At 76.2% G+C, this 112481-nt stretch carries 111 protein-coding genes and 4 tRNA genes (1 of these 115 running past the window's edge); 66 read left to right on the top strand and 49 right to left on the bottom strand.

Annotation, left to right across the window (positions count from 1 at the left end):
- Positions 1–645, top strand: the 3' portion of a protein-coding gene (locus ACI79F_RS12140) for a class I adenylate-forming enzyme family protein (RefSeq protein WP_456544643.1). 726 nt of this gene lie to the left of the window's left edge; 645 of the gene's 1371 nt are visible here — the last part of the coding sequence; its start codon lies off the left edge, out of view; its stop codon occupies positions 643–645.
- The gene (mftG, locus tag ACI79F_RS12135) at positions 642–2159 is read left to right on the top strand and encodes a mycofactocin dehydrogenase MftG (protein WP_456544644.1); all 1518 of its coding nucleotides are present in this window, start codon (positions 642–644) and stop codon (positions 2157–2159) included. The genes ACI79F_RS12140 and mftG overlap by 4 nt, the downstream gene beginning before the upstream one ends.
- A 3-nt stretch (positions 2160–2162) precedes the next feature.
- On the opposite strand, the gene ACI79F_RS12130 is transcribed toward mftG, so the two are convergent.
- Both ACI79F_RS12130 and ACI79F_RS12125 read right to left on the bottom strand, forming a co-directional pair.
- Complete coding sequence (locus ACI79F_RS12130; RefSeq protein WP_456544645.1) at positions 2163–4250, bottom strand: transglycosylase domain-containing protein; 2088 nt, start codon at positions 4248–4250, stop codon at positions 2163–2165.
- 169 nt (positions 4251–4419) lie between these two features.
- A complete protein-coding gene (locus ACI79F_RS12125; protein ID WP_456544646.1) occupies positions 4420–4626 on the bottom strand; it encodes a hypothetical protein in 207 nt (68 codons plus the stop codon).
- Positions 4627–4824: 198 nt separating this feature from the next.
- On the opposite strand from ACI79F_RS12125, the gene ACI79F_RS12120 reads away from it, so the two are divergent.
- The 4 genes from ACI79F_RS12120 to ACI79F_RS12105 all read left to right on the top strand — a co-directional run bounded on the left by ACI79F_RS12120 (position 4825) and on the right by ACI79F_RS12105 (position 9315).
- The gene (locus ACI79F_RS12120) at positions 4825–5523 is read left to right on the top strand and encodes a phosphodiesterase (protein WP_456544647.1); all 699 of its coding nucleotides are present in this window, start codon (positions 4825–4827) and stop codon (positions 5521–5523) included.
- Positions 5524–5613: 90 nt separating this feature from the next.
- Positions 5614–6486 carry a hypothetical protein gene (locus ACI79F_RS12115; RefSeq protein ID WP_456544648.1) on the top strand — a complete coding sequence of 291 codons (873 nt, stop codon included), beginning with the start codon at positions 5614–5616 and terminating at the stop codon, positions 6484–6486.
- Positions 6483–8162: an FAD-dependent oxidoreductase gene (locus ACI79F_RS12110; RefSeq protein WP_456544649.1), complete on the top strand. Its 1680-nt coding sequence runs from the start codon at positions 6483–6485 to the stop codon at positions 8160–8162. The genes ACI79F_RS12115 and ACI79F_RS12110 overlap by 4 nt, the downstream gene beginning before the upstream one ends.
- Before the next feature lie 145 nt (positions 8163–8307).
- A complete protein-coding gene (locus ACI79F_RS12105) occupies positions 8308–9315 on the top strand; it encodes a glycosyltransferase (protein ID WP_456544650.1) in 1008 nt (335 codons plus the stop codon).
- Between the two features lie 172 nt (positions 9316–9487).
- On the opposite strand, the gene ACI79F_RS12100 is transcribed toward ACI79F_RS12105, so the two are convergent.
- The 3 genes from ACI79F_RS12100 to ACI79F_RS12090 all read right to left on the bottom strand — a co-directional run bounded on the left by ACI79F_RS12100 (position 9488) and on the right by ACI79F_RS12090 (position 9759).
- A tRNA-Phe gene (locus ACI79F_RS12100) sits at positions 9488–9561 on the bottom strand.
- Between the two features lie 24 nt (positions 9562–9585).
- A tRNA-Asp gene (locus tag ACI79F_RS12095) sits at positions 9586–9659 on the bottom strand.
- 27 nt (positions 9660–9686) lie between these two features.
- Positions 9687–9759: transfer RNA gene (locus tag ACI79F_RS12090), tRNA-Glu, on the bottom strand.
- Positions 9760–9899: 140 nt separating this feature from the next.
- Between ACI79F_RS12090 and ACI79F_RS12085 the strand changes: the two genes are divergently transcribed.
- On the top strand, positions 9900–10550 hold the full coding sequence (locus ACI79F_RS12085) for an AMIN-like domain-containing (lipo)protein (RefSeq protein ID WP_456544651.1): 651 nt from the start codon (positions 9900–9902) through the stop codon (positions 10548–10550).
- Positions 10551–10560: 10 nt separating this feature from the next.
- Here the strand turns inward: ACI79F_RS12085 and ACI79F_RS12080 are convergent, their stop codons facing one another.
- From ACI79F_RS12080 to ACI79F_RS12070, 3 genes are all read right to left on the bottom strand, one after another.
- Positions 10561–10893 carry a hypothetical protein gene (locus ACI79F_RS12080; RefSeq protein ID WP_456544652.1) on the bottom strand — a complete coding sequence of 111 codons (333 nt, stop codon included), beginning with the start codon at positions 10891–10893 and terminating at the stop codon, positions 10561–10563.
- Positions 10894–10916: 23 nt separating this feature from the next.
- Positions 10917–12506: a metallophosphoesterase family protein gene (locus ACI79F_RS12075; protein ID WP_456544653.1), complete on the bottom strand. Its 1590-nt coding sequence runs from the start codon at positions 12504–12506 to the stop codon at positions 10917–10919.
- A 70-nt stretch (positions 12507–12576) separates the two neighbouring features.
- Positions 12577–13065 (bottom strand): GtrA family protein, encoded by a 489-nt coding sequence (locus tag ACI79F_RS12070; RefSeq protein WP_456544654.1) that lies wholly within the window; start codon positions 13063–13065, stop codon positions 12577–12579.
- A gap of 207 nt (positions 13066–13272) precedes the next feature.
- Between ACI79F_RS12070 and ACI79F_RS12065 the strand changes: the two genes are divergently transcribed.
- The 3 genes from ACI79F_RS12065 to ACI79F_RS12055 are packed head-to-tail and all read left to right on the top strand — an operon-like array spanning position 13273 to position 15477.
- Entirely contained in the window at positions 13273–13686 is a 414-nt protein-coding gene (locus ACI79F_RS12065; protein ID WP_456544655.1) for a VanZ family protein, read from the top strand.
- Positions 13687–13695: 9 nt separating this feature from the next.
- Positions 13696–14571, top strand: coding sequence for a Rieske 2Fe-2S domain-containing protein (locus ACI79F_RS12060; RefSeq protein ID WP_456544656.1), 876 nt, complete (start codon positions 13696–13698; stop codon positions 14569–14571).
- A 27-nt stretch (positions 14572–14598) separates the two neighbouring features.
- A complete protein-coding gene (locus tag ACI79F_RS12055) occupies positions 14599–15477 on the top strand; it encodes a hypothetical protein (protein WP_456544657.1) in 879 nt (292 codons plus the stop codon).
- A 257-nt stretch (positions 15478–15734) separates the two neighbouring features.
- On the opposite strand, the gene gvpJ is transcribed toward ACI79F_RS12055, so the two are convergent.
- On the bottom strand, positions 15735–16103 hold the full coding sequence (gene gvpJ / locus ACI79F_RS12050) for a gas vesicle protein GvpJ (RefSeq protein ID WP_456544658.1): 369 nt from the start codon (positions 16101–16103) through the stop codon (positions 15735–15737).
- 179 nt (positions 16104–16282) lie between these two features.
- Here gvpJ and ACI79F_RS12045 point away from each other — a divergent pair, with 179 nt between their 5' ends.
- Entirely contained in the window at positions 16283–18607 is a 2325-nt protein-coding gene (locus ACI79F_RS12045) for a putative bifunctional diguanylate cyclase/phosphodiesterase (RefSeq protein ID WP_456544659.1), read from the top strand.
- On the opposite strand, the gene ACI79F_RS12040 is transcribed toward ACI79F_RS12045, so the two are convergent.
- Positions 18604–18981, bottom strand: a complete 378-nt coding sequence (locus ACI79F_RS12040) for an STAS domain-containing protein (RefSeq protein WP_456544660.1) — start codon at positions 18979–18981, stop codon at positions 18604–18606. The genes ACI79F_RS12045 and ACI79F_RS12040 overlap by 4 nt on opposite strands.
- Positions 18982–19253: 272 nt before the next feature.
- Between ACI79F_RS12040 and ACI79F_RS12035 the strand changes: the two genes are divergently transcribed.
- Together ACI79F_RS12035 and ACI79F_RS12030 are read left to right on the top strand one after the other, a co-directional pair.
- Positions 19254–19326: transfer RNA gene (locus ACI79F_RS12035), tRNA-Lys, on the top strand.
- Between the two features lie 224 nt (positions 19327–19550).
- On the top strand, positions 19551–19910 hold the full coding sequence (locus ACI79F_RS12030) for an MmcQ/YjbR family DNA-binding protein (RefSeq protein ID WP_456544661.1): 360 nt from the start codon (positions 19551–19553) through the stop codon (positions 19908–19910).
- A gap of 70 nt (positions 19911–19980) precedes the next feature.
- Here the strand turns inward: ACI79F_RS12030 and ACI79F_RS12025 are convergent, their stop codons facing one another.
- The gene (locus ACI79F_RS12025) at positions 19981–20829 is read right to left on the bottom strand and encodes an MBL fold metallo-hydrolase (RefSeq protein WP_456544662.1); all 849 of its coding nucleotides are present in this window, start codon (positions 20827–20829) and stop codon (positions 19981–19983) included.
- Positions 20830–21035: 206 nt separating this feature from the next.
- Here ACI79F_RS12025 and ACI79F_RS12020 point away from each other — a divergent pair, with 206 nt between their 5' ends.
- Genes ACI79F_RS12020 through ACI79F_RS12010 form a run of 3 tightly spaced genes read left to right on the top strand, consistent with a single transcriptional unit; the run spans position 21036 to position 23626 of the window.
- Entirely contained in the window at positions 21036–22121 is a 1086-nt protein-coding gene (locus ACI79F_RS12020) for a multicopper oxidase domain-containing protein (protein ID WP_456544663.1), read from the top strand.
- 15 nt (positions 22122–22136) lie between these two features.
- Entirely contained in the window at positions 22137–23132 is a 996-nt protein-coding gene (locus ACI79F_RS12015) for a multicopper oxidase domain-containing protein (protein ID WP_456544664.1), read from the top strand.
- A gap of 23 nt (positions 23133–23155) precedes the next feature.
- A complete protein-coding gene (locus ACI79F_RS12010; protein WP_456544665.1) occupies positions 23156–23626 on the top strand; it encodes a hypothetical protein in 471 nt (156 codons plus the stop codon).
- A 34-nt stretch (positions 23627–23660) separates the two neighbouring features.
- Here ACI79F_RS12010 and ACI79F_RS12005 read toward each other — a convergent pair whose 3' ends face one another.
- On the bottom strand, positions 23661–24527 hold the full coding sequence (locus ACI79F_RS12005; protein WP_456544666.1) for a LysR family transcriptional regulator ArgP: 867 nt from the start codon (positions 24525–24527) through the stop codon (positions 23661–23663).
- 21 nt (positions 24528–24548) lie between these two features.
- Between ACI79F_RS12005 and ACI79F_RS12000 the strand changes: the two genes are divergently transcribed.
- Positions 24549–25232: a LysE/ArgO family amino acid transporter gene (locus ACI79F_RS12000; RefSeq protein WP_456544667.1), complete on the top strand. Its 684-nt coding sequence runs from the start codon at positions 24549–24551 to the stop codon at positions 25230–25232.
- Positions 25233–25295: 63 nt separating this feature from the next.
- Complete coding sequence (locus ACI79F_RS11995) at positions 25296–27650, top strand: lysylphosphatidylglycerol synthase domain-containing protein (RefSeq protein WP_456544668.1); 2355 nt, start codon at positions 25296–25298, stop codon at positions 27648–27650.
- Here the strand turns inward: ACI79F_RS11995 and ACI79F_RS11990 are convergent.
- Genes ACI79F_RS11990 through ACI79F_RS11975 form a run of 4 tightly spaced genes read right to left on the bottom strand, consistent with a single transcriptional unit; the run spans position 27643 to position 31392 of the window.
- Positions 27643–28062, bottom strand: coding sequence for a hypothetical protein (locus tag ACI79F_RS11990; RefSeq protein ID WP_456544669.1), 420 nt, complete (start codon positions 28060–28062; stop codon positions 27643–27645). The two genes, ACI79F_RS11995 and ACI79F_RS11990, sit on opposite strands and share 8 nt — an antisense overlap.
- A 59-nt stretch (positions 28063–28121) precedes the next feature.
- On the bottom strand, positions 28122–30497 hold the full coding sequence (locus ACI79F_RS11985; protein WP_456544670.1) for an ATP-binding cassette domain-containing protein: 2376 nt from the start codon (positions 30495–30497) through the stop codon (positions 28122–28124).
- A gap of 29 nt (positions 30498–30526) precedes the next feature.
- Positions 30527–30937, bottom strand: a complete 411-nt coding sequence (locus ACI79F_RS11980; RefSeq protein WP_456544671.1) for a VOC family protein — start codon at positions 30935–30937, stop codon at positions 30527–30529.
- A gap of 5 nt (positions 30938–30942) precedes the next feature.
- Positions 30943–31392, bottom strand: a complete 450-nt coding sequence (locus ACI79F_RS11975) for a helix-turn-helix transcriptional regulator (protein ID WP_456544672.1) — start codon at positions 31390–31392, stop codon at positions 30943–30945.
- Positions 31393–31539: 147 nt separating this feature from the next.
- Between ACI79F_RS11975 and ACI79F_RS11970 the strand changes: the two genes are divergently transcribed.
- The 11 genes from ACI79F_RS11970 to ACI79F_RS11920 all read left to right on the top strand — a co-directional run bounded on the left by ACI79F_RS11970 (position 31540) and on the right by ACI79F_RS11920 (position 41440).
- Positions 31540–32034, top strand: coding sequence for a DUF2975 domain-containing protein (locus ACI79F_RS11970; RefSeq protein ID WP_456544673.1), 495 nt, complete (start codon positions 31540–31542; stop codon positions 32032–32034).
- Positions 32034–32276, top strand: coding sequence for a helix-turn-helix domain-containing protein (locus ACI79F_RS11965; protein ID WP_456544674.1), 243 nt, complete (start codon positions 32034–32036; stop codon positions 32274–32276). Before ACI79F_RS11970 ends, ACI79F_RS11965 begins: the two co-directional genes overlap by 1 nt.
- A complete protein-coding gene (locus tag ACI79F_RS11960) occupies positions 32273–33445 on the top strand; it encodes an FAD-dependent oxidoreductase (protein ID WP_456544675.1) in 1173 nt (390 codons plus the stop codon). The genes ACI79F_RS11965 and ACI79F_RS11960 overlap by 4 nt, the downstream gene beginning before the upstream one ends.
- A gap of 55 nt (positions 33446–33500) precedes the next feature.
- Entirely contained in the window at positions 33501–34076 is a 576-nt protein-coding gene (locus ACI79F_RS11955) for an RNA polymerase sigma factor (RefSeq protein ID WP_456544676.1), read from the top strand.
- Positions 34069–35235, top strand: coding sequence for a hypothetical protein (locus ACI79F_RS11950; RefSeq protein WP_456544677.1), 1167 nt, complete (start codon positions 34069–34071; stop codon positions 35233–35235). The genes ACI79F_RS11955 and ACI79F_RS11950 overlap by 8 nt, the downstream gene beginning before the upstream one ends.
- Positions 35236–35511: 276 nt before the next feature.
- Complete coding sequence (locus tag ACI79F_RS11945; RefSeq protein ID WP_456544678.1) at positions 35512–35781, top strand: hypothetical protein; 270 nt, start codon at positions 35512–35514, stop codon at positions 35779–35781.
- The gene (locus ACI79F_RS11940) at positions 35771–36676 is read left to right on the top strand and encodes a hypothetical protein (RefSeq protein WP_456544679.1); all 906 of its coding nucleotides are present in this window, start codon (positions 35771–35773) and stop codon (positions 36674–36676) included. The genes ACI79F_RS11945 and ACI79F_RS11940 overlap by 11 nt, the downstream gene beginning before the upstream one ends.
- A 250-nt stretch (positions 36677–36926) precedes the next feature.
- Positions 36927–37514: a hypothetical protein gene (locus ACI79F_RS11935; protein WP_456544680.1), complete on the top strand. Its 588-nt coding sequence runs from the start codon at positions 36927–36929 to the stop codon at positions 37512–37514.
- Positions 37515–37868: 354 nt separating this feature from the next.
- A complete protein-coding gene (gene argG / locus ACI79F_RS11930) occupies positions 37869–39317 on the top strand; it encodes an argininosuccinate synthase (protein WP_456544681.1) in 1449 nt (482 codons plus the stop codon).
- A 9-nt stretch (positions 39318–39326) separates the two neighbouring features.
- Positions 39327–39995, top strand: coding sequence for an enoyl-CoA hydratase/isomerase family protein (locus tag ACI79F_RS11925; RefSeq protein ID WP_456544682.1), 669 nt, complete (start codon positions 39327–39329; stop codon positions 39993–39995).
- A 65-nt stretch (positions 39996–40060) separates the two neighbouring features.
- Complete coding sequence (locus tag ACI79F_RS11920; RefSeq protein ID WP_456544683.1) at positions 40061–41440, top strand: neutral zinc metallopeptidase; 1380 nt, start codon at positions 40061–40063, stop codon at positions 41438–41440.
- A gap of 17 nt (positions 41441–41457) precedes the next feature.
- On the opposite strand, the gene phaZ is transcribed toward ACI79F_RS11920, so the two are convergent.
- Together phaZ and ACI79F_RS11910 are read right to left on the bottom strand one after the other, a co-directional pair.
- On the bottom strand, positions 41458–42297 hold the full coding sequence (phaZ, locus tag ACI79F_RS11915) for a poly(3-hydroxyalkanoate) depolymerase (RefSeq protein WP_456544684.1): 840 nt from the start codon (positions 42295–42297) through the stop codon (positions 41458–41460).
- Positions 42287–44065, bottom strand: a complete 1779-nt coding sequence (locus tag ACI79F_RS11910) for a PHA/PHB synthase family protein (protein ID WP_456544685.1) — start codon at positions 44063–44065, stop codon at positions 42287–42289. Before ACI79F_RS11910 ends, phaZ begins: the two co-directional genes overlap by 11 nt.
- Before the next feature lie 159 nt (positions 44066–44224).
- On the opposite strand from ACI79F_RS11910, the gene ACI79F_RS11905 reads away from it, so the two are divergent.
- A complete protein-coding gene (locus ACI79F_RS11905) occupies positions 44225–45067 on the top strand; it encodes a class II aldolase/adducin family protein (protein ID WP_456544686.1) in 843 nt (280 codons plus the stop codon).
- Between the two features lie 12 nt (positions 45068–45079).
- Here the strand turns inward: ACI79F_RS11905 and ACI79F_RS11900 are convergent, their stop codons facing one another.
- Genes ACI79F_RS11900 through ACI79F_RS11885 form a run of 4 tightly spaced genes read right to left on the bottom strand, consistent with a single transcriptional unit; the run spans position 45080 to position 49114 of the window.
- Positions 45080–45703: a phosphatase PAP2 family protein gene (locus tag ACI79F_RS11900; RefSeq protein ID WP_456544687.1), complete on the bottom strand. Its 624-nt coding sequence runs from the start codon at positions 45701–45703 to the stop codon at positions 45080–45082.
- Entirely contained in the window at positions 45700–46818 is a 1119-nt protein-coding gene (locus ACI79F_RS11895) for a lysylphosphatidylglycerol synthase transmembrane domain-containing protein (RefSeq protein ID WP_456544688.1), read from the bottom strand. Before ACI79F_RS11895 ends, ACI79F_RS11900 begins: the two co-directional genes overlap by 4 nt.
- Positions 46815–47414 carry a hypothetical protein gene (locus tag ACI79F_RS11890; RefSeq protein ID WP_456544689.1) on the bottom strand — a complete coding sequence of 200 codons (600 nt, stop codon included), beginning with the start codon at positions 47412–47414 and terminating at the stop codon, positions 46815–46817. The genes ACI79F_RS11895 and ACI79F_RS11890 overlap by 4 nt, the downstream gene beginning before the upstream one ends.
- A complete protein-coding gene (locus tag ACI79F_RS11885; RefSeq protein ID WP_456544690.1) occupies positions 47411–49114 on the bottom strand; it encodes a phosphatase PAP2 family protein in 1704 nt (567 codons plus the stop codon). The genes ACI79F_RS11890 and ACI79F_RS11885 overlap by 4 nt, the downstream gene beginning before the upstream one ends.
- Positions 49115–49277: 163 nt before the next feature.
- On the opposite strand from ACI79F_RS11885, the gene ACI79F_RS11880 reads away from it, so the two are divergent.
- A complete protein-coding gene (locus ACI79F_RS11880) occupies positions 49278–50177 on the top strand; it encodes an ABC transporter substrate-binding protein (protein ID WP_456544691.1) in 900 nt (299 codons plus the stop codon).
- Between the two features lies 1 nt (position 50178).
- Here ACI79F_RS11880 and ACI79F_RS11875 read toward each other — a convergent pair whose 3' ends face one another.
- The gene (locus ACI79F_RS11875; RefSeq protein ID WP_456544692.1) at positions 50179–51357 is read right to left on the bottom strand and encodes an acyl-CoA dehydrogenase family protein; all 1179 of its coding nucleotides are present in this window, start codon (positions 51355–51357) and stop codon (positions 50179–50181) included.
- 149 nt (positions 51358–51506) lie between these two features.
- On the opposite strand from ACI79F_RS11875, the gene ACI79F_RS11870 reads away from it, so the two are divergent.
- Positions 51507–52214, top strand: coding sequence for a hemerythrin domain-containing protein (locus tag ACI79F_RS11870; RefSeq protein ID WP_456544693.1), 708 nt, complete (start codon positions 51507–51509; stop codon positions 52212–52214).
- Positions 52215–52311: 97 nt separating this feature from the next.
- Here ACI79F_RS11870 and ACI79F_RS11865 read toward each other — a convergent pair whose 3' ends face one another.
- Positions 52312–53355 carry a YihY/virulence factor BrkB family protein gene (locus tag ACI79F_RS11865; RefSeq protein ID WP_456544694.1) on the bottom strand — a complete coding sequence of 348 codons (1044 nt, stop codon included), beginning with the start codon at positions 53353–53355 and terminating at the stop codon, positions 52312–52314.
- A 97-nt stretch (positions 53356–53452) separates the two neighbouring features.
- Entirely contained in the window at positions 53453–54898 is a 1446-nt protein-coding gene (locus tag ACI79F_RS11860; RefSeq protein WP_456544695.1) for an MFS transporter, read from the bottom strand.
- A gap of 263 nt (positions 54899–55161) precedes the next feature.
- Here ACI79F_RS11860 and ACI79F_RS11855 point away from each other — a divergent pair, with 263 nt between their 5' ends.
- The gene (locus tag ACI79F_RS11855) at positions 55162–55338 is read left to right on the top strand and encodes a hypothetical protein (protein ID WP_456544696.1); all 177 of its coding nucleotides are present in this window, start codon (positions 55162–55164) and stop codon (positions 55336–55338) included.
- 84 nt (positions 55339–55422) lie between these two features.
- Here the strand turns inward: ACI79F_RS11855 and ACI79F_RS11850 are convergent, their stop codons facing one another.
- Positions 55423–57219, bottom strand: coding sequence for an acyl-CoA dehydrogenase (locus ACI79F_RS11850; protein ID WP_456544697.1), 1797 nt, complete (start codon positions 57217–57219; stop codon positions 55423–55425).
- 109 nt (positions 57220–57328) lie between these two features.
- Between ACI79F_RS11850 and ACI79F_RS11845 the strand changes: the two genes are divergently transcribed.
- Together ACI79F_RS11845 and ACI79F_RS11840 are read left to right on the top strand one after the other, a co-directional pair.
- Positions 57329–57787 (top strand): hypothetical protein, encoded by a 459-nt coding sequence (locus ACI79F_RS11845; RefSeq protein ID WP_456544698.1) that lies wholly within the window; start codon positions 57329–57331, stop codon positions 57785–57787.
- Positions 57784–58953: a zinc-dependent alcohol dehydrogenase gene (locus tag ACI79F_RS11840; RefSeq protein ID WP_456544699.1), complete on the top strand. Its 1170-nt coding sequence runs from the start codon at positions 57784–57786 to the stop codon at positions 58951–58953. Before ACI79F_RS11845 ends, ACI79F_RS11840 begins: the two co-directional genes overlap by 4 nt.
- Before the next feature lie 64 nt (positions 58954–59017).
- Here the strand turns inward: ACI79F_RS11840 and ACI79F_RS11835 are convergent, their stop codons facing one another.
- Both ACI79F_RS11835 and ACI79F_RS11830 read right to left on the bottom strand, forming a co-directional pair.
- Positions 59018–60784, bottom strand: coding sequence for an MDR family MFS transporter (locus tag ACI79F_RS11835; protein WP_456544700.1), 1767 nt, complete (start codon positions 60782–60784; stop codon positions 59018–59020).
- Complete coding sequence (locus ACI79F_RS11830; RefSeq protein WP_456544701.1) at positions 60781–61290, bottom strand: MarR family winged helix-turn-helix transcriptional regulator; 510 nt, start codon at positions 61288–61290, stop codon at positions 60781–60783. The genes ACI79F_RS11835 and ACI79F_RS11830 overlap by 4 nt, the downstream gene beginning before the upstream one ends.
- A gap of 231 nt (positions 61291–61521) precedes the next feature.
- On the opposite strand from ACI79F_RS11830, the gene hrpA reads away from it, so the two are divergent.
- From hrpA to ACI79F_RS11815, 3 genes are all read left to right on the top strand, one after another.
- Complete coding sequence (hrpA, locus tag ACI79F_RS11825) at positions 61522–65520, top strand: ATP-dependent RNA helicase HrpA (protein WP_456544702.1); 3999 nt, start codon at positions 61522–61524, stop codon at positions 65518–65520.
- Positions 65521–65633: 113 nt separating this feature from the next.
- Positions 65634–65792 carry a hypothetical protein gene (locus tag ACI79F_RS11820; protein ID WP_456544703.1) on the top strand — a complete coding sequence of 53 codons (159 nt, stop codon included), beginning with the start codon at positions 65634–65636 and terminating at the stop codon, positions 65790–65792.
- A gap of 99 nt (positions 65793–65891) precedes the next feature.
- The gene (locus ACI79F_RS11815) at positions 65892–67253 is read left to right on the top strand and encodes a cytochrome P450 (protein ID WP_456544704.1); all 1362 of its coding nucleotides are present in this window, start codon (positions 65892–65894) and stop codon (positions 67251–67253) included.
- On the opposite strand, the gene ACI79F_RS11810 is transcribed toward ACI79F_RS11815, so the two are convergent.
- The 8 genes from ACI79F_RS11810 to ACI79F_RS11775 all read right to left on the bottom strand — a co-directional run bounded on the left by ACI79F_RS11810 (position 67240) and on the right by ACI79F_RS11775 (position 75509).
- Entirely contained in the window at positions 67240–68457 is a 1218-nt protein-coding gene (locus ACI79F_RS11810; RefSeq protein WP_456544705.1) for an MFS transporter, read from the bottom strand. The two genes, ACI79F_RS11815 and ACI79F_RS11810, sit on opposite strands and share 14 nt — an antisense overlap.
- Entirely contained in the window at positions 68454–69794 is a 1341-nt protein-coding gene (locus ACI79F_RS11805) for a sulfate adenylyltransferase subunit 1 (RefSeq protein WP_456544706.1), read from the bottom strand. The genes ACI79F_RS11810 and ACI79F_RS11805 overlap by 4 nt, the downstream gene beginning before the upstream one ends.
- Complete coding sequence (gene cysD / locus ACI79F_RS11800; protein WP_456544707.1) at positions 69794–70702, bottom strand: sulfate adenylyltransferase subunit CysD; 909 nt, start codon at positions 70700–70702, stop codon at positions 69794–69796. The genes ACI79F_RS11805 and cysD overlap by 1 nt, the downstream gene beginning before the upstream one ends.
- A gap of 120 nt (positions 70703–70822) precedes the next feature.
- On the bottom strand, positions 70823–71560 hold the full coding sequence (locus ACI79F_RS11795) for an inositol monophosphatase family protein (RefSeq protein WP_456544708.1): 738 nt from the start codon (positions 71558–71560) through the stop codon (positions 70823–70825).
- On the bottom strand, positions 71557–72288 hold the full coding sequence (locus ACI79F_RS11790) for a PaaI family thioesterase (RefSeq protein ID WP_456544709.1): 732 nt from the start codon (positions 72286–72288) through the stop codon (positions 71557–71559). The genes ACI79F_RS11795 and ACI79F_RS11790 overlap by 4 nt, the downstream gene beginning before the upstream one ends.
- A 30-nt stretch (positions 72289–72318) precedes the next feature.
- Positions 72319–73851, bottom strand: coding sequence for a sensor histidine kinase (locus ACI79F_RS11785; RefSeq protein ID WP_456544710.1), 1533 nt, complete (start codon positions 73849–73851; stop codon positions 72319–72321).
- Positions 73848–74528 carry a response regulator transcription factor gene (locus ACI79F_RS11780; RefSeq protein ID WP_456544711.1) on the bottom strand — a complete coding sequence of 227 codons (681 nt, stop codon included), beginning with the start codon at positions 74526–74528 and terminating at the stop codon, positions 73848–73850. The genes ACI79F_RS11785 and ACI79F_RS11780 overlap by 4 nt, the downstream gene beginning before the upstream one ends.
- A gap of 204 nt (positions 74529–74732) precedes the next feature.
- A complete protein-coding gene (locus ACI79F_RS11775) occupies positions 74733–75509 on the bottom strand; it encodes a siderophore-interacting protein (RefSeq protein WP_456544712.1) in 777 nt (258 codons plus the stop codon).
- Between the two features lie 345 nt (positions 75510–75854).
- On the opposite strand from ACI79F_RS11775, the gene ACI79F_RS11770 reads away from it, so the two are divergent.
- Entirely contained in the window at positions 75855–76070 is a 216-nt protein-coding gene (locus ACI79F_RS11770) for a DUF2945 domain-containing protein (RefSeq protein WP_456544713.1), read from the top strand.
- 40 nt (positions 76071–76110) lie between these two features.
- Positions 76111–76542 (top strand): DUF2795 domain-containing protein, encoded by a 432-nt coding sequence (locus tag ACI79F_RS11765; protein ID WP_456544714.1) that lies wholly within the window; start codon positions 76111–76113, stop codon positions 76540–76542.
- 31 nt (positions 76543–76573) lie between these two features.
- On the opposite strand, the gene ACI79F_RS11760 is transcribed toward ACI79F_RS11765, so the two are convergent.
- Complete coding sequence (locus ACI79F_RS11760; protein WP_456544715.1) at positions 76574–77398, bottom strand: hypothetical protein; 825 nt, start codon at positions 77396–77398, stop codon at positions 76574–76576.
- Between the two features lie 696 nt (positions 77399–78094).
- On the opposite strand from ACI79F_RS11760, the gene ACI79F_RS11755 reads away from it, so the two are divergent.
- The gene (locus tag ACI79F_RS11755; protein WP_456544716.1) at positions 78095–79786 is read left to right on the top strand and encodes an LCP family protein; all 1692 of its coding nucleotides are present in this window, start codon (positions 78095–78097) and stop codon (positions 79784–79786) included.
- A gap of 126 nt (positions 79787–79912) precedes the next feature.
- On the opposite strand, the gene pstB is transcribed toward ACI79F_RS11755, so the two are convergent.
- From pstB to ACI79F_RS11725, 6 genes are all read right to left on the bottom strand, one after another.
- Complete coding sequence (gene pstB, locus ACI79F_RS11750; protein WP_456544717.1) at positions 79913–80692, bottom strand: phosphate ABC transporter ATP-binding protein PstB; 780 nt, start codon at positions 80690–80692, stop codon at positions 79913–79915.
- 28 nt (positions 80693–80720) lie between these two features.
- Complete coding sequence (pstA, locus tag ACI79F_RS11745; RefSeq protein ID WP_456544718.1) at positions 80721–81800, bottom strand: phosphate ABC transporter permease PstA; 1080 nt, start codon at positions 81798–81800, stop codon at positions 80721–80723.
- On the bottom strand, positions 81800–82753 hold the full coding sequence (gene pstC / locus ACI79F_RS11740; RefSeq protein ID WP_456544719.1) for a phosphate ABC transporter permease subunit PstC: 954 nt from the start codon (positions 82751–82753) through the stop codon (positions 81800–81802). Before pstC ends, pstA begins: the two co-directional genes overlap by 1 nt.
- Before the next feature lie 111 nt (positions 82754–82864).
- Positions 82865–83983, bottom strand: coding sequence for a phosphate ABC transporter substrate-binding protein PstS (pstS, locus tag ACI79F_RS11735; RefSeq protein ID WP_456544720.1), 1119 nt, complete (start codon positions 83981–83983; stop codon positions 82865–82867).
- Positions 83984–84229: 246 nt separating this feature from the next.
- Positions 84230–85135, bottom strand: a complete 906-nt coding sequence (gene mshD, locus ACI79F_RS11730) for a mycothiol synthase (protein WP_456578908.1) — start codon at positions 85133–85135, stop codon at positions 84230–84232.
- Between the two features lie 43 nt (positions 85136–85178).
- Positions 85179–85955, bottom strand: coding sequence for a winged helix-turn-helix transcriptional regulator (locus ACI79F_RS11725; RefSeq protein ID WP_456544721.1), 777 nt, complete (start codon positions 85953–85955; stop codon positions 85179–85181).
- Between the two features lie 86 nt (positions 85956–86041).
- On the opposite strand from ACI79F_RS11725, the gene ACI79F_RS11720 reads away from it, so the two are divergent.
- From ACI79F_RS11720 to ACI79F_RS11685, 8 genes are all read left to right on the top strand, one after another.
- Positions 86042–86857 carry an alpha/beta hydrolase family protein gene (locus tag ACI79F_RS11720; RefSeq protein WP_456544722.1) on the top strand — a complete coding sequence of 272 codons (816 nt, stop codon included), beginning with the start codon at positions 86042–86044 and terminating at the stop codon, positions 86855–86857.
- Positions 86854–87687 (top strand): hypothetical protein, encoded by an 834-nt coding sequence (locus ACI79F_RS11715; protein WP_456544723.1) that lies wholly within the window; start codon positions 86854–86856, stop codon positions 87685–87687. The genes ACI79F_RS11720 and ACI79F_RS11715 overlap by 4 nt, the downstream gene beginning before the upstream one ends.
- 5 nt (positions 87688–87692) lie before the next feature.
- A complete protein-coding gene (locus tag ACI79F_RS11710; RefSeq protein WP_456544724.1) occupies positions 87693–88385 on the top strand; it encodes an LmeA family phospholipid-binding protein in 693 nt (230 codons plus the stop codon).
- A gap of 84 nt (positions 88386–88469) precedes the next feature.
- Positions 88470–88916 (top strand): TlpA family protein disulfide reductase, encoded by a 447-nt coding sequence (locus ACI79F_RS11705; RefSeq protein WP_456544725.1) that lies wholly within the window; start codon positions 88470–88472, stop codon positions 88914–88916.
- 150 nt (positions 88917–89066) lie between these two features.
- Positions 89067–89591, top strand: a complete 525-nt coding sequence (locus tag ACI79F_RS11700; protein ID WP_456544726.1) for a DUF4395 domain-containing protein — start codon at positions 89067–89069, stop codon at positions 89589–89591.
- The gene (locus ACI79F_RS11695; RefSeq protein WP_456544727.1) at positions 89536–90363 is read left to right on the top strand and encodes a sulfurtransferase; all 828 of its coding nucleotides are present in this window, start codon (positions 89536–89538) and stop codon (positions 90361–90363) included. Before ACI79F_RS11700 ends, ACI79F_RS11695 begins: the two co-directional genes overlap by 56 nt.
- A gap of 14 nt (positions 90364–90377) precedes the next feature.
- Positions 90378–90665 (top strand): DUF1416 domain-containing protein, encoded by a 288-nt coding sequence (locus tag ACI79F_RS11690; RefSeq protein ID WP_456544728.1) that lies wholly within the window; start codon positions 90378–90380, stop codon positions 90663–90665.
- 82 nt (positions 90666–90747) lie between these two features.
- Positions 90748–91176 (top strand): hypothetical protein, encoded by a 429-nt coding sequence (locus tag ACI79F_RS11685; protein WP_456544729.1) that lies wholly within the window; start codon positions 90748–90750, stop codon positions 91174–91176.
- A gap of 19 nt (positions 91177–91195) precedes the next feature.
- On the opposite strand, the gene ACI79F_RS11680 is transcribed toward ACI79F_RS11685, so the two are convergent.
- The gene (locus ACI79F_RS11680) at positions 91196–91873 is read right to left on the bottom strand and encodes a TetR/AcrR family transcriptional regulator (RefSeq protein WP_456544730.1); all 678 of its coding nucleotides are present in this window, start codon (positions 91871–91873) and stop codon (positions 91196–91198) included.
- Positions 91874–92002: 129 nt separating this feature from the next.
- On the opposite strand from ACI79F_RS11680, the gene ACI79F_RS11675 reads away from it, so the two are divergent.
- From ACI79F_RS11675 to ACI79F_RS11660, 4 genes are all read left to right on the top strand, one after another.
- Positions 92003–92932: an NAD-dependent epimerase/dehydratase family protein gene (locus tag ACI79F_RS11675; RefSeq protein ID WP_456544731.1), complete on the top strand. Its 930-nt coding sequence runs from the start codon at positions 92003–92005 to the stop codon at positions 92930–92932.
- 136 nt (positions 92933–93068) lie between these two features.
- The gene (locus ACI79F_RS11670) at positions 93069–93605 is read left to right on the top strand and encodes an FABP family protein (protein ID WP_456544732.1); all 537 of its coding nucleotides are present in this window, start codon (positions 93069–93071) and stop codon (positions 93603–93605) included.
- Complete coding sequence (locus ACI79F_RS11665; protein WP_456544733.1) at positions 93602–95293, top strand: DUF885 domain-containing protein; 1692 nt, start codon at positions 93602–93604, stop codon at positions 95291–95293. Before ACI79F_RS11670 ends, ACI79F_RS11665 begins: the two co-directional genes overlap by 4 nt.
- Positions 95294–95337: 44 nt before the next feature.
- On the top strand, positions 95338–95673 hold the full coding sequence (locus tag ACI79F_RS11660) for a VOC family protein (protein ID WP_456544734.1): 336 nt from the start codon (positions 95338–95340) through the stop codon (positions 95671–95673).
- Positions 95674–95683: 10 nt separating this feature from the next.
- Here ACI79F_RS11660 and ACI79F_RS11655 read toward each other — a convergent pair whose 3' ends face one another.
- Together ACI79F_RS11655 and nhaA are read right to left on the bottom strand one after the other, a co-directional pair.
- Positions 95684–96394: a hypothetical protein gene (locus tag ACI79F_RS11655; protein WP_456544735.1), complete on the bottom strand. Its 711-nt coding sequence runs from the start codon at positions 96392–96394 to the stop codon at positions 95684–95686.
- Between the two features lie 336 nt (positions 96395–96730).
- Entirely contained in the window at positions 96731–98122 is a 1392-nt protein-coding gene (gene nhaA, locus ACI79F_RS11650) for a Na+/H+ antiporter NhaA (RefSeq protein WP_456544736.1), read from the bottom strand.
- Positions 98123–98253: 131 nt separating this feature from the next.
- Here nhaA and murD point away from each other — a divergent pair, with 131 nt between their 5' ends.
- From murD to ACI79F_RS11595, 11 genes are all read left to right on the top strand, one after another.
- Positions 98254–99633 (top strand): UDP-N-acetylmuramoyl-L-alanine--D-glutamate ligase, encoded by a 1380-nt coding sequence (gene murD, locus ACI79F_RS11645; RefSeq protein WP_456544737.1) that lies wholly within the window; start codon positions 98254–98256, stop codon positions 99631–99633.
- Positions 99630–100955 (top strand): hypothetical protein, encoded by a 1326-nt coding sequence (locus tag ACI79F_RS11640; protein WP_456544738.1) that lies wholly within the window; start codon positions 99630–99632, stop codon positions 100953–100955. Before murD ends, ACI79F_RS11640 begins: the two co-directional genes overlap by 4 nt.
- A gap of 4 nt (positions 100956–100959) precedes the next feature.
- Entirely contained in the window at positions 100960–101835 is an 876-nt protein-coding gene (locus ACI79F_RS11635) for a glutamate cyclase domain-containing protein (RefSeq protein WP_456578907.1), read from the top strand.
- A gap of 10 nt (positions 101836–101845) precedes the next feature.
- Positions 101846–102304 (top strand): Fur family transcriptional regulator, encoded by a 459-nt coding sequence (locus ACI79F_RS11630; RefSeq protein ID WP_456544739.1) that lies wholly within the window; start codon positions 101846–101848, stop codon positions 102302–102304.
- 4 nt (positions 102305–102308) lie between these two features.
- Positions 102309–103418, top strand: a complete 1110-nt coding sequence (ygfZ, locus tag ACI79F_RS11625) for a CAF17-like 4Fe-4S cluster assembly/insertion protein YgfZ (protein WP_456544740.1) — start codon at positions 102309–102311, stop codon at positions 103416–103418.
- A 151-nt stretch (positions 103419–103569) separates the two neighbouring features.
- Positions 103570–104310, top strand: coding sequence for a 3-keto-5-aminohexanoate cleavage protein (locus ACI79F_RS11620; RefSeq protein WP_456544741.1), 741 nt, complete (start codon positions 103570–103572; stop codon positions 104308–104310).
- Positions 104307–104867, top strand: coding sequence for an RsiG family protein (locus ACI79F_RS11615; RefSeq protein ID WP_456544742.1), 561 nt, complete (start codon positions 104307–104309; stop codon positions 104865–104867). Before ACI79F_RS11620 ends, ACI79F_RS11615 begins: the two co-directional genes overlap by 4 nt.
- A gap of 76 nt (positions 104868–104943) precedes the next feature.
- The gene (locus ACI79F_RS11610; protein ID WP_456544743.1) at positions 104944–105918 is read left to right on the top strand and encodes an asparaginase; all 975 of its coding nucleotides are present in this window, start codon (positions 104944–104946) and stop codon (positions 105916–105918) included.
- A 100-nt stretch (positions 105919–106018) separates the two neighbouring features.
- On the top strand, positions 106019–106510 hold the full coding sequence (locus tag ACI79F_RS11605) for a helix-turn-helix domain-containing protein (protein ID WP_456544744.1): 492 nt from the start codon (positions 106019–106021) through the stop codon (positions 106508–106510).
- On the top strand, positions 106507–107253 hold the full coding sequence (locus ACI79F_RS11600; protein WP_456544745.1) for a hypothetical protein: 747 nt from the start codon (positions 106507–106509) through the stop codon (positions 107251–107253). The genes ACI79F_RS11605 and ACI79F_RS11600 overlap by 4 nt, the downstream gene beginning before the upstream one ends.
- Before the next feature lie 110 nt (positions 107254–107363).
- Positions 107364–107651: a DUF2516 family protein gene (locus tag ACI79F_RS11595; protein WP_456544746.1), complete on the top strand. Its 288-nt coding sequence runs from the start codon at positions 107364–107366 to the stop codon at positions 107649–107651.
- 6 nt (positions 107652–107657) lie between these two features.
- Here ACI79F_RS11595 and ACI79F_RS11590 read toward each other — a convergent pair whose 3' ends face one another.
- The 3 genes from ACI79F_RS11590 to ACI79F_RS11580 are packed head-to-tail and all read right to left on the bottom strand — an operon-like array spanning position 107658 to position 109623.
- Positions 107658–107858, bottom strand: a complete 201-nt coding sequence (locus tag ACI79F_RS11590) for a PspC domain-containing protein (RefSeq protein ID WP_456544747.1) — start codon at positions 107856–107858, stop codon at positions 107658–107660.
- A gap of 29 nt (positions 107859–107887) precedes the next feature.
- Positions 107888–108748 carry a spermidine synthase gene (locus ACI79F_RS11585; protein WP_456544748.1) on the bottom strand — a complete coding sequence of 287 codons (861 nt, stop codon included), beginning with the start codon at positions 108746–108748 and terminating at the stop codon, positions 107888–107890.
- Positions 108745–109623 carry a class I SAM-dependent methyltransferase gene (locus ACI79F_RS11580; RefSeq protein ID WP_456544749.1) on the bottom strand — a complete coding sequence of 293 codons (879 nt, stop codon included), beginning with the start codon at positions 109621–109623 and terminating at the stop codon, positions 108745–108747. The genes ACI79F_RS11585 and ACI79F_RS11580 overlap by 4 nt, the downstream gene beginning before the upstream one ends.
- A 34-nt stretch (positions 109624–109657) precedes the next feature.
- Here ACI79F_RS11580 and ACI79F_RS11575 point away from each other — a divergent pair, with 34 nt between their 5' ends.
- Both ACI79F_RS11575 and ACI79F_RS11570 read left to right on the top strand, forming a co-directional pair.
- On the top strand, positions 109658–110677 hold the full coding sequence (locus ACI79F_RS11575; protein ID WP_456544750.1) for a UDP-N-acetylmuramate dehydrogenase: 1020 nt from the start codon (positions 109658–109660) through the stop codon (positions 110675–110677).
- 905 nt (positions 110678–111582) lie between these two features.
- A complete protein-coding gene (locus tag ACI79F_RS11570) occupies positions 111583–112419 on the top strand; it encodes a glycosyl hydrolase (protein ID WP_456544751.1) in 837 nt (278 codons plus the stop codon).
- Positions 112420–112481 lie beyond the last annotated feature (62 nt).

Genomic DNA, 112481 nt, shown 5'->3' with positions numbered 1-112481 from the left:
GCCGGCAGCGTGTGGGAGTTCTACGGCTCGACCGAGGCGCAGTTCACCGTCTGCTCGCCGGAGGACTGGCGGGCGCACCCCGGCAGCGTCGGCCGCGCCCGCCCCGGCCGCCGGCTGGAGACCGACGACCGCGGCCAGCTCTGGTGCACCGTGCCGCGCTGGGCCCGGTTCGAGTACTGGCGGGCACCGGAGAAGACCGCCGCCGCCTGGCGAGGGGACCGGGTCACCGTCGGCGACCTCGGCCGGGTGGACGACGACGGCGTGGTGTGGCTCGACGGGCGCCGGGAGGACCTGGTCATCTCCGGCGGGGTGAACGTCTACCCGGCCGAGGTGGAGGCGGTGCTGGACGCGCACCCCGGCGTCGTGGAGAGCGCGGTGGTCGGCGTCCCGGACCCGGAGTGGGGGCAGCGCGTGGTGGCCGCCTACGTGGGCGACGCCGACGCGGCCGACCTGGCGGCCTGGGCGCGGGAGCGGCTCTCGCCGGCCAAGCGGCCCAAGAGCCTGCACCCGGTCGGCGAGCTGCCGCGGACCTCCACGGGGAAGGTGCGCCGGCTCGACCTGCCCGCCGTCCTGGAGAAAGGACCCCCCTGCCCCCCACCGCGCGCGGGCTCGCGGCGGGACCCTGCCGGCGAGCCGGAGGCGTGACGCACCGGCTGCCGGGCGAGGCCGACGTCGTCGTGGTGGGCGCCGGCACGGCCGGCTGCGCGCTGGCGGCCCGGCTGGCCGAGGCGGGCCGCGCCGTGCTGCTGCTGGAGGCCGGGCCGGCCGAGCTCCTCCCCGAGTCCCGCGACGCCACGACCATGCGCGCCGCGGTGCCGGGCTCGCCGGCCGCGGTGGAGGTGCCCGCCGAGCTCACCGCCACGGTGACCCGGACGGTGGTGCGCGGCCGGGGCGTCGGCGGCTCCAGCGCGGTCAACGGCTGCTACTTCGTCCGCGCCACCCCCGCCGACTGCGACGGCTGGGGGGTGTCGGAGTGGTCGTGGGCGGCGGTGCTGCCCGCGTTCCGGCGGCTGGAGGCCGACCGCGAGTTCGGCGGCTCCCCGCTGCACGGCGACGCCGGGCCGGTGCCGGTCACCCGCCCGGCGCCGGGCTACGAGCCGGCCGCGGCGTTCGCCGCCGCCGCGGCGGCCCTCGGCGTCCCCGCCGAGCCGGACAAGAACGCCGGCGCCGCCCCCGGCTGCGGCCCGCTGCCGGCCAACGCCGTCGACGGCGTGCGGGTCAGCGCGGCCGCGGCCTACCTGCGGGGGCAGCCCGGGCTGACCGTCCGCGGCGGCGTGCGCGTGCGGCGGGTGCTGGTGGCGGGCGGCCGGGCGGCCGGCGTGCTGACCGACGCGGGGCCGGTGCGCGCCGCCGAGGTGGTCCTCGCCGCCGGGGCGGTCGGCTCGCCGGAGCTGCTGCTGCGCTCGGGCATCGGCCCGGCGGACGAGCTGCGCGCCCTCGGCCTGCCGGTCGTCGCCGACGTCCCCGGCGTCGGGCGGGGGCTCAGCGACCACCCGATGGTGCAGCTGCCGTGGCGCCCGGCCCCCGCGCTGCCGGCGCCGCCGGGGCTCGCGCTGGAGCAGGTGCTGCACGCCGCGCCGGACGGCGCGCCCGGCGGGGTGGAGGTGCTGCCGTGGTTCCGGTCGTTCGCCGCCCTGCTGCCGCCGTGGCGCTCGCCCGCCGCGGACGACGGCGTGCTCACCCTCGGCGTCTCGCTGCTGCAGCCGGACAGCCGCGGCCGGCTCGCGCTGCGCTCGGCCGACCCGTCGGCGCCGCCACGCCTGCGGTACGGCTACCTCGCCTCGGCGGCCGACCGGGCCGGGCTGCGGGCCGGCGTCCGGTTCGCCGCGGAGCTGCTGCGCACCCCGCCGCTGGCGCGGCTGGGGGCGCCGGAGGGCCCGCCCGGCGACGACCTGTCGGCCGCGGTCCTCGCCGACGACGCGGCGCTGGACGGCTGGCTCGGCCGGCACCTGGGCACCGCGGTGCACCTGTGTGGCAGCGCGCGGATGGGGCGGGCAGGCGACCCGGGCGCGGTGGTCGACGGGCGGCTGCGGGTGCGCGGGGTCGCGGGCCTGCGGGTGGCGGACACCTCGGTGCTGCCCCGCGTCCCCTCGCGGGGGACGGCGGCGACCGCGGTCATGATCGGGGAGCGGGCGGCCGAGCTGATGGCGGCCGCCTGACGGTCACCGCCCGCCCGGGCCGCCGAACCCGCCGGGCGGTCCGCCCGGGCCGGGCGGTCCGCCCGGGCCGGGCGGCGGTCCCGGCGGCGCCAGCGGCCGGCCGGGCGGCGGGAACGGGGTGGCCGGCTCGGCCGACAGCACCGGCAGCATGGCGTCGTGCCAGACCCGGGCACCGCGGCCGCCGCCGAAGCTGCCGACGTCCTCGTTCCGCTTGGGGTTCAGCACCATGACGCTGGCCGCGTACCGGGGCGTGTAGCCGACGAACGCGACGGAGAAGCGGTTCTGGCTGGTGCCGGTCTTGCCGGCGACCTGGTGCCCGGGGATCCGGGCCTGCAGGCCGGTGCCGAACGGGGCCTCGGTGTCGCCGACGAGGATCTGGTTGAGCGTCGTGGCCACGTCGGGCGGGATCGCCTCGGGGGTGCAGTCCTCCACCGGGTCGATCGGCGGACCGCCGGGCTCGAGCGAGGCGGGCCCGCCGGCCTGGTCGGAGATGGCGGTGACCGGCACCGGGGCGCACCGCGTGCCGTTGGCCGCGAGCGTGGAGTAGGCGCTGGCCAGGGCGAGCGGGCTGGTGGCCTCGGCGCCGAGGGTGAACGAGCCGCGGTTCTCCGCCACCACCTGGTCGGCCACCGGGTCCAGGGAGAACAGGCCCATCCGCTGCGCCGTCCGCACCGGCCGCTCGACGCTGCCGAGGTCGTCCTGCAGCGCCACGAAGTAGGTGTTCGAGCTGCGGACCAGCGCCTCGGACATGGTGAGCGTCGCCGGGTAGTTGCCGACGTTCTGCACGGTGTAGGGCGCCGTGCCGTTCCGGTAGACCCGCGACACGTAGGGGTCGGGCGTGGTGATCGTGTGCCACGGCGGGAAGCCCGCCTCCAGCGCGGCGGCGGCCACGAACGTCTTGTACGTGGAGCCGGCCCCCTGGCTGGCGGCCACGTTGAGGTTCACCGACTCCTGCGCGGGATCGGCGGCGTCGTAGCCGAACACCCGGTTGACGCTCATCGCCAGGACGTGCCCGGTGCCCGGCTCCACCGCGGTGAACATGACCGCGAGCGGGTGGCCCATGGGGAGCTCGGTGAGGACGGCGGCGTCCCCGGCGCGCTGCACGTCGGGCCGCAGCGTCGTCTGCACCACGAGGCCGCCGGCGTCCAGCCGCTCCTGGGAGATGCCGAGGGTCTGGGTCAGGTACTGCTGCGCGTAGTCGCAGAAGAACCCACCGATCGCCGCGTCCACGCACCCGTTCGGCGGCGGCGCCGAGGGCACCACCTCCACCGGCCGGCCGAGGATCGCCTCCGCGTCGGCCCGGGAGGCGTAGTCGAGCTCGACCATCCGGTCGAGGACCTGGTCCCGGCGCTGCACCGCCCGCTCGGGGTCGGCGAGCGGGTTGTCCGCCGTCGGCGTCTGCACCAGCCCGGCCAGCATCGCCGCCTGCGCCAGCGTCAGGTCGGCGGCGTCCACGGAGAAGTACCGGCGGGCGGCGGCCTGCACGCCGTAGGCGCCCTCGCCGAAGTAGACCGTGTTCAGGTAGCGGTCGAGGATCTCGTCCTTGGAGTAGGTCTCCTCCAGGCTCAGCGCCAGCCGGGCCTCGCGCAGCTTGCGGCCGACGCTCTGCTCGGTGGCGGCCTCCCGCTCCTCGGCCTCGTCGGCGCTCTGCAGCAGGGTCTGCTTCACCAGCTGCTGGGTGATCGTCGAGCCACCCTCCTGCACCGACCCGGCGAGGACGTTGCGCGCCAGCGCCCGCAGGGTGCCCTCGACGTCGAGCCCGTTGTGCTCGTAGAAGCGCCGGTCCTCGATCGCGACCATGGCGTCCCGCATGACCTGGGCGATCCGGTCGCCGGGCACCGGCTGCCGGTTGCGGTCGTAGAAGTACGTGAGGACCGACCCGTCGGAGGCGAGGACGACGGTCGGCCCGGGGAAGGTCTGGTCGGTGAGCTCCACCGGGAGCGGGGCCAGCAGGTCGGCCGAGGAGCGGGCGGCGAGGCCGGAGCCCACCACCCAGGGGGCCAGCCCGGCGGCGACGAGCGCCCCCGCGAGCGGGATCGTGACGATCAGCGACCCGAACGCCCGGAGGCGTGGGTGGCGGCGCCTGGCCATGGCTCGACCCTGCCCGTCTCGTGGGCCCGTGCCCGGCGGCCCGGGCATCCCCCTCGAGAGCAGATGATGTGCCCGGCGCGGTTCCGCGACAAGTGGACCGGGGGCCGGTGGTCCGGAGCGTCCCGGCGGCGCGCAGCCGCAGCCGCCGGGACGCCGGGTCAGCGGGAGGTCACCGGACGGCGGTGATCTCGGAGGTGCTCGTCTCCGTCAGCGGGGACCACGCGTCCGGGTGCGGACGACCGGTCTGGGCGACCCACGCGGGCGCGGCCGCCGAGCCCTTCCGGGTCGCGGGACGGGCGCTCAGGGCGACGATGACGGCGAGCAGGACCAGGAGCCCGACCAGGACACCGACGATGACCAAGAGCGTCGTGAGCATGTACCGAAAGTAGGCGCCGGACCGGTCCGTGTCACCGGCTGGGACGTGGCAGATCCGCACGGACATCCTGTCCCGTCGGCGCACTTGTTGCCAGTCCCCGAGCTCGCCGGGCGCGCCGCGTGTGGCGAACCTGGTGCGGGGGGAGCGGGCGCCCCGGCGTGGGTAGGGGAGCGCCGGAGCGACGGAAGGAGGCTGCTGGTGACGACCGTCCCCGACCTGGCCGGCCGGGCCGTGGCCGTGCCGCTGGGCGCCCTGGCCCGGTGGCGGCGCGGCAAGCCCATGCACCCGCGCGGCGCGGTGGTGACCGGCGTCCTGGAGCGGGGCGGCGGCCCGGACACCGGGGTGGCGTGGCTGGACGAACCGGGCCGGGACGACGTCACGGTGCGGCTCAGCCGGGGTGCCGGCCTGCCCGCGCCGTGGCCGGACCTGCTCGGCCTCGCGGTCCGGGTGCCGGCGGCGCCGGGTCCGGTGGACCTGCTGCTGTCGAGCGCCGGCCGGGGACCGCTGGGCCGCCTGCTGTCCGTGCCGCGGCGGGACGGCGGCGGGCCCTACTCCTCGATCATGGGCTACCGGTCGCCGGGCGGGACGCTGCGGCTGGAGGCCTGGTCGGCCGGCGACCCGGTGCCGTCGGAGCCCGCGCCGCTGCTCGCGGCCCTGCCCGGCCGGCGGCTGGCGTTCACCCTCGCGGTCGCCCGCGGCCTGGGCCGGGCCACCCCGTTCGGCACGCTGACCCTCGGCGCGGCGGTGGCGGAGCCCGACCCGGACCTGCGGTTCGACGCCGTCCGGCACCCGCCGCCGCAGCTGACCGCCGACGGGCCGCTGGCCCGGTTCCGGGCGCCGGCCTACGCGCGGGCCCAGGAGGAACGCGCGGCGACACGCCGGGCCGGGGCCGGCTGACGCCGCAAAGCCGGTGACACCGGCGCGGGCCGGTGGTTCGATCGCCCCGTTCGAGTTCAGCACGGGGGCCGCGCCACACCGGGAGGCCCCGTGGGCACCCTCTCCGCTCCTCCGGCAGCCGCGGCGACCGGCTTCCGCCGGGTCCTGCCGTCGATGCGCGTCCTGCTCGGGGCCTTCGCCGTGCTCACCGCGGCGGCGGTGGTCGCGCTGTTCGTGCTGGCCGAGCAGACCGACCGCACGTTCGCCTGGACGATCCAGCCGCCGCTCACCGCGGCCTTCCTCGGGGCCGGGTACGCGGCCGGCTGCGTGCTGGTGCTGCTCTCCCTGCGCGAGACGGTCTGGGCGAACGTCCGGGTGCCGGTCCTGACCGTGCTCGTGTTCGTCCTGCTCACGCTGGCCGCCACGCTGCTGCACCTGGACCGGTTCCACATGAACGTCGACGCCGCGGGCGCCGCGGCGGTGGCGGCCGCCTGGTTCTGGCTCACCGTGTACGTCGTCGTCCCCGTCGGCATGGTGCTCGCGCTCTGGCGGCAGGAGCGGGCGCCGGGCGCCGACCCGCCGGCCACCGCCCCGGTGCCGGTGGTGCTGCGGGTGGCGCTGGCGATCGAGTCCGTGCTGCTCACCGCGGTCGGCGCCGCCCTCTTCGTCGCCCCGGGGACGGCGACGGACCTGTGGCCGTGGCCGCTCACGCCGCTCACCGCCCGGGTGGTGGCGGCGTGGCTGGTCGCGTTCGGCCTGGCCACGGCGCTCGCCGCGGCCGCCGGCGACCTGCGCCGGCTCCGGACCGCGGCGATCGCCTACACCGTGTTCGGGGTGCTGGTCGCGGTCGCGGTGGCCCGCTTCGCCGACACGGTGGCGTGGGGCGACCCGGCGGCCTGGGTGTTCGCCGCCGCGACCGTCGCCGTCGTGGGCACCGGCGCCGCGGGCTGGCGGCTCGCCCCGGCGGACGGGGCGGGCCGGTGAGCGCCGCGGCCCCCGCGGCGGCGCTGCTCGTGGTCACCCGGGACGACGACGTCCGCCAGCGGATGCTCGAGGAGCTCGACCGCCGGTACGGGCGGGAGTTCACCGTCGTCGCGTGCCCGGACGCCGACGCGGTCCCGGCCGAGCTGGCCGCCCGCGGCGAGCCGGCGGTCGCGGTGGTGTTCGGCGGGCTGGGCGACGCGGACCCCGACGGGCTGGCGGTGCTCCGCGGCCTGCACGCCGGCCGGCCGGCGGCGGTGGCGGTCGCGCTGGTGCGGTGGGGCGCCTGGGACACCGCCCAGCCGATCTTCGAGGCGATCACCCTGGGCCAGGTCGACCGGTGGGTCACCGCGCCGGAGGAGGCCGGGGACCCGGAGTTCCACCGGTCGGTCACCGAGTTCCTGGAGGAGTGGTCGACGCGGCGCGGCGGCGGCTTCGAGGCGGTGCGGGTGATCGGCGAGCGGTGGTCGGAGCGCACCCAGGCCCTGCGCGACACCTTCACCCGCAACCGCATCCCGCTCGGCTTCTACGACTCCTCCTCGGCGGAGGGGCGGGCGCTGCTCGAGGGGCTGGGGCTGGACGAGCCGCGGCTGCCGGTCGTCGTCCTGCGGTTCAAGCCCGAGCGCACCGTGCTGGAGGACCCCTCGGACCTGGAGATCGCCGAGGCGTTCGGGCTGCTCACCCCGCTCGACCCCAGCACCGTGTGGGACGTGGTGGTCGTGGGTGCGGGGCCGGCCGGGCTGGGCGCCAGCGTGTACGCCGCCTCGGAGGGCCTGTCGACCCTCGTCGTGGAGCCGGAGGCGATCGGCGGCCAGGCCGGCACGAGCTCGCTGATCCGCAACTACGCCGGCTTCCCGATGGGCGTCAGCGGCAGCCGGCTGGCCTTCAGCGCCTACCAGCAGGCCTGGTCCTTCGGCAGCACCTTCCACTTCATGCGGGGCGCCCTGGGCCTGCGGTCCGAGGGCGGCCTGCACCACGTCGACCTGTCCGACGGCAGCACCGTGTCGGCACGGACGGTCGTGCTGGCCACCGGCGCCAGCTGGCGACGTCTCGGCGTCCCGGAGCTCGAGGCGCTCGTCGGGCGGGGCGTCTTCTACGGCGCGGCCGTGAGCGAGGCGCCGGCCATGCGCGGGCGGTCGGTGTTCGTCGTCGGCGGCGGCAACTCGGCCGGTCAGGCGGCGGTCCACCTCTCCCGGTACGCCGAGCGGGTCACCGTGGTCGTGCGGCGGGCGGACCTCACCGAGACGATGTCGGACTACCTGGTCAAGGAGCTCGACGCGCTGCCGAACGTCACCGTCCGGAGCCGGGCGCAGGTGGTCGGCGGGACCGGCTCGGCGTTCCTGGAGACCTTCGTGCTGCGCGACCTGGACACCGGGGAGGAGACCGAGGAGTCCGGCGTCCTGTTCCTGCTCATCGGCAGCGAGCCGCACACCGGCTGGCTGGCCGGGACGGTGGCCCGCGACCGCTGGGGCTTCGTGCTCACCGGGCCCGCCCTGGACCCGGACGCGTGGCCGCTCGAGCGGCCACCGGCGTTCCTGGAGACCAGCGTCCCCGGGGTGTTCGCGGCCGGCGACGTGCGGTCCGGGTCGGTCAAGCGGTGCGCCAGCGCGGTCGGGGAGGGCGCGCTGGTGGTGACGCAGGTCCACGCCCACCTCGCGGGCCTGCGCGCGGACCGCTGAGGCCGCTCCTTCGGGTGACGCAGGCCACCGGGGTGACCGCCGGCGGTTGTCCCGGGGGATGCTGGGTAGCCGGACAGGGACCAACGTCCCATCGAGAGCACCGCCCTGCCGTCGCGTGCTCGGCGTCAGGAGGAGTGCCGTCCGAGTGGACCCCTTCGAGCCGCGGGCAACGCCGCCCGCGATCCGGGTGGTCTCGGTCCCGCACCGCGCCCCCTACGTGGACGCCGTCCTGCCGGACGGCGTCGTCCGGGTCGGGCCCGACCACGACCCGAGCCCCTGGCTGGACCCGGCCTACCTGACCGCCCACGCCGGCGAGGTCGACGTCGTGCACGTGCACGGCGGGTTCGGGCACCTGCCCGGGGACGAGGTGGTCTGCTTCACCGAGGCCATCCGCCGCACCGGCGTGCCGCTGATCACGACGGTGCACCAGCTGCGCGACCCGGCGCAGCCGCTGCCCGGCCGGCACGAGGCGCACCTGCGGGCGCTGCTGGCGACCGCCGAGGTGGTCCTCACGCTGACGCCCGGCGCGGCCGACGAGATCGTCGAGCGCTACGGGCGGACGGCGATCGTCGTCGCCCACCCCTCCCTCGCCGTGCCCGACCCGGAGGTCGGCGGCGAGCGGGGGCTGGTGGGCCTGCCCCTGCGCACCGGCGCGTGCGTGCCCGACCCGGCCGCGGTCATCCGCGCGGCGCTGCACGGCGCGGTGAACGGCGGCGGGCGGCTGCGGGTGTTCGTCGAGCCCGGGTACCGGCTGCCCCGGCTGGGCGACCTCGCCGACAGCGAGTCGCTCGACCTCGTGCCGCTGGACGAGCAGCGGTGGGCCGCCCAGCTGCAGGAGCTGCACGTGGCGGTGCTGCCGGAGTCCTGCGGCACCCACTCGTGGGAGCTGGAGGTCTGTCGCGACGTCGGCACCCGCGTGGTGGCGCCGAGCTGCGGCTGGTTCGCCGACCAGTGGGCGGACGTGGTGACCTACGGCAACGACGAGGAGCGCGGCTTCGACCCGGTGTCGCTGAACGGCGCGGTCGCGGCGGCGCTGACCCGGCCGGCGCCGCGACCGGCCGACCGGGCGTGGCGGGAGCAGCAGCGGGCGGCGGTGCGGGACGTGCACGCGCAGGTGTACGCCCAGGTCGTGGGCGACCGCGTCGCCGGCTGAGCGAGGGGGACGGCTCGACCCGCGGAGTGCACGCTGCCGGCGTCCTCCGGACGTCGCGGGCGGGATCCCGCCAGCATCGTCCCGGACCCACCGGCGAGGTGGCGGACGGGCGGGCTGCCCGGCGCGAGGGGAGCGGCCCCGGGCGCTGGCGGCGCCGGGTGGGGGAAGAGTGTGGGCAGGGGCGGGGTCGAACCGCCGACCTCTCGCTTTTCAGGCGAGCGCTCGTACCGACTGAGCTACCTGCCCCGATCCGGTGTCTCCACCGGGGAGCGACCCTGACGGGACTCGAACCCGCGACCTCCGCCGTGACAGGGCGGCGCGCTAACCAACTGCGCTACAGGGCCTTGCTGGTACTGCTGGGTGGTGCTGCGTGCCCCCAACGGGGTTCGAACCCGTGCTACCGCCTTGAAAGGGCGGCGTCCTGGACCGCTAGACGATGGGGGCTCGGTGTTCGCCGGGGGCGCTGAGAACTGTACATGGCCCCGCGGCGGCCTCCGACGGGGGGCTCCCCCTCGGGGTGTCCCGGGGGGCGACACGGCGCCCGGGTGCGCCGGGAGGCCGCGGGCGGCTGCCAGGCTCGGCGGGTGACTCGCCGCCGTCGCGCCCTGCCGGTCCCCGCCCTGCTCACCGCCGCTGTCCTCCTGACCGGCTGCGGCGGCGACGGGGAGCCCGCGGCCTCCACCGGGTCGGCCTCCGCCGGGTCGGCCTCCGCCTCGACGGCGGCCGGCGGCGACGGCGGGGGCGGCACGGGCGACCCCGGCACCGAGGGGGACGGCAGGGAGGCGCCGCCCTTCCCCTCGGACCTGCGCCCCGACGAGCAGGACGCCTCGGCCGACGCCCGGGTGACCGTGTCCGACATCCGCACCGGCCGGCACGACGGGTTCGACCGCGTGGTGTTCGAGGTGGGCGGCGCGGGGCTGCCCGGCTGGGACGTGCGCTACGTCGACGACCCGGCCTCGCAGGGCAGCGGGGACCCGGTCGACGTCGCCGGCGACGCGGTGCTGCAGGTGACGATCACCGGCGCCGGCTACCCCTACGACACCGGCGTCGAGGAGTTCTCCGGCCCGGACCCGCTGCCGGGCTCCGGCACGGCGGTGGTCACCGAGGTGGCCTTCGACGCGACGTTCGAGGGCACGACGGTGGCCTTCGTCGGGACGACGGCCCGCTCGCCGTTCCGCGTGTACCTGCTGGAGGGGCCGGCCCGCGTCGTCGTCGAGGTCGCCGACCCGACCTGAGCCGCCGGGCTCAGCTGAGCGTGGCGGTCAGCTCCACCTGGTCGTCGGTCACCGAGGTGCACTCGAGCGACAGCCCGCCGGCCGAGACGCTCTCGCCCTCGGCGCAGGAGACGCTGGCGCCGCCGACGCTGATCGACGCGCGGCCGTCGGAGACGCCACCGAGGCTGATCGTCGGGCCGATGGGGAGGTCGACCTCGGCGCCGTCCCCGCTCAGCTTCACGGTGCAGGAGTCCGTGTCGCAGGAGAAGTTCTCGGTGGTGAACGAGCAGCCGGCCAGCGACAGCACGCCCAGGCCGGCGGCGAGCACGGCGCCGGTGAGGGAGCCCTTCCGGATCGTCGTCATGGACCGAGGGTAGGGCGGCGGCCTCAGCCGCCCGGGGAGGTCGGCGCGGGCGTCCCGCCGGTGTCCCCGTCCTCCGCCCCGCCGTCCCCGGCGTCGTCGTCCCCCGCGTCGTCGTCCGCCCCGACGAGGGTGCGCTGGATGGTCACCTCGGTTTCGCCGAGGCCGCCGAGGGTGATCTCGTCGTAGGCGGTGAGCTCGCCGGTGGTCGCGTCGAGGTAGAGGACCGTGCAGGTGAGCGGTTCGGGGTAGTCGCCCTGCAGCGCCCGCAGCCCCGCGCCGCCGGTGGAGCCCTCGACCATCAGCCGGGTGCCCCCGTCGAGGGTGGAGACGTCCCGGTCGTGGGTGTGCCCGGCGAGCACCAGCGGGACGACGCCGTCCAGCGGCGGCGCCTGCTGCGGGTCGTGGACCATCGCGACGGCGGGCGGCTCGGGCTGGTCCCCGGCCACCTCGGCCAGCTGCTCCCCGCTGGCCTCCAGGGACTCGCCGCCGACGTCGTTCGCCGGGTCGGGGGTGAACCGGGGGTCCGGCGCGCCGACGACGGTGAGCCCCGCGACGGTGGTCGCGGAGTCGTCGAGCACCACGGCGTTGGGCTGGGACGCCACCAGGGCCGCGGTGGTCGCCGAGTCGTGGTTGCCGCGGATGTAGACGTACGGGACGCCGAGCCGGCCGATGGAGGAGATCGCCTGGTTCTCCGGCTCGCTGCCCCAGTCGGTGATGTCCCCGGTGTCCAGCACGGCGTCGACCCGGAACTGCTCGACCACCTGGCCCACCAGGTCGAAGCCGGCCGGGTTGAGGTGGATGTCGGAGACGTGCAGCAACGCCACGGTGTCGGCGCCGCCGCCGGGCGCGGGCAGCGCGGAGAGCGCGGCGTAGAGCGTGCTCACGTTGCCGACGAGGTCCTCCAGGGAGGCCCGGTAGGCGTCGAAGCGGGCCACGATGTCCTGGGCGTCGCCGATGAGGCCGGGGGCGTTGGCCAGCAGGCCGGTGTAGGTCGGCTGGGCCAGCGCGTCGGGCCGCCAGGTGGCCGCGCCGATGCCGGCGGTGCCGGCCAGCACGACGACGACCGTCCCGGCGGCCACCGCGGGCTCCCGCCAGCGCAGCCGGTAGACGACGAGGGTGAGCAGCACGGCGCCGCCCACGGCGGCCAGCGAGGAGCGCACCACCAGCGTGGTGACGGCGTCGCCGAGGTCGGCGGTCACGCGGTCGACGAGGCTGTCGAGCCGCCGCGGGTCCTCCACCAGCGCGCGGATGCGGGCCTCGTCGGCGCGCTGCAGCTGGACGTCGAGGCCCAGCGGCCCGTCGTAGGCGTCGACGTCGAGCGCGCCCAGCGGCGGCACGTCCAGCGCGACCCCGCCGCCGGTGGGGCTCACGCCGAACCGGGCGTCGAACGGGCCGAGGGGGGCCTCCACCCGGCCGAACAGCAGCACGCCGACGACGGCCCCGGTGAGGGCGACCAGCACGCACAGCGCCCAGCGGCCCGTCCGCCGGCCGACCCGGCGCAGCCGGGCGCGCCGGCCGGGAGCCGGGTCGGGGCCGGCCGCTGCGGGGGCGCCGCCGCCGGCCGCGGGGACGCCGTCGCCGGCCGGCGGTGGGCCGTCGCTCGGCTCGGTCATCGCCCCAGGCTAGAGAGCGGGCCCGGTCGCCCCCCGCGCCCCGCCGATCCGGCGCGGGTCAGCCGGCCCGCTAGTCGAGGGTGTCGAGCTGGTCGATCCGCTCGGCCTTCGGGCGGAACAGCCAGCGCAGCGCGATGAACCGGAGCGTGCCGATCGTCGCGGTGACGAGGACGACCAGGCCGAACTGGACGTACGGGTCGTCGGTGTCGGTGGCGGCGGTCAGCCAGGCCAGCGCGAGGCTGGTGGAGACCAGGCCGGCGACCGACAGCGTCCCGCCCTCGACCTGGGCGGTGAGGAAGCTGACGCGCTCACCCGCGTGGAAGGTCAGCCGCCGGTGCATGTCGTTGGCGAGGACCGACGTGACGATCGAGCCGATCCAGTTCGCCGGCTGCTCGCCGAAGCCGTGCAGGACCACGAAGAGCAGGGCGTACAGCGCGCTCGTCGACCCGCCCACCAGCACGAACCGGGCGAACTGGGCGAGGCCGTCGTCGCCGCGCAGCCGCGTCAGGGCGGCCTCGACCCGCTCGCCCCGCGGGCGGGAGAGGGTCGGGCACGACATCGTCAGCTCCTGGGTGGACACACGGACAGTTCTGCAGCCTCCTCCTGGCAGCCGCCTGGGCGCCAGCCCTATTCCTGTTGTGAACAGCGTCTTCACGCGGCGGGAGGACGGAGGCGGGCCCCAGGTGGCGTCCAGCTCCCTCCCAGGCCGGCCGGGGACCGTGGGTGCATGACACCACGGCGGACCGACAGGACCGGGGGATCCCGGGTGCCCGGCGCGGCGGTGGCCCTCGCCGCGCTGCCCGTCGTCCTGGTCACGCTCAGCCCCGCCGGGACCGGCTGGGCCTGGGCGGACCCGCTCACGGAGGTCCGCTGGTACCTGGGCGCCCTCGAGTCCCGCCCGGTGCTGCTGCAGCTGGTGGGCAACCTGCTGCTGCTCGCCCCGCCGGCGGCGCTCGCCGTGCTGCGCTGGCCGGCGCTGCGCTCGCCGGCCCTGCTCCTGGTGGCCGCCCTGGGGGCGGGCGCGGCCGTCGAGGTGCTGCAGTGGGCGCTGCCGCTGGGCCGGGTGGTCTCGCCGGTGGACGCGCTGCTCAACGCGGCCGGCGCGGTCGCCGGCGGCCTGCTGACGGTGGCCGCGACGGGCCGGCCGGTCGGCGGCTTGCCCGGGGGGCGCCGGGGGTAGGGGGCGCCCATGGGTCTGATGGGCTTCCTCGATCGGCTGGCCGACGTCGACGCGTTCGACAAGGCGATGGAACCGGCGCGCAAGGCCGTCCAGTCGGTCCCGAGCGCGGTGAAGGACCTCCTGCACGGCACCTGGCTCGGCCACCCCGTGCACCCGGTGCTGGTGCAGGTGCCGGTGGGCGCCTGGGTGTCGGCCGGCGTCCTCGACGCGATCCCCGGGATGCGGCCCGCCGCCACCGTGCTGATCGGCACCGGCGTCGCGGCGGCGGTCCCCGCGGCGGCGTCCGGGGCGGCCGACTGGTCGGAGCAGGGCATCGGCGTCCGGCGGCTGGGCGCGGTGCACGCGGCGATGAACACCGTCGCGCTCGGGCTCTACGTCGGCTCGCTGGCCGCCCGGGCGCGGGGGCGCGGCACGCTCGGGCGCGCGCTCGCCTACGCCGGGCTGGGCGTCGCGGGCAGCTCGGCGGCGATCGGCGGGCACATGTCCTACGCCCAGTCATCCGGCGCCTCGCACGCGGCGACGGCGGCCCGGGCCCTCTCCTCGGACTGGCTCGACCTCGGCCCGCTCGACGACCTGCCCGAGGGGCGGCCGGCGCTGCGCACCGGCACGGGCAGCGGCGTCGCGGTGCCGCTGGCCGCCGTCCGGCGGGGCGCGCGGGTGGACGTCTTCGTCGGCGCCTGCTCGCACCTGTCCGGGCCGCTGCACGAGGGCCGCGTGGAAGAGGTGCGCGGGCACGCCTGCCTGGTCTGCCCCTGGCACGGCTCTGCCTTCGACCTGGACAACGGCGAGCCGCGGCGCGGGCCGGCGGCCAACCCCCAGGAGAAGCTCGAGGTGCGGATGCAGGCCGGCCGCGTGATGGCGCGGCTGCCGAGCCACAACCGCTGACGGCGCACCGCTCCTAGGCTGCCCCGTGTGAGGCGGACGGCGGCCCTGCTGCTCGCGCTCGCCTGCGCCGCCTGCGGCTCGGACGGGGCCGCCGCGCCGGAGGGGGCGATGTCGCCGGCCACGTCGTCCGCCACTTCGTCCGCCGCCCTGCGGAGCGGACCGCCGGTGCCGCCGGTGCCCGGCATCGCCGCGGAGGTCGTGGAGAACCGCACCGACCGGGCCGCCGGCGGCCAGGTGCAGGTCAAGGTGAGCGACACCGGCGACGAGCCGTTCTCGGTGACCGCCGTCGCCCTCGACTCGCCCGGCTTCGCGCCGCTGCCCGCCGTCCCGGTGACGGCGTCGTTCGTGCCGGGACGGCGGATCGACCTGCCGACCCCGTACGGGGAGCCGGTGTGCGACACCGCGGCGGAGCCGGCCGCGGCGCGGCTGACCGTGGTCCGGCCGGGCGGCGCGGTGGAGGAGCTGCGGGTGCCGCTGGCCGCCGAGGTGCTGGCCGGCATCCACGCCCGGCTGTGCGCGGTGGCCGCCGTGTCGGCTCTGATCACGGTCACGGTGGCCGACCTCGCGCCCGACGGGGAGACGGTGACCGGCCGGCTGGTGCTGACCCGCGCCGGGGACGACGACGCCGCCGTGACGGCCGCCCGGGTCGAGGGCAACGTGCTGTACGCCGCCGACGCCGACCTGCCGCTGGAGCTGGCGGCGGGGGAGCGCGAGGTGTCGGCCGGGATCACGTTCCGGACCGCGCGCTGCGACCCGCACGCGCTGGCGGAGACCAAGCAGCCCTACCTGATGCCGCTGGAGGTCGTGGTGGACGGCGGGGAGCCCGTCTCGCTGGACCTGCCGCTGGACGAGGCGCAGCGCGGGCAGCTGCGCGACCTCACCGACCGGGTGTGCACCCCGGGCTGAGCGTCCGGTCCCGGAATGGGAACCGGCCCGGCCGCCCCGGGGGGAACGGGGCGGCCGGGCCGGAGCTCGGCGTCCGCCGGCGCCTGCGCGGTGCGGGCTGCTCGGCGGAACGGAGATGACGCTAGGTAACCGGCCGGGCCGCCGCGATCCCCTGACCGGGTGATGCCGCCCGTCCGGGTGCGCGCTGCGTCACCATCGGCGCCCGGCCGGCAGGCGGCGGGCACCCCGGGCGGGTGGTCCCCGCGGGGATCTCGCGGCTACCGGTCGTCGGCGTCGCGGCCCCGGCCGGTGAGCCGGCCGACGACGTTCTCCACCTTCTCCGCGGGCCCGGCCAGCTTCCGCTTCACCACCATCTTGGCGCCGCCCTCGAGGGCGTCCTCGAACAACCCGGGCAGGCCCTTCGGCTCCTCGCCCGGGTAGAGGTCCAGCCGGTTGACCGCCTCCGCGAAGCGCAGGTAGGTGTCGACGCTGGCGACGACCACCCGCGCGTCGACGGTCACGAGCTCGATGCCGAGCAGGGCCACGCGCACGTAGGCGTCGATCACGATGCCCTTGTCCAACACCACGTCGAGGACGTCGGCGAGGCTGCTGGGCCGCGGCGAGCGGTCGGCGGCGGTGACGGTCATGGGGCTCTCCCGGTCCGGCGGACCAGCGACGTACCCGCTGCGGCGCGTCCTCGAACGGCGTCCGGGGACCGGCCTCACCCCATCGGGTCCGCCCGGCTCCAGCGCCGGGCGGCGCGTGTCGATGGCGGCGGTGGACACCGACGTCGTCCCCCGCCCACCGACCACTCCCGAGGACCGAGATGAGCCGTCCGGCCGCTGCGTCGCCGCTGGGGCGTGCCCGCGGGTTCCTCAGCCGGCCGGCCGACCCGGTCGAGCACACCCGGTGGGTCTTCTTCCTGCTCGCGCTGGCGTCCCTGGGGCTGGCCGTGCCGGGCGCCGTCGTCGGCACCGGCGCCGTCAGCCGGGTGCTGCTCGTGGCGTCGTCGCTGGCGCTGGCGGCGTGCTGGACCGTGCGCTACCGGTCGCGGGCGGCGTCGGTTCCCGCGGACGTCGTCGACGTCCTGGCGATCACCGCCTTCGCGCTGGGGTGCCCCATGCCGGCGATGGCCTACGGCGTCGCGCTGCCGGCGGTGTGGGCCCGGGTCATGTACGGGCGGACGGCGCGGGTCGCCGCGTACGCCGTCGGGCTGGGGGCGGGGCTGGTCGCCGCCACCCTCGCGTGGGGCGTCGTCCCGGGGCACGGGCCCGACGCCCACGCCGACCCGGTGTTCGGCGCGCTGCCGGTGCTCGTGCTGACGCTCGTCGGCGGCCGGCACCTGGCCCGGCAGATGCTGGAGCGGGAGCAGACCCGCGGGCGGGACTCGGCGCTGCGCGCGCTGGGCACCGGCCTGCTCGGCCTGACCGACCCGCAGGCCATCCGCGACACCGGCTGGCACGGCGTCCGGGAGATCTGCCGGATGACGCCGGGGCTGCGCGCCCTCGCCGTCGCCGTCGACGACGAGGCCGGGGTGCTGCGGGTCGTGGCCACGGCCGGCGACTTCGCGCGCGAGCCGGTCACGCTGCCGCGGCACCTGGTGCCCGCCGGTGAGCCGTCGGGCGAGGTCGAGGAGATCCGCTCGCCGGACGCGCTGGCGGAGGCGGCCGGGTTCACCGGGCAGTGGCTGCGGATGCCGCTGCCCGCCTTCCCCGACCACACCGAGCACTTCCCCGGGCACTCGATGCTGCTCGGGGCGCCGGACGCCGTCTCCGCCGAGGCGGTCACGGCGCTGCAGTCGCTGCACAACCAGGTGGCGCTGTCGCTGCGCAGCAGCCAGGCGCACCGCGACCTGCGGACGCAGGCGCTGACCGACGCCCTCACCGGGCTCGCCAACCGCACCGCGTTCACCGCCGCGCTGGACGACGTCGTCCGCTCCGGCGCCGAGGGGGCCTGGCTGCTGTTCCTCGACCTGGACGACTTCAAGGTCGTCAACGACGGGCTCGGTCACTCCGCCGGCGACGAGCTCCTGCGGCACGTGACGTCCCGGATGCTGCGGGCGCTGCGGGAGTCCGACCTGTGCGCGCGGCTGGGCGGGGACGAGTTCGCCGTCCTGCTGCGGGACGCCGGCGAGCCGGAGGCGCGCCGGATCGCCCAGCGCCTCGTCGAGCTGCTGTCGGCGCCGATCCGGCTCGACGGGCGGTTCGCCCAGGTGGGGGCGAGCGTCGGGCTCGCCCGCCTGGAGCCCGGGGTCAGCGCGGCCGGTGCGGTGCAGCAGGCCGACGTCGCGATGTACGCCGCCAAGGCAGCCGGCAAGAACCAGGTCGCCGCCTTCACCCCGGCCATGCTGGACGTGCACGGCACCGCGGCCCTGGAGGCCGAGCTGCGCCAGGCGGTCCTCGACGAGCAGTTCGCCGTCCACTACCAGCCGATCGTCTCGGCGAGCGACGGCCGCTGCGTGGCGGTCGAGGCGCTGGTGCGCTGGCAGCACCCGGTGCGCGGGCTGCTCGGGCCCGATGCGTTCCTGGGCGTCGCCGAGCGGACCGGGATCGTCACGGTGATCGGCGAGCAGGTGATGCGCCGGGCCTGCGCGGACGTCGCCGCGTGGCGGGACGGCGGCCGGCCGGTGGCGCTGCACGTGAACGCCTCGCCGTCCCAGCTGGCGCACCCCCGGTTCGTGACCGTGGTCCGCGACTGCCTCGCCCGGCACGCGCTCGCGCCCAAGCAGCTCGTCGTGGAGATCACCGAGTCCACCGTGCTCGACGCGCCGGCGGTGCAACGCACCCTCGACGTGCTGGCCGCCGTGGGCGTCGGCGTCGCGGTCGACGACTTCGGCACCGGCTACTCGGCGCTGACCACGTTGCGGACGCTGCCGGTCGACGTCGTCAAGATCGACAAGTCCTTCGTCGCCGGGGCCGCCACCGAGGTCGCCGACCAGGCGGTGCTGGAGGCGATCGTGCAGATGGCCGACCGGCTGGGGCTGGAGACCGTCGCCGAGGGCGTCGAGTGCCCGGCGCAGTGGGAGTTCGTGCGGCGGGCCGGCGTCACCGCGGTCCAGGGCCACCTGTACCACGCGCCCGCGCCGGCCGCGGAGGTCGCGGCCTGGCTGGCCAGGGACCGGTCCGGCCGCTCGCTGCCGGCCCTGCGTTAGCCCGCGCGCTCCTCCGGGTCGCCCACCGGGGCGTCGCAAGGCTCGATGTCCGGGAGCAGGTGCGGGGCCAGTCGGAGCCAGATCAGCCGCCGCTGCAGGGCGGGGGCGGCGCCGGTCAGGGTCAGGTTGCGCCGGTGACGCACCGCGTAGCGGTAGCCGGCGCCGATGGCCCGCAGGCCGTCGCCGTCGCAGGAGTCCAGGCTCCCCACGTCGAGCACCCACCGGTCCCCGGGGATCCGGGTGAGGGCCGTGAGGGCGTCCAGGAGCAGGTGGGCGCGGGAACGGTCGAGTCGCCCGGTCAGGGTCACGCGGCCGCCGACGAGGTCGACGTGCACGCCGAAGGGGGCGACGACGGAGCCCGGGGGGAGCGCCACGCGGGGACGGGGGCCGGGAGGGATCACGCATTCACCTCCGCGGGCGAGCGGGAGGGAACGCCCGACGGACCCGGCGACCCCGCGCTGCCTGCGACTGGGTTGTCGGCCCGTGCTGGACCTGGCGGCGAGACTAGCCGGTGTCGTTAGTTCGGGCAACCATCGTGCGGCACCCGGCAGGCCGTCGGCCGGCGGAGGCGCGGGCGGGGAGGGGTGCGCGGGGTAGCCTCGCTGCGGGCCGCAGGCGCCTCGGACGTCGGACCGTGCTGCGCCCCGGGCCTCTAGCTCAACTGGCAGAGCAGCGGACTTTTAATCCGCGGGTTGTGGGTTCGATCCCCACGGGGCCCACCGCGCCGATGTGTCGTTGCGGTTGGTGCTCGACCACGGGGCTTCGGCCGATACGCGACAGTCGCCCCCACCGTCGGTGGCTCCGCACGGTGGTCAGGGGTGCATCTCCTCCGCGAGCGCAGCCGACGCTCGCCCACACCGTCGGGGCGGGGAAGCGATGACTCCGACCGGCCGGCGCAGTCGATCCTGCGTCGGCGGAGGTCACGACGGGCGCGGGGTCTGACATGGCGGTGATCGAGGACGTGCGGCCGCTGGGCGCGGAGCTGGAGCGCTCGTACGAGGTCTACGTGCGCGGCCGGCTGAAGTTCCGCGTCGGGCAGCTGGTCTACGTGGCGTTCTCCCGCGACGAGCGGGTGATGGGGTTCGCGTTCCCGAAGGAGGAGCGGGCGGCGCTCGTCGGAGGGGAGCCGCACAAGTTCTCCCTGCCGGGGGAGTCGGACATGCGCTTCCACTGGGTCCACGCCGACCTCGCCGCCCTGGACCCGGCCGAGGCCCGGGAGCTCGTGGTCGACGCCTGGCGGATGGTCGTCCCCGCGAAGCTCGCCGCCGCCTACGACGCCGTCCACCCCCTCGGCCCCGGCTGAGGCCCGGTCGGGCGACCGTGTGCGCCGGGACCGCAGGATCGGCGCCGGAACGCGGCGTGGGCGCACACGCTCAGTCCCGCGGGGAGGCGGTCCCCTCGCGCTCGCCCCGCCAGGCGCGGAGGCCCTCGGCCTGGCCCTCGTGGACGTCGCCGACCCACTCCCAGCCGGGCCGGGCCGACGGGCCGATGCGCGGGTCGTCGGGAGCGCGGCCGGCGCGCAGCGCGTCGACGTACGCGCGGTCCAGGTCGATGCGGGCGCGCACCTGGTCCGCCCCGCCGACGGACCCGTGGCCGGGGACGACGACGTCCACCTCGTCCGCCAGGCCCTCGAGCAGCCGCAGCCCCACCAGGTAGTCCTCGACCGGGTCGGTGCTGCCGCTGCGCTCCGGGCGGTCGAGCATCGGGATCAGGACGTCGGAGAGCATGTCGCCGGCGACGAGGACCCGGCGGTCGGCGACGAGCAGTGCCGCGTGGCCGGGGGAGTGCGCCGGGTGCTCGACGACCCGGACGCGCGGGCCGTCCCAGGGGAGCTCCGTGCTCCCGGCGGGCAGGCCGGTGATGCGCCCGAACAGGTCCAGCGGCACCTCGTCGGCGATCTCCGGCGGCAGCCCCTCGGCGACCTCGGCCCGCCAGCCCGGCTCCGACAGCAGGCCCCGCAGGACCTCCGCGCAGCGGGCCGTGCCGTACCGGGGCGCCTCGCCGAACGCGGGGTGCCACAGCACGTGGTCCCAGTCGGGGTGCGTCGCGAAGCCCGCCGCGACGTGCCGGCCGGACGCCGCCAGATCGTCCGCGAGGCAGGACATCTCGCCGTCCGTGAGCCCGGGGTCGACGAGCAGCACGCCGTCCGCGCCGTCGACGACGACGGCGTTGTTCTGCAGCAGCTCGCTCCGGTGGACCAGCACACCCTCTGCGACCTGCATCAGCACAGCGGCCCCCCTTCTCCCGGGGTCCTTCCTACCGTCCGGGTCGGCCGGCGGCGATCGGCACCGACGTGTCCCCCGGATGGGGGACGCCGGCGCCCCCTGGTTCGGCGTGGTTCCGGAACAGGAGAGCGCGGATCCTCGGACCGACCGGCGGGCCCGCCCGTCCCGGCCCGCACCGACTCCTCCCAGCCCCGGAGGGCCCCATGGACCCCACTGCGACCGACGTCTCCCGCCGAACGGCGCTCACCTACGGCCTCGGAGCCGCCGCGACCCTCGTCCTCGTCGGCAGCGGCCTGCTCGCCTCGGCCGAACGCGCCGCCGCCGACGTGGTCAACGCCCAGCTCTTCGCGCTGGACGGCGAGCGGATCATGATCGACGGCCTGGTCGTGCCGGTGCTCGGCTTCGGCAGCGCTCCCGACCGGGTGGAGATCCCCGGTGGCCGACTGGAGGTCGAGACCGGGGACACGGTCGACCTGACGCTGACGAACGGCACGGCCCGGCAGATCGGGCTCGCCGTCCCCGGGGTCCCCGGCGTGCCCAGCGAGCCGGTCCCGCCGGGGGCCAGCCGCACCATCTCGTTCACCGCACCCGATCGGCCGGGCACGTTCGTCTACATCGGCACGATCGACGGCAGCGCCGACACGGGACGCGCCCTGGGCGCCGCCGGTGCCCTGGTCGTCCGGGCCCGAGGGGCGGCCGGGTCCATCGAGGCCAACTTCCCCGGTGCCCTGGCCCGGGCGCGGCGCCAGCCGCTGTTCGGCACCCAGCCGGTCGCCGTCCCGACCGCGATCGTCCAGGAGCGCACCTGGCTGTTCGCCGAGCTGAACCCGGCCACCGCCCGCGACCTCGCCGGCGGCCGGGTCGCCCTGCCCACCGACCCCGAGCCCGAGTACTTCCTCATCAACGGGATCAGCGGGATGTTGGCGGTCGAGGACCCGGCCACGTACCTCGAGGGCGAGGCGGGCTCGCTGACCGCACCCGGCGACGCCACGCTCGTCCGGATGATCAACACCGGCCGGGCGCCGCGATCGGTGCACTTCCACGGCAACCACGTCTGGGTGCTCAGCCACCCCGACACCCCGTGGATCGTCGGCACCAACAAGGACACCGTGCGCGTCCCGCCCGGCACCGCCGTGGACGTGCTGTTCCCGTTCACCACACCCCCGGACTCGTACCCGGTCGTCGACCGAGCCCAGAAGTACGTCGTGCACGACCACATCGAGATGGCCGAGACCGCCGGCGGCGGCCACTACGCCGGCGGCATGGTCTCCGAGGCCGCCTTCGTCTGAGAGGAACTGATCACCATGGCCGGCGGACTCGTCCCGATCGACCAGAACCGCCCGGCGGACCTCACCCAGTCCGCGCACTTCGGGCACAACTTCCCGGAGGCCAGCCCCGAGACGCCGGGTCGTGTCCGGCCGGACGCGACCTTCGCGCGGAAGGTCTTCAACGACAAGCTGGAGTTCTCCGACGGCGAGGACGTCGAGTACTGGGCGTTCAAGGACCCGGACGACGACAAGCCGTTCCCCTCGACGCCGATCCGGGTCCGCCAGGGCGAGGTGGTCCACACGGTCATCGAGCCGGCGATCAACCACCACACGATCCACCACCACGGGATCGAGCCGTCCACCTACAACGACGGGGTGCCCGACACGTCGTTCGCGGTGACCGGCGACTACACCTACCAGTGGCGGGCCTCGCGGGCCGGGACGTTCTTCTACCACTGCCACCGGAACGCCCCGCTGCACGTGCAGATGGGCATGTTCGGCTACCTGGTCGTCGATCCGCCGACCGGCCCCGGGACGTTGTACGTGGGCGGCCCGGAGTACGACGTCGAGGCCATGTGGGCGACCTACGACGTCGACCCGGCCTGGCGTGACTACAACCACGCCTCCGGCGAGGCGGACGCGATCGCCGACCGCACGCGCCTGAACCGCTTCCGGCCCCGCTACTTCACCGTCAACGGCGTCGACGCGCGGCGGTCCCGCAACAGCCCGAAGACGACCGTGCGGGCGCGCGTCGGGCAACGGGTGCTGCTGCGGCACCTGACCGGCGCCTACTTCGTCAACGTCGTCCGCTTCCCGGCGGCGCTGGCCCCGGTGGTGCACATGTCCGACGGCGAACCGCTCCCCGCACCCACGCCCCTGCCGGGCAACCGGCTCGAGACCGTCACGGCCGAGCGCTACGACATGGTCCTCACCCCGAGCGCCCCCGGCACCCACACCGTGACCTACGAGTTCCGGCACTGGCTCACCGGCGCGCTCGCCGGCACCGCCACCGCCCACGTCATCGTCACCTGACCGAGCCGAGCGGAGACGACACGATGAACACCCGGAGGAGGGCCACGGTCGTCGCCGGCCTGGCGGCGCTCGGGCTGTCGGCCACCGTGACCACGACCCTGGCCGCCCTGGACGGGGACGACGGCGCGCACCTGCGCGCGGACTGGGAGAACGGCGGGGAGGCGTGGCTGGAACTGGAGGACCGCAACGCCCTGCCCGTGATCTGCTTCGTCTGGGACAACGAGGCCCCGCAGGACGGGGACAGCATCGAGAGCGTGGTCCTCGACCGCTCCGGCGCGGAGGTCGTCGACCTCGGGATCGGGGACCAGTGGACCGACGGTTCGGCCTCGGGCTGCGAGGTGGTGGACGACGAGGAGTTCCGGGACGTCTTCGCCGATCCCGGGCAGTACGTCGTCGAGGTCCGGGTCGTGGAGGAGCAGGGCACGCCGCCGACGCCGCCGCTCCGGTCGCGACCGCTCGAGCCCCACGACGGCAGCGCCGAGACCTCGGGCTGACGGCGCGCCGCCTCCCGGGGCGCAGGGCACCCGCTCAGTCCAGGGAGGTGGCGGCCGCGGCGAGCACGGCCGCCCGGACCCGGTCGAGGGTCGCGGAGCGCAGCTTCCACTGCTGCCAGTACAGGACGACGTCCACCGCCGCGGCCGGGTCGATCGCGACCAGCCCGGGCCGCTCCTGCAGGCCGGGCACCATGCCCCACCCCAGGCCGAGGGTGACCGCGGCGACGTAGTCCGCCGAGGCGGGCACGAAGTGCACCGGCGGGGCGACGTCGGTGCCGGCGCGCGCGTGCAGGTAGCGGTGCTGCAGGTCGTCCTTGTGGTCGAAGACGACGACCGGGGCCCGCGCCAGCGCCTCCGGGGTCGGGCCGTCGGGGAACCACCGCCGCGCGAAGCCCGCCGCGGCCATCGGCCGGTAGCGCATCCCGCCCAGGCGGGTGGAGCTGCAGCCGGGCACGGGGTCGGCGTCCGCGGTGACGGCCGCCATGACCGTGCCGGCGCGCAGCAGCGCGCTGGTGTGCTCCTGGTCCTCCCGGTGCAGGTCGAGGCAGACGTCGCCGGCCAGCGGGGCCAGCGCCGGCAGCACCCAGGTGGCCATCGAGTCGGCGTTCACGGCGATCGGCAGCGTGGGCACGCCCTCGGCCGCCTCCTCGCCGAGCTCGCGGGCGACGTCGGCGGCGAGCAGGTCGATCTGCCGCGCCAGCCGCAGCACCGCCTGCCCGGAGTCGGTGAGCCGCACCGGCTTGGACCGGACCAGCAGGATCCGCCCGGTCGCGGCCTCCAGGGCACGCAGCCGCTGGCTCACCGCCGACGGGGTGACGTGCAGCGCGCGGGCGGCCGCCTCCAGGGTCCCCGCGCGGACGGTCGCGTCGAGCGCCCGCAGCTGGGCCAGGTCGAGGTCCACGTGAAGCAACGCTAATGGTGCGTGAGAATCCTGAGCTGGACGGTGGTGCTCAGCCGGCGTTGCATCGGCGGCGTGCTCACCACCTCGGCGCTGCTCGCCATCGCCTCCGGGCTCGCGCTGGGCCTCGGCCTGATCGTCGCCATCGGCGCCCAGAACGCCTTCGTCCTCCGCCAGGGGCTGCGCCTGGAGCACGTCGCCGCGGTCGTCGCGGTGTGCGCGCTGTCCGACATCGCGCTGATCGGCGCCGGGGTGCTCGGCGCGGGCGCCGCCATCGCCCGGGCGGAGTGGCTGGTGCCGGTCGTCTGCTTCGCCGGCGCGGCCTTCCTGCTCGGCTACGGCGTCCTCGCCGGCCGCCGCGCGCTGCGGCCGGGCGCCCTGCTGCCCGGCTCGGCAGGGGCCCGCACCGGCCTGGCGGTCACCGTCGGCACCTGCCTGGCGCTGACCTGGCTCAACCCGCACGTCTACCTGGACACGGTGGTCCTGCTCGGCTCCACGGCCTCCACCTACGGCGAGCACCGCTGGCAGTTCGCCGCCGGCGCGGCCGTCGGCAGCGTGCTCTGGTTCACCGGCCTCGGCTTCGGCGCCCGGCTGCTGCGGCCGGTGTTCGCCCGGCCCGCGGCCTGGCGGGTGCTGGACGGCGGGATCGCCGTCGTCATGACCCTGCTGGCGGTCTCCCTCGCCGTCCGCGGGCTCGGCGAGCTCTGATCCCGGCACGCGCGTCCCGCCTCGCCTGCGAGGAGCCGGGACGGCGTTGGACATGATGACCCCGTGGACGGCGACGGCGCGGTTCCGCCGAGGGCCTCCCTGCTCGGCGAGCGGGTGCACCGTCCCTCCGACGTGGTCCGGTCCGCCGCCGCCCTGACCGGCCTCGTCGTCCTGGTGCTGGGGGCGCTGCTGGCGCCGGACGCGGCCGAGGCCGTCGCGGACGCCGTGCCGGCCGTGCGGCCCGGGCCGGTCCGCTGGCTGCTGTCGATCGCGTCGGTCGGCGCCTCGCTCGCCGTCCTCGGGGTCCTCGTGGCGGTCGCCGTGGACGCCGCGCGGGTGCGCCGGCCCGCGCTGCTCACTGCGGTGGTGTCCTGCCTGCTCGGCCTGGCGCTCGCCGCGGTCGCCGAGCGCCTGGGCGACGCGGCCGGCGGCGTCGCGGCGGAGGCGCTGACCGGCCCGATGGACGACGCGGCGCTGGTGCCCATCACCGCCGCGGCCGCCGCGCTCGTCGGCGCCGACCTGCAGCGGCGGCGCCGGTGGCTGGCGCCCGCCCGGACCGCGGTGCTGGCCGCGGTCGTTCCCGCCGTGGCGCTGCGGGCGGTGACCCTCCCCGGCGCGGTCGGCGCGCTGCTGCTCGCCACGGCGGTCGGCTGCGGCGTGCGCTCGGCGCTCGGGGTCTCGCCCGCCCGGCCCGCCGAGGGCGCCGTCCGGGCGGTCCTGGCCCGCGCCGGGGTCGCGCTGGACGCGCTGCAGCTGACCGAGCAGACGACCGGCCGGGCGCGCTACACCGGCTCGGACGCCGCCGGCACCGTCTGCGTCACGGTCGTCGACCCCGACGGCCGCGGCCCCTCCGCCGCCCGCCGGCTGGTGCGCATGCTGCGCTTCCGCCCCGCGGTGGTCGGCCGGCCGGCGCTCACCCAGCGGGGCCTGGTGGAGCGGCAGGCGCTGACCGCGTCGCTGGCGACCGCGGCCGGGGTCGCCGTGCCGTCGGTCCTGGCCGTGCTCTCGCTCGGCCCGGCGCTCCTCCTCGTCGAGCGCCCCCTGGAGGGGACGCCGCTGACCGACGCCGGCGGGACGGCGGGCGCGCCGGCGCGCCTGTCCGCGGCGTTCCGGGCCCTGCGCCGGCTGCACGACAACGGGATCGCGCACGGGGCGGTCCGGGCCGACTCGGTGGTCCTGACCGCCGGCGGGGACGCCGGGTTCACCGACCTCGGCGCGGCGCAACCGGCCGCCGGCGAGCTGCAGCGCGACCTCGACGTGGTGGCGCTGCTCGCCGTCGGCGCGGTGCACGCCGGCGCGGCCGAGGCCGTGGCGGCGCTGCGGTCGGCCTACACCGGCGACCCGGCGACCCTGGCCCGGCTGAGCGCGCTCGTGCGGCCGCTGGCCCTGCCGCCGGGGGTGCGCCGGGCGGCCCGCCGGACCGAGGTGCTCGGCGCGCTCCGGGAGGAGCTGACCGGGCCGGACGGTGCCGCGGTGGCCGCGCCCCGCCTGGAGCGCTTCTCGCTCCGGACCATCCTCACCGTGGCGGCCTCGGTGGTCGCCGCGTTCCTGCTGGCGACCCAGCTGTCGCAGGTCAGCCTCGTCTCCGAGCTCCGGCGGGCCGACCCCTGGTGGTTCGGCGTCGCGCTGCTGGGCTCGGCGGTCACCTACGTGGGCGCGGCGCTGGCGCTGGTGGCGTTCACGCCGTCGGCGGTCTCGCTGGCCCGCACGACGCTGGTGCAGGTGGCGGCGTCGTGGCTGACCCTGGTCACGCCCCCGACCGTCGGCCACGTCGGGCTCAACGTCCGGTTCCTGCAGCGCTCCGGCCTGCCCGTCGGCACGGCCGCGGCGACGGTCGCCGTCAGCCAGGTCGCGACCGTCGTCGTCACCGTCGCGCTGCTGCTGGTCGCCGGCTGGGCCAGCGGGGTGACGACGGCGCGGCTGTCCCTGCTGCCCAGCGGCCAGGTGCTGCTGGTCCTCCTCGGCGCGGTCCTCGTGCTGGGGCTGCTGGTCGCCGTGCCGGCCGTGCGGCGGCTGCTGCGGCGCCGGCTGGAGCCGTTCGTCCGGCAGTCCCTGCCCCAGCTGCTGACCGCGGCCACCGACCCGCGGCGGCTGGGCACCGCGCTGCTGGGGATCCTCGTCCTCAACGCCGGCAACGTGCTGGCCCTCGACGCGTCGCTGCGCGCCTTCTCCGGCTCGCTGTCGCTGCCCACCCTGGTCGGCGTCTACCTGGTCGCCTCCACGGTCGGGTCCGTGGCGCCCACCCCCGGCGGCCTCGGCGCGGTCGAGGCCGCCCTGGTCGGCGGGCTGACCGCGACCGGCGTGCCGGTGGCCACGGCGCTGGCCGCCGTGCTGGCCTTCCGCGCCGCCACCTTCTGGCTCCCCGCTCCCGTCGGGTGGGTCGCGTTCGTCCAGCTGCAACGCCGCCGGGTCATCTGACCGCTGCCCGCACCGGGCGGCCGCCCACCGCCATCGCGGCGGCGAGGGCGAGGGAGACGACCACCAGCGGCGTCTCGACGGCGTCGGCACCGGCCGTGGTCAGCCGCTCGCGGTCGCGTCGCTCCATCAGGAGGCCGGCCACCATGACGGCGCCCAGGCCCCGGAGCACCCGCCGGGCCAGGACGTCGCCGGGGCGCCGGGCCAGCCGCGCCGTCGCCCACGCCTGCAGCGCCAGCATGTCCACCGGCGCGCTGAACGCCGTCCCCATGACCAGGGAGTCGCGGACGACGCGCTCCGGGCGGCCCGTCGCGAACGGGAGGTCGTAGTGCGCCCGGCGCGCGACGGCGAGGGCCTGGCCGGCGAGGCCGGCGGCGAGCTGGGCGGCGGACAGGCGGACGAGGGCGGCGGTCATGGCGGCGCAGCCTAGGAACGGCCGCACCCCGGCGGGACCCTCCCGGGCGCGGGTCCGTCTCAGGCGCCGACGTAGGCCGCCAGGTGCTGCCCGGTCAGGGTGGAGCGGGCGGCCACCAGGTCGGCCGGGGTGCCCTCGAAGACAACCCGGCCGCCGTCGTGGCCGGCGCCCGGGCCCAGGTCGATGACCCAGTCCGCGTGCGCCATGACCGCCTGGTGGTGCTCGATCACCAGCACCGACCGGCCCGCGTCGACCAGCCGGTCGAGCAGGCCCAGCAGCTGCTGGACGTCGGCGAGGTGCAGGCCGGTGGTCGGCTCGTCGAGGACGTAGACGTCCCCCTTCTCGGCCATCTGCGCGGCCAGCTTGAGCCGCTGCCGCTCGCCGCCGGAGAGCGTGGAGAGCGGCTGGCCGAGCGTGAGGTAGCCCAGCCCGACGTCAGCGAGCCGGGTGAGGACGGCGTGCGCGGCCGGAGTCCGGGCCTCGCCGGCGCCGAAGAACTCCTCGGCCTCGGTCACCGACATCGCCAGCACCTCGGCGATGTTCCGGCCGCCGAACGTGTACTCGAGGACCGCCGCCTGGAACCGCCGCCCCTCGCACTCCTCGCAGGGTGACTCGACGGTGGCCATGACGCCCAGCTCGGTGAAGATCACGCCGGCCCCGTTGCACGTCGGGCAGGCGCCCTCGGAGTTGGAGCTGAACAGCGCCGGCTTGACGCCGTTGGCCTTGGCGAACGCCTTGCGGATGGGCTCGAGCAGCCCGGTGTAGGTGGCGGGGTTGCTCCGCCGGGACCCCTTGATCGCGCCCTGGTCGACCACCACCACGCCGTCGCGCGGCGCGACCGAGCCGTGGATCAGCGAGCTCTTCCCCGACCCGGCGACGCCGGTCACCACCGTCAGCACGCCGAGCGGGATGTCGACGTCGACGTCGCGCAGGTTGTTCGCCGTGGCGCCGCGCACCTCCAGCGTCCCGGACGGCGTGCGCACCGACGGCTTGAGAGAGGCCCGGTCGTCGAGGTGCCTCCCGGTGAGCGTGTCGGTGGCCCGCAGCCCCTCGACCGTGCCCGCGAACACCACCTCGCCGCCCTCGCTGCCCGCGCGCGGCCCGAGGTCGACGACGTGGTCGGCGATCGCGATCGTCTCGGGCTTGTGCTCGACGACGAGCACCGTGTTGCCCTTGTCGCGCAGCTGCAGCAGCAGGCCGTTCATCCGCTCGATGTCGTGCGGGTGCAGGCCGATCGTCGGCTCGTCGAAGACGTAGGTGACGTCGGTCAGCGACGAGCCGAGGTGGCGGATCATCTTGGTGCGCTGCGCCTCGCCCCCGGACAGGGTCCCGGCCGGCCGGGCGAGCGACAGGTAGCCCAGCCCGATCTCGGTGAACGAGTCGAGCAGGTGCTGCAGGCCGGTGAGCAGCGGAGCCACCGACGGCTCGTCGAGCTCGCGCACCCAGCCGGCGAGGTCGCTGATCTGCATCTCGCAGAGGTCGGCGATGCTCTTCCCGCGGATCGTGGACGACCGGGCCTCCGGGGTCAGCCGGGTGCCCTCGCACTCGGGGCAGCGCTGGAAGGTGATCGCGCGCTCGACGAAGGCGCGGATGTGCGGCTGCATCGCGTCGACGTCCTTGGCGAGCATCGACTTCTGGATCTTCGGGATGACGCCCTCGTAGGTGAGGTTGATGCCCTCCACCTTGATCTTGGTCGGCTCCTTGTGGAGGAGGTCGTCCAGCTCCTTCTCCGAGAACTGCGCGATCGGCTTGTCCATGTCGAAGCCGAAGCCGCTGAAGATCCGGCCGTACCAGCCGTCCATGCTGTAGCCGGGGACCGTCAGCGCGCCCTGGGCCAGCGACTTCGACGCGTCGTACAGGGCCGTCAGGTCGAAGTCGGAGACCGAGCCCATGCCCTCGCAGCGCGGGCACATGCCGCCCAGGTAGGTCACGTCGCGGACGACGTTCCTCTCCACCCGGCCGCCGGCCTTCTCCGTGCTCATCACCCCGCTGGCCTTGCGCGTGGGGACGTTGAAGGAGAACGCCGTGGGCGGCCCGACGTGCGGCGTGCCGAGCCGGCTGAACAGGATCCGCAGCATGGCGTTGGCGTCGGTGGCCGTGCCGACGGTGGAGCGGGGGTTGGCGCCCATCCGCTCCTGGTCGACGAGGATCGCCGTGGTGAGGCCCTCGAGGAGGTCGACGTCGGGGCGCGCGAGCGTCGGCATGAAGCCCTGTACGAACGCGCTGTAGGTCTCGTTGATCATCCGCTGCGACTCGGCGGCGATCGTGTCGAAGACCAGCGAGCTCTTGCCGGAGCCCGAGACGCCGGTGAACACCGTCAGCCGGCGCTTCGGGATCTCGACGCTGACGTCCTTGAGGTTGTTGACCCGCGCGCCCAGCACGCGGATCAGGTCGTGGCTGTCCGCGGGGTGCTGCTCGTCGGCGCGGGTGCTCATGGGGTTTCTCCGTCTGCTGGGAGTCGGGGTCAGGGCAGCTGCTGGACGCGGAGCAGGTTGCCCGCGGGATCGCGGAAGGCGCAGTCCCGTACACCGTACGGCTGGTCGACGGGCTCCTGCACGACCTCGGCGCCGCCGGCCTGGATCCGCTCGAACGTCGCGTCGAGGTCCTTGGTCGCCAGGATCAGGCTGGCGTAGGTGCCCTTGGCCATCATCTCGGCGATGGTGCGGCGCTCGTCCTCGGTGACGCCGGGGTCGGCGGCCGGCGGGTACAGCACGACGGAGGTGCCCTCGCCGCCGGCGGGGCCGACCGTGATCCAGCGCATCGCGCCCTGGCCGACGTCGAGGCGGACCTCGAAGCCGACGGTGTCGCAGTAGAAGGCCAGCGAGGCCTCCGGGTCGTCGTGGGGGAGGAAGGTCTGGTGGATGGTGAGGTCCATGCCGGTCACGCTAGGGACGTCGAGGCGGTCCGGGCTTCTCGATTCCTGACCGGTCGGGCGACCTGCTTGGCCACGCACGGCGGCAGTCCCGCGGTCGCTCCGGAGCGCTCGCGGCGGTACGCGCTCGGCGACGTCCCGACCAGCTCGGTGAACCGGGTGCTGAAGGTGCCCAGGGACGAGCAGCCGACGGCGAAGCACACCTCGGTGACGCTCAGGTCCCCGCGCTGCAGCAGCGCCATCGCCCGCTCGATCCGCCGGGTCATCACGTAGGAGTAGGGCGACTCGCCGTAGGCCCGCTTGAACTCGCGGCTCAGGTGACCCGCCGACATGTGCGCGCCGCGGGCCAGGGCCTCGACGTCCAGCGGCTGCGCGTACTCCCGGTCGATGCGGTCGCGGACGCGGCGCAGCCGCGCCAGGTCGCGCAGCCGCTGCTCCTCGGCGGGGGTGCGGGTCACCTCGCGGATCCTGCCGGAGCGGGACGACGATGTCGGCCCCCCGCGCGCGGACGGGGGACCGGCCGGGCGGCGGGGGAACTCACCCGATCTGCCGACACGCGGTCGGAACCGATTGACAATCGATAGACACATCGCGAGATTCGATGCATGTCACGCATCCCCCGTGTGGTGCTCCCGCTGCGCGTCCTGCTCGTCGTCGTGTTCACGGCCCTCGTCGCCGCCCAGGTCTGGGCGCTGCCCGGCATGCTCCCCGACCTCGCGGACCCGTCGCTGGAGCAGTCGGTGATGCGGGCGGTCATGCTGACGGTCTCGGTGCTCGGGCTCGTGTGCGTCCAGGTCGTCGTCGTCTGCACCTGGGTGCTGCTGGGCCTGGTCGCCGAGGACCGGATCTTCAGCGCCGCCGCGCTGCCCTGGGTGAACGCGATCGTGCGGGCCGTGGCCGCCGGCTGGGCGCTGCTGGCCGCCGCGTTCGTCTGCTCGTACTACTTCGTCGTCGACGACGTCAGCGACGACCCGGCGGTGCCCGTCCTGCTGCTGGTGCTGCTGCTGATCGGCGCGGTGGTCGGCCTGCTCATGGTCGTGATGCGGGCGCTGCTGCGGCAGGCCACCACGCTGCGGACCGACATGGAGGCGGTCATCTGATGCCGATCGTCGTCCGCATCGACGTGGAACTGGCCCGCCGCAAGATGAGCGTCGGCGAGTTCGCCGAGCGGGTCGGGCTCACCCCGGCCAACGTGGCGGTGCTGAAGAACGGCCGGGCCAAGGCCGTCCGGTTCAGCACCCTCGAGGCGATGTGCCGGGTGCTCGACTGCCAGCCGGGCGACCTGCTGGAGTGGGTGCCCGACGACGCCGACGCCACGGCGCCGCACGAGGCCCGGCGGTGACCCGGGACCGGTCGGTCGACGTGCTGGTCGTCGGCGCGGGGCTGGCCGGGCTGCACACCGCCACGCTGCTGGCCCGGCGCGGCCACGACGTGCTGCTGGCCGAGCGCCGTCCGGCCCTCGACGGCGCCGTCCGCACCACCGGGATCTTCGTCCGCCGCACGCTCGACGACTTCGCGCTGCCGCCGGAGCACCTCGGTCCGCCGATCCGCCGGGTCGTGCTGTACCCGCCGGACCTGCGCCGTCCGGTGGAGCTGGTCAGCGACCGGGACGAGTTCCGGGTCGGGGACATGGGACCGCTGTACCGGGCGGCCGCGCGGGAGGCCGCGGACGCCGGCGTCCGGCTGGCCCTCGCCACCCGCTACGAGGGACGGCGGGACGGCGTCTGCCTGCTCACCGGCCCCGGCGGTCCGCTCCGCGTGCGGGCGCGGTTCGTCGTCGGCGCGGACGGCGCCCGCTCCCGGGTGGCGCGCGACCTCGGGCTGGACCGCAACCGGCACCTGCTGGTGGGCGCCGAGGAGGTCTCCCCGGTCACCCGGCCGGCCGGGCCGCCCACGTTCCACTGCGTGCTGGACCCCTCCCTGGCTCCCGGCTACCTGGCCTGGGTCGTCGACGACGGGCGGCACGCGCACGTCGGTGTCGCCGGCTACGCCGCCCGCTTCCCCGACGGCCTGCGGGCGGCCCTGGACCGCTTCCGCGCGTCGGCCCCCGGCCTGGCCGGGGAGCGGCCGCCGCAGGACGTCGAGCGGCGCGGCGGCCCGATCCCCGTCGGCGGGCTGCTGCGCCGGATCGGCTGCTCGGACGGGCTGCTGGTCGGCGACGCCGCGGGCGCGGTGTCGCCGCTGACCGCCGGCGGCCTCGACCCGTGCCTGCGGCTGTCCGCGCACGCCGCCGACCTGCTCGACGACGCCCTCCGCGCCGGCCGGCCGGACCCGCTGGCGCACTACGACGGCGCGGCGCTGCGGGCCGCCTTCCGCGGGCGGCTGCTGCTGCGCCGCGGCCTGGCGCAGGTGCGCACGCCCGGGATGGCGGCGGCGGCCTTCCCGCTGCTGCGCACCCCGCCGGGGCGCGCCGCGGCTCGCCGGGTGCTCTTCGGCGACCGGTCGTTCCCCGACCCGCCCGCGGCCCCGGGGCGTCCGGCGGCCGTGGTGCGGGTGGGGCGTGCGGGGTGACGCCGGCGTCCCCGTAACGCCCGGTCCGGAGCGGACATGTCACGGTGTGATCGCCATGCGAGGGCAGCCACCGCCGCCGACCGAGTCGCTCCTCCCCTCCGCCGTCCGCTTCGAGGAGGCCTACCGGGCCTGCGGCGCCGCGGTGCTCGGCTACGCCCTGCGCCGGTCCGCCTCCCGGGACGACGCCCTGGACGTGGTGGCGGAGACCTTCGCGGTGGCGTGGCGCCGCCGCCAGGACCTGCCGGCCGCCGACGACGAGGTCCGGCCGTGGCTGTTCGGCATCGCCCGGCTGTGCCTGGCCAACGCCGCCCGCAGCGCGTCCCGCGCCGGCCGTCTGGGGCAGCGCCTGGCCGACGCCTTCCGCGACACCCCGCTGCCCGACCCGGCCGCGGTGTCGGAGGGCCGCGCCGACAGCCGGCGCGTCCGCGCGGCGCTCGACCTCCTCTCCGCGGCGGACCGGGAGCTGGTGACCCTCGTGGCCTGGGAGGGCCTCACGCCCGCCCAGGCGGCCGCCGCGCTGGGCCTGACCCCCGGCGCCGCCCGGGTCCGGCTGCACCGGGCCCGCGCCCGCCTGCGCACCGCCCTCGACGACCCGCCGCGCACCCCGGAGGAGGACGACCGCGATGTCTGACCGCGACCTCGACGCCCGGCTGGCCCGGGCCGCCGGCGTCCCCGACGCCGACCTGCCGCCACTGCCCGAGGAGTTCCTCGCCGAGCTGACCGCCGGCAGCGGCCGCCCGTCCGACGACGACGGCCGGCCGTCCCCGGGAGCCACCGCCGAGCCCGCCTCGGTGCTCGCCGCCCGGCAGCTGGTCGCCGACGCCCGCGAGGGCCGGCGCCGCCCGCGGCGCCGCCGGACCGTGTTGCGCGCCGCCACCGCGGTGGCCGCCGTCGCCGCGGCGTGTGTGACCGCGGTCGTCGTCGCGGGCTCCCCGACCGGCGGCGGGTCCGCGACGCCGTCCCCCGGGGCGCCGTCGTCGGAGCCGGCGGGCACGCCGGTCGACGGGATCACCCTGGTCGCCGCGGAGGAGGTGGTGTTCCCGTTCGCCCTGGACCCGGCGCCCGAGGGGCTGACGCCCGCCTTCAGCATGCGGGGCGGCGACGCGGCGGCGTCCTACGGCGACCTGCCGCTGGAGTACGTCGCCGACTACTCGTCGGCCGCGGGCCGGGTGCTGGTCGACTTGCTCGCCGCCGACCCCCGGCGGCTGCCCGACACGGGCTGGTCGGAGCTGGGGGAGCCGGCCGGGACGGCGACCGTGGCCGGCGCGGAGGCGGAGGTCCGGCAGGGCGACGGCGTCGTCACGCTGCTCTGGGAGCGGCCCGACGGCCGGTGGCTGTGGGTGCTCGGCGAGGGCTCCCACGCCGACCGCGACGTCCTGCTCGGCGTGGCCGGGTCCATCGTGGACCGGCCGCAGCCGGTCGGTCTGCGGTTCGGCCTGGCCCCGGAGGGCTGGACGGTGGGCGGCTACGAGGAGAGCCGCAGCCTGGACCTGGTGCCCCAGGACGACCCGTCCTCGCCGCCGCTGCGGGTCAGCCTCTACGGCGGCCCCGGGTACGCCGCGACCGTCGACGACCCGTACCAGGGGCGCGCCCTGGCCGGCCCCGTGGAGCAGGTGACGATCCAGGGGGCGCCCGGCCGGATCGCCCTCGCCGACGGCGAGGGCGCGCCGGACAGCTGGCTGGTGACCGGATCGCTGCCCGGCGGTCCGCTGTTCCTCCTCGTGGCGCCCCAGGAGCTGACCCGCGACCAGGTGCTCCGGATCGCCGGGCAGATCACCCGCACGCCCTGACGCGCGCCCGGGCCCGCGACATGCCGCGGGCCCGGGGCGCCGCGGCGTGACCGCGCCTCCTCCGGCGCCTCCACACGCTCCTGACCTCGCCGGATGTCGACATGGCGGCGGTGCGGGAGCGGGGTCACCGACCCCGGCGCGGGGCTTCACAACAGTTGGGTCTCGCCGCCGTCCGCGCCGTGTCCGGCGGGCCTCCCGGAGGGCGCGCGGACCCTACTTTTCGTCCCGTCAGCGGCACTTCCCCGGCCGCGACGGACAGTACGAGGAGCACCCCGCGTGAACGCGCCCCATGCACTGGCACCCCGGCCACGGACCCTGGTCGAACCCGACGAGGACACGGGGCTGATCGCGCTGCTGGACCTCTTCTCGGCAGAGGAGCCGGCGCCCGGCACGGCCGCGCCGGCGCGGCCGCGGCTGACGATCCGGCCCTCGGCCCGGCCCTCCCTGCGGGCCTCCTGCGCGCGCCTGCTCGCCTGGAGCCGGGAGTCGTCCCGGCGCGCGGCCGCCTGGGGCTCCGGCCCGGAGGGAGCCTGGCGTGCCTGGTGAGGAGGCCGTCCTCGTCTGGCCCACGGTGACGCTGCTGGGCTTCCTCGTGCTGGCCGCGCTCGTCGTCGCCCTGGGCCGGGTGTCGACGGCGCGCTACGAGTTCGAGCGCAACGGGGTGCAGGCGCAGCGGCAGCGGGCCGCGGTGCCCGCGGCGGAGGTCGCGGTCGCCGTCCCCGCGGCCGTCCCGGCCGGGCCGCGCGCCGGTGACCTCGCGCCGGCGCCGGCCGAGGCGGCGGGCGACGAGGGCCGCGCTGCGCGGTCGGCGGCCGTCGGGGTGGCCACCCACCCGGCCGGCAAGCGGCTCGGGGAGCCCGGCTCGCCGCCGGCGTGGTGGGTCGTCGACGCGGACCCCGAGGAGACCGGCGAGCACGCCGTGGCCGGCCCCTTCGACGACCGGCTGGAGGCCGACTGGGCCCTGCTGGCCCACGGCCTGGCCGACACCACGCGGGTGGTGTTCGGCTCGCAGCGGGCCGACGGCACGGTGGTCCGCCGGCAGCTGCCCGCCGAGCGCGCCTGGCTGCGCGACCTGGGTGAGCAGCTGGACCGGCTGGCCGACGACTGGGACGAGCTGGTCTCCGACGACGACGCGCTGACCACGCTCGTGGTGGAGGTCGCCGCCGCGCTGGTCGAGGCGGGGCTGCCGCTGCACGACTGCGCGGGGCACGGCGCCGCGGGCGGGGTGTGCCTGAGCCCCGGCCCGGCCCACGCCGGCGTGCTGGTCACCTGGCACCAGCACGACCGGATGAGCGTGCAGCAGGTCCGTGGCGCCGCCATGGAGGCCGCCGTGCAGCGGACGATGAGCACCGCCGTCGCCGACCTCCTGCGCACCCTGGGGTTCGAGGTCGAGCCCTTCGGCTCCAGCGGCTGCTGGATGGTCATGCCCGGTCCGCGGTGAGCGCCTGCCCATCGGCGGGGCAGCGCTCCGCGGCGGGGCGGCGACTCCCCGTGGCCGCCGCGCCCTCCGCGGGCGACGCGCCGGGCGGCAGCCCGGTCGCACGACGGGCCGGCGACCAGCCGGCTCCTACCTTTCGAGCACCCCGGACGGCCACCCGCGTGGCGGCGCCCGGGGGACCGGCGCACCTCCCCGGCGCCGGCCCGGTCCAGGAGTGGTGGTGCGCGGCGTGAGTCGGATCCCGGTGAGTGGTGTGGCCGTCGGAGGCGCGACGGCCCTCGGTTGGTGGGTCGCCGAGGTCGAGGAGGACGACCGCGGCCCGGCGGTCGCCGGGCCCTTCCCGACCCGGGCGGAGGCGCGCTGGGCCGCCACCGAGCACGCCCCCGGCACGGTGGAGACGGTGTACGGCGTGCGCCGTCCCGACGGGCACGTGAAGCGCCGGCCCTCGCCGCAGGAGTGGGCGTGGCTCGCCCACCTCGGTGAGCAGCTGGGCCGGCTGCCCGCCGAGTGGGAGGACGTCGTCGACGACGAGGACCCGCTGACCACGCTCGCCGTCGAGGTCACGGCGGCGCTGGCCGAGGCGGGGCTCCCGCTGCACGACCCGGCCGGCGAGGACAGCGCCCTGGGCGGCGCGTGCCTGGGCTGCCAGCCCGACCTGGACGGCGTCGTGGTGACCTGGCGCCAGCACGAGCGGATGAGCGTCGACCAGGTGCACGGCGCCGACGCGGACGCCGCGGTGCAGCAGGTGATGAACCGGGCGGTCGCCGACGTCCTCGCCGTCCGCGGGTTCGCCGTCGAGCCCTTCGGCGGGGGCAGCGGCCACGTCGTCCGCCGCGCCTGAGGCGAGCCGGCGCCGCGACGGGATCAGGCGTGGTGAGGGAGGACGGTCGCCACCCCGCCTTCGGCTGAGCCGGGCGGAGGACACCGGCCGCCCACCGGGGCGTTGGCCCTCCACCGGCCAGGCGGACGGGCGGAACGGCCGCCGGTGGGCCAACGCCGGGACGGTGCCGGGCCGGTGCCGGGCCGGTGCCGTTGTGCACTCGTCCACGTCATCGCCGCGGGCTGACGTGGACGGGTGCACAGTCGCGCCGCTCTGCCGCCGCCTGAGGCGGTCCTGCGGACACGTTGCGGTGAGGGAGGGCGGCCGGCGGGGGCGGCTGTGCATGGTCATGCATGAGCATGCATAATCAGAGCCATGTCCAAGGTGCTCAGTTCCCTGCCGGTCGGCGAGCGTGTCGGCATCGCCTTCTCCGGGGGGCTGGACACCTCGGTGGCGGTGGCCTGGATGCGCGACAAGGGTGCGGTGCCCTGCACCTACACCGCCGACATCGGCCAGTACGACGAGCCCGACATCGCCTCGGTGCCCGGCCGGGCGGCGGCCTACGGCGCGGAGATCGCCCGGCTGGTCGACGCCCGCGCCGCCCTCGTCGAGGAGGGGCTGGCGGCGCTGACCTGCGGCGCCTTCCACATCCGCTCCGGCGGCCGGGCCTACTTCAACACCACGCCGCTGGGCCGCGCGGTCACCGGCACGCTGCTGGTGCGCGCGATGCTCGAGGACGACGTCCAGATCTGGGGCGACGGCTCGACGTTCAAGGGCAACGACATCGAGCGCTTCTACCGCTACGGCCTGCTGGCCAACCCGGGCCTGCGCATCTACAAGCCGTGGCTGGACGCCGCGTTCGTCAGCGAGCTCGGCGGGCGCACCGAGATGTCGGAGTGGCTGGTCGCCCACGGCCTGCCCTACCGGGACAGCACCGAGAAGGCCTACTCCACCGACGCCAACATCTGGGGCGCCACCCACGAGGCCAAGCGGCTGGAGCACCTGGACACCGGCCTGGAGATCGTCGAGCCGATCATGGGCGTCCGCTTCTGGGACCCCGCGGTGGAGATCCCCACCGAGGACGTGACGATCGGCTTCGCGCAGGGCCGGCCCGTCACGATCAACGGCAAGGAGTTCGACTCCGCCGTCGCCCTGGTGCTCGAGGCCAACGCCGTCGGCGGCCGGCACGGGCTGGGCATGAGCGACCAGATCGAGAACCGCATCATCGAGGCCAAGAGCCGCGGCATCTACGAGGCGCCGGGCATGGCGCTGCTGCACATCGCCTACGAGCGACTGGTCAACGCCATCCACAACGAGGACACCCTCGCCACCTACCACTCCGAGGGCCGCCGGCTGGGCCGGCTGCTCTACGAGGGCCGCTGGCTGGACCCCCAGGCGCTGATGCTGCGGGAGTCCCTGCAGCGGTGGGTCGGCATGGCGGTCACCGGCGAGGTCACGCTGCGGCTGCGGCGCGGGGAGGACTACTCGGTCCTCGACACCGCCGGCCCCGCCTTCAGCTACCACCCCGACAAGCTCTCCATGGAGCGGACGGTGGACTCCGCCTTCGGCCCGACCGACCGGATCGGGCAGCTGACGATGCGCAACCTCGACATCGCCGACTCCCGCGCCAAGCTGGAGCAGTACGCCGGGCTGGGCATGGTGGGCACCGCGCAGCCGGCGTTGGTCGGCGCCGCGCAGGCCGCGTCCACCGGGCTCATCGGCGCGCTGACCGAGGGCGGCGCGGAGACCATCGCCTCCCGCGGCGAGGTGTCCCCGGACGAGGAGCTGCTGGACCGCGCCGCCATGGAGGCCGGCACCGACTAGCGTCGCGCCGTGCCCACGCTCTCCCGGGAGGACGACGTCCTCCTCCTCGACCTCGGCGACGACGAGAACCGCTTCACCCTCGACTGGCTGACCGAGGCCGAGCGGGCCCTCGACGAGGTGGAGGCCGCCGAGGGGCCTCGGGCGCTGGTCACCACGGCGTCGGGCCGGTTCTGGTCCAACGGGCTGGACCTGGACTGGCTGCTGGCCCACCCGGAGGAGGGCCGCGGCTACAGCGCCCGGATCGAGGCGCTGTTCGCCCGGGTGCTGGCCGCGCCGCTCTACACGGTCGCCGCGCTGCCCGGGCACGCCTTCGGCGGCGGCGCGATGCTCGCCCTCGCGCACGACGCCCGCGTGATGCGCGCCGACCGCGGCTACTGGTGCCTGCCCGAGGCCGCCCTCGGGTTGCCGTTCATGCCGGGCATGGCCGCCCTCATCCAGGCCCGGCTCGCCCCGCAGGTCGCCCACGAGGCGATGGTCACCGGCCGGCGGTACGGCGGCACCGAGGCGGCCGAGGCCGCGGTCGTCGACCGGGCGGTGCCCGCGGAGGCGGTGCGGGCGACCGCGGTCGAGCTGGCCGCCGCGCAGGCCGGCCTCGCCGGCCCGAACCTCGCCGGCATCAAGGCCACGATGTACGGCCCCGTGCTCGCCGCGCTGCGCGGCGGCTCGCGCCCGGACTGACCGGCCGGCCCGGCGGCGGGGCGTCGCGTTGACGGCGGCCCCCCGGACCGGCAGGTTCTGCCCCCGTGCGCCTGCGTGGGAGGTCGGTCCTGGCCGCCGTGGCGGTGGCCGTGGTCCTCGCCGGCTGCACCACGCGCGTGGACGGCGCCGCCACGCCCGCCGCCGGGCTGCGGATGGACGCCACCGACGCCGACCTCGTCGTCGAGCTGGCCGAGGACGGCGACGAGACCGACCGCATCGCCCGCAACGCGCTGGCCGACGTCCTCGCCTACTGGGAGGAGACCTTCCGGCAGGTGTACGGCGCCGAGTTCGGCGAGGTCGAGGGCGGCTTCTGGTCGATCGACCCGGCCGAGACCGAGGCGGGCGACCTGCCCGACAGCCCCTGCTTCGGCGGTGACGTCGACGAGCTGGCCGACAACGCCTTCTACTGCCCCGCCGACGACCGGATCTTCTACGACCGGGCGTGGATGGCCGGCCTCGCCGAGGAGTACGGGCCGTTCGTGATCGCCGAGATCATGGCGCACGAGATGGGCCACGCCGTGCAGGAGCACGCCGGCCTCGACGACCCGTCGATCGTCGCCGAGACCCAGGCCGAGTGCTTCGCGGGGGCCTGGACGCAGTGGGTCGTGCAGGGGAACTCGGAGCACTTCGTCGTCCGCCCCGCCGAGCTGGACCCCTACCTGCTCGGCTACCTCTACTTCGGCGACCCGGCCGGCAGCGACCCCGACGACCCCAGCGCGCACGGCTCCCTGTTCGACCAGCTGTCGGCCTTCCAGGAGGGCTACGCCGACGGCCCGCAGGCCTGCGCGGCGTTCGACGAGGACCGCGTCTACACGCTGGAGCCGTTCGACCCCGCCGAGGAGGACAGCGGCGGCAACCTGTCCTACGACGAGTCGGTCTCCTCCGCCGAGGAGGTGCTGGCGCTGTTCTGGGAGCAGGCGTTCACCGTGGGCTTCGCCGACACCCCGCCGCTGACCGGGGACCCGGCGCTGCCCGACGTCCGGCCGGGGGAGGGGTCCGGCTCGGTCTGCACGGGGGAGGGGCCCGAGCGGGACGTCGCGTACTGCCCGGGCGACGGGACGGTGCGCTACGACGCCGACGGGCTGCTGGAGCCCGCGTACGACGAGGTCGGCGACTACGCGGTGGACACCCTGCTGGCCCTGCCCTACGCGCTGGCCGTCCGGGCCCAGCTGGGGCTGCCCACGGAGGGGCCCGAGGCCGTGGACAGCGCCGTGTGCACCGCCGGCTGGATCGCCCGGGAGATGGTGCGCGGCGACGTCGACGGGGCCGGCTACGTCATCTCTCCCGGGGACGTCGACGAGGCCGCCGTCACCCTGCTGCGCCATGCGGAGGGCGACGCCGTGCTGCCGGGGTCGGACAGCTCCGGCTTCGAGCTCGTCGACGCCTTCCGGCAGGGCTTCGTCGGCGGCAGCTGCGGGCTGTAGCGGGCCGGGGGGCGTCGTCAGTCGCGGTCGAGGAAGCGCTCCACCACCGGCGCCAGCTCGTGGGCCTCGGTGACCAGCGCCAGGTGCCCGCCGCGGTAGACGTGCACCTCGGCGTCCGGCAGCAGCCGGCCCATGATCCGGGCGTTGGCCAGCGGCACGATCGGGTCGTCGTCCCCGGCGACGACGAGCGTCGGCTGCCGGATCAGCCGCAGGAACGGCAGGCTGCTCCAGCCGGTGCTCGACGCCAGCTGGTAGTAGTAGCCGCGCCGCGGCCCGACCCGCGCCGCCGCGTGCAGCGCCCGCGCCGCCCGCTCGGGGTCCGAACGGATCGTGCCGCCGTACAGCAGGCCGGCGACCTCCCGCGCGTACTCGGGGTCGCGGTGCCGGCGCGGGGTGAGCATCCGGCCCAGCACCCGCGGGGAGCCGGGCACCATGAGCGTGCCGGTGCCGGTGGCGGCGAGCACCAGCCGGCGGCAGCGCCGCCGGTGCTGGACGGCGAAGTGCTGCGCCAGCCCGCCGCCCCACGACAGGCCCAGGACGTCGACCGGCCGGTCGTACCCGAGCCGCGACAGCACCCCGGCGACGACCGGGGTCAGCGTGCCCAGCACGTAGGGCACCACCGGCCGCGGCGACCCGCCGACCCCCGGGACGTCGAAGCGCACCACCGTCCGCCGCGGGGAGAGCGCGTCGACGAAGGGCTGCAGCACCTCCAGGCTGGCGCCGATCCCGTTCATCATCAGCAGCGGCGGCGCGTCGGCGTCGGTGCCCTCGCGGACCGACACCCGCAGGGTCCGTCCGGCGGCGCTGACCGTGCGGACGGTCTCGGGGGCGCGGGTGTCGGTCGCGTCAGGTCTCATGCACGTAGCTCCCGGGGGCGTCCTGCAGTGGCGGGTGGGCGGCCGAGCCCAGGGCCCGGGGTGCGTCGACCTCGTCGCCGCACCGTTCGGCCAGCCAGGCGGTGAAGTCCGGCCACCACGACCCCTTCACCTTCTCGGCCGAGGCGAGCCACCGGTCGGGGTCCGCCGGTGTCTCCGCGGCCACCTGGAAGGTCGACTTCGGGTTGCTGGGCGGGTTCACCAAGGAGGCGATGTGCCCGTTGGTGGAGAGCACGAAACGGCTGCGCCCGCCGAGCAGCTGCGTCGTCCGGTAGCAGGCCTGCCACGGGCACAGGTGGTCGGCGATCCCGGCGGTGACGTAGGCGTCGACGTCGACCGTCGACAGGTCCACCGGGGTGCCCAGCATCGTCGCCGTACCCGGGCGGGTCAGCGAGTTGTGCACCGCGATGTCGATGAAGTCGCGGTGCAGCCCGGCGGTCATCCGGACCGTGTCGGCGTTCCAGTAGAGGATGTCGAAGGCCGGCGGCGGCTTGCCCTGCAGGTAGTTGTTGACCCAGTAGTTCCACACCAGGTCGTTGGGCCGCAGCCACGCGAAGACCTCGGCCAGCATCGCGCCGTCCAGGTACCCCTTCTCGCGGGACTTCTCGACGGCCTCCTGCACCGCCCGGGGGTCCATCAGCGCCGACACCGTGCCCGCCCGCGACCAGTCGAGGACGGTGACGGCGAAGCTGGCCGCGGCGACCCGGCCCAGGCCCTCGGTGGCGGCCAGGTGGGCCAGCACCATCGACGTGATGATGCCGCCGGAGCAGAACGCCTGGAGCGCCACCCGGTCGCTGCCGGTGACCTCCTGCGCGGCCGCCATCGCCTCGAGGACGGCCTGCCCGTAGGTGTCCAGGTCCCACTCGGCGTGCTCGGCGGTCGGGTTGCGCCAGGAGATGGCGAACACCTGCTGGCCGGCGGCGACGTAGTTCTCGACGATGCTGCGGCCGGGCGCGAGGTCGGTGATGTAGTACTTGTTGATCGTCGGGGGGACGACGACCAGCGGGACGGCGCGCACGCGGTCGGTGGTCGGCCGGTACTGGATCAGCTCGAACACCGGCGTCCGCAGCACCACGGCCCCGGGCGTCACCGCCAGGTCCTCGCCGACGGTGAAGGCGTCCGGCTCGACCATCGAGGGCACCCGCGGCGGCGAGGTGAGGTCGCCGACCAGCCGGCGCAGCCCCTCGACGGCGTTCTTCCCGCCTGTGTCGATGACCGCCTTCCACATCAGCGGGTTCAGCGGCGGCACGTTGCTGGGGGCCAGCGCGTCGACCAGGTTGGTCAGCGAGAAGCGGATCCGCTCGTCGTCCTGCCAGTCGAGGTCGGCGTCGTCCACCAGCCCCACGGCCGCCCGCGCGGCGGCGATGTGCGCCTGCATCGCCCGGTGCAGCAGCGGGTTGCCCCGCCAGGCGGGGTCGGCGAAGCGCTTGTCCTTCGGCGAGGCCTCGATGTCGCTGCGGCCGGCGAGGACCCGGGCGAGGTCCTGCGCGAGCGTGCCGGCCCGCCGGGCGACGACGTCGGGCCGGCGGGCCAGCGCGGCGCCGAACCGCACCGCCGTCCGCGCCGGGGGCACCAGCCGGCGCAGCGGCCCCCGGGCGCCGTCGACCAGGACCATGTCGAGCCCGGTCATGGCGTCGGCGGCGGCCTCCGTCGCCTGTGAGGGGCCGGTGTCGCCCCGCGTGCGGGTCGCGGTGGGCGCGGTGCTCGGCTCGCCGCCAGGGGTGCCCGTGTCGCGTGCGGTGGTGGTCAAGGCCGCCTCCTCCAGGTGCTCGGAGAGCTGTGACGCGCCTCACTCAACCACGCCGTCGACGGCCCGGCGCGGCGGTCGGTGGGGGCGCCGCGCGCGCCGGCCTCGTGGGGCACACTCGCAGCGTGCGGCACCCGCCGCCCGCGAGCAGAGGAGCCCGACGTGACGCTGACCGACCGGCCCGCCTCGACCCCGCTGCCCGCGGCGGCCGCCGACACCGACGCCGCCGGCCGGCGGCTGCGGATGGCCACCCCGCCGGTCTTCGAGACGGTCGGGGAGGAGCGGGCGCACCGCAAGGCGAAGCTCGCCGCGGCGTTCCGGATGTTCAGCCGGGCCGGGCTCGACGAGGGCGTGGCCGGGCACATCACGGTGCGGGACCCGGAGGCGCCCGACACCTTCTGGGTCAACCCGTTCGGGATGCACTTCAGCATGATCCGCAGCAGCGACCTGGTCCGGGTCGACGAGGCCGGCGAGGTCGTCGAGGGCGACCGGGCGGTCAACGGCGCGGCGATCGCCATCCACACCGCGGTGCACGCCGCCCGGCCCGACGTCCTCGCCGCCGCGCACGCGCACGGGCCGTACGGGAAGACGCTGTCGTGCCTGGACATGACGATCGAGCCGCTGACCCAGGACAGCTGCGCGTTCTACGAGGACGTCGGGGTGCACGACAGCTACTCCGGCGTCGTCCTCGACCCCGAGGAGGGCCGCCGGATCGGCGCGGCGCTGGGCGCGCACAAGGCCGTCATCCTGCGCAACCACGGCATGCTCACCGTCGGCACGTCGGTGGACAGCGCGGCCTGGTGGTTCCTGACCCTGGAGCGCACCGCACAGGCCCAGCTGACCGCGTACGCGGCGTCCGCGGGCCTGGGCAGCCCGCCGCGGCGGATCGGGCACGAGGAGGCCACGGTCACCCGCGGGCAGGTCGGCTACGAGTTCGCCGGCTGGTTCCAGTTCCAGCCCATCTGGGAGCGGATCAGCCGGGAGCAGCCCGACCTCTTCGACTGAGCCCAGCCGGCGTCAGGCAGGGCGGCCGAGCAGGAGGCGCACCGCGCCGGCGACGCACAGGCCCAGCCCGGCCCCGCCGACGACGTCCAGCGGCAGGTGCGCCGCCACGTGCACCCGCGACAGGCACACCGCCGTCGCCAGGACCAGGCACGCGACCCGGCCGCGGTGGCCCAGCCACGGCCATGCCGTCGCGAGCAGGGCGACGACCACGGCGGCGTGGCCGGAGACGAAGCCGCGGCCGAGCGCGGCGGTGCCGCGGACGACGACGTCCTCCAGCAGGCCGTCGGGCCGGCCGCGCACCACGACGTCCTTGACCACCTTGGCCAGCAGGTAGGTGCCCGCGCCGGCCAGCAGCAGCGCGGCCGCCAGCCGCCACCGCCGGGTGGCGGCGGCGAGCAGCGCGCAGGCCGGCACCACCAGCAGGTTGCCCAGCTGCATGACCGGCCAGACGGCCACGAACGGGACGACGTCGACGCCGTTGACCGCCCGGAACACGTCCGCCTCGGCCGGGGCCACCCGCGTCCGCTCGACCGGCAGCGCCGCCAGCACCAGCACCGCGGCGCCGCACACGAGCAGCGCGGCGTCGCCCGGCGTCCGGACCGTGCCGCGCGGGCGGGTGGCCGCACGGATGCTCATGCGGCCTCCGGGACCAGCTCCGTGCGGGGGGCGGAGTTGGGCGGGCGCCGCCACGACTTGTCGTGCCGCCAGAACAGGTAGGTGAGCACGCCCAGCAGGATCGGCAGCACGTAGGTCAGCCCGCGGAAGATCAGCACGGCCGCCGCGACCTCCGCCCGCTGGCCGCCCGCCGCCGACAGGCCGGTGATCAGTGCGAGCTCGATGACCCCGAGGCCGCCGGGGGTGAAGGGGACGGCGGTCAGCAGCCGGGCGGAGGCGAAGACGGCCAGCGCCTCCACCGCGCCCACCTGCTCCGCCGTCACGCCGACCGCGCGCAGCGCCACCAGGAGCACGGCGAACAGGGAGAGGTGGCTGACCACCGTGGCGAGGGTCAGCCAGTGCCAGCGGGCCCGCAGCAGCAGCACGGTGCGGTCGCGGAACTTCGTGGTGGCCCGGTCCCACCCCTCCACCGGCGGCCTGCCGAACGGGCGGCGCAGCGCCGAGGCCACCCGGCCGGCGACGACGCCGATGCGGGCCGCGCCCTCCCGGCTGCGCAGCAGCAGCCCGAGCAGCGCGACGGCGACGACCAGCGCGGCCACCCCGCCGAGCCCGGCCAGCAGCCGCCCCGCGGTCGGGTTGCCGGAGGTGAGGGCCAGCAGCGCGAGGGCGAGCACCGGCAGCGCGAGCTTGGCGAAGTTGTTCCACAGCCCGGACACCAGCAGCATCACCGACGTCCGGGAGCGGGAGAACCCCCACGAGGAGTTCATCGCATAGGTCAGCCCGAGCGAGAGCGCGGCGCCGCCGATCACGGTGTTGGAGACGGCGGTGGTGGTCATCGTCGACACCGTGGCCTCGCGCAGCCGCAGCCCCGGCATCGCCGTGACCATGACGAACTGGTAGGTGGCGAGGTTCCACACCGCGACCGCGCCCAGGACGGTGAGCTCCAGCCACGTCATGGCGGTGATCGACGACCAGACCTCCGAGAGGCTGGTGAACTGCGGCAGGAACCAGACGAAGACGGCGGCGAGCAGGGCCGCCGACAGCAGCGGGCCCAGCACCCGCTTCCACAGCGGCGTCGGCCGCCGCGGCGTCCCTCCGGGGGGCGCCGTCGGGGCCAGGCGGTCGGCGGCGGTCACGGGCTGCCTCCCTCGTCGTCCGGCGGGTCGAGGTCGAGCCGGTCGCCGGAGTCCGCGCGCACCTGGGCGGCCAGCACCTCGCGGTCCACGACGCCGATCCCCCGGGTGGCCAGGGCCAGCGGCTCGCCGCGGTACTCGCCCTTGAGCGTCAGGACGACGGTGATGCAGCCCCCCTCGAACAGGTAGAAGCGGCGGCCGTGGAACTCCGGGGTCAGCTGCGTCACCCGCTCCATCCGGCTCAACCCCTCCCGGTCGGTCGGGACGGCGGTGGCGCCCTCGGTGTCGCACCGGCGCTCGAACCGCACCTCGATGGCGCGGGCGCCGTCCCGGTCGGAGTCCAGCCAGAAGCGGGCCGAGCCGCTGCGGGCGTCCAGCCCGCCGAAGTGCCAGCCCTGCGGGACCGCCTCGACGCAGGGCACCCAGGACGCGGTGGGCACCGACTGCGCCATGAGCACGACGCCGTTGGCCGCGTGCTCGTCCTCCCCCTCCGCGCAGGCCGGCATCTCCAGGCTGACGCTGGCCCCCTGCCGGGTGCAGCCGCCGAGCAGCAGCGGCAGCAGCAGGGCGCCGGCGGCGGCCGCCCGGGTGCCCCTCACAGCGGCGACCCGACCAGGTCCACGCCGACGGCGACCGCCACGACCAGCCCGACGACGGCGACGAGGCTCAGCCCCACCCGGCGCAAGGTCCACCGCTGGATCCGCACCGGCGGCAGGCGGAAGGGCAGCAGCGCGAGGAACTCGGCGTGCAGGTCGCGCCCCTGCGCCCGCATGAGCCGGCGCAGCTGGGAGGGCATCGTCAGCCCGCGGGTCGCGGCGAACGCCTCGGCGATCTCCTCGTCCGAGAACTGCAGCCGGGCCCGCGCGTACACCCGCGGGGCGTCGGTGCGCAGGGCCAGGACGAGCATCATGTTCGCCAGGTCCACCGCCTGCCGCCACGGGCTGGGGCGCACCTCGGCGAAGGCGGAGTCGATGAGCACCAGCCGGCCGTCGCGCACCAGGATGTTCGCCGGCTTGATGTCGCGGTGCGCCATGCCGATCTCCCACAGCCGGCGCACCACGGCCAGGCCCTGGTCGATGATCGCCTCGTCCACCTCGGCGTCGCCGATCTCCTGGGCGTCCTGGATGAACTCGGCGAGCAGCAGGTACTCCCGCTCGGGGGTGATCTCCACGATCCCCAGCGGGTGCGGCACGGGCAGCCCGGCGTCCGAGAAGAGGCGCAGCACGTAGTCCTCGTACTGCACCAGCCGGCGGACGCTGTGGTACGGCTTCTCGTCCTCCAGGCGGCCGTACAGCAGCGCCCGGCCCAGCTTGTACCAGCGGTCGGAGTGCAGGTGCGTGGCGGCGTAGAGCTTGCCGAAGACGCAGCTCTCCGTCTCCGCGGCGTCGGGCTCGGCCTTGACCGTGATCCGCAGCGGGGTGGAGCCGCCGGACCCCTCCAGGTTGAACGGCCGGACCTCGGTGGCCAGGATGCCGAGCTGGTCGCGCAGCGCCCGCACGATGGCCGCGCCGCGCTCGCCGGTGACGTCGAGGTGTGCGGGCCGGCCCCGCCGGTAGCGCACGGGGTACACCTCGTTGGGCGTCAGCAGCCGGAACGCGGCCAGCGGCGCGGCCACCCCGATGACCACGCCGGCCACCACGTCGCTCGGGTGGTCCTGGGCGAGGTACAGCCGGGAGGCGGCGGTGGTCACCAGCAGCCCGCACACCACCCACTTGCCGATCTCCCGGTAGCGGCCGGCCGGGACCAGCGAGTACAGGCTGCTCACCAGGAAGGTGGCCAGCACCGTCATGGGCAGCGAGGGCATCGAGAAGCCCTCCCACGAGCCGAGCACCTCGACCTCGTAGGGCCGCGGCCGCTGCAGGGTCGCCGCCGCCGTCGCCGTCAGGTTCACCACCAGCAGGCCGGTCAGCAGCCAGACGAACAGGTGCCGCCAGCGCCGGACCACCACGAGGACGACGAGGTTCACCAGCCACAGCACGTGGATCGCGCGGTCGGTGGCCAGCACCCCGGCCACCTCCGCGACCGAGGTCAGCGTGTCGCCGCGCACCCGGGCGATGGCCTGGAGGATCCGCGTGTCCACCCGGTCGACCAGCGCCAGGCTGTCGGTGACGAGGACGACGATCGCGACGAGGACGACGCCGCCGGTCAACGCCAGCCACCACTTGCCCGAGGTGGCCAGGTGCCGGGGCAGCGGCGGCGGCTCGCCGGAGGGCCGGCGGCGGCGGCGGACGCGGTGGATCGACGGCGGGTCGGGCCGGGGCACCTGACCCACCGGGGAGGCGTGCGCGGCTGCCGCCATGTCGGCCGATGCTCCCGCTGACGCCGGGAGCCGGACACGTCCCTTGGTCCCTCGACCACGTCCCTTCGTCCCGGGACCCCGGACGTTCCCCGGGCTAGCGTGGCCGGTGCCCGGGGCGGACCCGAGGAGCGCCGCGGGCACCGGCTCCCGGGAGGGGTCCCCGATGCGCCACCGGGTCGTCGCCGCGGTCCTGCTGCTGGTGCTGGCGCTGGGCGCCTGCGGCGGGTCCACCGAGGACGGCGACCCGGCGCCGGCCGGCGCGATCCGAGTCGCCTCCTACGACTTCGCCGAGAACCAGATCCTCGCGGAGCTCTACGCGGAGGGGATCCGCCGGGCGGGGCTGCCGGTGACGGTCCAGCACGGGGTCGGCACCCGGGAGGTGCTCCTCCCGGCCCTGGAGCAGGGCGTGGTCGACCTCGTCGTCGACTACCTCGGCACCGCCGCGCAGTTCCTCCGCCCCACCGCGGGCGCCGCCCAGCGCGACCCGGTGCGGGTGCACGCCTTCCTCACGCGCACCCTCGAGCCGCGGGGGCTCACCGTCCTCGCCGCCTCCCCGGCCGAGGACCAGAACGGCTTCGTGATCCTGGCCTCGACGGCCGCCGAGCGCGGGCTCAGCCGGCTGTCCGACCTCACCTCGCTGGCGCCGCGGCTGACCTTCGGCGGCCCGCCCGAGTGCCCGGTGCGGGCCTTCTGCCTGGTGGGGCTGCGGGAGGTCTACGGGCTGGAGTTCGGCTCGGTCCTCAGCATGCCGTCGCGGGCCGCGACCGTGGAGTCGCTGCTCGCCGGGGAGATCGACGTGGGCCTGCTGGAGACGACGGACCCGCACCTGACCGACTCCGCGCTGCTGCTGCTCGAGGACGACCGGGGCCTGCAGCCGCACGAGAACGTGACGCCGATCGTGCGCTCCGACGTCCTCGCCGACGCCGGCGACCCCCTCCGGACGGCGGTCGACGAGGTCAGCGCCGCCCTGACCACCGCCGACCTGATCGAGCTCAACCGGGCGGTCGCCCTCGACGGGGGGACCCCGGCCGAGGCCGCGGCCCGCTGGTGGGACGAGCGCTGAGTCAGACGATGGCGCTCTCGCCGGTGACGGCGCGGCCGACGATCAGGCTGTTCACCTCGCGGGTGCCCTCGTAGGAGTAGATGGCCTCCGCGTCGGCGACGTACCGGCCGACGTGGTTCTCCAGCAGGATGCCGTTGCCGCCCATGAGCTCGCGGGCCCAGCCGACGGTCTCGCGCATCCGCATCGTGCTGTACGCCTTGGCCATCGAGGCGTGCTCGTCGCGGAGCATGCCGCAGTCCTGCAGCTGGGAGGCCCGGGCGCACAGGGTGGCCGAGGCGGTGATGTTGCCGAGCATGCGGAACAGCAGGTCCTGCACCAGCTGGAAGCCGGTGATCGGCTTGCCGAACTGCTCGCGGCCCTCGGCGTAGCGCAGCGCGTGCTCGTAGGCCCCGCGGGAGCACCCGACGGCCGACCAGGCGACGCTCACCCGGGTCGCCCGCAGCACGTGCGCGGTGTCGCGGAAGGAGTTGGCCTCCTGCAGCCGGTTGGCCTCGGGCACGCGGACGCCGTCCAGGGTGATGTGCGCGTTCTGCACCGCCCGCAGCGCGATCTTGTCCTTGAGGTCGACGGCGGTGAAGCCCGGCGTCCCCTTCTCGACGACGAAGCCGAGCACCCGGTCGGTCTCCTCGTCGCGGGCCCAGATGACCACGAGGTCGGCGAAGCTGCCGTTGCCGATCCACTTCTTCTGGCCGTCCAGCACCCACGTGTCGCCGTCGCGGCGGGCCGTCGTCTGCAGGCCGCGGGCGACGTCGGAGCCGTGGTCGGGCTCGGTGAGGCCGAACGCGCCGATGAGCTCCATGCGCGCCATCGCCGGCAGCCAGCGCTCCTTCTGCTCCGCGGAGGCGCACAGGTGCATCGTCCCCATGGCCAGGCCGCCGTGGACGCCCATGAACGTCGCGATCGACGGGTCGCCGCGGGAGAACTCCATGGCGACCATGCCGTCGAACAGCGCCGACCGGCCGGGAGAGCCGTAGCCGGAGTACTGGGCGCCGGCGACGCCCAGCGCGGCGAGGCCGGGGACGAGCTGGTGCGGGAACTCCCCCCGCGTCCAGAAGTCGTTGATCACCGGCTCGACGTGGGTGTCCATGAAGTCGCGGACCCGGTGCAGCGACTCGCGGTCCTCGTCGTCGAGCAGCGCCTCGAGCTCGTAGAAGTCCGACGTCACGGGCGGCGGGGTCATGGTGCCTCCTCGGGCCGCGGACGCCGTCGTCCGCGGGGGAGGCCTACCCCCGCGGCCGTGCCGCGCAACCGGGACGCGCCGGGAGCATGCGGCACGTCGCCGCGGGGAACTGGGGACGGATCCGTCCCGCACCGAGAGGTCGTCCCGTCGTGACCCGTTCCATCGCCGACCAGTCCGAGTCCGACCTCGGCGGCCCCGGCAGCGTCCTGACCCGGCAGCGCCGGGACCACGTCCGCCTGGACGAGCTGCTGCACGAGCTCGACGGCACCACCGGCCGCGAGCAGGAGGAGGTGCTGCAGCGCATCGACCGGCTGGTGTTCGCGCACGCCTTCGCCGAGGAGGCGGTGCTGTGGCCGGCCGTCCGCCGGGCGCTGCCCGACGGGGAGGAGCTGACCCTGCGGATCGAGCAGGAGCACCAGGAGGTCAACGAGCTGGTCGCGGCCCTGGAGGAGGGCGGCCTGGACGACCCGCAGCGGCCGGCCCGGCTGGCCCGGCTGGTGGAGGTGCTGCGCGAGGACGTCCGCGACGAGGAGGACCTCCTGCTGCCCCGGCTGCAGGAGCGGCTCGACCCGCACGAGCTGCGCCGGCTCGGCCGGCAGTGGGAGCTCGTGCGGCGGGTCTCGCCGACCCGCCCGCACCCCACCGTCGCGCGGCGTCCGCCGGGCAACGCGCTGTCGGCGCTGCCGCTGTCGGTGCTCGACCGCACGCGCGACCTGGTCGACGCCGGCGTCCGCCGGGGTCCGGCGCGGCTGGCGCCGGTCGGCGAGGCCGTGAGCCGCGGGCTGGCCGGGGTGGCCGCCCTCGTGGAGCGCACCCCGCCGGCCCGGCACGGCGACCGCCCCCCGACGTCCCGCTGAGCGGAGTCGCTGGGTGACGGGAACCGTTCCCCGGCGACTCCGCACACGAGGAAGGCCCGGCCCCCGAGGGGAGCCGGGCCTCTCTCGTGCCCTGCGGCTAGTTCGTCTGGCGCGGCTTGGGCTCGGCCCGGGCGTCCAGCTGGATCTCCTTGTGGGCCTCCGGCACGCCCTCCTTGAGCTCCTTGGTCCGCTCGATCTCGGCGTCGAGCTCGATGCCGAACAGCAGCGACAGGTTGATCAGCCAGAACCAGATCAGGAAGACCACGACGCCGGCCAGCGCGCCGTAGGTCTTGTTGTAGCTGCCGAAGTTGCTCACGTAGAACGCGAACGCGGCCGAGGCGACGACGGCGACGAGGATGGCGACGCCGGCGCCGGGGCTGACCCACTTGAAGCCGCGCAGCTTCGCGTTGGGCGTCGCGTAGTACAGGATCGCGATCATCAGCGCGAGGACGACGACCATCGCCGGCCACTTGACGACGTTCCACACCGTCAGCGCGGTGTCGCCGAGCCCGATCGCGCTGCCCACGGCCTCGACGACCGGCCCGCTGAGCACCAGCATCGCCACGATCAGGGCGGCGAACAGGACGCCGACGAGCGTGATGAGCAGCTGCAGCGGCTTGAGCTTCCAGATCTTGCGGCCCTCGGGGGTCTCGTAGACCACGTTGGCGGCGCGGGTGAACGCGCCGACGTAGCCCGAGGCCGACCAGATGGCGACCGCGAGACCGATGACCAGACCGAGGCCGGCGGTGCTGGTGTTCCCGGCGATCTGCTCGATGACCGGGTTGAGCGTGTCGGCGGCGTCGGCCGGGACGACGGTGGTCAGCGCGTCGGACAGCTGACGGGGGTCGGTCAGCAGGCCGATGATCGACAGCAGCGCGATCAGCGCCGGGAACAGCGCGAGGACGCCGTAGTACGTCAGCGACGCGGCCCGGTCGGTGAGCTGGTCCTCGTTGAACTCCTTGACCGTCCGCTTGATCGTGCCCATCGTCGTGGGCGCCGGGTCGGCACCCCGTGGGGCGTTGTCGAACCGCGTCGAGTTGACCTTGTCGTCCTGGGGGGCGGGGTCGCCGGCGACGTTGCCGGAGAAGCGCGTCTCCTTCGCAGCGGTGTCCGTGCTGCGCGAGCCGGTGGAACGGGCCATCGGGGTCCTCCGGGGGGCTGTTTACAGCGTCAGCCCCGACGGTGCCCCGGACGCGGCCGATCCATTCGCCGCGCCGCGTGTCGCCACCCGTCCGGGATCAGCGCACCCCGCTCACCGGCGACCACTCGCCGGAGCCCGCGGTCGCCCGCTCGACGTCCGCGAGCTCGTCCGGTCCGCCGTCCGGCCGGCCCCTCCCGCGGAGCACCCCCGCGAGGCTGACCAGCGCCACGACCAGCGCGGCGGCGACCCCGATGAGGCAGACGAGCGTGAACGCCGACGCCCGCGGCAGGCCCGTGGCCGGGTCGGTGCCGGCCGCCAGCAGCGCCACCGTCAGCGCGCTCCCGGCGGCCTGGCCCACCGACCGGGTGATGGAGTTGACGGCGTTGGCGACCCCGGTCTCCGCGGGCCGCACGGCCTGGACGACCAGCGTCGGCAGCGCGGCGTAGGCGACGGTCACCCACACCTGGGCCAGCAGGCCGCCGACGACCACCCAGGCCGGGGTGCCGCGCAGCAGCGCCAGGAGCGCGAAGCCCGCCAGCCCGGCGACGCCCCCGGCCAGCAGGGTGGGCAGGGCGCCGACCCGGGCGACGACCCGGCCGGCCAGCGGCGCGAGCACGATGCCCGCGACGCCGCCGGGCAGGAGGTACACGACCGCGGCCTCCAGCACCGAGGCCCCGAACCCGTAGCCGGCGACCTCCGGCGGGGTCTGCACGTACTGCATGACGGCGATGAAGGAGACGAACAGGCCCAGCCCGGTCATCAGGCCCGCGACGTTGGGCGCGAGCGTCCGCGGGTCGGCCAGCATCGCCGGGCGGACCAGGGGCTCGCGCAGCCGCCGCTGCAGCCCCACCCAGCCCGCGAGGACGACGACGGCGGCCGCCGCGCACGCCACCGTCGCGGGCGCCGTCCACCCCCAGGCGTTGCCCTGGGAGACCGGCAGCAGGAGCAGCACCAGGCCGGCGCCCAGCGTGGCCGCGCCCCACCAGTCCACCGAGCCGGTGGCGGTCGGCGGCCGGCGGGGCAGCACCACCGCGGCGAGCACCAGGGTGACCACCGCGACGGCCAGCCCGATCCAGAACGCGTCCCGGTAGCTGCCCGACCCGCGGGAGAGCAGCCCGGTCGCCACCAGCCCGACCACGCCGCCCACCGCGAGCGTGCTGCTCACGACCGACATCGCGACCGTGAGCCGCCGCGCCGGCAGCTCGCGCCGCAGCACGCTGATGGCCAGCGGGAACAGACCGTAGGAGGTCCCCTGCAGCACCCGGCCGGCCAGCAGCAGCGGCAGGGACGTCGCGACGAGGGTGAGCACCGTGCCGACGGCCACCACGGCGAGGATGCCGAGGAAGACCGGCCGCTCCCCGCGGGTGTCGCCGAGCCGGCCGAGCACCGGGGTCGACACGGCGGCGGCCAGCAGGTTCGCGGTCAGCACCCAGCCCGCGGCGGCGGGGGAGACCCGGAGCTCGGCGGAGATCGTCCCGAGCAGCGGCACGACGAGGCTCTGCAGCAGCGACAGCGTGGTGACCGCCAGTGCCAGCGTGAGCACGAGAGGGCCGTGGCGCGCCGGGCGGCCGGGACCCGCCGGCGCGGCGTCGGGGACCGCTCGCCGCCTCGCCACGCCAGGATCAGAACACGCGCACCCGGCGGGCCGCCGTGCCGGGGCCGGGCCTGTGAAACGCGTCACCACCAGTCAGGTGGCGATCACAGATCGACGATTGAGAGGGAGATCGACGGGGGACACAGTTCCCGACGACATGCCGCCCGCGCACCTGGCGGGCCGGCGGAGAGTACGACAGGGGGAAGTCCTCGATGATGTTCTGGCCGGCCGTGACCCTCCTCGGGTTCCTGGTCCTGACCGGACTGGTGATCGTGATGGGGTCCTCCAGCACCGCCCGCTACGAGCGCGAGCAGCGCGCCGCGCAGACCGTCCGGTCCGCCGCGCCGACCGCTCCCGAGCCGGTGCCGGCGACCGCCGTCAGCGCCTGACCCGGGCCGGCCCGCCGCCGGCCCCCACCCACCGCGCCCCGCCGCTGCTCGCCAGCCGCGGGGCGCGGGTCCGTCCGGGGCCGGCTACAGCCAGGCCTCGTCGGTGTCCAGCACCGTCCGGTCCAGGGACTCCAGCAGGTCCAGCTGGGTGTGCACCTTCGGCAGCTCGTAGCGGTGGAAGTAGCGGGCCGCGGCCCGCTTGCCCTCGTGGAAGTCGCTGGTCTCCTCGCGGGTGGCCAGCGCCTGCTCCAGCCACAGCCAGGCGACGACGACGTGGCCGGCCGCCTCCAGGTAGGCGGTGGCGTTGGCCAGCGTCACGGCCGGGTCGCCGGCGCCCCACAGCGTGCCGGTGACCGCACCCAGCCGGGCCACCGCGGCGTCCAGGTCGGCGGCGAAGCCGGCCCAGGCGGTGCCGGCGGCGCGGGCGGTCGTGGCGGTGATCGTCTCGCCGAGCAGCCGCAGCCCGGCGCCACCCTGCATCAGCACCTTGCGGCCGAGCAGGTCCAGCCCCTGGATGCCGTTGGTGCCCTCGTGGATCGGGTTGAGCCGGTTGTCCCGGTAGAACTGCTCGACCGGGTAGTCGCGGGTGTAGCCGTAGCCGCCGTGCACCTGGATGGCCAGGTCGTCGGCGACCGGGCCCCACTGCGAGGGCCAGGCCTTGGCGACCGGGGTGAGCATCTCCAGCAGCAGGTGCGCCCGGGCGCGGTCCGCCTCGGTCGCGGCGGTCTGCTCCTCGTCGACCAGCCGGGCGCAGTACAGCCCGAGCGCCAGGCCGCCCTCGGCGTAGGACTTGGCCGCCAGCAGCATCCGGCGGACGTCGGTGTGCTCGACGATCCGCACCGGCGGGGAGCTCGGGTCCTTGGCAGTCGGCGGGCGGCCCTGGGTGCGGGTGCGCGCGTACTCCAGCGCGTGCAGGTAGCCGGTGTAGCCGAGCACGGTCGCGCCCATCCCGACGCCGATCCGGGCCTCGTTCATCATGTGGAACATGTAGGAGAGGCCGCGGTGCTCCTCGCCGACCAGGTAGCCCACCGCGCCGGCCCGACCGCCCGGGGTGTGCACCCCCTCGCCGAAGTTGAGCAGCGTGTTCGTCGTCCCCCGGTAGCCCATCTTGTGGTTGAGCCCGGCGAGGACGACGTCGTTGCGCTCGCCCAGGGCGCCGTCGCCGCCCACCAGGTACTTCGGGACGACGAACAGCGAGATGCCCTTCACGCCGGGCGGGCCGCCGGGGACCTTGGCCAGCACCAGGTGGACGATGTTCTCGGTCAGCTCGTGGTCGCCGCCGGAGATCCACATCTTGTTGCCGGTCAGCCGGTAGGTGCCGTCGTCCTGGCGCTCGGCGCGGGTGGTGATGTCGGACAGCGACGACCCGGCCTGCGGCTCCGAGAGCGCCATCGTGCCGAACCAGCGGCCCTCGACCATCGGCCGCACGTAGGTGTCGATCTGCTGCTCGCTGCCGTGCGCGATCAGCAGGCGCGCGTTGGCCATGGTGAGGAACGGGTAGGCCGAGGTGCCGACGTTGGCCGCCTTGAACCAGGCGAACACCGCCTGCCCGACGGTGTGCGGCAGCTGCATGCCGCCGAACCGCTCGTCGAACTCGCCGGCCATGAGCCCGGCCTCGGCGAAGACCTCCAGGGCCCGGGCCACCTCGGGGATCATCTCCACCCTGCCGTCGACGAACCGCGGCTCGTTCTCGTCGGCCTTGCGGTTGTGCGGCGCGAAGTGCTCGGTGGCGATCTGCTCGGCGAGCTCGAGGACGGCGTCGAACGTCTCCCGGGAGTGCTCGGCGTACCGCTCCCGCTTCACCAGGCTCTCCACGTCGAGCCACTCGTGCAACAGGAACTGCAGGTCCCGGCGGTTGAGGATCAGCGAGGACGCGGGCACGGGGGGCCTCCTGGGGCGCACGGCGACGGGCGGTACGCCTCACCGTAGGCCGGTTGCCCCGGCCGGTCTCGCGGGTAGGTGGGCACGACTCGTCCGCCAAGGGGGATCCATGCCCAACCCGCTCCTCGACCGCGCCGCCGACGTGGGCGGCGCCCTGCTCGGCCGGCTGCAGAACCTGAAGCTGCCCGGCGTCGGGACCGCCTCGGTCTCCGACGACCCCGGGCGCGCCGCCCGCCGCTGGCGCGCCGTGACGGTGCTGTGCTCGCCGTCCGACGTCGACCCGGCCGCCCTGCCCGCCCCGCTGGCCGCGCTCGGCACGCTCGTCGAGGTGCGGGTCACCCCCGCGCCCGGCGACAAGGGCACCGAGCTGGCCGCCCGCTACCGCGGGGAGGCCTCGGAGGAGGAGATCGGCCGGCTCCGGGCCGCCCTGCGCGCCTCGAAGCAGCTGCTCGAGACCGGCGAGGTGTTGCGGATGGACCCGCGCCCGCACGGCCACCGGGCGCCGACGCCGACCGGGCGGCTGCTCGACGGCGCCGTGGCGCGGGCCAAGAAGGAGGGCGTGCTGTGAGGGCGGTGACCTGGACCGGGGTCAACCAGCTGTCGGTGGAGGACGTGCCGGAGCCGCAGCTGCTCAACGACCACGACGTCATCCTGAAGGTGCGGCGGACGACGACCTGCGGATCGGACCTGCACCTGCTGTCGGGCTACATCCCCTTCATGCGGGCCGGCGACGTGATCGGCCACGAGTTCATGGGCGAGGTCGTCGAGGTCGGCAAGGGCGTGCGCGACCGCAAGGTGGGCGACCGGGTGGTCGTCGCCTCGTTCGTCTCCTGCGGCTCCTGCTGGTACTGCCGGCACGAGATGTACTCGCTGTGCGACAACAGCAACCCCAACCCCGGGATCACCGAGGGGTTGTGGGGCCAGAGCATCGGCGGCTGCATCGGCTACTCGCACGCCGTCGGCGGCTACGCCGGCAGCCACGCGGAGTACGTGCGGGTGCCCTACGCCGACGTCGGCAGCTTCGTCGTCCCCGATGGCGTCTCCGACGACCGGGCGCTGTTCGCCTCCGACGCCGCGTCCACCGCCTTCACCGGCGTCGACCTCGGCGGCGTGCAGCCCGGCGACACCGTCGCCGTGTGGGGCGCCGGCGGGGTGGGCCAGATGGCGGCCCGGATCGCGGCGCTGGTCGGCGCCGCCCGCGTGTTCATGATCGACCGGTTCCCGGAGCGGCTGGAGCAGGCGCGCACGTACGCGGGCGCCGAGCCGATCGACTACACGACCACCGACGTCGCCGCCGAGCTGCGGGAGCGCACCGGCGGCCGCGGGCCGGACGTGTGCATCGAGGCCGTCGGCATGGAGGCGCACGCCCCCGGCGCGCACGGCGTCTACGACCAGGTGAAGCAGCAGCTGCGGCTGCAGACCGACCGGCCGACCGCCGTGCGCGAGGCGATCCTGGCCTGCCGCAAGGGCGGCAGCGTCTTCACCCTCGGCGTCTTCGCCTCGATGGTGGACAAGTTCCCGCTCGGCGCGGTGATGAACAAGGGGCTCACCCTGCGCGGCGCCCAGGTGCACGGCCCGCGCTACATCCCGCGGCTGCTGGAGTGGATGGAGAGCGGCGAGCTGGTCACCGAGCACCTGGCCACGCACGTGATGCCGCTGGAGGAGGCCCCGCGCGGCTACGAGCTGTTCAAGGAGAAGGCCGACGGCTGCGTCCGCGCCGTCTTCACACCTTGACCCCGCGAGATCTGCACAGTCGTCGCCATCGGCCGCTGACGGCGACGACTGTGCAGATCTCGTCCTACAACTGGTGGCGGGGGCCGCGGTCGGCCACGCCGTCGCCCTGCGTGCCGTCGCCGGCCGCCGGGCCCTGCGCCGGGCTGACCGAGGTCGGCGCGGCGGCACCGGCGGCGCGGACGGCGTTGTCGGCCTGCGTGGGGCTGCCCGTCGCGGTGCCCCCGTCGGCGGCCTGCCGGGCCTGGATGCCGGACTGGTTCGACAGCGCGAGCTGCGGCAGGAACAGCATCACGAAGAAGCCGGCGGCGACCACGAGCGCGGCGATGAGGAAGACCAGGTCCATGGCGTGGGAGAAGCCGTCCCCGAAGGCGTGCACCACCGGCGCCGGCAGGCCGGCCACCTGCGAGGTGTCGCTGAGGGCCGACTCCAGGTCCACCCCGCCGCCGGCCACGTCGACGCCGGCCGAGCGGAAGGACTCGCCGATCTCCACCGGCAGCCTGGTGAACAGGACCGAGAGGAACACCGCCGTCCCGATCGTGCCGCCCATCTGCCGGAAGAACGTCACCGACGAGGTGGCCACGCCCATCTCCCGCGGGGAGACGGCGTTCTGCACCGCGATGATCACCGGCTGGAAGTTGAAGCCCAGCCCCAGGCCGAGCAGGACCATCAGCGGCACGAGCGCCCAGACCGAGGTGTCCACGCCCACGACGAACGACATCCCGAGCAGGGCCGCGGTCATGAACACGATGCCGACCAGCGGGAAGACCTTGTAGCGGCCGGTCCGGCTGATCGCGATGCCGGAGCTCATCGCGCCGGTCATGATCCCGACGACCAGCGGGATCATCTGCAGGCCCGCCTCGGTGGCGCTGGAGCCCTTCACGATCTGCAGGTACTGGGGGAGCAGCAGCAGGCCGCCGAACATGCCGGCGCCCACGAGGATGCTGCCGACGCCGGCCACGCTGAAGCTGCGGTTGCGGAACAGCCGCAGCGGCAGCAGCGCGTCGTCGCCGTAGCGGCGCTCGGCCAGGACGAACAGCACGAACCCGATCGCGCCGACGACGTAGCAGGTGAGCGACTTCGGGTCGCCCCACGTCCAGATGCGGCCCTGCTCGGCGACGATGAGCAGCGGCACCAGGAACGTGACCAGCGCCAGCGCGCCCGGCCAGTCGATCCGGTGCTCGCGGCGCTCGTGCGGCAGGTGCAGCACGCGCATGACGACGGCGAACGCGAGGATGCCCAGCGGCACGTTGATCCAGAAGATCCACCGCCAGCCGGCCAGGCCGGCCAGCGACTCCTGCCCGGCGAGGAACCCGCCGACGACCGGGCCGAGGACGCTCGAGCTGCCGAAGACCGCCATGAAGTAGCCCTGGTACCGGGAGCGCTCCCGCGGCGGCACGATGTCGCCGATGATCGCCAGGGCCAGCGACATCAGGCCGCCGGCGCCGATGCCCTGCACCGCCCGCCACACGGCGAGCTCGTACATCGACGTCGAGATCCCGCACAGGGCCGAGCCGAGGACGAAGACGGCGATGGCGAACAGGTAGAACGGCCGCCGGCCGTAGATGTCGGAGAGCTTGCCGTAGAGCGGCGTGGAGATCGTCGACGTGATGAGGAACGCCGTCGTCGCCCAGGCCTGCAGGTCGAAGCCGTCGAGGTCGTCGGCGATCGTGCGGATCGCGGTGGCGACGACGGTCTGGTCCAGGGCCGCCAGGAACATGGCGACCATCAGCCCGACGATGATCGTGACGATCTGCCGGTGGGTGAAGCTGCCGTCGGCACCCACCGTGGCGGCGCCTCGGGCGGGGGCCGCGGCCCGGGTGGTCTGGGTCATCGGGTCTCTCTCGGGGTGGGGAGGGCGTCGGGCTCGGTGGGCAGGACGGCGGCCAGGCCGTCCAGGAGGCGCCCGAACAGGTCGGTGAGGTCGGCGAGGTCGGCGTCGTCCCAGTCGGCGGTGACCCGGGCGAGGACCGCCTCGCGCTCGGCCCGCAGCGCGGCGAGCGCGGCGTGGCCGGCGTCGGTGACGACCAGCCGGCTCGCGCGGCCGTCGGTCTCGTCGGCGACCCGGCGGACCAGCCCGCCCTCGACCAGCGCGGCGACGTGCCGGCTGACCGTGGACGGGTCGGCGTGCACCAGCTCGGCCAGGGCGCCCTGGCGCAGCGGCCCCAGCCGGACGAGCGGGAACAGCAGCACGAACGCCGCCCGCTCGCGGCCGTCGCCGGTGGCGGCGGCGCTCGCCTTGAGCGCGTGGATCAGCCGCATCATGCGCGGCAGCTGCTCCCCGAGGGTGTGCAGCTGCGCCCGGCGATCGGCACGGGTCGGCGAGGCGGACGGGGTCATCGGGGCTCCGGGACGGACGCGGAGGAGGTGCGGCGGTGGCCGCGGAACGGATGCACCATACAACCGGTTGCTTCTTGCACGCACCGAGTTGCAGGGCGCACGGATGGTGATCCGCAGCACGGGCGGAGCCGCGGCGAGCGGGGTGGGATCCTGGGGGATCGGTACCCCCGCGCCGGGCGGTCACGTCTGCCGGTGCCCACCCGCCCCCGCACGTCCGAGAGGAGCTGCCCCATGGCCGCCGACGCCCCGGCCGCGGACGCACCGGCCGCCGGTGACCTCCGGGCGCGGCTGGCCGCGCTGACCGTGGAGGACGAGCACCGGCTCGGCCGCCGCCTCGACGGCCTCCGGCGCACCCGCGACGCCGACGCGCGCGCCCGCCAGCGGGAGCGGGTGCTCACCGACGTCGCGGCCGCCGAGGCGCGGATCGCCCGCCGGCGCGCCGCCGTCCCGCCGGTGACCTACCCCGCCGAGCTGCCGGTCTCCGCCCGCCGCGAGGACATCGCCGCCGCGCTGCGCGAGCACCAGGTAGTCGTCGTCGCGGGCGAGACCGGGTCGGGCAAGACGACCCAGCTGCCCAAGATCGCCCTCGAGCTCGGCCGCGGCGTGCGCGGGCGGATCGGCCACACCCAGCCGCGCCGGATCGCCGCGCGCACGGTCGCCGAGCGCATCGCCGAGGAGCTGGACCGGCCGCTGGGCGACGTCGTCGGCTGGAAGGTCCGGTTCACCGACCAGGTGTCGGACGCGACGCTGGTCAAGGTCATGACCGACGGCGTGCTCCTCGCCGAGATCGCGCACGACCGGCTGCTGCGCCAGTACGACACGCTGATCATCGACGAGGCGCACGAGCGCAGCCTCAACATCGACTTCCTGCTCGGCTACCTGGCCCGGATCCTCCCCCGCCGTCCCGACCTCAAGATCGTCATCACCTCGGCGACCATCGACGTCGACCGGATCGCCGCGCACTTCTCCGGCCGGAACGGCCATTTCGGCGGGGAGGACGGCGCGGCGGACGTGCCGGTCGTCGAGGTCAGCGGCCGCACCTACCCGGTGGAGATCCGCTACCGGCCGGTCGTCGACCCCGACGACCCGGAGGCGGACCCCGACCGCGACCAGGTCACCGCGATCGGCGACGCCGTCGAGGAGCTGGTGCACGAGGGCCCGGGCGACGTCCTGGTGTTCCTGGCCGGCGAGCGGGAGATCCGCGACACCGCCGACGCCCTCACCGACCGCTTCCCCGGCGTCGAGGTGCTGCCGCTCTACTCGCGGCTGTCGGCCGCCGACCAGCACCGGGTGTTCCAGCCGCACACCGGCCGGCGGGTGGTCCTGGCCACCAACGTCGCCGAGACCTCGCTGACCGTGCCGGGCATCCGCTACGTCGTCGACCCCGGGACGGCGCGCATCTCCCGGTACAGCGCGCGCACCAAGGTGCAGCGGCTGCCGATCGAGCCGATCAGCCAGGCGTCGGCGCGGCAGCGGTCGGGTCGCTGCGGCCGCACCTCCGAGGGCATCGCGATCCGGCTGTACACCGAGGACGACTTCGACGCCCGGCCGGAGTACACCGACCCGGAGATCCTGCGCACCAGCCTGGCCGCGGTGCTGCTGCAGATGGCCGCGCTCGACCTCGGCGACGTCGCGGAGTTCCCGTTCATCGACCCGCCGGACCGCCGCGCGGTCGCCGACGGCCTCGCCCTGCTCGAGGAGCTCGGCGCGCTGGACGCCGACCGGGGGCTCACCCCGACCGGCCGCTCGCTGGCCGCCCTGCCGCTGGACCCGCGGCTGGCCCGCATGGTCGTCGAGGCCGACCGGCGCGGCGTGCTGGACGAGGTGCTGGTCATCGCCGCGGGCCTGACCATCCAGGACCCGCGGGAGCGGCCGGCCGAGCACCAGCAGGCCGCCGACCAGGCGCACGCCCGGTTCGCGGACGAGAACTCCGACTTCCTCGCGCTGCTCAACCTGTGGCGGTACCTGGAGGAGCGGCAGGACGCGCTGAGCGGCAACCAGTTCCGCCGCACCGTGAAGCGTGAGTTCCTGCACTACCTGCGCATTCGCGAGTGGCAGGACCTCTACGGCCAGCTGCGCAGCACCTGCCGCCGGCTCGGCATGACCCTGACCGAGCCGGCGACCGAGCCCGACGAGCGCTCCATCACGACCGCCCTGCTCGCCGGGCTGCTGTCCCAGATCGGCCTGCAGGTGGAGGACACCCGCAAGAAGGACGGCGACCGGCGCCGCGGCGGCCGCGAGTACCTGGGCGCCCGCAACGCCCGCTTCGTCATCGCCCCCGGCACCCCGCTGGCGCGGAAGCCGCCGCGCTGGGTCGTGGCCGCGGAGCTGGTGGAGACCAGCCGGCTGTTCGCCCGCACGGTGGCCCGCATCGACCCGGAGACGGTCGAGCGGCTCGCCGAGCACCTGGTGAAGCGCGAGTACTCCGAGCCCCGCTGGGACGCGAAGCGGGGCTCGGTCGTCGCCACCGAGCGGGTCACCCTCTACGGGCTGCCGCTCGTGGTCGGCCGCCGGGTGCAGTACGGCTCGATCGACCCGGTCGTCTCCCGCGAGCTGTTCATCCGGCACGCGCTGGTGCAGGGCGAGTGGACGACGCACCACCGCTTCTGGGCGGAGAACCAGCGCGCCCTGGAGCGGGTGGCCGAGCTGGAGGAGCGCGCCCGCCGCCGCGACATCCGGGTCGACGACGAGACGCTGTTCGAGCTCTACGACGCGCGCGTGCCCGCCGACGTCGTCTCCACCCGGCACTTCGACCGGTGGTGGAAGGAGGCCCGGCGGCGCACGCCGGACCTGATGACCCTCACCGTCGAGGATCTGACGGACGCCGCGGCCGCCGGGCAGGTCCGCGCGGAGGACTTCCCGGACGCCGTCCCGCTGAGCCAGGGGCTGACCCTGCCGCTGTCCTACGCCTTCGCGCCCGGGGCGCCGGAGGACGGCGTGACCGTCGACGTCCCGCTGGCCGTGCTCGACACGGTCGCCGAGCGGACGGCGGGCAGCTCGCTGGCCTTCACCGTGCCGGGGCTGCGCGAGGAGCTGGTGACCGCGCTGCTGCGCACGCTGCCCAAGCAGGTCCGCCGCGCGCTGGTGCCGATCCCCGACCGGGTCCGCGAGGTGCTGCCGCGGATCGAGCCGACGGAGCCGCTGCTGCCGGCGCTGGAGCGCGAGCTGCGCCGCGCCGCCGCCGTCGTCGTCCCGCCGGACGCCTGGGCGCCCGAGCAGGTGCCCGACCACCTGCGCGCCACCTTCCGGGTGGTCGACGACCGGCAGCGCACGCTGGCCCGCGGCAAGGACCTGTCCGCGCTGCGGGCGGAGGTGGCGCCGCAGGCCCGCGTCAGCCTGGCGCGGGCGGCGGCCGACCACGAGCGCACCGGCCTGACCGCCTGGACGATCGGCGACCTGCCGCGTGCCGTCGAGGTCCGCCGCGGCGGGCACGTGGTCACGGCCTTCCCCGCCGTCGTCGACGAGGGGGAGACCGCCGGCGTCCGGGTCGTGGCCACCGAGGCCGAGGCGGTCCGGCTGCACTGGCGCGGCGTCCGCCGGCTGCTCGTGCTGGCCGCCGGCTCGCCGGCCCGGCAGATCGCCAAGGGGCTCGGCCCGCGGTCCCGGCTGGCGCTGCAGTTCAACCCGGACGGCGAGATCCCCGACCTGGTCGCCGACTGCGTGGACGCCGCCGCCGACGAGCTCATCGCGGCGGCGGGCGGCCCGCCGCGGGAGGAGGCCGGCTTCGCCGCGCTGGTGGAGACCGCCCGCGCGCAGCTGCCCGCGCTGACGAAGGACACCGTGACCAGGGTCGAGGCGGTGCTCGGCCAGGCCCGCGAGGTCGCGGTGGCGATCGGCGCGGCACCCGGCCGGCGGGTGCCCGACGCCGCGGTCGCCGACCTGCGCCGGCAGATGGCCGGGCTGCTGCACAAGGGGTTCGTCGCCGCGATCGGCCGGCGCCGGCTGCCCGACGTCGTCCGCTACCTCCGGGGGATGGCGCACCGGCTGGAGAAGCTGCCCGCCAACGCCGCCCGCGACGCGCTGTGGACGCAGCAGGTGGAGGCGGTGACCGCCGAGTACGAGCAGCTGCGCCGGCAGGTGCCGCCCACCGGCGCGCCGGACGACCCGGTCACCGCGGTGCGCTGGATGGTCGAGGAGCTGCGGGTGGCGCTGTTCGCCCAGCAGCTGGGCACTCCGCGCGCGGTCTCCGAGCAGCGGATCTACAAGGCGATCGACCGCATCTCCGCCTGAGGCGGCGGAGGTCCCGGTGTGACCTCGGCCGATCTCCTCCGGCGGGCGTTTGGTCCCGCCGGTGACCGGGGAGGGGCACGGGGACCCCGTCCCGCAGTCAGAGGAGATGTGCGATGACCGAGCCCGGTACCCACGCGGCCGGTGAGGGCCTGTCCGACGAGGAGATGATCGAGACCGTCGCGGGCCAGACCGACAGCGCCTCGGAGAACGCCGACACGGCCGGCAAGGACTGGGCCGGCAAGGACCTGGAGCCGCCGGCGCCCACCGAGTAGCCCTCCCCGGGACTCCCCGCCCGGCCTCCCCGCGAGGCCGGGCGGAGGGCGCTGACAGACTGCGGCGGACGACGACGTCCCCCCAGCGGAGAGGCGCCCATGACCTCGCTGACCACCCGGTCGCACCTGCCCGCGGCACCCGAGCCGGAGCCGCGGCCCTCGCCCCTCCTGCGGCCGGCGCGGACGCTGGCCCGCTACGCCGTCCGGCACGGGCTGCCCGCCGTCTACCTCTCCCGCGCCGCCCGCCGCGGCGACCTGGTCGGCCGGCTGCTGCGCGACCCCGCCGTCCGCGAGCACCCGTACGACCTCTACGAGCAGCTGCGCGCCGCGGGCCCGCTGGTGCCCAGCGCCCTCGGGCTGGTCACCACCTCGCACGCGGTCGCCCAGGAGGTGCTGCGCTCCGACCGCTTCGGCGTCGGCTGGGACCGCTCCCAGGTGCCCGGGCTGATCGGCTGGGCGCTGCGGTTCGGCGACGAGCTGGACGCCAGCGGCGTCGCCGAGCCGCCGTCGATGCTCGTCGTCGACCCGCCCGACCACACCCGCTTCCGGCGGCTGGTCAGCCGCGCGTTCACCCCGCGCGCGACCGCCGCCTTCGAGCCGATGATCCGCCGCACCGCCGACGCGCTGCTCGACGACCTGACCGGCGCGGACGGCCCCGTCGACCTGGTCGACCGGTACGCAGCCCAGCTGCCCGTGCTGGTGATCGCCGAGCTGCTCGGCGTGCCGACCGACCGCCGCGAGGACTTCCTGCGCTGGGGCGCCGCCGCCGCGGCCACCCTGGACCCCGGCCTGCCGCTGCGCCGCTACCTCGCCGCGGAGCGCGGCCTGCGGGCGATGCACGCCTTCCTGCGCGAGCACTTCGCCCGGCTGCGCCGCGACCCCGGCGACGACCTGGTCAGCCGACTGGTGGGCCTGCCCGGCGAGGAGGCGCTCAGCGAGCGCGAACTGCACGCCACGGTGATGCTGCTGCTCGGCGCCGGCTTCGAGACGACGGTCAACCTGCTCGGCAACGCCGTCGTCGCCCTCGACGCCTCCCCCGACCAGTGGGAGGCGCTGCGCGCCGCGCCCGCGGGCTGGGCCGACGCCGTGGAGGAGGCCCTGCGCCACGACAGCCCGGTCCAGCTGACCGGGCGCACCGTCCGCGCCGAGGTGGAGGTCGCCGGCCGGCGCCTGGCGGCCGGCACCCGCGTCACCGTGCTGCTCGGCGCCGCCAACCGCGACCCCGCCGTCTTCCCCGACCCGGCGCGGTTCGACGTCACCCGGCCCAACGCCCGCGACCACCTCGCCTTCTCCGGCGGGGTGCACTACTGCCTGGGCGCCGGGCTGGCCCGGCTGGAGGCCGAGGTCGCGCTGCGGGCGCTGTCCGAGCGCTTCCCCCGGCTGCGGGTCACCGGCCGCCCGGTGCGCCGCGACCTGCGGACCCTGCGCGGCTTCGAGGTGCTGCCGGTCAGCCTCGGCTGACCGGCTCGGGCACGGCCCGCTCCGCCGGGGCCGGGAGGACGGCGTCGCGCGCGGCGCCCCACCCGGCCCAGGCCATGGGGACGACGGCCAGCAGCAGCAGCCCCAGCGGCCACGACCAGCCGTCGGTCAGGTCGTGCAGGCCGCCCAGGACCAGCGGGCCGGACGCGGCGACGAGGTAGCCCACGCACTGCGCCACCCCGCCCAGCCGCGCGGCGACCAGCGGGGTCGGGCTGCGCAGCACGATGAGGGTGAGCGCGAGGGCGAAGCCCGAACCCTGGGCGACGCCCCACGCGCAGATCCAGACGGCGGTGCCGGAGGCGGGGGAGACCAGCAGCCCGGTCAGCCCGACCGCGTACGCGGCGACGACGACCGCCACCAGCGGCCGCTGGCCGCGCATCCGGCCCGCCTGCGCCGGGGCGACCAGCGCGCCGACGGCGCCCACGACGTTGGACAGGCCGAGCAGCAGCCCGCCCTCGGACCGCGGCACCCCGGCGTCGGCGAGCAGCGTCGGCAGCCAGGCGGCCACCGCGTAGAACTGCACGCTGTTCATGGCCAGGTACGCGCAGACGCGGCGGGCCAGCGGCAGCCGCAGCAGCGCCCACGACCCCCCGGGCGGCGTGCCGCCGGCGACCCGGCGGGCGCGGCCGGTGCCGGCGACCGGCAGCCACAGCACGAGCGCGCCCAGGGCGAGGAACAGCCACAGCCCGAGCGCCGTCCGCCAGCTGACCCCGAGCGCGTCGGCCACCGGCAGGGTCAGCGCGGCCCCGCCGGCGGCGCCGACGTTCAGCGCGGCCGAGTAGAGGCCCATGACCGCGCCGGGCCGGACGAACTCCCGCTTCACGTAGGCCGGCAGCAGCACGTTGGCCAGGGCGATCGCGGCGCCGGCGAGCAGGCTGCCGGCGTAGAGCAGGGCGACGGGGGAGAGCAGCCGCAGCGCGATCCCGGCCGACAGCAGCAGCAGGGACAGCCCCACGGCCGACTCCAGCCCGATCCGCCGGGCCAGCCGCGGCGCGACCGGCGCGAACGCGCCGAAGCACAGGACCGGCACGGTGGTGAGCAGCCCGGCCAGCGCCGAGGAGAGCCCGGTGTCGGCGCGCAGGTCGGCCAGCAGCGGCGCGACCGCCACCACCGCCGGCCGCTGGTTCAGCGCCACCGCGACGATCGCGGCGACGAGCAGCCACGTGCTCAGACGCGAGCGGCTCACCCGGCCGGGGTCAGCATGCCGGCGCCGACGGTCGCGTTCGTCGCCTCGTCGACGAGGATGAACCGCCCGGTGACCCGGTTGCGCAGGTAGTCGTCGACGAACAGCGGCTGGGTGGTGCGCAGCCGGACCCGCCCGATGTCGTTGAGGCCCAACTCGCCGGCGTCCGTCTCGCGGTGCAGCGTGTTGACGTCCAGCCGGTAGACCAGCTCCTTGACCACGGCGCGCACCGACCGGGTGGTGTGCTTGACCGCCAGCCGCTGCCGCGGGCGCAGCGGCTCGTCGGTCATCCAGCAGACGAGCGCGTCGAGGTCCTGGGTGACCTGCGGCGCGTTCTGCGGCCGGCAGATCAGGTCGCCGCGCGAGACGTCGAGGTCGTCGTCCAGCCGCACGGTCACCGCCATCGGCGGGAACGCCTCGCCGACCGGGCCGCGGGGGCCGTCGATGCCGGCGACGGTCGTCGTCAGCCCGCTGGGCAGGACCTGGACCTCGTCGCCGACCCGCAGCACGCCGCTGGCCACGGTGCCGGCGTAGCCGCGGTAGTCGTGGAACGCGTCGGACTGCGGGCGGATCACGTACTGCACCGGGAACCGCGGGTCGGTCAGGTTGCGGTCGCCGGCCACGTGCACGTGCTCGAGGTGGTGCAGCAGCGTGGGGCCCTCGTACCAGGGCGTGTTCGGCGAGTGGGTGACGACGTTGTCGCCGTGCAGCGCCGAGATCGGGACGACGGTCAGGTCGGGCACCTGCAGCTTGGCGGCGAAGGCGCTGAACTCGTCGGCGATCGCCTCGAACCGCTCCTCGGCCCAGTCGACCAGGTCCATCTTGTTGACCGCGACGACCAGGTGCGGCACCCGCAGCAGCGAGGCCAGGAAGGCGTGCCGGCGGCTCTGCTCGAGCAGCCCCTTGCGGGCGTCGACCAGCACGATGGCCAGGTCGGCGGTCGAGGCGCCGGTGACCATGTTCCGCGTGTACTGCACGTGCCCGGGGGTGTCGGCGAGGATGAACGTCCGCCGCGGGGTGCTGAAGTAGCGGTAGGCGACGTCGATGGTGATGCCCTGCTCGCGCTCGGCCCGCAGGCCGTCGGTGAGCAGCGCCAGGTCCACGTAGTCGCCCTTGCTGGCCCGGGCGACGGCCTCGTACTGGTCCTCGAAGACGGCCTTGCTGTCGTAGAGCAGCCGGCCGATCAGGGTGCTCTTGCCGTCGTCGACCGAGCCGGCGGTGGCGATCCGCAGGATGTCGCGCCGCGCGGTGGCGATCTCCGCGGCGTGCTCGGCGACGGGGGAGTGGACGTCGACGGGGGCGTCGTCGACCGGCTGCTCCGTGGTCTGGTCGGCGGCCATCAGAAGTAGCCCTCCTTCTTCCGGTCCTCCATGGCCGCGTCGCTGACCTTGTCGTCGCCGCGGGTGGCGCCGCGCTCGGTCATCCGGGTCACCGCGATCTCGGCGATGACCTCCTCCACCGTGGTCGCCTGCGAGCGGACGGCGGCGGTCAGGTTGGCGTCGCCGACGGTGCGGTACCGGACGGTCTCGGTGAACACGCGCTCGCCGTCACGGGGCCGGATGAACTCGTTGACCGCGTAGAGCATCCCCTGCCGCTCGACGACCTCCCGCTCCTGGGCGAGGTACAGCGGGGGGATGGCGATGTGCTCGCGGGCGATGTACTGCCAGATGTCGAGCTCGGTCCAGTTCGACAGCGGGAACACCCGGATCGACTCGCCCACGTGGATGCGGCCGTTGTAGAGGTCCCACAGCTCGGGGCGCTGGTTCTTCGGGTCCCACTGGCCGAACTCGTCGCGGAAGGAGAACACCCGCTCCTTGGCGCGGGCCTTGTCCTCGTCGCGGCGGGCGCCGCCGAACAGCGCGGTGAAGCCGTGCTCCTCGACCGCGTCGAGCAGGACCGGCGTCTGGATCCGGTTGCGGGAGCCGTTGGGCTCCTCCTTGACCGTGCCGGCCGCGATCGCGTCGGGCACGGAGGCGACCACGAGCTGCACGCCGAGCTCGGCGACCCGCTTGTCGCGGAACTCGAGCACCTCGGGGAAGTTCAGCCCGGTGTCGACGTGCATGACCGGGAAGGGGATCTTCGCCGGGGCGAACGCCTTGCGGGCGAGCTCCAGCATCACGATCGAGTCCTTGCCGCCGGAGAAGAGCAGCACCGGCCGCTCCAGCTCGGCGGCGACCTCGCGGATGACGTGGACGGACTCCGCCTCCAGCGTCTCCAGCTGGGTCAGCCGGTAGTCAGGGCTCGTCACGGTGCGCAGGCCTTCGGGGTTCGGGGACGGCGGGCGGTCGGGCGTGCCGGGACACTCCTCGATCCAGCGGCAACCGCACCGGAGCGGGAGGGATTCCCGCACCAGTGTCCGACATGCGCGTCAGCGGACGGCGGCCAGGAGGTCCGGCGCCAGCTCCGGGCGGCAGACCAGCAGGTCGGGCAGCCACGGGTCCGGCTCGTTGTAGCGCAGCGGCGAGCCGTCGAGCCGGCTCGCGTGCAGCCCGGCGGCGAGCGCCACCGCGACGGGCGCGGCGGAGTCCCACTGGTACTGGCCGCCGGCGTGCACGTAGGCGTCGGCCTCGCCGCGGACGACGGCGGTGACCTTGTACCCGGCCGAGCCCAGCGGCACCAGCACGCCCCCGACGGCCTCGGCGGCGGTGGCCGCGACCGCGGGCGGGCGGCTGCGGCTCACCGCGATCCGGGGCGGCCCGCCGGCCGCGGGCGGGGCGGCCGGGGCGGGGTCGGTGACGAGCACCTCGTCGAACGCCGGCAGCGCGACCGCCGCCGCCGCGAGCCCGCCGCCGGCCCACAGCGCCACATGCACCGCGAAGTCCCCGCGGTCCGGGCTGCCGTACTCGCGGGTGCCGTCCAGCGGGTCGACGATCCACACCCGGTCGGCGGCGAGCCGGCGGCGGTCGTCGGCGGCCTCCTCGCTGAAGACGACGTCGTCCGGCCGGCGCCGGGCCAGCACCGCGGCGATCGCCCGCTGCGCGGCGGCGTCGCCGGCGTCCCCGAGCTCCCGGCCGGTCAGGTCGCCGGCGCGCAGGTCCAGCAGGACCCCGGCGGCCGCCCGTGCCGCCTCGACGGCCACCTCGACGTCGGCCGGTCCGTCGCTCACCGGGCGCCGCCAGGGGCGGCGGGCGCCGTGGGAGCCGTGGCGTCCGTGGGGCGGCCGGGGGGCCTGGGCCGGCCGGAGGCGTCGGTCACCGTGGCGAAGTAGCTCGCCACCTTCTCCGGGCGGGGGGTGACGAAGACGCCGCGCGCCTCCACCAGCGGCCGGCCGGGGTCCGCGGCCAGGGCGATGGTGCCGGTGACGACCGACCGGCGTCCCTCGGCCTCGGCGACGGAGGCCGCCAGGACGATCGGCGTGTCCAGCGGCACCGGGCCGCGGTAGTCGACCTCGAGCCGGGCGGTCATGCCCCACAGCCCGGCACGGATCGTGGCGGCGCCGAGGACCTGGTCCATCAGCAGGCTGCTCATGCCGCCGTGCAGGTAGCCGGGCGGGCCCTCGTAGGCCGGACCGAAGGAGGCCTCGGCCACGACCCCGCCGTCGACCACCCGGACGTCGAGCGGCAGGGCCAGCGCGCTGCCGACCCCGCTGACCATGTTGTAGACCTGCCGGAAGTCGGCCAGGTCGTCCAGCGGGGACAGCTGTCCCTCCGGCCGCCGCGCCGCCGCCAGCCGCTCGGTGAGGTCGCGGGCGCCGGCCGCGGCCGCCCGCAGCCCGGCCGGGTCGACCGCCGTCCGCACCGAGGCATCGACGAGGCCGCGCAGGGCGTCCCCGAGCTCGGTGACCGCGGCCATCAGCTCCGGGTCGTAGGGGGGAGCGGCGTCGTCGTGGTGCACGGACCGACGGTAACGAGCGGCCGGCAGCGGTCAGTCCGCCGGTCCCGGCGGCGCGGGCGCCCCCGTCACCGGCGCCGGCGGCCCGCTGCGGGGCAGCCGGACGGTGAAGGCCGCGCCCTCCCCCGGGGCGGTGCGCAGGTCGACGGTGCCGCCGTGCGCGGCCACCAGCGAGGCGACGATCGCCAGGCCCAGGCCGGTGCCGCCGGCCGCGCGGTGGCGGCTGGGGTCGGCCCGGTAGAAGCGCTCGAAGACCCGGGCGGCGTCCTCGGCGGCCATGCCCGGCCCCCGGTCGGCGACGCGGACGACGACCCAGCCCCCCTCGTCCTCGGCGCCCGGCGGGCCGGGCTCCTCGCTCAGCCTCACGGCGACCGGGGCGTCGGCCGGGGTGTGCACCAGCGCGTTGGTCACGAGGTTGCCGACCACCTGGCGCAGCCGCGCCTCGTCGCCGAGCACCACCGGCACCTCGGTCATCGCCGGGTCGAGCACCAGCTCCAGCGGCCGGTCCGGCTGCAGCGCCCGGGCGTCGTGGACGGCGTCGCCCGCCACCTCCGCGAGGTCCACCGGGGTGACGGTCAGCGGCCGCTGCTGGTCCAGGCGGGCCAGCTGCAGCAGGTCCTCGACGAGCAGCCCCATCCGCGCGCCCTCGGACTCGATCCGCTGCATCAGGTGCGCGACCTCCTCCGGGTCGCGGACGGCGCCCTGCCGGTACAGCTCGGCGAACCCGCGGATCGAGGTCAGGGGGGTGCGCAGCTCGTGGCTGGCGTCGGCGACGAACTGCCGCATCCGGCCCTCGGAGGCCCGTGCCTGCTCCTCGGAGGCCCGCTGGGCGGAGAAGGCGCTCTCGATCCGCGCCAGCATGCCGTTGAGCGCGACGGAGAGCCGGCCCACCTCGGTGCGCTCGTCCCCGGCCGGCACCCGCCGCGACAGGTCGCCGGCCGCGATGGCGCGCGCGGTGTTCCCGACCTCCTCCAGCGGGCGCAGGCTGTTGCGCACCAGCACGTAGCCCGCGACGCCGAGCAGCGACAGCGCGATCAGCCCGACGACCAGCTGGATGCGGACCAGCCGGCGGATCGCCTTCTGGTCGCCCTCGAGGTCGGTGCCGACGAGCAGTCGGTAGCCGCCCGGCAGCTCGGCGGCGATGACCCGCCACTGCGTGCGGTCGTCGTCCGAGGAGACGGTGACCGGGTCGGGCACGCCCCCGCGGTCGAACCCCTCACCGTCGACGTCGGGGAGGTCGTCGCGCTCCGGTGGGCCCTGCAGAGGCGTGACCCGCTCGCCGTCCGGGCTCACGCAGGCGTAGTACGCCGCTCCGGGCTGGGAGGTGTACTCGCCCCGCTGGCAGGCCTGGAAGATGCCGCGGTTGTACTCCGCGTCGTGGACGGCCGACCGCAGGCGGTCGTCCTGCTGGTCCATCAGGTAGCCGCGCAGCAGCGACGTCGCCGCGAAGCCCGTGGCGACCAGGGCGAACGCCACCAGCGCCGCCAGCAGGGCGACCAGGGTGACGCGCAGCGGCACCGGGGCGCCCCACCGGCGGCGCGGCGGGCTGGGGGCTGGCTCGATCACGAACCCCGGGGCAGACGCAGCGTGTAGCCCACCCCGCGGATGGTGTGCAGCAGGCGGGGCTCGGTCGTGTCGACCTTGCGGCGCAGGTAGGAGATGTAGGACTCCACGACGTTGGCCTCGCCGTTGAAGTCGTAGTTCCACACGTGGTCCAGGATCTGCGCCTTGGACAGCACCCGCCCGGCGTTGGCCATGAGGTAGCGCAGCAGCTTGAACTCGGTGGGCGAGAGGCTGACCAGGGTGCCGGCCTTGAGGACCTCGTGGGACTCCTCGTCCAGCTCGATGTCGGCGAAGGAGAGCCGCGGCGCCTCCGCCGTCCGCTGGGTCGCGGCGCTGGTCCGGCGCAGCACCGCCCGGATGCGGGCCAGCACCTCGTCCAGGCTGAACGGCTTGGTCACGTAGTCGTCGCCGCCGAGGGTGAGCCCGGAGACCTTGTCCTCCGGCGCGTCCCGCGCGGTGAGGAAGAGCACCGGCGTGTGCCGGCCGCTCTCCCGCAGCCGGCGGACGACGCCGAAGCCGTCGAGCCCGGGCATCATCACGTCGAGCACGAGCAGGTCGGGCCGGAAGGACGACGCCATCGCCAGCGCCTGCTGACCGTCGGCCGCCGTGGCCACCTCGAAGCCGGCGTAGCGCAGGCTCGCCGACAGCAGCTCGCGGATGTTGGGCTCGTCGTCGACCACGAGCAAGCGCGCCTCGGGGGCCCGCCCCTGGGGGCCGCCCGTGCTCCGGGTCCCCTGCACTGACCCTCCCGCGGAACGCACCGATGCCGTCGTCATGGACCCCAGACTCCGGGCGGCGGCTGCGCCCGCACTGGACGCTACCTGTGAACTCGCTGGGCGAGCGGGAGTCAGCCGGCGGTGCTGGCCGGCCGGCTCCCGCGGCTGTCAGCCGGCGGGGGACATCGCGCGGCCGCGGCGCCAGTAGCCGATCGCGTGGTGCTGCGCCCGGCCCAGCCCCCAGCGGGCGCGCAGGTCCGCCCGGATCGCGCGGACGGCGGCCGACTCCGCGGCCACCCAGGCGAAGACGTCGTCCCCGGCGGGCCGGTCCAGCGCGGCGACGGCGTCGGCGAGCAGCGTGCCCTCCCCGGGCGGGGTGCCGCCGCGGTGCAGCCAGCGCACGGCCACGCCCGCCGGTGCCGGGAGCGGCTGCTCCTCCCCCGGCCCGGCGACCTCGACCAGGGCCAGCCCGGCGGTCGCCGGCGGCGCCTCGGCCAGGATCCGGGTGATCGCGGGCAGCGCCGTCTCGTCGCCGGCCAGCAGCAGGGAGGCCGCCGGCCGGATCCCCAGCTCCCCCCGGCCGCCCACGCCGAGGACGGCGCCGGGGGCCGCGGCCGCCGCCCACGCCGCCGCGGGGCCGTCGCCGTGCAGCACGAAGTCGATCTCCACCTCGCCGCGGCCGGGGTTCTGCCGGCGGGCGGTGTAGCTGCGCAGCGCCACGCCGTGCGCCCCGGCGGGCCACACGACGCGGCCGTCGCGGGCCACCTGCGGCCAGCGCGGCGACTCGTCGCCCGCGCGCGGGACGAGCAGGTTGACCGTCGGCCCGGCGGCCGCCACGGCCTCCGCCGTCCCGGTCAGCACGACGCGGCGGACGGTGGGGGTGACGTCGCCGACCGACACGACGGTGAGGACGTCGACGTCGCGCGGGCCGTCGGGAGCAGTCACACGGCGAGGGTAGGCAGCCGCCGCGGGGCCGCCGCAGGGGCCGGCACAGGGGCCGGCGCAGCGGACGCCCGACACGGGCCGACCCGGCCGACCCCGGGGGAATGGAGTCGACCGGGCCGGCGATCGAGGACGGCGAGGTGACCGTGGGTAGCCGCGCCGGTCGGCCTGACCAGCACGGCTCCGGTAACCGGGGCCGTCGGTGACGACGCTACGTGACCGGAGCGGAGGTGGCAGCGCCCGCAGGAGTGAACCTGGGGCCCGGGCGGGTGATGTGTGTCCCGCCCGTCCGGGGGGCAGGCAGGCGGGGACGGCCCGAGCAGCGGTGCCCCGGACGCGGAGGACGACATGGCGGACGACCTGAGCAAGGGCGACCACGTCACGTGGAAGAGCCACGGCGGGGAGGCCGAGGGCACCGTCACGAAGAAGATCTCGAAGGACACCGAGGCGGCCGGCCGGACGGTCAGGGCCAGCCCGGACGACCCCCAGTACGAGGTGCAGAGCGACAAGAGCGGTGGCACGGCGGTGCACAAGCCGTCGGCGTTGAGGAAGAAGAAGAAATGAGCCCCGGCTCTCCGGCAGGACCAGCACACAGGAGGAAGTCGTGAGCGAGACCGACGACCAGTTCGCGGGCGCGTCATCGCGCAGCACCAAGCACAACCCCCGCCTCGACGAGGAGATCCAGCACGAGATCCAGGGGATGCTCAAGGCCGAGCGCGCGACCCGTGCCCACGAGTGGCGCGAGGTCGAGCCCGTCGCGGAGGGCGAGCCCGACATCGACGCCGACCCGGCGGGCACGCTGGTCGGCGGAGTCCCGGTGGGGATGACGGAGGACGCCGTCGTCGCGCGCGCCGAACTGGCCCGCTGGCTCGACCGGGCCGACTTCCCGAGCAACGGCCCGGACCTGGTCGAGGCGGCCCTGGACCACCGGGCACCGGACGCGGTGGTCGACGAGCTGCGCCGGCTGCCCGAGGGCGAGAACTACGAGCGGATCGGCGACGTCGTCCGGGCGCTGGGGTACCCGACCGAGACCTGACCGGCGCGGACGGCGGGAGGGGGCGGCCGGGTCAGGACCCGGTCTCCTCCTCCCGCTGCTCCTCCTCCGCGATCTCCTCGGCGCCCCGCCGGCGGAACAGCCGCGAGCCGGGGAAGCCCTTCACCACCTGGCGCAGGTCCTGCATCGTGTCGAGCAGGTCGTGGACGTCCGGACCGACGCCGTCCAGCTGCTTGAGGACCGGCAGGACGTCGTCGTCCAGGTGCCCGAGGACGACGGGCAACCGGTCGATGAGGGTGACCAGCGCCTCGACCTCGTGCGGGTCCATCGTCTCGGCGAGCCGCTGCACGACCGGGGTCAGCTGCTGCAGCGGCCCCTCGAACCCCGCCAGGAGCGGGTCCACCCGGGAGACGACGTCCTCGGCGCGGGTGACGGCACCCTGTGCGCGCTCCACCGCCTCCTCCGACCGCCCGATCGTCGTGCCGACGGCGTCGATGGCCTCGTCGGCCTTGCGCTGGGTCTCGCCCACGGCGCTGATCGCCTCGTCGGCCTTGCGCTGGGTCTCGCCCACGGCGCTGATCGCCTCGTCGGCCTTGCGCTGGGTCTCGCCCACGGCGCTGATCGCCTCGTCGGCCTCCTGCAGCGTCCCCCCGGCCCGCGTGATGGTCTCGTCGGCGCGGCGCCGGGTCTCCTCCAGGGCGGTCACCGCCCGGTCGACGCGGCCGAGCAGGCCCTCCGCCGAGGTCACGACGGCGCTCACCCGGTCCAGCAGGCCCTCGACCCGGCCCACGGCGCTGACCACCCGGGGCACGAGCGCGACGGCCTCGGACAGCCCCTCGCGGAGGCCGTCGACCGCGGCGAGGACGTCGGACGGGCCGGGCAGCGAGGGCAGACGCACGGAGCCGACGCTACGGCCGTGACGGACACGTCGCCGCCCGATCCCCGCGCGTCACCCGTCCGGACGGCCGCGGGGACGTATCGTGAGGGGCCGCCCACGATGCGTGTGCGGGTACCCGCGCGCGCGGGTACGGGCGAACGGCACGGACTCCGACGATGGGAAGTCGACGCGGTGGGGGACTCGCGAACGGGGGGCGGCGCCGGTGACGGCGCGGCCGGTCGGGACGACGAGCCGCTGACCCTCGAGCAGCTCATCGCCCGCCAGGGGGCCGGGCCCAGCGGCCGCCGCGCCGCCCGCCGCACCGGCGAGGTGCCGATCCCGCTGCTGCCCGGGGAGCCGCTGCCGGCCCACCGCGGTCCGCGGCCGGCCGTCCCGCCGGCCGGCGCCCGACCTGCGCAGCGGCCCGCGCCCACCCCACCGGCGTCACCGCCGGCGCCGCCCGTCCCGCCGGCACCCGCGCCGCGGCTGGACGAGACGCCGGGCCCCGGCCGCGGACTGCCCCCGGTCCCCCCGGCGCCCGCGCCGGCCGCCTCCCGGCCCGCCGCACCGCCCGCGCCGGCCGCGCCGCCCGCTCCCGGCGTCCAGCTGAGCCTCCCGCTCCCCCCACCGCCGCCCGCCGTCGCGCCGGCGCCTCCCGCCGCCCCCGTGGTGCACCGCAGCGGACCGGTGCCGCCCCTGCCCGGCGGGGGGCCGGGCGTGCAGCGCAGCGGTCCCGTGCCGCCCCTGCCCGGCGTCCGGCACAGCCAGCCGGTGCCCCCGCTGCCCGGCGGCGGGCCGGCCGCGCTCCACGCGCGGCGCGGCAACCCGCTGCCGCCGATCCCCGGGCTGGACGCGCCCGGCCGCTCCGGCGCGACGGCCGCGCCCCGGCCGCCCCGCAGGGAGAGCCGCGCCGCCCGCCGTGCCGCGCGCAGCCCCGGACGCCGGCGGCTGCTGCGGCTGGCGTACGGCGCCGCCGCCCTCGTCGCGCTCGTCGCGGCCTACCACCTGGGCCTCTACGTCTACGTCGACAACAGCATCGAGCGGGTCGAGGCGCTGGCCGCCGACGGCCCCGAGCTGATCGCACCGCAGCTGCAGGAGGGCGCGGCCACCTACCTCGTCGCCGGCACCGGCCTGCCCGGCGCGGAGGGCCCGGGCGGCGTCGCGGCCCTGCTCGCCCGGGTCGCGCCGGACGAGGAGTCCGCCGTCCTGATCAGCCTCCCGCCGACCGCGCTGGTCGACACCCCGGCCTGCGAGGACGCCGACGGCGAGGCGCGCGAGCCCGTCACCGAGCCGTTCGGCGACTCCCTGCTGCGCGGCGGCCCGGCCTGCATGGTGCGCGCGGTGCAGCAGCTCTCCGGCCTGCGGGTCGACCACTACCTCGGCGTCGACCTCGCCCGCCTGCCGGACATGGTCGACGCCCTCGACGGCATCCCCGTCTGCCTGCCGACGGTCACCGACGCCTGGGCGGCCGCCGCCGACCCGCTGCCGGCCGGCGCCTCCGACCTCGACGGCGACCGCGCGGCCGGCTGGCTGCGCCCCGGCGCCGAGGGCACCGACCCCTCCGGGACGGCCGTCGCCGAGCGCGCGCAGGTGCTGCTCACCTCGACGCTGCGGCAGGCCATGTCGCTGGCCGTGCTCGGCAACCCGGTGCGGCTGACGTCGTTCCTCACCACCGCCGCGGACGCGCTCACCGTCGACGAGTCCACCAACCTCGGCGACCTGCGGTCCCTGGCCGGCACGCTGGGCGACCTCGCCGGGGACGCCGTGCAGCGCGTCGCCCTGCCGGTCGCCCAGGCCGGCTACGTGCCCGCCGGCGACGACCAGCCCGTCGTCCTGCTGGACCGCACCGCCACCCGGGAGCTGTTCGAGACGGTGCTCCAGGACGGCCGGCTGCCCGCCGAGGCCGAGCCCGGGGACGCCGTCGCACCCCCCGCCCCGGCGCCGGCCCAGCCGGCCGCCCCGAGTGCGGCGCCGGCCCCGGCGGCGACCACCGTCCCGCCGTCCGCGGTCACCCTCGACGTGCTCAACGGGACGGCGACGGCGGGCCTCGCCGGCACCGTCGCCGACGAGCTGCGCGGGCAGGGCTTCGTCGTCGGCACGGTCGGCAACGAGCCCGGCGGTGTCGACCGGACCGTCGTGCGGCACGGTCCGGGCGCCCTGGCGCAGGCCCAGACGGTCGCGGCGGCGGTCCCGGGTGCTGTCCTGGAGGCCCGCGACGCCCTGGGGGACGGCGTCCAGCTCGTCGTGGGGCCGGACCACACCGCCGTCGTCCCGGTGCCCGCCGCCGCCCCCGAGACCGCGGCCGCGGCACCCGCGGCCGAGCCCGCCGCCGAGGCGGCCCCCGCGGGCGAGGCGCAGACCATCGCCGCGGACGCGCGGCCGGCCTCCGCGTCGGTCAGCTGCGGCTGACCGGTAGGGCGGTCGAGGGGCGGCTCCCCGGCGGCGTGGCGGTCGGCGGCGGCCCGACCGCGGACGGCGACGGCCCGCCCTCCGGGGGAGGACGGGCCGTGACGCGGGACTGCGGTCGGGCTCAGCTCACCCGAAGCGGCCGGAGATGTAGTCCTCGGTGGCCTTCTGGTCGGGGTTGCTGAAGATCTTCTCGGTCGGGTTGAACTCGATGAGCCGCCCCGGCTGGCCGACGCCGTTGAGGTTGAAGAAGCCGGTGGACTCGCTGACCCGGGCCGCCTGCTGCATGTTGTGCGTGACGATGACGATCGTGAACCGCTCCTTGAGCTCGGTCATGAGGTCCTCGATCGCGAGCGTGGAGATCGGGTCCAGCGCCGAGCACGGCTCGTCCATCAGCAGCACGTCGGGCTCGACGGCGATCGCGCGGGCGATGCACAGCCGCTGCTGCTGACCGCCGGACAGGCCCGACCCGGGCCGGTCGAGGCGGTCCTTGACCTCGTTCCAGAGGTTCGCGCCGCGCAGCGACTTCTCGACCAGGTCGTCGGCCTCGGACTTCTTCATCCGCTTGTTGTTGAGGCGGTTGCCGGCGATCACGTTGTCGTAGATCGACATCGTCGGGAACGGGTTGGGCCGCTGGAAGACCATGCCGATCTGCCGGCGCACGTTCACCGGGTCGACGTCGCTGCCGTAGAGGTCCTGGCCGTCCATGACGACCTTGCCCTCGACCCGCGCGCCGGGGAGGACCTCGTGCATCCGGTTCAGCGACCGCAGGAAGGTGGACTTGCCGCAGCCCGAGGGGCCGATCAGGGCGGTGATGCTGCGCGGCTCGATGGAGACGTTGACGCCCTCCACGGCCAGGAAGTTGCCGTAGTAGATGTTGAGGTCGGAGACCTCGATGCGCTTGGCCACGTACGTGTCCTCCTGGTCGGTCGGTCGGTCAGCGACCGGTCTTGGGGGCGAAGAATCGGCTGATCAGGCGGGCGACGACGTTGAGCGCCATGACCAGGATGATGAGCAGCAGGGCCGCCGTCCAGGCCCGGTCGATGAACGCCTGCGTGGCCGTACCCGGCTGGGTCAGCTGGTAGAACGCGAAGACCGGCAGCGTCGCCATGCGCCCGTCGAACGGGTTGAGGTTCGTGCCGGTGATCAGGCCCACGGTGATGAGCAGCGGCGCGGTCTCGCCGACGACGCGGGCGATCGACAGCGTGATCCCGGTGCCCAGGCCCGCGACGGCGGTCGGCAGGACGACCTTGACGACCGTCCGCCACTTCGGCACGCCCAGGGCGTAGCTGGCCTCCCGGAGCTCGTTCGGGACGAGCTTCAGGACCTCCTCGCAGGAGCGGACGACGACCGGGATCATCAGCACCGCCAGGGCGACCGCGCCCATGATCCCCGCGCGGTAGTCGTTGCCGAAGATCAGCGTGAAGAGCGCGAAGGCGAACAGGCCGGCGACGATCGAGGGGATGCCGGTCATGACGTCGACGAAGAACGTGATGGCCCGCTTGAGCCGGCCGGTGCCGTACTCCACCAGATAGATGGCGGTCATCAGGCCGATCGGCACGGAGATGACCGTGGCCAGCGCGGTGATGATCAGCGTGCCGATGATGGCGTGGTAGGCGCCGCCCCCCTCACCGACGACCCGGAACATCGAGTTGGTGAAGAAGTCGCCGTCCAGGCGGGCCAGGCCCTTGTCCAGCACCGTGTAGACCAGCGACACCAGCGGCACCATGGCGATGCCGAACGCGGCCGTGACCAGGCAGGTGACCAGCCGGTCGGCGCCCTTGCGGCGGCCCTCGACGGCGCGGGACACCAGCCACACGACCAGCGTCCCGAGGATGACGCCGTAGATCACCGTGGCCGTGACGCTGAAGCCGGTCACGGCCGACAGGACCGCGCCCAGCGCGATGCCGACGGCGAAGAGGCCCGTCGGGGCGAAGCGGGGCAGCCGCCGCTCGACCCGGACGGGGCCGACGGGCTGCACGGTGGTCTCGGGGGCGGGCCGGATGTCGGTGCTCATCAGTTGGCTCCGGAGAAGTCGGCGCGCCGGTTGACGATCCAGCGGGCGATCATGTTGACCGCGAGGGTGATGACGAACAGCACGAGACCGCTCGCGATGAGCGTGTTGACGCCGATGCCGGTGGCCTCGGGGAACCGCAGCGCGATGTTCGACGCGATCGTCGACGGGTTCGAGTTGGTGATCAGGTTGATCGTGGCGGCGCCGCCGCCGGAGAGGATGATCGCGACGGCCATCGTCTCGCCGAGCGCGCGGCCCAGTCCGAGCATGGCGCCGGCGATGACGCCGGACTTGCCGTAGGGCAGCACCGCCATCTTGATCATCTCCCACCGGGTGGCGCCCAGGGCGAGCGCGGCCTCGCGGTGCAGCGCCGGCGCCTGGCTGAAGACCTCGCGGGCGATGGCCGAGATGATCGGCAGGATCATGACCGCGAGCACCAGGCCGACGGTGAGCATCGTGCGGCCGCTGGCCGACGAGGGGCCGGCGAAGAGCGGGATCCAGCTGACGTTGTCGGCGAGCCACTCGTGGAAGGGCACGAGCTGCGGCGCGAGCACCGCGAGGCCCCAGAAGCCGTAGACGACGCTGGGGATGGCGGCGAGGAGGTCGATCACGTAGCCGAGCCCGGCGGCGATGCGCCGGGGGGCGTAGTAGGTGATGTACAGCGCGATCCCGACCGCGAGCGGTGTCGCCACCACCAGCGCGATGACCGCGCCGAGGAGCGTGCCGACGATCAGCGGCCAGACGTAGCTGCCCAGGCCCTCGCCGCCGGGGATGTCCTCCGCGGGCGCCGTGAGGGCCGGGACCGCCTCGCTGATGAGGAAGGCGGCCACCCCGGCCAGGACGAGCAGGATGAAGATGCCGGAGCCCCGGGCGGTGCCGGAGAAGACCCGGTCACCGGGCCGGCGCACCGTGCGCTGTGCCTTCGGGGGTTCGGTCGGGGCCTTCGTGGCGGTCACCGCTGCTCCGTGGGAGTCGTTCGTGGATGCCTTCGTGGCCGCCCGGGGTCGGACCGGGCGGTGCGCCGGCCCGGGACGTCGGAGGACGCCCGGGCCGGCGCGGGAACCGGATCAGCCGGCGGTGATGGCGTCGACCGCGGTCTGCGCCTGCTCGCGCAGGGAGTCCGAGATCGGGGCGTTCCCGGCGTTGTCGGCGGCCGCCTGCTGGCCGTCCTCGCTGATCACGTACTCCATGAAGGCCTTGACGTTGTCGGCGGTCTCCTGGTCGTCGTAGGTGATGCAGCCGATGTGGTAGCTGACCAGGACGACCGGGTACTCGCCCGTGCCCTCGGTCTGCCGGTTGACCTCGATCGCGAAGTCGTACTCGCCGCGGCCCTCGACGGCCGGGGAGTTCTCGACGACGGCCGCGGCCGCGTCGGCGCTCGGGGCGACGAAGTCGCCGCCCACGGCGACGTTGGCGACCCCGAGGTCGCCGGCCCGGCTGGCGTCGGCGTAGGTGACCGCACCGGCGGTGCTGGTGACGACCTCGACGACGCCGGAGGTGCCGTTGGCGGCCTCGCCGCCCTGCAGCGGCCAGACGCCGTCCGGCTCCGCGGTCCACGCCTCCGGGGCCGCCTGGTGCAGGTAGTCGGTGAAGTTCTCCGTGGTACCCGAGTCGTCGGCGCGGTGCACGGGGGTGATCGCCGTGTCGGGCAGCGTGGCGTCCGGGTTGTCCGCGGCGATCGCCGGGTCGTTCCAGGTGGTGATGGTGCCGCTGAAGATGCCGGCGATCGTCTCGGCCGTGAGGTTCAGCTCGTCGACGCCCTCGAGGTTGAAGATCACCGCGATCGGCGAGATGTAGTTGGGCAGCTCGAAGACCTCGCCGCCGGCGCAGCGCTCCTGCGCCGCGGCCAGCTCCTCCTCGTCCAGCGCGGCGTCGGAGCCGGCGAACGCGGTGGTGCCGGCGAGGAACTGCTCGCGCCCGGCGCCGGAGCCGGCCGGGTCGTAGCTGAACTGCACGTCCGGGTACTCGCCCTGGAAGCCGGCCTGCCACGCCTCCATGGCGGCCTGCTGGCTGCTCGCCCCGGCACCGGCGAGCTCGCCGCTCAGCGACTGGGTGTCGCCCCCGCCGCTGCCACCGTCGCCGCCGGACGAGTCGTCCTCGTTCGCCGCACCGCAGGCGGCCAGGGCCAGCGTGGCGGCCAGAGCCGTGGAGATCGCGAGGGTGCGCGTGCTGCTGCGCAGCTTCAAGTCAGTGCCTTTCGGAGGGTGCCCGGACCTCGTTGCCGGGCAGCACGGAACCAACGTGCTGGGACGCTAAGCAGCCGAGGTGGACGCCTCCGGGTCCCTCGGTGAACGCGAGGTGAACGCCGCCGAAGGACTTCCTGACCGGGTGAGAACCAGCTCACGTCCGTCCGGTGAACCCGCCGCGTGGCGGGTGACATCACGGTCGGATGACGGCCATGGTGGGGGGTTGGCCGGCGGTCGGGGCGCCGGTCAGGAGCGGGGTGCGCGCCGCCAGGAGACGTCGACCGCGAAGCGGGTGAAGCCGCGCTTCTCGTAGAGCGCCACCGCGGGCACGTTGTCGGCCTCGACGTAGAGCATGACCTCGCGCAGCCCCCGCCCGCGCAGGTGTGCCAGGCCCAGGTCGGTCAGCGCGCGGCCCAGGCCGCCGCCCTGCGCGCCCGGGGCGATGCCCAGCACGTAGACCTCGCCGATCGCCTCGTCGCCGGCGTCGCCCGGCGGGTGCACCTTGGTCCAGTGCGAGCCGAGGAGCTCGCCGTCCTCGGGTGCGCCCCGCCAGGCCAGGAAGAACCCGGCCGGGTCGAACCAGGGCTCGGCCTCGCGCAGCGCCAGGTCCGCGGCGGTCCAGCCGCCCTGCTCGGGGTGGGTGGCGAAGGCGGCCGCGTTCACCCGCAGCCAGGCCTCCTCGTCCCGCCCCGGCCGGAACGGCAGCACCTGCACCCCGGCGGGCAGGACGGGCCGCGGGTCGGGGTCGACGCCGGCCAGGTCGCGCCGCATCTGCAGCAGCGTGCGGGCCCGGTCGTAGCCGCCGGTGGCCGCCAGCTCGGCCGAGCCGGGCAGGTCCCCGTGCGCCCACACCCGCAGCGGCCGGTCGCCGGCCAGCTCCTCGAGCCGGCCGAGCAGGGCCCGGCCGGTGCCGCGGCGCCGGGCCTCGGGGTGCACCACGAGCTCGCCCTCGGCGTCGCCGGCGCCGTCCCCGCCCTCGAAGCGGGCGTACCCGACCACCGCCTCCCCGGCCAGCGCCAGCACGTCGCGTCCGCCGGCGGGGCCGCCGTGCTGCAGCCGCAGCTCGGCCTCCTCCGACAGCGGGCGGACGCCGTCGGCGGCCGTGGCGGCGCGCAGCAGCGCCAGCACGGCCGCGGTCTCGGCGGGGCCCAGCCGGGCGACGTCCCGGACGGTCGGGTCGATGCTCAGCGCGGGCTCAGCGCAGCGGGGCGGCCGGCAGGTCGGCGGGCGCGCCGCCGGTGGCCGGCCGCGACTCGGCCGCCTCCGCCCGGGCCGCCGCCGCGGAGGCGTCGGCGACCTGCTGGTCGAGCTTGTAGCCGACGTTGCGGACGGTGCCGATGAGCGCCTCGTGCTCGGTGCCCAGCTTGGCGCGCAGCCGGCGGACGTGGACGTCGACCGTCCGGGTGCCGCCGAAGTAGTCGTAGCCCCAGATCTCCTGCAGCAGCTGCGCCCGGGAGAAGACCCGCCCCGGGTGCTGGGCCAGGTACTTGAGGAGCTCGAACTCCTTGTAGGTCAGGTCGAGCGGGCGGCCGCGCAGCTTCGCCGAGTAGCTGTGCTCGTCGATGACCAGCTCGCCGGCCTGGGTCACGCCGCCGTCGGGGCCGTCGGCGGGGGTGGCGGCGGCCAGCCGGCGCGCGGTGGCCCACTTGAGCCGGGCGTCGACCTCGGCCGGGCCGGCGGTGTCGAGGAGGACGTCGTCGACGCCCCAGTCGGCCGACAGCGCGACCAGCCCGCCCTCGGAGAGGACGGCGACTAGCGCCGACGCCACCCCGGTGGAGGACAGCAGCCCGCACAGCGTCCGGGCCTGGATCAGGTCGTGGCGGGCGTCGACGAGCACCACGTCGCCGGAGTCGCCGTCCAGCAGGCTGGACAGCTCGGGCGCCACCACGCGCACCTGGTGACCGAGCAGCCCGAGGGCGGGCAGCACCTCGGTCGTGGCCTGGCGCGCTGCCGTCATGAGCACGAGTCGCACGGCGTCTCCTCACGGAGCCGGGGACGAACGGGTCGTCCGGGAGCCCACGACGGCGCTGTCGGGTGTGAACACGCACGATAGCCGACGTGCTGCCCGATCCACCCCTCCCGCGGGGCACCCGTCCGGTGGACCGGCTGCCGGGCGTGCGCCGCCTGGCCGTCGTGGCCGCCGACGGGGTGCGGCTGGAGGGCGTCGTCGTGCCGGCCGAGCCGCCGGCGCCGCCCGCCCGCCCGGTCGCCTTCGTCGTCGCCCACGGGTTCACCAACTCCACCGCCCGCCCGGACCTCCGCCGGCTGGCGGGGTGGCTGCGGCGCTTCGGCGAGGTGCGGGCGCTGGACTTCCGCGGGCACGGTCGCTCCGGCGGCGCCAGCAGCACCGGCGGGGACGCCGAGCTGCTCGACGTCGACGCCGCGGTCGCCGCGGCCCGGGCCGACGGCGCGGGCGCGGTCGTCACCGTGGGGATGTCGATGGGCGGCGGCGCGGTGCTGCGGCACGGCGCGCTGGGCCGGCACCGGCCCGACGCCGTGGTGAGCGTCAGCGCGGTCAGCCGCTGGTACGTGCGGGACACCGCCGCGATGCGCCGGGTGCACTGGCTGCTGGAGACGACCGCGGGCCGCCGGGTCGGCGCGCGGGTGATGGGGGTGCGGCTGGCGCCGCCGTGGCTCACCCCGCCGTCCGCCCCGCTGGAGGTGGTGGCCCGGATCGCCCCCACCCCGCTGCTGCTGGTGCACGGCGACCGCGACGGCTACTTCCCGCTCGAGCACTTCCGCGCGCTCGCCGCGGCGGCCGGGCCGACCGCCACCGCGTGGGTGGTGCCCGGGTTCGGACACGCCGAGAGCGGCGCCACCGCCCCGCTCGTCGAGCGGATCGGACGGTGGGTGTCTGCGACGATCGGGACGTGAGTGCCATCGCGTCCGACGTCGAGGTCCCGGCGCGGGCGCACCACCTGCCCGCGGCCCTCGTCGCCGCGGTCGGCACCGCGCTGCTCGTGCTGCTGCCCGCCCAGCTGGGGGAGCGCGGGACGCTCGTCGCCGTCCTGGTGCTGCAGGCGGCGCTGGTCGCGGCGTGGGTGCCGGCCACCGGGCTGCGCGGCGGCGCCGGGACGGCGCTGCTCGGCGGGGCCGCGGCCGCCGCCGCGGACCTGATGCTCGTGCTGCCGGACCGGCCCGAGCTCGGCGACCTGCTGGCGGTGCCGGGCGTCGCCTTCGTCGCGGCGGTGCTGCACCAGATGCTGCGCCGGCCGCCGCGCCAGGACGTCGTCGGCTCGCTGGCCGGCACCCTGCTGCTGGTCTGCGCCGTCTGCGCGCTGGCGGTGCTGCTGCGGCTGCCCGACGAGGCCGGCGGCGAGCGCCCCGCGGCCACCGCCGCCCTCGTGGTGGGCGCGGCGCTGGTGGCCGGGCACCTGGTCGACGCGGTGGTGCCGCGCCCGCAGGTGGCCGCCGGGATCGACTGCGGCGTGCTGGGCCTGCTCGTCGCGCTGCTGGCGGGGGTCGGCGTGGCGGTGCTGCGGCACGCGCCGGGCGGGCTGGCCGACACGCTGTCCTCGGTGACCGTGGGCCTGGCCCTCGCCGGCGTGGCGACGCTGGTCGGGCTGGCCGGCAGCTACGTCGTCGCCGGGGCCGACGGCGGCGGGCCGCGCCGCGCCGCGGCCGCGCCGGTGCTGCAGGCGGTCCTGCCCATCGCCGCGTGCGCCCCGGTGGCCTTCTCGCTGGCCCTGCAGACGGCGTTCTGACCGCGGTGAGGGCCCTGCTCGTCACGCTCGTCGTCCTGGTCGTGCTCGCGCTGGTCGCCGACCGGGTGGCGGTCGGCGTGGCCGAGGACCGGGTCGCCGACGTCCTCGCCGAGCAGGGGGAGCTCGCCGGCCCGCCGGAGGTGTCCTTCGAGGGCTGGCCGTTCCTGACCCAGGTGGTGGCCGGCGACTACGACGACGTCCGGATCCGGCTGGACGCCGGCGACCTCGCCGAGCCCGACGGCACCTCGGCCGACGTGCGGCTGCGCGGCGTGCACGTGCCGCTGTCGGCCGTGCTCGGCGGCTCGGTCACCGAGATCCCGGTGGACCGGATCGACGGCACGGTGACCCTCTCCTACGAGCTGCTCTCCCGCGAGCTCGGCACCGACACCACGCTGGTCCCGGAGGGCGACGGGCTGCGGCTGACCAAGACCGTGCAGGTGCTGGGGTTCGAGGTGCCGCTCACCGCGGTCGGCACGGTGCGGCTGGAGGGGCAGGAGCTGGTCGTCGACGTCGACGAGGCCGGCGCCGCGGGCGTGGACCTGCCCGGCCGGGTCGTCGACGCGGCCAGCGACGCGCTGGACCTGCGCTACCCGCTCGACCTCCCCTTCGGCCTGGAGCTGACCGGCGTGACCCCCGCGGAGGACGGCGTGCGCGTCACCGGCGGGGCGACCGACACGGTGCTGACCGCCGGCGGCTGACCTCCGGCGGCTGACCTCCGGCGGCCGGGAGGCGGCGGTCGGCCGCGGGAATGCGCGGCGCCGTCGCGGTGCTGGGGGACGGTGATGGACGCCGCGGGGATCGTCGCGCTGGCCGCCGCGCTGCTGGTGACCGCGGCGGTCGCCTGGTGGCTGCGGGCCCGCAGCGGGGCGCTGCGGCCGGCCGCGGACGGGCGGGAGGACGACGTGGGGACGACGGAGGTGCTGGCGGGCCTGGGCGTGCGCCCGGCCGAGGCGGACCTGACCGTCGTCCAGTTCTCCACGGCCTTCTGCGCGCCCTGCCGGGCCACCCGCGCGCGGCTGCAGCAGCTGCAGCAGACCCGGCCCGGACTCGCGTACGTGCACGTGGACGCCGAGAGCCACCTCGACGCGGTCCGCGCGCTCGACGTCCGGCGCACCCCGACGCTGTTCTACCTCGACCGCGCGGGGCGGCTGCTCGGGCGCAGCAGCGGCGCCCCCCGGCCGGAGGAGCTCACCGCCCTGGTGGACGCCCACACCGGGGCCGCGAGGTGATCGGCTACTCTCCCCGCGTGGGCATCCTGCTGACCTCGCGCCGCACAGTGGACCTGTGCCGCGTCGGCAGCTGCCTCTGTCCGACCTGCTGAGGTCGGTCCCGACCGTCCAGACGTGCCCTGTCCGCCGTCCGAAGGTCCTCGTCCCCCCATGACTGCACCGTCGCGTCAGATCGACGTGCGCGGGCCCCGCTTCGCCGCGTGGGTCACCGCCGTCGTGCTCGCCGCCGGCCTGCTGACCGCCAACGGCTGGGTGGTGGCCGCGCAGGCCGCCGTCTTCGCCGTCGGCGCGCTCGCCGGCCTGCGGTACGCGCCCTACGGGGTGGTCTTCCGGGTCCTGGTCGCGCCGCGGCTGGGCCCCGTCCGGGAGCGCGAGCCCGAGGCCCCGCCGCGCTTCGCGCAGCTCGTCGGCCTCGTCTTCGCCGCGGCCGGCGCGCTCGGCTACCTGCTCGACGCGCCGCTGGCCGGCGCGATCGCCACCGGCCTCGCGCTGGTGGCGGCCTGCTCAACGCGGCCACCGGCTTCTGCCTCGGCTGCGAGCTCCACCTGCTCGTCCGTCGGGCGCGCGCCGCCCGCACCGCCTGACCGCACCCAACCCACCACAGGGAGGAACACCCCCCATGAGCCGCAACGACGTGCTCGTCACCACCGAGTGGGCCCAGGAGCACCTCGGTGACCCGGGCCTGGTCTTCGTCGAGGTCGACGAGGACACCAGCGCCTACGACGGCGGCCACATCGAGGGCGCCGTGAAGCTGGACTGGAAGCAGGACCTCCAGGACCCGCTGCGCCGCGACTACATCGGCAAGGACGCGTTCGAGGCGCTGCTGTCCTCCCGGGGCATCGGCAACGACGACACCGTGATCCTGTACGGCGGCAACAACAACTGGTTCGCCGCCTACGCCTACTGGTACTTCAAGATCTACGGCCACCGCGACGTCAAGCTCATCGACGGCGGCCGCAAGAAGTGGGAGCTCGACGGCCGCCCGCTGTCCAAGGACCCGGTGCAGCGCCCGGCCACGCAGTACAAGGCCCAGGACCCGGACTTCTCGATCCGCGCCTTCCGCGACGAGGTCGTCGCCGCGATCGGCACCAAGAACCTCGTCGACGTCCGCTCGCCCGACGAGTTCTCCGGCAAGATCCTCGCCCCGGCGCACCTGCCGCAGGAGCAGTCGCAGCGGCCCGGCCACGTGCCCACCGCGATCAACATCCCGTGGAGCAAGGCGGCCAACGAGGACGGCACGTTCAAGTCCGACGAGGAGCTCGCGAAGCTCTACGCCGACCAGGGCTTCGACGACAGCCGCGAGACCATCGCCTACTGCCGGATCGGCGAGCGGTCGAGCCACACGTGGTTCGTGCTGCAGGAGCTGCTCGGCAAGAAGAACGTCAAGAACTACGACGGCAGCTGGGTCGAGTACGGCTCGCTCGTCGGCGTCCCGATCGAGAAGTGAGCTGAGGAGACATCATGTGCGCTGCACCCAAGCAGGGCGGGACCCTCGTCGACGTCGGTAACCAGACGGTCATCCAGGGCCAGGTCTGGCACGACGGCGCCCCCGTCGCCGGGGCCTACGTCCGGCTGCTGGACGGCACCGACGAGTTCACCGCCGAGGTCGTCACCAGCCCCGAGGGCGAGTTCCGCTTCTTCGCCGCCCCCGGGCAGTGGAAGCTGCGCTCGCTCGCCCCGGTGGGCAAGGGCGAGCGGGTCGTCTCGGCCGAGGTCGGCCTGAACGAGACCACGCTGGTCATCGAGTAACAGCGGTCCGCTCTCCCCGGCGCCCCTCTCCGCCCCTGGCGGGGAGGGGCGCCGTCGCGTCCGGGTGGTGCAGGATGCCCCGGTGCAGCACGCGCCGGTCCCGCCACCCGGCCCCGCGCCGGACCGGTCCGCGGGGACGACGGCGTTCCTGGCGCTGCTGTGGGCCGGCTGGGTCCTCGTCCCCGTCGGGCTCGCCGTCGCCGCCCTCGGGAACCTGCTGACCTTCTTCGGCGAGCAGCCGACGGAGGCCGAGCAGGCGGACGCGCGGCGCCTGTTCGTCCTGGCCGCGGGCGTCGCCGTGGCGATCCCCCTGGTCGGGCTGGTCGCGAGCCTGCGCGCGCAGCGGAGGGGGAGCGCGGTCGCGTTCGGCTGCGCGCTGGCCGTCGCGGGCGTCGTCGCGCTGGCGGTCGCCGTCGCGGCGGCGCGGGCGGCCCCGGACGAGGTCGCCCCGCGCGAGCCCGGCGGGTGCCAGGAGCACAGCGGCGGCGACACCCGCTGCCCGGGCGGCTGACCGCGCCGGGCCCGGCGGATCAGAGGCCGATCAGCCGGCCCAGCTCGGTGACGGCGCGGTCGAAGTACCGGTCGGCGTCGCCGACCGACCCGACGTAGTGGCCGAACAGCTCGAAGCTGATCGTCCCGTAGAGCGAGCACCACGCCAGCAGCGCCCGCACCCGGACCGTGTCGTCCAGCGCCGGGTGCTCGCCGCCGAGCACGGCGACGGCGGCGTCGCTGACCAGCTCCGGGTCGCGCTCGCCGGCCGCGTCGGGCAGCGCGCCGGCCCGGGCCGCGTCGCCGAGCACCCGCCCGAGCACGATCCCGACCCGGCTGGCGGCCGCCACCGTGTCCTGCGGGGCCGAGTAGCCCGGCACCGGGGAGCCGTAGAGCAGCGCGTACTCGTGCGGGTGTGCGCACGCCCAGCCGCGCACCGCGCGGCAGACGGCCAGCCAGCGCTGCGCGGGCGGGGCCGCGGGGTCGTCGGCCGCCTCCGCGGCGGCGCCCAGCGCGTCGTAGCCGTCGATGATCAGGCGGGTCAGCAGGTCGTCCCGACTGGGGAAGTAGCGGTACAGCGCCGAGGAGGCCATGCCGAGCTCGCGGGCGACCGCCCGCAGGGACAGAGCCGCGGCCCCGACCTCGGCGAGCTGGCGGCGGGCGGCGTCGGTGATCTCGCCGGTGATCTCGGCGCGGACGCGCTCGCGGGCGGTGGGCACGGGCCGATGATGCCGTGTCGAGATCGGTGTACGCAACCGCGAGCACCGCTCTTGACAGCGCTGGAGAGCCGGTGCGACGGTTGATCTGCACCGAGAGCACCGCTCTCGAAACGACCCGAGGAGGACGCCGTGGCACTGCACGTCATCGTGGGCAAGGGGCCGGTCGGCTCGACGACGGCGGAGCTGCTCGCCGCCCGCGGGCACCGGGTGCGGGTGCTGTCGCGCAGCGGCGGCACGTCGACGCCGGAGGTCGAGCACCGGCGGGTCGACGCCGCCGACGCCGCCGCCCTCACCGAGGCCACCCGCGGCGCCGCGGCCCTCTACAACGCCGTCAACCCCGCCTACTCCCGCTGGCCCACCGACTGGCCGCCGGTCGCCGCCGCGCTGCTGGCCGCCGCCGAGCGCACCGGCGCCGTCCTGGTCACCATGGGCAACCTCTACGGCTACGGCCGGCCGACGGCGCCGATGACGCCCGACTCCCCGCTGGCCGCCACCGACACCAAGGGCCGGGTCCGCAACCGGATGTGGGCCGACGCGCTGGCCGCGCACCGGGCGGGCCGGATCCGCATGACCGAGGCCCGCGCCGCGGACTTCGTCGGCCCGCAGGTGCCCGCGGCGCAGTCGCACCTGGTCCGCCAGCTGCCGGCGGTGCGGCGCGGACGCCGGTCCTGGGTCGTCGGCGACCCGGACGCGCCACGGTCGTGGAGCTACCTCCCCGACGTCGCGGCCACCCTGGTGGCCCTCGCGACCGACGAGCGGGCGCTGGGCCGGGCCTGGCACGTGCCGAGCAGCCCGCCGCGGTCGCAGCGCGAGGCGATCGCCGACCTGTGCGCGGCCGCCGGCCGGCCCGCCGTGCCGGTGAGCGGCATCCCGTGGCCGGTGCTGCGGGCGGCCGGTGTGTTCTCGCCGATGATGCGCGAGGTCGTCGACGTCCGGCACCAGTTCGACCAGCCGTACCTGATCGACGCCTCGGCGACGACGGAGACGTTCGGCCTGGCCGCCACGCCGTGGGCCGAGGTCGTCGCCGCGACCGTCCGGGCGGTGCCGGTGGCCGCCTGAGCGGGCGGGCGCGGCGGCGTCCTACGGTGGGGCCCATGCTCACTGCCTGGGTCCTCGTCGCCCTGGTGTCGCTGGCTGCCCTCGGCAGCGGGTACGGCGCCGTCCGCCTCGCCCGCGGTCCGCGGGGGTCGCGCCGGTGACCGAGCCGACGCAACTGCCGGTCGAGGACACCGTCGACGTCCGCTCCGGACCCGAGGTCGCCCACGAGCTGCTGGGGCTGCTGCCGCTGCTCGGCGAGTGGCACGGCGAGGGCGTGAGCGCCGGCGCCGAGGGGGACCGGCGGTTCGGCCAGTGGATGCGCTTCGCGCACGACGGGCGCGGCTTCCTCGCCTACGAGTCGCGGACCTGGCTGATCGGGGACGACGGCCGGCCGGCGGGCCCGGACGCCCGGGAGGCCGGCTTCTGGCGGCCGCGCGGCGAGGACGAGGTCGAGCTGCTCGTCGTCGACCCCGCCGGGCTGCTCGAGCTCTACGTCGGGCGGGCCCGGACGACGACCAGCTGGGAGCTGACCTCCGACGTCCTCGCGCACACCCCCGAGGGGCCGGACGTGACCCGCGCCGTGCGGCTCTACGGGCTGGTCGAGGGTGGTGCGCTGGCGTACGCGATCGACCGCGCCGCCGGGGACGCGCCGCTGCGGCCCACGATGTCGGCACGGCTCGACCGGATCCGGTGAGCGGGGCGACGGGCCCGCGGCAGGTCGCCGACCGGTACGTCGCGCAGCTGTGCGAGCTCGACCCGCTGGTCTCGACGTCGCTGGGCACCCCCGGGGCCGACCGGCTCCCCGACACCACGCCCGAGGGGCCCGAGGCGCGCGCCGAGCTGGCCCGCCGGACGCTGGCCGAGCTCGCCGCGGCGCCGGCGTCCGACCCCGGCGCGCGGCGGTGCGCCCGGCTGCTGGGCGAGCGGCTCGGCGCCGACCTCGCGCTGCACGAGGCCGGCGAGGGGCTGCGGGAGCTGTCGAACCTGTTCAGCCCGGTGCACGCGATCCGGCAGGTCTTCATGCTCATGCCCGCCGACGGCGAGGAGGACTGGTCGGTCCTGGCCCGGCGGATGGCCGGGGTGCCGGCGGCCTACCGCGGGTTCGTGACCACCCTCCGCGAGGGCGCCCGGCGCGGACTGCTCGTGGCGCCGCGCCAGGTGACGACGGTCGTCGGCCAGCTCGACGCGTGGCTGGCCGGCCCCTGGTTCGGCACGTTCGCCGCGGCCGGCCCGCCGGCGCTGCGCCGCGAGCTGGACGCGGCCGCCGCGGCCGCGGACGCCGCCGTCGCCGAGGTGCGCGACTTCCTCCGCGACGAGTACCTGCCCCGCGCGGAGGGGACGCCGGACGCGGTCGGCCGGGAGCGCTACGCCCTGGCCGCCCGCCGCTGGACCGGCGCGGACCTCGGCGCCGGCGGCCGGCTGGAGGAGGCCTACGCCTTCGGCTGGGACGAGCACCGCAGGCTCCTGGCCGAGCAGCGGCGGGCCGCGGCGGAGGTGCTCGGCGCGGCCGGGGAGGCCGGCGACTCGCCGCGGGCGGCGATGCGCTGGGTCGAGCGGCACGGCCCCGCCGTCGACGGCGTCGAGGCCACCCGCCGGCACCTGCAGGGGATCATGGACCGGGCGATCGAGGCGCTGGACGGCGTCCACTTCGACATCGCCGAGCCGCTGCGCCGGGTGGAGGCCGTCGTCTCGCCGCCGGGGAGCGCGGCCGGCGCCTACTACACCCCGCCGTCGCAGGACTTCTCCCGGCCCGGGCGGACGTGGTTGCCGGTCCTCGGCCGCGAGCGCTTCCCGCTCTGGGACCTGGTGTCGATCTGGTACCACGAGGGCGTCCCGGGCCACCACCTGCAGCTGGCCCAGTGGGTGCTGCGCGCCGGGGACCTGTCGGTGTTCCAGACGTCGGTGGGCATGGTGGGCGCGGACATCGAGGGCTGGGCGCTGTACGCCGAGCGGCTGATGGACGAGCTCGGCTACTTCACCGAGCCGTGGGCGCGGCTGGGCTACCTCGACGGGCAGCAGCTGCGGGCCATGCGGGTCGTCGTCGACCTGGGCATGCACCTGCGGCTGCCCGTGCCGGACGACGCCGGCGGCGTGCTGGCCGACCACCGCGGCCGGCCGTGGACGCCGGAGCTCGCGCGGGCGTTCCTCGGCGAGCACAGCGGCAGCACGGCGGCCTTCCTCGACAGCGAGCTGGTGCGCTACCTCGGCGTCCCCGGGCAGGCGATCGGCTACAAGCTGGGCGAGCGGGCCTGGCTGGCCGGGCGGGCGGCGGCCCGGCGCGCGCGGGGACCGGAGTTCGACCTCAGGGCCTGGCACATGGCCGCGCTGTCCCAGGGCTCCCTCGGCCTCGACGACCTGGAGTCCGAGCTCGCCCGGCTCTGAGCGCCCCACCGATGACCCCCGGCGCCGCCGGCGGTCGTACCTGCATGACCTTCTCCTCGGTACTCGCCCAGTCCACCGTCTCCGACCTGGCCGCCGCCGAGCGCTGGTACACCCTGCTGTGGGACCGCGGCCCGGACGCCCGGCCGATGCCCGGCCTGCTCGAGTGGCACCTGCCGGGGTCCTCGGGGCTGCAGGTCTGGTCGGAGCCGGACCGGGCCGGCCGGTCCTCGGTGGTCCTGGCGACCGACGACCTCGAGGGCGTGGTCGCCCGCCTCCGTGCCGCGGGGGCCACGCAGGAGGGACCGCAGCCGGGCGGCGGCGGGCGGGTCCTCGTGCTGGCCGACCCCGACGGCAACCGGGTGGTGCTGGCCGACTCGTGAGCCGCGCGCGTCAGGTGCGCGGGGCCACCGGGTTGCGCGTGTCGGCGGCGTAGCCGACCGGGTCGTCGGGCCGGGCGGGGTGCACCTCCAGCCGGGAGGCGAGCAGCGCGTCGACCACCGCGGCCGGGCCCGCGACGTAGGTGCTCATCAGCTCGGGGTCGGTGGCGACCACCCAGGCGCGGTCGGCCGGCCACCACAGCGCCGGGCTCTGCTCCTGCGGCTCGGGCGCCACGTTGGCGGCGGCCAGCGCGATCGGCCCGGTCACCAGCAGCAGCTCGCACGAGGGCAGCACCAGGTGCGGGCCCTCGACGCCCTGCTCGTCGCAGACGCCGAAGAAGCAGCGGTCCGGCGTGGTGGTGGCGCCGGCGAGCACCGCGGCCAGCTCCGCGGCCACATGCGCGGGCAGGTGCCCCGGCGCGGGGGTGTCGTTCCAGACCCCGGGCTGGTCGTCCTCGCCCACGAAGTCCCAGGAGCCGGTGACGCCCGGCCACTGCATCAGGCGGTGCGCCGTCGTCCCGTTGTGGGCGGCGACGGCGTCCCAGCGGACGTCGACGTCGGTGTCGCCCTCGTACCGGACGGCGGGGTGCAGCACGCGCGCGTGGGCGGGCAGGTGCGCCGGCACGAGCGCGGCGACGGTGCCCCGGGGCGCGGCGCGGACGGCGTCCGCGAGCCACGCGGCGGGGGAGAGGTCGCTCTCGACGGGGCGCCCGGCCACCAGCACGGGACGCAACCTACCGCCGCACCGCCCCGGAGAACGGACAACCCCCGGGCTGCTCCGCGGCGCCCTGCCCTGGGGACCAGGGGGACTGCACGCGGGCCGACTGGACAAGTGTCGGCGGCCCGGGGGTCGGGTGACTGTCCGGTTCTCGCTCGCCGCCGTACGACGGACGGGCGATCATGCCGTCGTTCGGATTCCACTCCGAACGGGCGGCCCATCTGGACGGCGGCTAGCGGACAGCCACCTCACGAGTCCGATAAGCATGCAAGGTACGGACCACCTCCTCTCTCGTGTACCTCGACGGTACGACGCGTTCCGGGGGTCGGCAACGAGCTTTTGTCAGCCCTCGGCGGAACCGCCCGCCGTCCGTCCCGGCGGTGGGGTGTCGCCCCAGCGGGAGACGTGGTCGGCCCGGTCGTCCACCGTCTCGACCTGGTAGACGTCCGGGATCCCGTCGGCGTCGCGGTCGACCCGCTCCTCCTCGAAGATCCGCCGGTAGCGGCGGTTGCGCAGCCGCAGGAGCACAGCCGCCAGCGCGGCGGCCACCACGGTGCCGACGAGGATGCCCACCTTGGCGTGGTCGTACGTCGTCGAGCCGAGCCCGAACGCGAGCTCCGTGATCAGCAGCGAGACGGTGAAGCCCATGCCGCCGAGCAGCGCCAGCCCGACCACGTCCGGCCAGCCCAGGTCCTCGTCGAGCTGCGCTCGGGTGAAGCGGGCGACCAGCCAGGTCGCCGCCGTGATGCCGATGGCCTTGCCGGCCACGAGTCCCACGGCGATGCCGAGCGCCACGCTGTCGGTCGCGGAGTCGGCCAGGCCCGAGAGGCCGCCGAGCGTGACCCCGGCGGAGAAGAAGGCGAAGACCGGGACGGCGACGCCCGCCGACAGCGGCCGGATGCGGTGCTCGAAGTGCTCGGCCAGGCCCGGACCGGCGTCCGGGCCGCCGGCGGCGTCGCTGCGCACCACGGGCACCGTGAAGGCGAGCAGGACGCCGGCCACGGTGGCGTGCACCCCCGACTCGTGCATGAGCACCCACGTCACCGCGGCCAGGGGCAGCAGCAGCCACCAGGAGCGGACCCGCCGCTGCACCAGGAACCCGAACACGGCCAGCGGCACGAGCGAGAGCAGCAGCGGGGTCACCGCGAGCTCCGCGGTGTAGAAGACCGCGATCACCATGATCGCCAGGAGGTCGTCGACGACGGCCAGCGTCAGCAGGAACGTGCGCAGCGCGCTGGGCAGGTGGGTGCTGATCACCGCGAGCACCGCGAGGGCGAACGCGATGTCGGTCGCCGAGGGGATGGCCCAGCCCTGCAGCGCGCCGTCGTCCCGGCCCAGGTTGAACAGCACGAAGATCAGCGCCGGTACCGCCATGCCGCCCACCGCCGCCGCGATCGGCAGCGCCGCCCGGCGGGGATCGCGGAGGTCGCCGGCGACGAACTCGCGCTTGAGCTCGAGGCCGGCCACGAAGAAGAAGATCGCGAGCAGCCCGTCGGCGGCCCAGGTGCCCAGCGTCAGGTCCAGGTGCAGCGACTCCGGGCCGACGCGGGTGTCGCGCAGCGTCTCGTAGGCCGCCGACCAGGGCGAGTTCGCCCAGACGAGGGCCACCAGCGCGGCGACCAGCAGGAGGATCCCGCCGACGGTCTCCTTGCGGAGCACGCCGGCGATGCGGCTGGCCTCGGTCCACGAACCGCGGGAGAGGACGGGCGGGACTCCGGATGCGGTGCTCGGCACGGGGCGGCTCCAGGGGGTGGGGTCGGGTCAGGCACCGCCGACCAGACTTCCCGGCACACCACCGCCGACCCTACCGGTGGGCGCCCGCGGCTGCCGGTCGGCGCGGCCGCCGGTCCGTAGAGTGGGCAGGCGTGGAACCCGCCCCCGCAGCACCTCCGCGGGAGCGCTCCGTCCGGCTCGAGGAGCTGGCCGGCGTCCGCGTCGGCGTCTGGGGCCACGGGCGGGAGGGGCACGCCGCCGTCCGGGCGGCGCTGGCCGCGGGGGCCGCGGCCGTGCACGTCGTCGACGCCCGCCCGGTCGACCCGGGGACGCTGCCGCCGGGCGTCACCGCGTCCGGTGACGTCGCCGACCTCGCCGGCTGCGACGTCGTCCTCCGCTCGCCGGGGATCAGCCCGTACCGGCCCGAGGCGCGCGACCTCGCCGACCGGACCTGCGTCACCACCGGCACCGGCGTGGCGCTGGCCGAGTTCGCCCGCCGCGCCGTCCCGACCCTCTGCGTGACCGGGACCAAGGGCAAGAGCACCACCAGCGCCCTGGCCGCGGCCGCGCTGCAGGCCGCGGGCCGGCCCGCCGTGCACGCCGGCAACATCGGCACGCCGCTGCTCGACGTCCTCCTGGACGGGACGGCGGGCGGCGCCACCCTCGTCGTCGAGATCTCCAGCTACCAGGCCGCCGCGGTGCCCGACTTCGCCGGCCTCGGCGCGGTCACCTCGCTGGCGCCGGAGCACCTGGACTGGCACGGCGACGTGGCCACCTACTACCGGGACAAGCTGCGGGTCTTCTCCGCCTGCCCGCCGCGGTCGGTGGTCATCTCCCCGCAGGCCCGCCCGCTCGCGCAGCGGTACCTGGACCCCGCGCAGCTCGTCGACCCGGCCGAGCTGGTGCCCGGCGCGCTCGACGCCGCCCTGCGCCCCGAGCACCTGCTCGGCGAGCACAACCGCGGCAACGCACGGGTGGCGCTGGCCGCGTGCGCGCTGCTCGGCCTCGACCTCGCCGCGCACGCCGCCGAGGTCGCCGCCGCCGTCGGCGCCTTCCGCGCGCTGCCGCACCGGCTCTCGCCCGTCGCCCGCCTCGGCGAGGTCACCTTCGTCGACGACACGCTGAGCACCACGCCGGTCTCTGTGCTCGCCGCCCTGGACGCGCTCGCCCCTCGGCCGGTCACGCTCATCGCCGGCGGGCAGGACCGCGGCCTGGACTACACCGGCCTGGCCGAGGCGTTGGGAACCCGTGCCGGCACCGTCACCCTGGTGACGGTGCCCGACACCGGTGCCCGGCTGGCCGCCGACGTCCGCCGGGCCGCCGGCGGCGCGGTGGTCGCCGTGCACGAGACGGCGTCCCTGGAGGACGCCGTCGCCACGGCGGTCGGGACGGCGGTGCCCGGCGGCGTCGTCCTGCTCTCGCCCGGCGCCCCCAGCTACAACCGCTTCCGCAACTACGAGGAGCTGGCCGCGCGGTTCACCGAGCTCGTGCTCGCCGCCGGCGCGACCGCCCTCCCAGGAGCCGCCCGATGACCGACCCCACCGCGCCCTTCGAGATCACCGACCGCTCGCTGGACCTCGCCACCGGCGAGGCCGCGTTCACCTACCGGCTCGGCGACGACGAGTTCACCGAGCGGCTGACCCTGGACCCGGCGGCGCTGCCCGACACCGCCCCCGGGCAGCTGGACGCCGCGCTCGACCTCGTGCACCTGGTGATGGGCACCAGCTACTACAAGCTGCGCGCCCCCGGCCGGGTCGTCGTCCGGCGGCCGCTGACCAAGGCGCAGTTCGCCGTCGCCGAGGCCGCCTACGGCGCCGGGCTCGGCGAGTTCGCGGCGGTCAACCGGCTGCCGCTGCCGCACACGGTCGCGTGGGACGTCGAGGTCCGCGACGCGGCGACCCCCGCCCCCGCCGCCGGTGGCCGGGGCGCGCTGCTGCCCGTCGGCGGCGGCAAGGACTCCGCGCTCGCGCTCGTCGTCATCCCCGACGGGACGGCGCTCGCGGTCAACCCGACCGACGCCCAGCGCGAGGTGGCCCGCGCGGCGGGCGCCCCGCTGCTCGGCGTCCGGCGCCGGCTGGACCCGCTGATGATCCAGCGCACGAAGGAGGGCGGGCTCAACGGCCACGTCCCGGTGACCGCGATCAACTCGGCGATCTCGACGCTGGTCGCCGTCCTCGGCGGCCACGACCCGGTCGTGTTCGCCAACGAGCGCTCCGCCGACGAGGAGACGATGTCGATCGGCGGGGTGCCGGTGAACCACCAGTACTCGAAGTCCTACGAGTTCGAGCGGCTGTTCGCCGCCGCGGCGGCCGAGGTCGGCGTCACCTACTTCAGCCTCACCCGGCAGCTGTCCGAGCTCGCCACGGTCGCCGCGGTCGCCGGCCTGCCGCTGCGCGAGCACATCCTGTCCTGCAACCGCTCCTACACCCAGCGGCACATGGGCGGCGAGGCGACGCAGCGCTGGTGCCTGCACTGCGACAAGTGCCTGTTCACCTACCTGATGTTCGCCGTGTTCCTCACCCCGGCCGAGGCCGAGCGGATGTTCGGCGGCAACCCGCTGGCCGACCCCTCCCTGGTCGACGGCTTCCGCGTGCTGTGGGCGACCGACAAGCCGTTCGACTGCGTCGGCGAGCGGGCCGAGAGCGCCGCGGCGCTGGCGCACCTGGCCGGCACCGGCGCGTGGGGCGACCAGCCCGTGGTGCGCGCGCTGGCCGAGGAGGCGGCCGCCTTCGCCGCCGCCACCGGCTCGACCGTCGAGGGCCTCCTGCCCCCGCGCGGGGAGCACGCCGTCCCCGAGCGGTACCTGACCGTCCTGCAGCAGGTCCTGGCCGCCGCCCGCGCCCCCGTCGGGTAGCGCCCTGGACCCGATCGAGCGGGCGCTGCTGCGGCCGGGCGCGCGCGACGTCGCGGCGCTGGGCGCCGCCGTCCCCGGCCAGCTGGGCCGGCTGGCGGCCACCCTCGCCGGGGCGGCGGCCGCCGGACGGCGGGTCGCGCTGGTCACCGGCGTGCACATCGCCTGGGCGCCGCGGCCGGCCGCGGAGACCGACGGGCCGGTGGGCGCGGCGGTCCTCGCCCGCGCGCTGGCGCTGCTCGGCGGCGAGCCGGTCGTGCTCACCGACGACTGGTGCGCGGCGGTGGTCGACGCGTGCCTGGCCGCGGCCGGGTGCCGGCCGGCGGTCGTGCTGCCGGGCTCGGCCGGCGAGGACGAGGTCCGCGCCGCCGTGACCGCGCTCGACCCGGCCGCGCTGGTCGCCGTCGAGCGGCTGGGCCCCAACCGGCACGGCCGGGTGCTCACCATGCGCGCGGTCGACATCACCGCCTCGACCGCGCCGCTGCACGCCGCCTTCGGCCTGCCCGGCCTGCCCACCGGCGCGATCGGGGACGGCGGCAACGAGATCGGCATGGGCAACGTGCCGCTGGACGTGGTGGCCGCCGCCGTCGCGCACGGGCCCGAGATCGCCTGCCGCACCCCGGTGGACGCCCTCGTCGTGGCCGGCACGTCCAACTGGGGGTGCTACGGCCTGGCCGCCGCGCTGGCCCGGGCGGTGCCGGCCCGGGCCGCCGGGCTGACCGCGCTGCTGGACCCCGCGCTGGACGCCGCGCTGCTGGAGGCGGCCACGGCGGCCGGCGGCATCGACGGCGTCACCGGCCGGCCGGGGCTCTCCGTGGACGGTGTCCCGGTCGCGGGCTACGCCGGCCTGTTCGCCGACCTCGTCGCCCTCGCCGCGGCCTAGGCTCGTCACCGTGGACGGACCCCCTGCCCCCGAGGCGCCGCTGGCCGAGCGCCTGCGCGCCCGCGGCATGCGGCTGACCACCCAGCGCAAGCAGGTGCTGGCGGCCGTCGCCGCCCTCTCGCACGCCACGCCGGAGGCCATCGGCGCCCGGCTGCGCGAGGAGGCCGGGCCGGGGGGCGCCGCGCCGGACACCTCCACCGTCTACCGCAACCTCGAGGTGCTCGAGCGGCTCGGCCTCGTCTGGCACACCCACCTGGGCAAGGGCGCGCCGGTCTACCACGCCTTCGAGCACCCGCACCTGCACGTCGTCTGCCAGTCCTGCGGGCAGATCGACTCGGCCGACCCGCACCTGCTCGACGCCGCCGCGGAACGTCTGGCCGCCGACCTGGGTTTCACGTTGGACATCGGCCACGTCGCCCTCTCCGGGACGTGCCGGTCGTGCCGTGCGAACCCGAAGGACGAGGACTGACCCCGTGAGCGCATCCCCCCTGCTGTCCCGGCCCGGTGCCGTCGCCGTCGAGGCCGGCACGGTCGCCGCGCACCTCGGCGACCCCCTGCGCGAGCAGCGGCTGCTCGCCGAGGGCGCCGGCCTGGTCGACCGCAGCGACCGGGACGTCCTCACCGTCAGCGGCCCGGACCGGCTGACCTGGCTGCACAGCCTGCTGAGCCAGCACCTGGAGCAGCTGGCCGACCGCACCGGCACGGAGGCGCTGGTCCTCTCCCCGAACGGGCACGTCGAGCACCACCTCGCCCTCGCCGAGCTCGACGGCGTCGTGTGGGCCGACGTCGAGCCCGGCACCGGGGAGGCGCTGCAGACCTTCCTGGCCCGGATGGTCTTCATGCTCCGCGTCGAGCCCGTCCTGGTGACCGCCGACCGGGCCGTGCTGACCCTCGCCGGGCCGCGCGGGGACGCCGTCCTCGCCGCGGCCGGGCTGCCGGTGCCGGCTGCGGCGTACGCCGTCGAGCCGCTGCCCGGCGGCGGCCTCGCCCGCCGGATGCCGCCCATCGGGGACGGCGCCCCGGTCGTCGACCTGCTGGTCCCGCGGCCGGCCCTCGACGCCACCGCCGAGGCGCTGCTCGCCGCCGGCGCCGGCCTCGCCGGGCTCGACGCGTACGAGGCGCTGCGGGTGGAGGCCCGCCGGCCCCGGCTCGGCGTGGACACCGACCACCGCACCATCCCCAACGAGCTGGAGTGGCTGCGCACCGCCGTCCACCTGCAGAAGGGCTGCTACCGGGGCCAGGAGACCGTCGCCCGGGTGCACAACCTCGGCCGGCCGCCGCGGCGGCTGGTCCTGCTGCACCTCGACGGCGTGAGCGAGGACCTGCCCGCGCCCGGCACGCCGGTGCAGCTGGGCGCCCGGGAGGTCGGCCGCACCGGCACGGTCGTGCGGCACCACGAGCTCGGCGTCGTCGCCCTCGCCCTGGTCAAGCAGTCGGTGGCCGCGGACGCCGAGCTAACCGTCGGCGGCTCCCGCGCCGCGATCGACCCGGACGACGCCCCGGCGGCGCTCGACGCGGAGCAGTCCGCGGCCCGGGAGCGGGTGCGGGCGGTCCGGTCTGCGACCATTCCGTCCCGAGGGTGACGCGCGAGTGGGCATCGCAGCGAGATGCCCGGGAGCCGACAGGGAGTGGGCATCGCAGCGAGCGCCGGCGAGCGCGGAGCGGAGCGACCGCGGAGGCGACCGGTGTGATGGAGTGAGGAGCGGAGCGAGTGCGGAACCGAGCGGTGCGATCGTGACCTCGGGGACCCTCGTGACCCTGGCCCCGGCCCCGGCCGCGCCGGACGAGCTGGCCACCACCGCGCGGGACTGCCAGGCCGTGGGCGCGGCCGTGGTGGCCCTGCCGCCGCTGCCGCCCGGCGCGGCCCGCGAGACCGTGGCGGCGCTGCGCGAGGAGACCGACCTGCTGGTGCAGGCCGCGGACCCGGCGCTGGAGCCCGACCTGCTCACGGTGCCGCTGGGCGCCCCCGAGCCGCTGCCGGCCGGGTGGCCGGCCGGTGCCGCGCCGGTCCTCGAGGTCAGCGCGCCGGCGCACCTCGACGTCCTCGCCCGGCTGCTGGACCGCCACGGGCCGCCGGCCGCCGGGCCGGTGCACGTCGCGCTCGTGCTCGGCGCCCTCGGCGGGCTGCCCGGCACGCTGGCCGCGGTCGCCGCCTGCCTGGAGCGGCTGCCGGCCGGTGCGCTGTGGACCGCCACCGGGCGCGGCGCCGCCGCCCTCCCGGTGCTGCTGGCCGCGCTGTCGGCCGGCGGCCACGTCCGGAGCGGCACCGCCGACGCCGCGGTCGAGCCGGGGGAGACCGGCGACCCCGCCCGCCTCGACCTGCAGCTGGTGGCCCGGGCCGGCGGGCTGGCCCGCATCGCCCAGCGCCCGCCGGTGCCGGCCGCCGCCGCCCGCGCCCTGCTCCTCGGCCCGCCCGCCGGGCTGGTCGCGCCCCGCCCCGCCCCCCACCCGACGACGTCCGTGGAGATCCGATGACCACCCAGCCCACGCCCGCCGGTGGCGCCGCCGTCGACGCGCTGCTCGACCCCGGCTTCGTCGAGTCCGCCGTCGGCAGCTCGATGGCCGAGGTCCGGCGGCTGCGACGGCAGGCGGAGCAGGAGGAGGTCAACCTCTCCTACACCCGGCGGCTGCTGCAGGGCCGGCTGGACATCGTGCGCCGCGAGCTGCAGCGCCGCGCCGAGCACGACGGCCGCTCCCTGGTCGACCTGCTGCCGGAGATCCTCGCCGAGAAGGGTCGCGGCCCCGCGCACGGCCTCGGCCGGCACCAGACGGTGCAGCCGGCGGCGCCGGAGGAGTACGAGACCTGGGTCAACGCGCTGACCCCCGGCGTCGACCTGCTCGCGATCTCCGAGCTGCCCGACGCCGACCTCGAGTCCGCCGCCCGCGCCCTCGCGACGGCCGAGGGTTCGCTGTCGGAGCGCCGGCGCGGCGTCCAGCAGGTGATGGACGCCCTCGCCGGCGAGCTCGCCCGCCGCTACCGCAACGGCGAGGCCGACGTCGCCGCGCTGCTGGCCGACGAGGCCCGCCATTGATGGAGGACCACCCTGCCCCCCCGCCGCTCGCAGGCTCGCGGCGGGTCCCTGCAGGGCGGCCGGTAGGGCCATCGGGATGAGTTCTCCCTCCTGGCCCGACGCGCCGGTCCTGGTCGAGGTCTGGCGGTCGGGGTTCCTCGAGTCGGTGCACCGCGGGGCGCTCGTCGTCCTCTCCGCCGACGGCGTGGTGCTCTCCGCCGCCGGGGACGTCGACCGGCCGGTGCTGCCGCGCTCGTCGAACAAGCCCGTGCAGGCCACGACCTACCTGGACGCCGGCTGGGCCCCCGCCTCGGCCGCGGAGCTGGCGATCGCCGCCGGCTCGCACTCCGGCGAGGACGGCCACCGCGAGCTCGCCGCGGGGATCCTCGCCGCGGCCGGCCTGGACGAGACCGACCTCGGCTGCCCGGCCGCCCTGCCCTCGCACGAGGAGACCCGGGCGGGCTGGCTCGCCGCCGGCCGCGCCCCCGAGCGGCTGGCCATGAACTGCTCGGGCAAGCACGCGGCGATGCTCGCCGCCTGCGTCGCCGCCGGCTGGCCGACGAAGGGCTACCTGGACCGCGACCACCCGCTGCAGCAGGCGATCGAGGCGCGGCTCGGCGAGGCCGCGGGCGAGCCGGTGACGGCGGTCGTCGTCGACGGGTGCGGCGCCCCGCAGCACGCCCTGTCGCTCACCGGGCTGGCGCGCGGCGTGCTGTCGCTGACGCAGGCGCCGCAGGGCAGCGCGGGCCGGCGGGTCGCCGACGCGATGCGGGCCGAGCCCTGGTACGTCGCCGGCACCGGCCGCGAGGACACCGGCCTGATGACCGCCGTCCCGGGGCTGCTGGTCAAGGGCGGGGCCGACGGCGTGCACGTGGCCGCGCTGCCCGGCCGCGGGGCGGTCGCGCTCAAGCTCGACGACGGCGGCGACCGCGGGCGGGCCCCCGCGCTCGCGGCCGGCCTGCGCCGGCTCGGCGTCCCGGCCGAGCCGCTGGCGCCGTGGGTGCTGACCCCGGTGACCGGCGGGGACGGCGTCGTCGGCGAGGTCCGCGCGGCGGCGCTCCTCGGCGACTGAGCCCCGGAGTGGAGTCGAACGGCGGACTGTGAGGAGCCTCACCCGCGGGTGCTAGCTGTAGCGCTTGCAGCAGCTAGCACCCGCGGTTAGCGTCGGAGACGTGCAGACACCCGGCGAGTTCGTCCGCGAGCAGGTGACCACCGTCCGCGAGAAGGTGGACCAGCTCGCGGGCAGCGTCGCCGGCACCGTCGCCGCCGGCAAGGAGGAGGTCTCGGCCACCCGCTCGCAGGTCGGCGACTTCATCCGGGAGCAGCGCAACGCCGCCCGGGTGTCCCTGCGGGAGCTCGCCCGCACCGCCGGGGTGAGCAACCCCTACCTGTCGCAGGTCGAACGGGGCCTGCGCAAGCCGTCGGCAGAGATCCTCGCGTCCATCGCCAAGGGGCTGCGGATCTCGGCCGAGACGCTGTACGAGCAGGCCGGGATCCTCGACCGCCGGTCGGGCAACCCGGACACGATCGCGGCCATCCGCGGCGACGAGGCACTCTCCGAGCGGCACCGGGCGGTCCTCGTCGAGCTGTACGAGACCTACGTGCGCGAGCACGCCGCCGGTCAGAAGACCCCCACCCCCGACAACTCGAAGGAGTCGGCATGACCCCCACCGAGACCCTGAAGACCTACGGCGAGCAGATCGCCGAGCGCGGCCGCACCCCGGTCCTGGCGCTCGTCGGCGCCGGTGACCTGGCCGTCGAGCGCGCCCGCGCCGTCGTCGGCTCGCTCGTCTCCCGCGCCGAGGCCCTGCCCGGCGAGGCCCAGGTGCAGGCCGACCTGGCCGCCAAGGAGGCCCGCAGCCGCGTCGAGGAGGCCGCCGGCCGCGCCCGCGGCGTCGTGCAGACCGCCCGCACCACCGCCGTCCAGTTCGCGAAGGTCGTCGAGCCCGAGACCGTGCGCGCCACCGTCGCCGGGCTGGTCGAGACCGCCCGCACCCAGGCCGCCGGCACGCTGGAGACCCTGGCCGAGCGCGGCGCCGGCGTGATCGACGAGCTGCGTCGCCAGCCGGCGTTCCGCAAGGTCGTCGCCCGCGCCGAGCGTGCCGTCGACGCCGTCGAGGACACCCTCGAGGACGTCCTCGAGGAGGGCGCCGAGACCGTCGCCGAGGCGTCGGACAAGGTCACCTCGGTCGCGCAGAAGACCGCCGCGAAGGCCACCAAGGCCGCCGCCAAGGCCGAGACCGCCGTGGACGAGGCCGCCGAGTCGGCCAAGGCCGGCCTGGAGACCGCCGAGCAGCCCGCCGCCAAGCCGGCGCGCAAGCGGACCACCCCGGCCCGCGGGAAGGCCGCCGGCACCACCTCGGCGCGCGTGACCCGCTCGGCGAAGGCCGCCAAGAGCACCGACTGACCGTCGGACCCGACCAGGGCCCCGGAGCTGCCACCGCGCTCCGGGGCCCTGTCGCGTCCCGGGCCGCGTGACCAGCCGGGGGAGCGCCTCCGCGCGGGTACCCTCCCGGCATGGAGTTCGACGGGCTCGTGTACGCCGTCCTGTACTACGGGACGCTCGCGGTCGCCCTCTGGGCGTTCGTCGACGCCCTCACGCGGCCCGCGACGGCCTACGTCGCGGCGGGCAAGCTGACCAAGCCGGGCTGGCTGGGCATCACCGGCGCGGCCGCGGTCGTGCTCTACCTCTTCACGCCGATGAGCTTCCTCGGGCTGCCGGCCGTGATCGCCGCCGTCGTCTACCTCGTCGACGTCCGCCCCGCCGTGCGCGGGCTGCGCCGGGGCAACAGCGGCGGCTGGTGACCGCGGTCAGTACCCGCGGTCCGCGGGGATGACGGCCCACAGCACGAGGTAGGCCAGGATCTGCGGGCCGGGGAGCACGCAGGAGAGCACGAACGCCAGCCGCAGGCCGCCGGTGGACAACCCGTAGCGGCGGGCGATGCCGGAGCAGACGCCGCCGAGCCGCTTGTCGCGGAGGTCGCGGCGGAGCCGGGGCGCGGGGGTCGTCATGGCCCGACCGTAGGCCGTCCGCCCCGCCGTCACCGGTTGAAGACCCCCGGCGGCGGCTCGGGGGAGGGGACGGCGTCGGCATCAGCCACCGGCCGGGCGTCCCCGGCGAAGCGGTCGAGGTCGGCGCCGTCGACCACCCGCGAGGGCATCGGGTCCCCGGCGCAGCGCCGGGTGAGCGCCGCGACCGGCAGCGCCGCGTCCGACGCCACCGCCACCAGGTTGCCGAACCGGCGGCCGCGGAAGGTGCCGGGCTCGGCGACCAGGCAGACGGAGCCGAACACCGCCCGCAGGGTCGCGACCTGGCCGCGGGCGAAGCGCAGCGGCGGGCCGTCGGCCACGTTGGCCGCGTAGACCCCGCCCGGCCGCAGCACCCGCCGCACCTCGGCGGCGAACTCGACGGTGGTCAGGTGCGCCGGCGTGCGCGCCCCGGCGAACACGTCGCACAGGACGACGTCGGCGCTCGCGGTGTGCGCCGCGGCCAGCCCGGCGCGGGCGTCGGCGCCGCGCACCCGGACCCGGGCGCCGCGGGGCAGCGGCAGGTGCGCGCGCACCAGCTCGGTGAGCGGCTCGTCGTACTCCACCACCCGCTGCCGCGAGCCGGGCCGGGTGACCGCGACGTACCGGGCCAGCGTGAGCGCCCCGCCACCCAGGTGCAGGACGTCCAGCGGCGCGTCCTCCGCGGCGGCCAGGTCGACCACGTGGCCCATCCGCCGGACGTACTCGAACTCCAGGTGGGTGGGGTCGGCGAGGTCGACGTGCGACTGCGGGGTGTCGTCGACCAGCAGCACCCAGGCGCCGTCCCGGTCGGCGTCCCCGAGCAGCTCGGCGATGCCGCCGGCGACCGGCACCCGGCCCGGCGGCGGGGGCGGCTCGGGCGCGCGGCGGCTCACGCGGCCGGCCCCGGCGGCGCCACGGCCGACCAGCGCACCGTCAGCTCGCCGTCCCGCCAGCGCCGGCGCGACCCGACCAGCGGCCAGCCGGAGTCGGCCAGCGCCTGCGCGGCCGCGGCCCAGCGCTGCCGGGGGCCGAAGGCCGACATCCCGGCCGCGACGGCCCACGCGGCGTCGAACGCGCGCAGGAACTCGTGCACCGGCTGCCCGGGCACGTTGTGGTGGATCAGCGCCTTGGGCAGCCGCTCGGCGAGGTCCGAGGGGCGCTCGAGGTCGCCGACCCGCGCGGCCAGCGTCAGGGTGAGCGGGCCGTCGGCGTCGAGCGCGACCCACGCCGCGCGCCGTCCCCACTCGTCGCAGGTGCCCTCGACCAGCAGGCCGCCCGGCGCCAGCGCCGCGCGCACGGTCTCCCAGGCGCGGGCGGCGGACTCCTCCTCGTACTGGCGCAGCACGTTGAACGCGCGCACCAGCACCGGGCGCAGCCCGGCCAGCTCGAACCCGCCCAGCCGGAAGTCCAGGCGCGGCGGGTCCCGGTCCGCGGCCACCGCGGCGACCCGCTCGGGGTCGATCTCCAGGCCGACGACCTCCAGCCCGGGCACGTGCGGCGCCAGCCGGTCGGCCAGCTCCACCGTGGTCACCGCGGAGGCGCCGTAGCCGAGGTCCACGACGAGGGGGTGGGCGGCGTCGCGCAGCCGCGGCAGCTGGGTGGCCACCAGCCAGCGGTCGACCCGCCGCAGCCGGTTGGCGTTCGTCGTGCCGCGGGTCGGCAGTCCCAGCGCGCGGGCCCGGCCGGCGGCCAGCCGCGGCCTGGCCTTCCGCGGGGTGTTCGGGAGGACGGCGCGCTGCTTGTGGTCGCCGCCGCTCGCCTCGCTCACCGGTCCCGAGGGTAGTCGCGGTTAGCGTGGGCCCGTGCAGGTCCGCTCCGACGTCCCCCTCGCCACACTCACCACCCTCGGGGTCGGCGGGCCGGCCGCCCGGCTGGTGGAGGTCGCCGACGCCGCCGAGCTGGTCGCCGCGGTGCGCGACGCCGACGACGCGGGCCGGCCGCTGCTGCTGCTCGGCGGCGGCTCCAACGTCGTCGCGCCGGACGAGGGATGGCCCGGCGACGTCGTCCTGGTGCGGTCCCGCGGGGTGCAGCGGCGGTCCGTGGAGGGCGGCACGGAGCTGGTCGTGCAGGCCGGCGAGCCGTGGGAGGACCTGGTCGCGCGCACCGTGGCCGAGGGCCTCGCCGGTGTCGAGGCGCTGGCCGGCATCCCCGGCTCGACCGGCGCGACGCCGGTGCAGAACGTCGGCGCCTACGGGCAGGAGGTCGCCCAGGTCGTGACCACGGTGCGGGTGTGGGACCGCGCCGAGCGCACCGAGCGGACGCTCACCAACGCCGAGTGCGGGTTCGCCTACCGCGACAGCCGGCTCAAGCGCGAGCCCGGCCGGTTCGTCGTCCTCACCGTCGGGTTCGCGCTCGAGGAGTCCGCGGTCTCGCGCCCTGTCGGCTACGCCGAGCTGGCCCGCGCGCTGGGCGTCGACCTGGGCGAGCGCGCGCCGCTGGCCGCCGTCCGGGAGGCCGTGCTCGGCCTGCGCCGCGGCAAGGGGATGGTCTGGGACCCGGCCGACCCCGACACCCGCAGCGCCGGCTCCTTCTTCACCAACCCGGTCGTGCCGGCCGAACGCGCCGTCGCGGGCTGCCCGAGCTGGCCGGCCGGCGACGGGCGGGTCAAGCTCAGCGCCGCCTGGCTGGTGCAGTCGGCCGGCTACGGGCGGGGCACGCGGCGCGGTCGGGTGGGCACCTCGCCCCGGCACAGCCTCGCGCTGACCACCGAGCCCGGCGCGACCGCGGCCGAGCTGCTCGCGTTCGCCGAGGAGGTCGTCGCCGCGGTGGAGGCGCGCTTCGGCGTCCGGCTCGAGCGCGAACCGACCGCCGTCCGCCCGTAGGGCCCCCCGGGCGGGGGCCCCAGCTTCGGGGAATTCGTCTGGCGGCCTCGTCCGGGGACAGTGGTCGCATGGCCGGGGATCCGCGCACGCCAGGACATCTGCGGCGACAGGTCACGAGCTGGAGTCGGGGCGCGGCCCTGGTCCTGGCCGTGGCCGCCGTGACGACGACCGCGCAGGCGCACGGTGCCGGACAGCCCGAGACGGGGACGGCGCAGGCCGGTCAGGAACTCGTGCCGCGGCACGACACGAGCCGGACCGGGCGCCTGGACGCCGTCGGGACCGTGGGCGGCACCCAGGACCCGACCGGGTCGACGACCGGGTACGGCGCGGACCGGGAGGCCGCCGACCCGGTGCACGACGCCGCGTCAGGATCGACCCGGTCCGAGGTGACGAGCGGATCGGGGACCGCCACCGGACGGACCGCCGGTGAGAGTCAGGACGCGACCCCGCACTACTACGACCCGGCCGCCGCGGCTGCGCCTGCCGGATGCGGCATCGACTGGGCGTGGATCGACACCCTCGACGACGCGCCCGACCCCGGGCCCATGCCGGTTCCGCCGGTCGACCCGGGTCCGCCGGCAACGTCCCCCGGTCCGAGCCCGGCGCCCCCCGCGCAGCCCCCCGCGACGACGCCCCCCGCGACGACGCCGCCCGTGACGACGCCGCCGGTCGGCACGCCGCCGGCCGCGCCGCCTCCGCTTCCGACGCCGCCCCCGACGCCGCCCCCGGCCGACACCCCGTCCGCACCGGCCGAGGGGCCGGGGGCGTCGGAGGAGGAGCCAGGGGTCGGCACGGCGCCCGGGCCGGCGTCCCCCGCAGGTCCGCCCGTTCCGTCGCCCGGCACCGGTCCGGGGACCACGCCGGCCGACGGCGACTGGTTGTCGGGTGCCTCGGGACCCGGTGTCGTGGAGGGGGCGTTCGGGTCCTGGCGCGGCAGCGAGGTGGAGATCGCCGGCAGCTGGTCGGACGACAACGAGGCGATGGTGCACCACTGGCAGCTGCAGCCGGGCGCGGAGTTCTCCTCCTGGCAGCGCCCGATGGACATCGCCATCGGCGCGATCGGCCCGGGAGAGACCTGGCCGGCTGCCGCGCAGGGCGCCTACGACGCCCGCTGGCGGCAGTCGCTGACCACGCTGCGGGACCTCTGGGGCGACCGGCCGGCGACGTTGTACATCCGCTTCGCCCACGAGAGCAACGGCAACTGGTACCCGTGGTCGGTCGACGCCGGGGAGGTGAGCGCCTTCCGCGCCGCCTGGATCCGCTTCCGGGCGCTGCAGCAGGAGATCTTCCCGGAGAGCGAGCTGGTGTTCAGCGTCAACCGGGAGTCCGTCGGCAGCGGCTTCGACTGGCGGCAGAGCTTCCCCGGCAGTCAGTACGTCGACGTGATGAGCGTCGACTACTACAACCAGTGGCCTGCGGTCAGCAGCGACGCCGAGTGGATCGCGTCGCTCGGCGCCACCGACCAGTACGGCGCGCCCAAGGGGCTGCAGGCGCACCTGGACTTCGCCCGCAGCGTCGGCCTGCCGCTGGCCGTCTCCGAGTGGTCGGGCAACGCCGGGCAGGGAGACAACCCCGCGTTCATGCGCAACATGCACGCCTACCTCACCGCGCACGGCGGCAGCGGAGCCGGTCAGATCCTCTACGAGATCCTGTTCGACGTCCCCGGCTACGGCGGCGACTTCCTCCTCATGGGCGACACCAGGCAGCCCGCCACAGCCGCCGCCTACCGCGACCTGTTCTGACCCGGCGCGACCGCCGTCCACCCGTGGTGGAGTCGCTCGAGCGCGGGAACCGCGCTCGAGCG

It is taken from the genome of Blastococcus sp. SYSU D00868, assembly GCF_054050575.1.
The sequence above is the reverse complement of the archived record's forward strand: the minus strand, read 5'-3'. Positions and strand labels throughout refer to the sequence as shown.

Bases quoted from the DNA above. Each gene is read 5' to 3' on its own strand.
- ACI79F_RS11705 (WP_456544725.1), top strand. From the start codon at position 88,470: ATGGACGCCGCGGGGATCGTCGCGCTGGCCGCCGCGCTGCTGGTGACC.
- ACI79F_RS11590 (WP_456544747.1), bottom strand. From the start codon at position 107,858: ATGACGACCCCCGCGCCCCGGCTCCGCCGCGACCTCCGCGACAAGCGG.
- ACI79F_RS11690 (WP_456544728.1), top strand. From the start codon at position 90,378: ATGTGCGCTGCACCCAAGCAGGGCGGGACCCTCGTCGACGTCGGTAAC.
- phaZ (WP_456544684.1), bottom strand. From the start codon at position 42,297: ATGAGACCTGACGCGACCGACACCCGCGCCCCCGAGACCGTCCGCACG.
- ACI79F_RS12130 (WP_456544645.1), bottom strand. From the start codon at position 4,250: ATGGCCAGGCGCCGCCACCCACGCCTCCGGGCGTTCGGGTCGCTGATC.
- ACI79F_RS11865 (WP_456544694.1), bottom strand. From the start codon at position 53,355: ATGGCCCGTTCCACCGGCTCGCGCAGCACGGACACCGCTGCGAAGGAG.
- ACI79F_RS12015 (WP_456544664.1), top strand. From the start codon at position 22,137: ATGGCCGGCGGACTCGTCCCGATCGACCAGAACCGCCCGGCGGACCTC.
- ACI79F_RS11885 (WP_456544690.1), bottom strand. From the start codon at position 49,114: ATGGCGGCAGCCGCGCACGCCTCCCCGGTGGGTCAGGTGCCCCGGCCC.
- ACI79F_RS11700 (WP_456544726.1), top strand. From the start codon at position 89,067: ATGACTGCACCGTCGCGTCAGATCGACGTGCGCGGGCCCCGCTTCGCC.
- ACI79F_RS11830 (WP_456544701.1), bottom strand. From the start codon at position 61,290: ATGACCCCGTCCGCCTCGCCGACCCGTGCCGATCGCCGGGCGCAGCTG.
- argG (WP_456544681.1), top strand. From the start codon at position 37,869: ATGTCCAAGGTGCTCAGTTCCCTGCCGGTCGGCGAGCGTGTCGGCATC.
- ACI79F_RS12020 (WP_456544663.1), top strand. From the start codon at position 21,036: ATGGACCCCACTGCGACCGACGTCTCCCGCCGAACGGCGCTCACCTAC.
- ACI79F_RS11955 (WP_456544676.1), top strand. From the start codon at position 33,501: ATGCGAGGGCAGCCACCGCCGCCGACCGAGTCGCTCCTCCCCTCCGCC.
- ACI79F_RS11595 (WP_456544746.1), top strand. From the start codon at position 107,364: ATGGAGTTCGACGGGCTCGTGTACGCCGTCCTGTACTACGGGACGCTC.
- ACI79F_RS11845 (WP_456544698.1), top strand. From the start codon at position 57,329: ATGCCCAACCCGCTCCTCGACCGCGCCGCCGACGTGGGCGGCGCCCTG.
- ACI79F_RS11600 (WP_456544745.1), top strand. From the start codon at position 106,507: ATGACCCCCACCGAGACCCTGAAGACCTACGGCGAGCAGATCGCCGAG.
- hrpA (WP_456544702.1), top strand. From the start codon at position 61,522: ATGGCCGCCGACGCCCCGGCCGCGGACGCACCGGCCGCCGGTGACCTC.
- ACI79F_RS11880 (WP_456544691.1), top strand. From the start codon at position 49,278: ATGCGCCACCGGGTCGTCGCCGCGGTCCTGCTGCTGGTGCTGGCGCTG.
- pstA (WP_456544718.1), bottom strand. From the start codon at position 81,800: ATGAGCACCGACATCCGGCCCGCCCCCGAGACCACCGTGCAGCCCGTC.
- ACI79F_RS11965 (WP_456544674.1), top strand. From the start codon at position 32,034: ATGCCGATCGTCGTCCGCATCGACGTGGAACTGGCCCGCCGCAAGATG.
- ACI79F_RS11970 (WP_456544673.1), top strand. From the start codon at position 31,540: ATGTCACGCATCCCCCGTGTGGTGCTCCCGCTGCGCGTCCTGCTCGTC.
- ACI79F_RS12010 (WP_456544665.1), top strand. From the start codon at position 23,156: ATGAACACCCGGAGGAGGGCCACGGTCGTCGCCGGCCTGGCGGCGCTC.
- ACI79F_RS11950 (WP_456544677.1), top strand. From the start codon at position 34,069: ATGTCTGACCGCGACCTCGACGCCCGGCTGGCCCGGGCCGCCGGCGTC.
- ACI79F_RS11875 (WP_456544692.1), bottom strand. From the start codon at position 51,357: ATGACCCCGCCGCCCGTGACGTCGGACTTCTACGAGCTCGAGGCGCTG.
- ACI79F_RS11640 (WP_456544738.1), top strand. From the start codon at position 99,630: ATGACCGACCCCACCGCGCCCTTCGAGATCACCGACCGCTCGCTGGAC.
- gvpJ (WP_456544658.1), bottom strand. From the start codon at position 16,103: ATGACCGTCACCGCCGCCGACCGCTCGCCGCGGCCCAGCAGCCTCGCC.
- ACI79F_RS12080 (WP_456544652.1), bottom strand. From the start codon at position 10,893: ATGACGACGATCCGGAAGGGCTCCCTCACCGGCGCCGTGCTCGCCGCC.
- ACI79F_RS11855 (WP_456544696.1), top strand. From the start codon at position 55,162: ATGATGTTCTGGCCGGCCGTGACCCTCCTCGGGTTCCTGGTCCTGACC.
- ACI79F_RS11660 (WP_456544734.1), top strand. From the start codon at position 95,338: ATGACCTTCTCCTCGGTACTCGCCCAGTCCACCGTCTCCGACCTGGCC.
- ACI79F_RS12025 (WP_456544662.1), bottom strand. From the start codon at position 20,829: ATGCAGGTCGCAGAGGGTGTGCTGGTCCACCGGAGCGAGCTGCTGCAG.
- ACI79F_RS11615 (WP_456544742.1), top strand. From the start codon at position 104,307: ATGACCACCCAGCCCACGCCCGCCGGTGGCGCCGCCGTCGACGCGCTG.
- ACI79F_RS11695 (WP_456544727.1), top strand. From the start codon at position 89,536: ATGAGCCGCAACGACGTGCTCGTCACCACCGAGTGGGCCCAGGAGCAC.
- ACI79F_RS12125 (WP_456544646.1), bottom strand. From the start codon at position 4,626: ATGCTCACGACGCTCTTGGTCATCGTCGGTGTCCTGGTCGGGCTCCTG.
- ACI79F_RS11835 (WP_456544700.1), bottom strand. From the start codon at position 60,784: ATGACCCAGACCACCCGGGCCGCGGCCCCCGCCCGAGGCGCCGCCACG.
- ACI79F_RS11610 (WP_456544743.1), top strand. From the start codon at position 104,944: ATGAGTTCTCCCTCCTGGCCCGACGCGCCGGTCCTGGTCGAGGTCTGG.
- ACI79F_RS12030 (WP_456544661.1), top strand. From the start codon at position 19,551: ATGGCGGTGATCGAGGACGTGCGGCCGCTGGGCGCGGAGCTGGAGCGC.
- ACI79F_RS11770 (WP_456544713.1), top strand. From the start codon at position 75,855: ATGGCGGACGACCTGAGCAAGGGCGACCACGTCACGTGGAAGAGCCAC.
- ACI79F_RS11990 (WP_456544669.1), bottom strand. From the start codon at position 28,062: ATGACCGCCGCCCTCGTCCGCCTGTCCGCCGCCCAGCTCGCCGCCGGC.
- ACI79F_RS11900 (WP_456544687.1), bottom strand. From the start codon at position 45,703: ATGAGCATCCGTGCGGCCACCCGCCCGCGCGGCACGGTCCGGACGCCG.
- ACI79F_RS11980 (WP_456544671.1), bottom strand. From the start codon at position 30,937: ATGGACCTCACCATCCACCAGACCTTCCTCCCCCACGACGACCCGGAG.
- ACI79F_RS11985 (WP_456544670.1), bottom strand. From the start codon at position 30,497: ATGAGCACCCGCGCCGACGAGCAGCACCCCGCGGACAGCCACGACCTG.
- ACI79F_RS12045 (WP_456544659.1), top strand. From the start codon at position 16,283: ATGAGCCGTCCGGCCGCTGCGTCGCCGCTGGGGCGTGCCCGCGGGTTC.
- ACI79F_RS12070 (WP_456544654.1), bottom strand. From the start codon at position 13,065: ATGTCGTGCCCGACCCTCTCCCGCCCGCGGGGCGAGCGGGTCGAGGCC.
- ACI79F_RS11820 (WP_456544703.1), top strand. From the start codon at position 65,634: ATGACCGAGCCCGGTACCCACGCGGCCGGTGAGGGCCTGTCCGACGAG.
- ACI79F_RS12060 (WP_456544656.1), top strand. From the start codon at position 13,696: ATGGGTCTGATGGGCTTCCTCGATCGGCTGGCCGACGTCGACGCGTTC.
- ACI79F_RS12075 (WP_456544653.1), bottom strand. From the start codon at position 12,506: ATGACCGAGCCGAGCGACGGCCCACCGCCGGCCGGCGACGGCGTCCCC.
- ACI79F_RS11815 (WP_456544704.1), top strand. From the start codon at position 65,892: ATGACCTCGCTGACCACCCGGTCGCACCTGCCCGCGGCACCCGAGCCG.
- ACI79F_RS11805 (WP_456544706.1), bottom strand. From the start codon at position 69,794: ATGGCCGCCGACCAGACCACGGAGCAGCCGGTCGACGACGCCCCCGTC.